123 protein-coding genes, 1 tRNA gene and 26 pseudogenes (1 of these 150 cut by a window edge) are annotated in these 107,554 nt (G+C 72.8%); 81 read left to right on the top strand and 69 right to left on the bottom strand.

Features of this window, described 5'->3' with window-relative positions; genetic code table 11:
* The 3 genes in view from U6N30_RS23130 to U6N30_RS23120 are tightly spaced (at most 32 nt apart) and all read left to right on the top strand, a layout consistent with a single transcriptional unit that may run on beyond the window.
* On the top strand, positions 1-718 hold the 3' portion of the coding sequence (locus tag U6N30_RS23130) for a cytochrome P450 (protein ID WP_324274122.1). Its footprint begins 197 nt before the window's first position; 718 of the gene's 915 nt are visible here — the last part of the coding sequence; its start codon lies beyond the left edge, outside the window; it ends in the stop codon at positions 716-718.
* The gene (locus tag U6N30_RS23125; protein ID WP_324274121.1) at positions 715-909 is read left to right on the top strand and encodes a ferredoxin; all 195 of its coding nucleotides are present in this window, start codon (positions 715-717) and stop codon (positions 907-909) included. The genes U6N30_RS23130 and U6N30_RS23125 overlap by 4 nt, the downstream gene beginning before the upstream one ends.
* Positions 910-941: 32 nt before the next feature.
* Entirely contained in the window at positions 942-1,397 is a 456-nt protein-coding gene (locus U6N30_RS23120) for a GNAT family N-acetyltransferase (protein ID WP_324274120.1), read from the top strand.
* Here the strand turns inward: U6N30_RS23120 and U6N30_RS23115 are convergent.
* On the bottom strand, positions 1,316-1,825 hold the full coding sequence (locus U6N30_RS23115) for a VOC family protein (protein ID WP_324274119.1): 510 nt from the start codon (positions 1,823-1,825) through the stop codon (positions 1,316-1,318). The genes U6N30_RS23120 and U6N30_RS23115 overlap by 82 nt on opposite strands.
* Before the next feature lie 302 nt (positions 1,826-2,127).
* Between U6N30_RS23115 and map the strand changes: the two genes are divergently transcribed.
* Positions 2,128-2,898 carry a type I methionyl aminopeptidase gene (map, locus tag U6N30_RS23110; protein WP_324274118.1) on the top strand — a complete coding sequence of 257 codons (771 nt, stop codon included), beginning with the start codon at positions 2,128-2,130 and terminating at the stop codon, positions 2,896-2,898.
* Positions 2,899-2,981: 83 nt separating this feature from the next.
* Complete coding sequence (locus U6N30_RS23105) at positions 2,982-3,299, top strand: antibiotic biosynthesis monooxygenase family protein (protein WP_324274117.1); 318 nt, start codon at positions 2,982-2,984, stop codon at positions 3,297-3,299.
* Between the two features lie 4 nt (positions 3,300-3,303).
* Here the strand turns inward: U6N30_RS23105 and U6N30_RS23100 are convergent.
* Both U6N30_RS23100 and U6N30_RS23095 read right to left on the bottom strand, forming a co-directional pair.
* A pseudogene (locus U6N30_RS23100) lies at positions 3,304-4,364 on the bottom strand (cystathionine gamma-synthase).
* 145 nt (positions 4,365-4,509) lie between these two features.
* Positions 4,510-5,901, bottom strand: a complete 1,392-nt coding sequence (locus U6N30_RS23095; RefSeq protein ID WP_324274116.1) for a cystathionine beta-synthase — start codon at positions 5,899-5,901, stop codon at positions 4,510-4,512.
* 129 nt (positions 5,902-6,030) lie between these two features.
* On the opposite strand from U6N30_RS23095, the gene U6N30_RS23090 reads away from it, so the two are divergent.
* From U6N30_RS23090 to U6N30_RS23075, 4 genes are all read left to right on the top strand, one after another.
* On the top strand, positions 6,031-6,927 hold the full coding sequence (locus U6N30_RS23090) for an aldo/keto reductase (RefSeq protein ID WP_324274115.1): 897 nt from the start codon (positions 6,031-6,033) through the stop codon (positions 6,925-6,927).
* A 108-nt stretch (positions 6,928-7,035) separates the two neighbouring features.
* Complete coding sequence (locus U6N30_RS23085; protein WP_324274114.1) at positions 7,036-7,515, top strand: XdhC family protein; 480 nt, start codon at positions 7,036-7,038, stop codon at positions 7,513-7,515.
* A 7-nt stretch (positions 7,516-7,522) separates the two neighbouring features.
* Positions 7,523-8,509, top strand: a complete 987-nt coding sequence (locus U6N30_RS23080) for an FGGY family carbohydrate kinase (RefSeq protein ID WP_324274113.1) — start codon at positions 7,523-7,525, stop codon at positions 8,507-8,509.
* On the top strand, positions 8,488-8,916 hold the full coding sequence (locus U6N30_RS23075) for an FGGY-family carbohydrate kinase (RefSeq protein ID WP_324274112.1): 429 nt from the start codon (positions 8,488-8,490) through the stop codon (positions 8,914-8,916). The genes U6N30_RS23080 and U6N30_RS23075 overlap by 22 nt, the downstream gene beginning before the upstream one ends.
* A gap of 21 nt (positions 8,917-8,937) precedes the next feature.
* On the opposite strand, the gene hisN is transcribed toward U6N30_RS23075, so the two are convergent.
* Both hisN and U6N30_RS23065 read right to left on the bottom strand, forming a co-directional pair.
* Positions 8,938-9,711 (bottom strand): histidinol-phosphatase, encoded by a 774-nt coding sequence (hisN, locus tag U6N30_RS23070; RefSeq protein ID WP_324274111.1) that lies wholly within the window; start codon positions 9,709-9,711, stop codon positions 8,938-8,940.
* Positions 9,712-9,763: 52 nt separating this feature from the next.
* Entirely contained in the window at positions 9,764-9,946 is a 183-nt protein-coding gene (locus U6N30_RS23065) for a DUF2795 domain-containing protein (RefSeq protein WP_324274110.1), read from the bottom strand.
* A 52-nt stretch (positions 9,947-9,998) separates the two neighbouring features.
* On the opposite strand from U6N30_RS23065, the gene U6N30_RS23060 reads away from it, so the two are divergent.
* Positions 9,999-10,535, top strand: a complete 537-nt coding sequence (locus U6N30_RS23060; protein WP_324274109.1) for a DUF2087 domain-containing protein — start codon at positions 9,999-10,001, stop codon at positions 10,533-10,535.
* 755 nt (positions 10,536-11,290) lie between these two features.
* Here U6N30_RS23060 and rsgA read toward each other — a convergent pair.
* From rsgA to U6N30_RS23025, 7 genes and pseudogenes are all read right to left on the bottom strand, one after another.
* The gene (rsgA, locus tag U6N30_RS23055) at positions 11,291-12,199 is read right to left on the bottom strand and encodes a ribosome small subunit-dependent GTPase A (protein WP_324278430.1); all 909 of its coding nucleotides are present in this window, start codon (positions 12,197-12,199) and stop codon (positions 11,291-11,293) included.
* Positions 12,087-12,863 (bottom strand): 3-phosphoshikimate 1-carboxyvinyltransferase, encoded by a 777-nt coding sequence (locus U6N30_RS23050; protein WP_324278429.1) that lies wholly within the window; start codon positions 12,861-12,863, stop codon positions 12,087-12,089. The genes rsgA and U6N30_RS23050 overlap by 113 nt, the downstream gene beginning before the upstream one ends.
* A complete protein-coding gene (locus U6N30_RS23045; RefSeq protein WP_324274108.1) occupies positions 12,860-13,321 on the bottom strand; it encodes a 3-phosphoshikimate 1-carboxyvinyltransferase in 462 nt (153 codons plus the stop codon). Before U6N30_RS23045 ends, U6N30_RS23050 begins: the two co-directional genes overlap by 4 nt.
* 118 nt (positions 13,322-13,439) lie before the next feature.
* Positions 13,440-13,631: pseudogene (locus U6N30_RS23040) on the bottom strand (3-phosphoshikimate 1-carboxyvinyltransferase); the annotation flags it as partial.
* 59 nt (positions 13,632-13,690) lie between these two features.
* Positions 13,691-14,186, bottom strand: a pseudogene (locus U6N30_RS23035) (aldehyde dehydrogenase family protein).
* Between the two features lie 92 nt (positions 14,187-14,278).
* A pseudogene (locus tag U6N30_RS23030) lies at positions 14,279-14,446 on the bottom strand (aldehyde dehydrogenase family protein); the annotation flags it as partial.
* Between the two features lie 110 nt (positions 14,447-14,556).
* Positions 14,557-15,012: pseudogene (locus U6N30_RS23025) on the bottom strand (aldehyde dehydrogenase family protein); the annotation flags it as partial.
* Between the two features lie 263 nt (positions 15,013-15,275).
* Here U6N30_RS23025 and U6N30_RS23020 point away from each other — a divergent pair.
* Complete coding sequence (locus U6N30_RS23020) at positions 15,276-16,022, top strand: SOS response-associated peptidase (RefSeq protein ID WP_324274107.1); 747 nt, start codon at positions 15,276-15,278, stop codon at positions 16,020-16,022.
* Positions 16,023-16,072: 50 nt separating this feature from the next.
* On the top strand, positions 16,073-17,575 hold the full coding sequence (locus U6N30_RS23015; RefSeq protein WP_324274106.1) for a fused MFS/spermidine synthase: 1,503 nt from the start codon (positions 16,073-16,075) through the stop codon (positions 17,573-17,575).
* Positions 17,576-17,914: 339 nt separating this feature from the next.
* Here the strand turns inward: U6N30_RS23015 and U6N30_RS23010 are convergent.
* Positions 17,915-18,352: pseudogene (locus U6N30_RS23010) on the bottom strand (YbaK/EbsC family protein); the annotation flags it as partial.
* A 70-nt stretch (positions 18,353-18,422) separates the two neighbouring features.
* Here U6N30_RS23010 and U6N30_RS23005 point away from each other — a divergent pair.
* Together U6N30_RS23005 and rsrA are read left to right on the top strand one after the other, a co-directional pair.
* Positions 18,423-19,064, top strand: coding sequence for a sigma-70 family RNA polymerase sigma factor (locus tag U6N30_RS23005; protein WP_324274105.1), 642 nt, complete (start codon positions 18,423-18,425; stop codon positions 19,062-19,064).
* Positions 19,061-19,408 (top strand): mycothiol system anti-sigma-R factor, encoded by a 348-nt coding sequence (gene rsrA, locus U6N30_RS23000; RefSeq protein WP_324274104.1) that lies wholly within the window; start codon positions 19,061-19,063, stop codon positions 19,406-19,408. The genes U6N30_RS23005 and rsrA overlap by 4 nt, the downstream gene beginning before the upstream one ends.
* A 62-nt stretch (positions 19,409-19,470) precedes the next feature.
* On the opposite strand, the gene U6N30_RS34485 is transcribed toward rsrA, so the two are convergent.
* Positions 19,471-19,545 carry a 50S ribosomal protein bL37 gene (locus U6N30_RS34485; RefSeq protein ID WP_099459150.1) on the bottom strand — a complete coding sequence of 25 codons (75 nt, stop codon included), beginning with the start codon at positions 19,543-19,545 and terminating at the stop codon, positions 19,471-19,473.
* A 74-nt stretch (positions 19,546-19,619) separates the two neighbouring features.
* Between U6N30_RS34485 and U6N30_RS22995 the strand changes: the two are divergent.
* Positions 19,620-19,997 (top strand): annotated as a pseudogene (locus U6N30_RS22995) (biotin carboxylase N-terminal domain-containing protein); the annotation flags it as partial.
* On the opposite strand, the gene U6N30_RS22990 reads toward U6N30_RS22995, so the two are convergent.
* Positions 19,904-20,143 carry a hypothetical protein gene (locus U6N30_RS22990; protein WP_324278608.1) on the bottom strand — a complete coding sequence of 80 codons (240 nt, stop codon included), beginning with the start codon at positions 20,141-20,143 and terminating at the stop codon, positions 19,904-19,906. The pseudogene U6N30_RS22995 and the gene U6N30_RS22990 overlap by 94 nt on opposite strands.
* A gap of 111 nt (positions 20,144-20,254) precedes the next feature.
* Between U6N30_RS22990 and U6N30_RS22985 the strand changes: the two genes are divergently transcribed.
* Positions 20,255-20,767 (top strand): hypothetical protein, encoded by a 513-nt coding sequence (locus U6N30_RS22985; protein WP_324278607.1) that lies wholly within the window; start codon positions 20,255-20,257, stop codon positions 20,765-20,767.
* Between the two features lie 79 nt (positions 20,768-20,846).
* Positions 20,847-20,939: pseudogene (locus U6N30_RS22980) on the top strand (biotin/lipoyl-containing protein); the annotation flags it as partial.
* A 165-nt stretch (positions 20,940-21,104) separates the two neighbouring features.
* On the opposite strand, the gene U6N30_RS22975 reads toward U6N30_RS22980, so the two are convergent.
* The gene (locus U6N30_RS22975) at positions 21,105-21,470 is read right to left on the bottom strand and encodes a GNAT family N-acetyltransferase (protein WP_324274103.1); all 366 of its coding nucleotides are present in this window, start codon (positions 21,468-21,470) and stop codon (positions 21,105-21,107) included.
* 176 nt (positions 21,471-21,646) lie between these two features.
* On the opposite strand from U6N30_RS22975, the gene U6N30_RS22970 reads away from it, so the two are divergent.
* Positions 21,647-23,335, top strand: a complete 1,689-nt coding sequence (locus U6N30_RS22970) for a sensor histidine kinase (RefSeq protein ID WP_324274102.1) — start codon at positions 21,647-21,649, stop codon at positions 23,333-23,335.
* On the opposite strand, the gene U6N30_RS22965 is transcribed toward U6N30_RS22970, so the two are convergent.
* The 3 genes from U6N30_RS22965 to U6N30_RS22955 form a co-directional block, all read right to left on the bottom strand.
* Positions 23,305-23,475, bottom strand: a complete 171-nt coding sequence (locus tag U6N30_RS22965) for a WhiB family transcriptional regulator (RefSeq protein WP_479690537.1) — start codon at positions 23,473-23,475, stop codon at positions 23,305-23,307. The genes U6N30_RS22970 and U6N30_RS22965 overlap by 31 nt on opposite strands.
* 544 nt (positions 23,476-24,019) lie before the next feature.
* Positions 24,020-24,451 (bottom strand): diacylglycerol/lipid kinase family protein, encoded by a 432-nt coding sequence (locus U6N30_RS22960; protein ID WP_324274101.1) that lies wholly within the window; start codon positions 24,449-24,451, stop codon positions 24,020-24,022.
* 61 nt (positions 24,452-24,512) lie between these two features.
* Positions 24,513-24,935 (bottom strand): diacylglycerol/lipid kinase family protein, encoded by a 423-nt coding sequence (locus U6N30_RS22955; protein WP_324274100.1) that lies wholly within the window; start codon positions 24,933-24,935, stop codon positions 24,513-24,515.
* Positions 24,936-25,029: 94 nt separating this feature from the next.
* Here U6N30_RS22955 and U6N30_RS22950 point away from each other — a divergent pair, with 94 nt between their 5' ends.
* Positions 25,030-25,512 (top strand): hypothetical protein, encoded by a 483-nt coding sequence (locus U6N30_RS22950; protein WP_324274099.1) that lies wholly within the window; start codon positions 25,030-25,032, stop codon positions 25,510-25,512.
* 72 nt (positions 25,513-25,584) lie between these two features.
* Here U6N30_RS22950 and U6N30_RS22945 read toward each other — a convergent pair whose 3' ends face one another.
* The 8 genes from U6N30_RS22945 to sodN all read right to left on the bottom strand — a co-directional run bounded on the left by U6N30_RS22945 (position 25,585) and on the right by sodN (position 30,588).
* On the bottom strand, positions 25,585-26,367 hold the full coding sequence (locus U6N30_RS22945) for an HAD-IIA family hydrolase (RefSeq protein ID WP_324274098.1): 783 nt from the start codon (positions 26,365-26,367) through the stop codon (positions 25,585-25,587).
* 10 nt (positions 26,368-26,377) lie between these two features.
* A complete protein-coding gene (locus tag U6N30_RS22940) occupies positions 26,378-26,788 on the bottom strand; it encodes a hypothetical protein (RefSeq protein WP_324274097.1) in 411 nt (136 codons plus the stop codon).
* A 4-nt stretch (positions 26,789-26,792) separates the two neighbouring features.
* Positions 26,793-27,269 carry a GNAT family N-acetyltransferase gene (locus U6N30_RS22935; protein ID WP_324274096.1) on the bottom strand — a complete coding sequence of 159 codons (477 nt, stop codon included), beginning with the start codon at positions 27,267-27,269 and terminating at the stop codon, positions 26,793-26,795.
* Entirely contained in the window at positions 27,266-28,066 is an 801-nt protein-coding gene (gene pssA / locus U6N30_RS22930) for a CDP-diacylglycerol--serine O-phosphatidyltransferase (RefSeq protein WP_324274095.1), read from the bottom strand. The genes U6N30_RS22935 and pssA overlap by 4 nt, the downstream gene beginning before the upstream one ends.
* A 13-nt stretch (positions 28,067-28,079) precedes the next feature.
* Positions 28,080-28,535, bottom strand: coding sequence for a phosphatidylserine decarboxylase (locus tag U6N30_RS22925; protein ID WP_324274094.1), 456 nt, complete (start codon positions 28,533-28,535; stop codon positions 28,080-28,082).
* Positions 28,529-28,735, bottom strand: a complete 207-nt coding sequence (locus tag U6N30_RS22920; RefSeq protein ID WP_324274093.1) for a phosphatidylserine decarboxylase — start codon at positions 28,733-28,735, stop codon at positions 28,529-28,531. Before U6N30_RS22920 ends, U6N30_RS22925 begins: the two co-directional genes overlap by 7 nt.
* Before the next feature lie 50 nt (positions 28,736-28,785).
* On the bottom strand, positions 28,786-30,012 hold the full coding sequence (locus tag U6N30_RS22915; protein WP_324274092.1) for a PP2C family protein-serine/threonine phosphatase: 1,227 nt from the start codon (positions 30,010-30,012) through the stop codon (positions 28,786-28,788).
* Between the two features lie 129 nt (positions 30,013-30,141).
* On the bottom strand, positions 30,142-30,588 hold the full coding sequence (gene sodN / locus U6N30_RS22910) for a superoxide dismutase, Ni (protein WP_479690536.1): 447 nt from the start codon (positions 30,586-30,588) through the stop codon (positions 30,142-30,144).
* Between the two features lie 51 nt (positions 30,589-30,639).
* On the opposite strand from sodN, the gene U6N30_RS22905 reads away from it, so the two are divergent.
* The 3 genes from U6N30_RS22905 (at position 30,640) to U6N30_RS22895 (ending at position 32,261) form a co-directional block, all read left to right on the top strand.
* Positions 30,640-31,017 carry a S26 family signal peptidase gene (locus U6N30_RS22905; RefSeq protein ID WP_324274091.1) on the top strand — a complete coding sequence of 126 codons (378 nt, stop codon included), beginning with the start codon at positions 30,640-30,642 and terminating at the stop codon, positions 31,015-31,017.
* Between the two features lie 69 nt (positions 31,018-31,086).
* Entirely contained in the window at positions 31,087-31,977 is an 891-nt protein-coding gene (locus tag U6N30_RS22900; RefSeq protein ID WP_324274090.1) for an NAD(P)-dependent malic enzyme, read from the top strand.
* Entirely contained in the window at positions 31,977-32,261 is a 285-nt protein-coding gene (locus tag U6N30_RS22895; protein ID WP_324278428.1) for a malic enzyme-like NAD(P)-binding protein, read from the top strand. Before U6N30_RS22900 ends, U6N30_RS22895 begins: the two co-directional genes overlap by 1 nt.
* On the opposite strand, the gene U6N30_RS22890 is transcribed toward U6N30_RS22895, so the two are convergent.
* The 10 genes and pseudogenes from U6N30_RS22890 to U6N30_RS22845 all read right to left on the bottom strand — a co-directional run.
* Complete coding sequence (locus U6N30_RS22890) at positions 32,251-32,388, bottom strand: hypothetical protein (protein WP_324274089.1); 138 nt, start codon at positions 32,386-32,388, stop codon at positions 32,251-32,253. The genes U6N30_RS22895 and U6N30_RS22890 overlap by 11 nt on opposite strands.
* A gap of 83 nt (positions 32,389-32,471) precedes the next feature.
* Complete coding sequence (locus U6N30_RS22885; protein WP_324274088.1) at positions 32,472-33,185, bottom strand: metal-dependent hydrolase; 714 nt, start codon at positions 33,183-33,185, stop codon at positions 32,472-32,474.
* A 118-nt stretch (positions 33,186-33,303) separates the two neighbouring features.
* Positions 33,304-33,492, bottom strand: a complete 189-nt coding sequence (locus tag U6N30_RS22880) for a DUF6104 family protein (protein ID WP_324274087.1) — start codon at positions 33,490-33,492, stop codon at positions 33,304-33,306.
* 17 nt (positions 33,493-33,509) lie between these two features.
* Positions 33,510-33,899: a hypothetical protein gene (locus U6N30_RS22875; protein WP_324278427.1), complete on the bottom strand. Its 390-nt coding sequence runs from the start codon at positions 33,897-33,899 to the stop codon at positions 33,510-33,512.
* A gap of 132 nt (positions 33,900-34,031) precedes the next feature.
* Positions 34,032-37,162, bottom strand: a pseudogene (locus tag U6N30_RS22870) (multifunctional oxoglutarate decarboxylase/oxoglutarate dehydrogenase thiamine pyrophosphate-binding subunit/dihydrolipoyllysine-residue succinyltransferase subunit); the annotation flags it as partial.
* A 283-nt stretch (positions 37,163-37,445) separates the two neighbouring features.
* Positions 37,446-37,739 (bottom strand): ankyrin repeat domain-containing protein, encoded by a 294-nt coding sequence (locus tag U6N30_RS22865; protein WP_324278426.1) that lies wholly within the window; start codon positions 37,737-37,739, stop codon positions 37,446-37,448.
* A gap of 163 nt (positions 37,740-37,902) precedes the next feature.
* Entirely contained in the window at positions 37,903-38,250 is a 348-nt protein-coding gene (locus U6N30_RS22860) for an ankyrin repeat domain-containing protein (protein ID WP_324274086.1), read from the bottom strand.
* Between the two features lie 146 nt (positions 38,251-38,396).
* Positions 38,397-39,152: an ABC transporter permease gene (locus U6N30_RS22855; RefSeq protein WP_324274085.1), complete on the bottom strand. Its 756-nt coding sequence runs from the start codon at positions 39,150-39,152 to the stop codon at positions 38,397-38,399.
* Positions 39,149-39,874: pseudogene (locus U6N30_RS22850) on the bottom strand (AAA family ATPase); the annotation flags it as partial. The gene U6N30_RS22855 and the pseudogene U6N30_RS22850, both read right to left, overlap by 4 nt.
* Positions 39,875-39,936: 62 nt before the next feature.
* Positions 39,937-39,993, bottom strand: a pseudogene (locus U6N30_RS22845) (hypothetical protein); the annotation flags it as partial.
* A 283-nt stretch (positions 39,994-40,276) separates the two neighbouring features.
* Between U6N30_RS22845 and U6N30_RS22840 the strand changes: the two are divergent.
* The 5 genes from U6N30_RS22840 to U6N30_RS22820 all read left to right on the top strand — a co-directional run bounded on the left by U6N30_RS22840 (position 40,277) and on the right by U6N30_RS22820 (position 43,472).
* A complete protein-coding gene (locus U6N30_RS22840) occupies positions 40,277-40,747 on the top strand; it encodes a universal stress protein (RefSeq protein ID WP_324274083.1) in 471 nt (156 codons plus the stop codon).
* Positions 40,748-40,871: 124 nt separating this feature from the next.
* The gene (locus U6N30_RS22835; protein ID WP_324274082.1) at positions 40,872-41,411 is read left to right on the top strand and encodes a hypothetical protein; all 540 of its coding nucleotides are present in this window, start codon (positions 40,872-40,874) and stop codon (positions 41,409-41,411) included.
* Positions 41,324-41,815: an adenylate/guanylate cyclase domain-containing protein gene (locus U6N30_RS22830; protein ID WP_324274081.1), complete on the top strand. Its 492-nt coding sequence runs from the start codon at positions 41,324-41,326 to the stop codon at positions 41,813-41,815. The genes U6N30_RS22835 and U6N30_RS22830 overlap by 88 nt, the downstream gene beginning before the upstream one ends.
* A 21-nt stretch (positions 41,816-41,836) precedes the next feature.
* On the top strand, positions 41,837-42,025 hold the full coding sequence (locus U6N30_RS22825; protein ID WP_324274080.1) for an ATP-binding cassette domain-containing protein: 189 nt from the start codon (positions 41,837-41,839) through the stop codon (positions 42,023-42,025).
* A 256-nt stretch (positions 42,026-42,281) separates the two neighbouring features.
* The gene (locus U6N30_RS22820; protein ID WP_324274079.1) at positions 42,282-43,472 is read left to right on the top strand and encodes an ABC-F family ATP-binding cassette domain-containing protein; all 1,191 of its coding nucleotides are present in this window, start codon (positions 42,282-42,284) and stop codon (positions 43,470-43,472) included.
* A gap of 1 nt (position 43,473) precedes the next feature.
* Here U6N30_RS22820 and U6N30_RS22815 read toward each other — a convergent pair whose 3' ends face one another.
* The 7 genes and pseudogenes from U6N30_RS22815 to U6N30_RS22785 form a co-directional block, all read right to left on the bottom strand.
* Positions 43,474-44,040 carry a GNAT family N-acetyltransferase gene (locus U6N30_RS22815; protein WP_324274078.1) on the bottom strand — a complete coding sequence of 189 codons (567 nt, stop codon included), beginning with the start codon at positions 44,038-44,040 and terminating at the stop codon, positions 43,474-43,476.
* Between the two features lies 1 nt (position 44,041).
* Complete coding sequence (locus U6N30_RS22810; protein WP_324274077.1) at positions 44,042-44,308, bottom strand: hypothetical protein; 267 nt, start codon at positions 44,306-44,308, stop codon at positions 44,042-44,044.
* Positions 44,260-45,162: an alpha/beta fold hydrolase gene (locus U6N30_RS22805; protein ID WP_324274076.1), complete on the bottom strand. Its 903-nt coding sequence runs from the start codon at positions 45,160-45,162 to the stop codon at positions 44,260-44,262. The genes U6N30_RS22810 and U6N30_RS22805 overlap by 49 nt, the downstream gene beginning before the upstream one ends.
* Entirely contained in the window at positions 45,083-45,514 is a 432-nt protein-coding gene (locus tag U6N30_RS22800) for a hypothetical protein (protein ID WP_324274075.1), read from the bottom strand. The genes U6N30_RS22805 and U6N30_RS22800 overlap by 80 nt, the downstream gene beginning before the upstream one ends.
* Positions 45,511-45,822 (bottom strand): AMP-binding enzyme, encoded by a 312-nt coding sequence (locus U6N30_RS22795; RefSeq protein WP_324278425.1) that lies wholly within the window; start codon positions 45,820-45,822, stop codon positions 45,511-45,513. The genes U6N30_RS22800 and U6N30_RS22795 overlap by 4 nt, the downstream gene beginning before the upstream one ends.
* A gap of 171 nt (positions 45,823-45,993) precedes the next feature.
* Positions 45,994-46,580, bottom strand: a pseudogene (locus U6N30_RS22790) (AMP-binding protein); the annotation flags it as partial.
* Between the two features lie 131 nt (positions 46,581-46,711).
* Positions 46,712-46,941 (bottom strand): annotated as a pseudogene (locus U6N30_RS22785) (AMP-binding protein); the annotation flags it as partial.
* 203 nt (positions 46,942-47,144) lie between these two features.
* Here U6N30_RS22785 and U6N30_RS22780 point away from each other — a divergent pair.
* Entirely contained in the window at positions 47,145-47,837 is a 693-nt protein-coding gene (locus U6N30_RS22780; RefSeq protein WP_324274074.1) for an SDR family NAD(P)-dependent oxidoreductase, read from the top strand.
* 77 nt (positions 47,838-47,914) lie between these two features.
* Here the strand turns inward: U6N30_RS22780 and U6N30_RS22775 are convergent, their stop codons facing one another.
* Positions 47,915-48,706 carry an alpha/beta fold hydrolase gene (locus tag U6N30_RS22775; RefSeq protein ID WP_324274073.1) on the bottom strand — a complete coding sequence of 264 codons (792 nt, stop codon included), beginning with the start codon at positions 48,704-48,706 and terminating at the stop codon, positions 47,915-47,917.
* Positions 48,707-48,916: 210 nt separating this feature from the next.
* Between U6N30_RS22775 and U6N30_RS22770 the strand changes: the two genes are divergently transcribed.
* Together U6N30_RS22770 and U6N30_RS22765 are read left to right on the top strand one after the other, a co-directional pair.
* Positions 48,917-49,090: a hypothetical protein gene (locus tag U6N30_RS22770; RefSeq protein WP_324274072.1), complete on the top strand. Its 174-nt coding sequence runs from the start codon at positions 48,917-48,919 to the stop codon at positions 49,088-49,090.
* The gene (locus tag U6N30_RS22765; RefSeq protein ID WP_324274071.1) at positions 49,072-49,323 is read left to right on the top strand and encodes a RidA family protein; all 252 of its coding nucleotides are present in this window, start codon (positions 49,072-49,074) and stop codon (positions 49,321-49,323) included. Before U6N30_RS22770 ends, U6N30_RS22765 begins: the two co-directional genes overlap by 19 nt.
* Before the next feature lie 25 nt (positions 49,324-49,348).
* Here U6N30_RS22765 and U6N30_RS22760 read toward each other — a convergent pair.
* From U6N30_RS22760 to U6N30_RS22735, 6 genes and pseudogenes are all read right to left on the bottom strand, one after another.
* Positions 49,349-49,420: transfer RNA gene (locus tag U6N30_RS22760), tRNA-Arg, on the bottom strand.
* A 154-nt stretch (positions 49,421-49,574) separates the two neighbouring features.
* Positions 49,575-49,727, bottom strand: a pseudogene (locus U6N30_RS22755) (DUF305 domain-containing protein); the annotation flags it as partial.
* Positions 49,728-49,747: 20 nt separating this feature from the next.
* Complete coding sequence (locus U6N30_RS22750; RefSeq protein ID WP_324274070.1) at positions 49,748-49,942, bottom strand: DUF305 domain-containing protein; 195 nt, start codon at positions 49,940-49,942, stop codon at positions 49,748-49,750.
* Positions 49,864-50,136, bottom strand: a complete 273-nt coding sequence (locus tag U6N30_RS22745) for a hypothetical protein (RefSeq protein WP_324278606.1) — start codon at positions 50,134-50,136, stop codon at positions 49,864-49,866. The genes U6N30_RS22750 and U6N30_RS22745 overlap by 79 nt, the downstream gene beginning before the upstream one ends.
* 44 nt (positions 50,137-50,180) lie before the next feature.
* Positions 50,181-50,387, bottom strand: coding sequence for a hypothetical protein (locus U6N30_RS22740; RefSeq protein ID WP_324278605.1), 207 nt, complete (start codon positions 50,385-50,387; stop codon positions 50,181-50,183).
* Between the two features lie 12 nt (positions 50,388-50,399).
* A pseudogene (locus U6N30_RS22735) lies at positions 50,400-50,683 on the bottom strand (DUF3105 domain-containing protein); the annotation flags it as partial.
* 459 nt (positions 50,684-51,142) lie between these two features.
* Between U6N30_RS22735 and argS the strand changes: the two are divergent.
* The 15 genes and pseudogenes from argS to U6N30_RS22655 all read left to right on the top strand — a co-directional run bounded on the left by argS (position 51,143) and on the right by U6N30_RS22655 (position 65,040).
* Positions 51,143-52,123, top strand: a complete 981-nt coding sequence (gene argS, locus U6N30_RS22730; protein ID WP_324274069.1) for an arginine--tRNA ligase domain-containing protein — start codon at positions 51,143-51,145, stop codon at positions 52,121-52,123.
* A pseudogene (locus U6N30_RS22725) lies at positions 52,021-52,254 on the top strand (arginine--tRNA ligase); the annotation flags it as partial. The gene argS and the pseudogene U6N30_RS22725, both read left to right, overlap by 103 nt.
* Positions 52,255-52,263: 9 nt before the next feature.
* Entirely contained in the window at positions 52,264-52,581 is a 318-nt protein-coding gene (locus tag U6N30_RS22720; RefSeq protein WP_324278424.1) for a hypothetical protein, read from the top strand.
* A complete protein-coding gene (locus tag U6N30_RS22715) occupies positions 52,518-52,802 on the top strand; it encodes a DALR anticodon-binding domain-containing protein (RefSeq protein ID WP_324278423.1) in 285 nt (94 codons plus the stop codon). The genes U6N30_RS22720 and U6N30_RS22715 overlap by 64 nt, the downstream gene beginning before the upstream one ends.
* Positions 52,799-54,292, top strand: a complete 1,494-nt coding sequence (gene lysA / locus U6N30_RS22710; RefSeq protein WP_324274068.1) for a diaminopimelate decarboxylase — start codon at positions 52,799-52,801, stop codon at positions 54,290-54,292. The genes U6N30_RS22715 and lysA overlap by 4 nt, the downstream gene beginning before the upstream one ends.
* Positions 54,289-55,593: a homoserine dehydrogenase gene (locus U6N30_RS22705; RefSeq protein WP_324274067.1), complete on the top strand. Its 1,305-nt coding sequence runs from the start codon at positions 54,289-54,291 to the stop codon at positions 55,591-55,593. The genes lysA and U6N30_RS22705 overlap by 4 nt, the downstream gene beginning before the upstream one ends.
* Positions 55,590-56,518 (top strand): annotated as a pseudogene (thrC, locus tag U6N30_RS34480) (threonine synthase); the annotation flags it as partial. The gene U6N30_RS22705 and the pseudogene thrC, both read left to right, overlap by 4 nt.
* A gap of 155 nt (positions 56,519-56,673) precedes the next feature.
* Positions 56,674-57,612 carry a homoserine kinase gene (gene thrB, locus U6N30_RS22690; protein WP_324274066.1) on the top strand — a complete coding sequence of 313 codons (939 nt, stop codon included), beginning with the start codon at positions 56,674-56,676 and terminating at the stop codon, positions 57,610-57,612.
* A 362-nt stretch (positions 57,613-57,974) separates the two neighbouring features.
* Complete coding sequence (gene rho / locus U6N30_RS22685) at positions 57,975-59,975, top strand: transcription termination factor Rho (RefSeq protein ID WP_324274065.1); 2,001 nt, start codon at positions 57,975-57,977, stop codon at positions 59,973-59,975.
* Between the two features lie 179 nt (positions 59,976-60,154).
* Positions 60,155-60,391: a 50S ribosomal protein L31 gene (gene rpmE / locus U6N30_RS22680; protein ID WP_324274064.1), complete on the top strand. Its 237-nt coding sequence runs from the start codon at positions 60,155-60,157 to the stop codon at positions 60,389-60,391.
* Positions 60,392-60,514: 123 nt separating this feature from the next.
* A complete protein-coding gene (gene prfA, locus U6N30_RS22675; protein ID WP_324274063.1) occupies positions 60,515-61,591 on the top strand; it encodes a peptide chain release factor 1 in 1,077 nt (358 codons plus the stop codon).
* Positions 61,592-61,606: 15 nt separating this feature from the next.
* A complete protein-coding gene (locus tag U6N30_RS22670; protein WP_324274062.1) occupies positions 61,607-61,924 on the top strand; it encodes a class I SAM-dependent methyltransferase in 318 nt (105 codons plus the stop codon).
* Entirely contained in the window at positions 61,897-62,673 is a 777-nt protein-coding gene (locus U6N30_RS22665; protein ID WP_324278422.1) for a N5-glutamine methyltransferase family protein, read from the top strand. The genes U6N30_RS22670 and U6N30_RS22665 overlap by 28 nt, the downstream gene beginning before the upstream one ends.
* A 154-nt stretch (positions 62,674-62,827) precedes the next feature.
* Positions 62,828-63,469 (top strand): L-threonylcarbamoyladenylate synthase, encoded by a 642-nt coding sequence (locus U6N30_RS22660; RefSeq protein WP_324274061.1) that lies wholly within the window; start codon positions 62,828-62,830, stop codon positions 63,467-63,469.
* 479 nt (positions 63,470-63,948) lie between these two features.
* Positions 63,949-65,040, top strand: a complete 1,092-nt coding sequence (locus U6N30_RS22655; protein WP_324274060.1) for an MraY family glycosyltransferase — start codon at positions 63,949-63,951, stop codon at positions 65,038-65,040.
* 63 nt (positions 65,041-65,103) lie between these two features.
* Here the strand turns inward: U6N30_RS22655 and U6N30_RS22650 are convergent, their stop codons facing one another.
* A complete protein-coding gene (locus tag U6N30_RS22650) occupies positions 65,104-65,376 on the bottom strand; it encodes a hypothetical protein (protein ID WP_324274059.1) in 273 nt (90 codons plus the stop codon).
* A 297-nt stretch (positions 65,377-65,673) separates the two neighbouring features.
* Here U6N30_RS22650 and U6N30_RS22645 point away from each other — a divergent pair, with 297 nt between their 5' ends.
* From U6N30_RS22645 to U6N30_RS22585, 13 genes and pseudogenes are all read left to right on the top strand, one after another.
* Positions 65,674-65,910 carry a hypothetical protein gene (locus U6N30_RS22645; RefSeq protein ID WP_324274058.1) on the top strand — a complete coding sequence of 79 codons (237 nt, stop codon included), beginning with the start codon at positions 65,674-65,676 and terminating at the stop codon, positions 65,908-65,910.
* Positions 65,907-66,733, top strand: a pseudogene (gene atpB, locus U6N30_RS34470) (F0F1 ATP synthase subunit A). The gene U6N30_RS22645 and the pseudogene atpB overlap by 4 nt, the downstream one beginning before the upstream one ends.
* 62 nt (positions 66,734-66,795) lie before the next feature.
* On the top strand, positions 66,796-67,023 hold the full coding sequence (gene atpE / locus U6N30_RS22630) for an ATP synthase F0 subunit C (protein WP_092196290.1): 228 nt from the start codon (positions 66,796-66,798) through the stop codon (positions 67,021-67,023).
* 88 nt (positions 67,024-67,111) lie between these two features.
* Positions 67,112-67,645, top strand: a complete 534-nt coding sequence (locus U6N30_RS22625) for a F0F1 ATP synthase subunit B (protein WP_324274055.1) — start codon at positions 67,112-67,114, stop codon at positions 67,643-67,645.
* Positions 67,645-68,520, top strand: coding sequence for a F0F1 ATP synthase subunit delta (locus tag U6N30_RS22620; protein ID WP_324274054.1), 876 nt, complete (start codon positions 67,645-67,647; stop codon positions 68,518-68,520). The genes U6N30_RS22625 and U6N30_RS22620 overlap by 1 nt, the downstream gene beginning before the upstream one ends.
* Positions 68,521-68,574: 54 nt before the next feature.
* Positions 68,575-69,732 carry a F0F1 ATP synthase subunit alpha gene (gene atpA / locus U6N30_RS22615; RefSeq protein WP_479690535.1) on the top strand — a complete coding sequence of 386 codons (1,158 nt, stop codon included), beginning with the start codon at positions 68,575-68,577 and terminating at the stop codon, positions 69,730-69,732.
* Complete coding sequence (locus tag U6N30_RS35695) at positions 69,693-70,211, top strand: hypothetical protein (RefSeq protein ID WP_479690534.1); 519 nt, start codon at positions 69,693-69,695, stop codon at positions 70,209-70,211. Before atpA ends, U6N30_RS35695 begins: the two co-directional genes overlap by 40 nt.
* Positions 70,212-70,273: 62 nt before the next feature.
* Positions 70,274-71,184: pseudogene (locus U6N30_RS22610) on the top strand (F0F1 ATP synthase subunit gamma).
* Between the two features lie 82 nt (positions 71,185-71,266).
* Complete coding sequence (locus U6N30_RS35690; protein ID WP_479690533.1) at positions 71,267-71,395, top strand: hypothetical protein; 129 nt, start codon at positions 71,267-71,269, stop codon at positions 71,393-71,395.
* The gene (atpD, locus tag U6N30_RS22600) at positions 71,371-72,711 is read left to right on the top strand and encodes a F0F1 ATP synthase subunit beta (RefSeq protein ID WP_479690532.1); all 1,341 of its coding nucleotides are present in this window, start codon (positions 71,371-71,373) and stop codon (positions 72,709-72,711) included. Before U6N30_RS35690 ends, atpD begins: the two co-directional genes overlap by 25 nt.
* Positions 72,712-72,918: 207 nt before the next feature.
* A complete protein-coding gene (locus U6N30_RS22595) occupies positions 72,919-73,116 on the top strand; it encodes a hypothetical protein (protein ID WP_324274052.1) in 198 nt (65 codons plus the stop codon).
* A gap of 117 nt (positions 73,117-73,233) precedes the next feature.
* Positions 73,234-73,623, top strand: coding sequence for a F0F1 ATP synthase subunit epsilon (locus U6N30_RS22590; RefSeq protein ID WP_324274051.1), 390 nt, complete (start codon positions 73,234-73,236; stop codon positions 73,621-73,623).
* 44 nt (positions 73,624-73,667) lie between these two features.
* Positions 73,668-74,069 (top strand): DUF2550 domain-containing protein, encoded by a 402-nt coding sequence (locus U6N30_RS22585; RefSeq protein ID WP_324274050.1) that lies wholly within the window; start codon positions 73,668-73,670, stop codon positions 74,067-74,069.
* Between the two features lie 18 nt (positions 74,070-74,087).
* Here U6N30_RS22585 and U6N30_RS22580 read toward each other — a convergent pair whose 3' ends face one another.
* Complete coding sequence (locus tag U6N30_RS22580; protein WP_324274049.1) at positions 74,088-74,696, bottom strand: cob(I)yrinic acid a,c-diamide adenosyltransferase; 609 nt, start codon at positions 74,694-74,696, stop codon at positions 74,088-74,090.
* A 71-nt stretch (positions 74,697-74,767) separates the two neighbouring features.
* Here U6N30_RS22580 and murA point away from each other — a divergent pair.
* From murA to U6N30_RS22525, 8 genes and pseudogenes are all read left to right on the top strand, one after another.
* Positions 74,768-76,046, top strand: a pseudogene (gene murA, locus U6N30_RS34465) (UDP-N-acetylglucosamine 1-carboxyvinyltransferase).
* A gap of 361 nt (positions 76,047-76,407) precedes the next feature.
* Positions 76,408-77,930 (top strand): annotated as a pseudogene (locus U6N30_RS35685) (methylmalonyl-CoA mutase family protein); the annotation flags it as partial.
* A 71-nt stretch (positions 77,931-78,001) separates the two neighbouring features.
* The gene (locus U6N30_RS22550) at positions 78,002-78,559 is read left to right on the top strand and encodes a cobalamin B12-binding domain-containing protein (protein WP_324278420.1); all 558 of its coding nucleotides are present in this window, start codon (positions 78,002-78,004) and stop codon (positions 78,557-78,559) included.
* 7 nt (positions 78,560-78,566) lie between these two features.
* Positions 78,567-78,962, top strand: coding sequence for an NUDIX domain-containing protein (locus U6N30_RS22545; protein ID WP_324278419.1), 396 nt, complete (start codon positions 78,567-78,569; stop codon positions 78,960-78,962).
* Positions 78,963-79,002: 40 nt separating this feature from the next.
* Complete coding sequence (locus U6N30_RS22540) at positions 79,003-79,485, top strand: enoyl-CoA hydratase-related protein (RefSeq protein ID WP_324274045.1); 483 nt, start codon at positions 79,003-79,005, stop codon at positions 79,483-79,485.
* Positions 79,470-79,775: an enoyl-CoA hydratase-related protein gene (locus U6N30_RS22535; RefSeq protein WP_324274044.1), complete on the top strand. Its 306-nt coding sequence runs from the start codon at positions 79,470-79,472 to the stop codon at positions 79,773-79,775. Before U6N30_RS22540 ends, U6N30_RS22535 begins: the two co-directional genes overlap by 16 nt.
* A gap of 192 nt (positions 79,776-79,967) precedes the next feature.
* The gene (locus U6N30_RS22530) at positions 79,968-80,456 is read left to right on the top strand and encodes a dicarboxylate/amino acid:cation symporter (protein WP_324274043.1); all 489 of its coding nucleotides are present in this window, start codon (positions 79,968-79,970) and stop codon (positions 80,454-80,456) included.
* Complete coding sequence (locus tag U6N30_RS22525) at positions 80,444-81,319, top strand: dicarboxylate/amino acid:cation symporter (protein WP_324274042.1); 876 nt, start codon at positions 80,444-80,446, stop codon at positions 81,317-81,319. The genes U6N30_RS22530 and U6N30_RS22525 overlap by 13 nt, the downstream gene beginning before the upstream one ends.
* A 64-nt stretch (positions 81,320-81,383) precedes the next feature.
* Here the strand turns inward: U6N30_RS22525 and U6N30_RS22520 are convergent, their stop codons facing one another.
* Positions 81,384-82,124 (bottom strand): hypothetical protein, encoded by a 741-nt coding sequence (locus tag U6N30_RS22520; protein ID WP_324274041.1) that lies wholly within the window; start codon positions 82,122-82,124, stop codon positions 81,384-81,386.
* Positions 82,091-82,279 carry a hypothetical protein gene (locus U6N30_RS22515; protein WP_324274040.1) on the bottom strand — a complete coding sequence of 63 codons (189 nt, stop codon included), beginning with the start codon at positions 82,277-82,279 and terminating at the stop codon, positions 82,091-82,093. Before U6N30_RS22515 ends, U6N30_RS22520 begins: the two co-directional genes overlap by 34 nt.
* Here U6N30_RS22515 and nucS point away from each other — a divergent pair.
* The 3 genes and pseudogenes from nucS (at position 82,269) to U6N30_RS22500 (ending at position 85,238) form a co-directional block, all read left to right on the top strand.
* On the top strand, positions 82,269-83,009 hold the full coding sequence (gene nucS / locus U6N30_RS22510) for an endonuclease NucS (RefSeq protein ID WP_479690531.1): 741 nt from the start codon (positions 82,269-82,271) through the stop codon (positions 83,007-83,009). The genes U6N30_RS22515 and nucS overlap by 11 nt on opposite strands.
* A gap of 184 nt (positions 83,010-83,193) precedes the next feature.
* Positions 83,194-84,929 (top strand): annotated as a pseudogene (locus U6N30_RS22505) (3-hydroxyacyl-CoA dehydrogenase family protein).
* Positions 84,930-85,028: 99 nt separating this feature from the next.
* The gene (locus U6N30_RS22500; protein WP_324274038.1) at positions 85,029-85,238 is read left to right on the top strand and encodes a hypothetical protein; all 210 of its coding nucleotides are present in this window, start codon (positions 85,029-85,031) and stop codon (positions 85,236-85,238) included.
* Here the strand turns inward: U6N30_RS22500 and U6N30_RS22495 are convergent.
* The 5 genes from U6N30_RS22495 to mce all read right to left on the bottom strand — a co-directional run bounded on the left by U6N30_RS22495 (position 85,235) and on the right by mce (position 89,973).
* Positions 85,235-85,813, bottom strand: a complete 579-nt coding sequence (locus U6N30_RS22495) for a class F sortase (RefSeq protein WP_324274037.1) — start codon at positions 85,811-85,813, stop codon at positions 85,235-85,237. The genes U6N30_RS22500 and U6N30_RS22495 overlap by 4 nt on opposite strands.
* Positions 85,814-85,833: 20 nt before the next feature.
* A complete protein-coding gene (locus U6N30_RS22490; protein WP_324274036.1) occupies positions 85,834-86,574 on the bottom strand; it encodes a DUF4397 domain-containing protein in 741 nt (246 codons plus the stop codon).
* 75 nt (positions 86,575-86,649) lie between these two features.
* The gene (locus U6N30_RS22485; RefSeq protein WP_324274035.1) at positions 86,650-87,888 is read right to left on the bottom strand and encodes a DivIVA domain-containing protein; all 1,239 of its coding nucleotides are present in this window, start codon (positions 87,886-87,888) and stop codon (positions 86,650-86,652) included.
* Between the two features lie 194 nt (positions 87,889-88,082).
* Positions 88,083-89,246: a crotonyl-CoA carboxylase/reductase gene (gene ccrA / locus U6N30_RS22480; protein ID WP_324274034.1), complete on the bottom strand. Its 1,164-nt coding sequence runs from the start codon at positions 89,244-89,246 to the stop codon at positions 88,083-88,085.
* A gap of 268 nt (positions 89,247-89,514) precedes the next feature.
* Positions 89,515-89,973, bottom strand: a complete 459-nt coding sequence (mce, locus tag U6N30_RS22475; RefSeq protein ID WP_324274033.1) for a methylmalonyl-CoA epimerase — start codon at positions 89,971-89,973, stop codon at positions 89,515-89,517.
* Positions 89,974-90,180: 207 nt separating this feature from the next.
* Here mce and U6N30_RS22470 point away from each other — a divergent pair.
* From U6N30_RS22470 to U6N30_RS22445, 5 genes and pseudogenes are all read left to right on the top strand, one after another.
* A pseudogene (locus tag U6N30_RS22470) lies at positions 90,181-90,905 on the top strand (acetyl-CoA C-acyltransferase); the annotation flags it as partial.
* Between the two features lie 51 nt (positions 90,906-90,956).
* Positions 90,957-91,370, top strand: coding sequence for an acetyl-CoA C-acetyltransferase (locus U6N30_RS22465; protein WP_422678139.1), 414 nt, complete (start codon positions 90,957-90,959; stop codon positions 91,368-91,370).
* Positions 91,313-92,415, top strand: a pseudogene (gene meaB / locus U6N30_RS34460) (methylmalonyl Co-A mutase-associated GTPase MeaB). Before U6N30_RS22465 ends, meaB begins: the two are co-directional and overlap by 58 nt.
* Before the next feature lie 54 nt (positions 92,416-92,469).
* Positions 92,470-93,570 carry a phytoene desaturase family protein gene (locus U6N30_RS22450; protein ID WP_324274030.1) on the top strand — a complete coding sequence of 367 codons (1,101 nt, stop codon included), beginning with the start codon at positions 92,470-92,472 and terminating at the stop codon, positions 93,568-93,570.
* Positions 93,567-93,911, top strand: coding sequence for a hypothetical protein (locus tag U6N30_RS22445; protein WP_324274029.1), 345 nt, complete (start codon positions 93,567-93,569; stop codon positions 93,909-93,911). The genes U6N30_RS22450 and U6N30_RS22445 overlap by 4 nt, the downstream gene beginning before the upstream one ends.
* Before the next feature lie 59 nt (positions 93,912-93,970).
* On the opposite strand, the gene U6N30_RS22440 is transcribed toward U6N30_RS22445, so the two are convergent.
* Positions 93,971-94,732, bottom strand: coding sequence for a DUF559 domain-containing protein (locus U6N30_RS22440; RefSeq protein WP_324274028.1), 762 nt, complete (start codon positions 94,730-94,732; stop codon positions 93,971-93,973).
* Between the two features lie 323 nt (positions 94,733-95,055).
* On the opposite strand from U6N30_RS22440, the gene U6N30_RS22435 reads away from it, so the two are divergent.
* From U6N30_RS22435 to U6N30_RS22405, 7 genes are all read left to right on the top strand, one after another.
* Positions 95,056-95,580 carry a MarR family winged helix-turn-helix transcriptional regulator gene (locus U6N30_RS22435; RefSeq protein ID WP_324274027.1) on the top strand — a complete coding sequence of 175 codons (525 nt, stop codon included), beginning with the start codon at positions 95,056-95,058 and terminating at the stop codon, positions 95,578-95,580.
* Between the two features lie 36 nt (positions 95,581-95,616).
* Entirely contained in the window at positions 95,617-95,901 is a 285-nt protein-coding gene (locus U6N30_RS22430; protein WP_324274026.1) for a hypothetical protein, read from the top strand.
* Positions 95,808-97,295 carry an acyl-CoA mutase large subunit family protein gene (locus U6N30_RS22425; RefSeq protein WP_324278416.1) on the top strand — a complete coding sequence of 496 codons (1,488 nt, stop codon included), beginning with the start codon at positions 95,808-95,810 and terminating at the stop codon, positions 97,293-97,295. The genes U6N30_RS22430 and U6N30_RS22425 overlap by 94 nt, the downstream gene beginning before the upstream one ends.
* 26 nt (positions 97,296-97,321) lie before the next feature.
* Positions 97,322-97,684, top strand: coding sequence for a VOC family protein (locus U6N30_RS22420; protein WP_324274025.1), 363 nt, complete (start codon positions 97,322-97,324; stop codon positions 97,682-97,684).
* Between the two features lie 15 nt (positions 97,685-97,699).
* On the top strand, positions 97,700-98,164 hold the full coding sequence (locus U6N30_RS22415; RefSeq protein WP_324274024.1) for a hypothetical protein: 465 nt from the start codon (positions 97,700-97,702) through the stop codon (positions 98,162-98,164).
* Positions 98,165-98,302: 138 nt separating this feature from the next.
* A complete protein-coding gene (locus U6N30_RS22410; RefSeq protein ID WP_324274023.1) occupies positions 98,303-99,070 on the top strand; it encodes a thioredoxin family protein in 768 nt (255 codons plus the stop codon).
* Positions 98,973-99,254, top strand: a complete 282-nt coding sequence (locus U6N30_RS22405) for a tetratricopeptide repeat protein (RefSeq protein ID WP_324274022.1) — start codon at positions 98,973-98,975, stop codon at positions 99,252-99,254. Before U6N30_RS22410 ends, U6N30_RS22405 begins: the two co-directional genes overlap by 98 nt.
* Before the next feature lie 57 nt (positions 99,255-99,311).
* Here the strand turns inward: U6N30_RS22405 and U6N30_RS22400 are convergent, their stop codons facing one another.
* The 8 genes and pseudogenes from U6N30_RS22400 to U6N30_RS35680 all read right to left on the bottom strand — a co-directional run bounded on the left by U6N30_RS22400 (position 99,312) and on the right by U6N30_RS35680 (position 107,387).
* Positions 99,312-100,706, bottom strand: coding sequence for a neutral zinc metallopeptidase (locus U6N30_RS22400; protein ID WP_324274021.1), 1,395 nt, complete (start codon positions 100,704-100,706; stop codon positions 99,312-99,314).
* Positions 100,707-100,792: 86 nt separating this feature from the next.
* A complete protein-coding gene (locus U6N30_RS22395; RefSeq protein WP_324278415.1) occupies positions 100,793-100,984 on the bottom strand; it encodes an alpha amylase C-terminal domain-containing protein in 192 nt (63 codons plus the stop codon).
* 113 nt (positions 100,985-101,097) lie between these two features.
* Positions 101,098-102,717: pseudogene (gene glgB / locus U6N30_RS22390) on the bottom strand (1,4-alpha-glucan branching protein GlgB); the annotation flags it as partial.
* A gap of 161 nt (positions 102,718-102,878) precedes the next feature.
* Positions 102,879-103,001 (bottom strand): annotated as a pseudogene (locus tag U6N30_RS34455) (GlgB N-terminal domain-containing protein); the annotation flags it as partial.
* A 623-nt stretch (positions 103,002-103,624) separates the two neighbouring features.
* Positions 103,625-104,995 carry a maltokinase N-terminal cap-like domain-containing protein gene (locus U6N30_RS22385; protein ID WP_324274020.1) on the bottom strand — a complete coding sequence of 457 codons (1,371 nt, stop codon included), beginning with the start codon at positions 104,993-104,995 and terminating at the stop codon, positions 103,625-103,627.
* Entirely contained in the window at positions 104,992-105,825 is an 834-nt protein-coding gene (locus U6N30_RS22380) for an alpha-glucosidase C-terminal domain-containing protein (protein WP_324274019.1), read from the bottom strand. Before U6N30_RS22380 ends, U6N30_RS22385 begins: the two co-directional genes overlap by 4 nt.
* Complete coding sequence (locus U6N30_RS22375) at positions 105,765-106,823, bottom strand: alpha-amylase family glycosyl hydrolase (RefSeq protein ID WP_324274018.1); 1,059 nt, start codon at positions 106,821-106,823, stop codon at positions 105,765-105,767. The genes U6N30_RS22380 and U6N30_RS22375 overlap by 61 nt, the downstream gene beginning before the upstream one ends.
* A 42-nt stretch (positions 106,824-106,865) precedes the next feature.
* Positions 106,866-107,387, bottom strand: a complete 522-nt coding sequence (locus U6N30_RS35680; RefSeq protein WP_479690625.1) for a hypothetical protein — start codon at positions 107,385-107,387, stop codon at positions 106,866-106,868.
* Between the last annotated feature and the right edge of the window lie 167 nt (positions 107,388-107,554).

The following is a 107,554-nucleotide window of genomic DNA, read 5'->3' as shown; positions in this document are numbered from 1 at the left end:
GATCCTGTCCGGCGGCGACCCGGAGCTCATCGAGGACCAGGACGAGCCGCTGACCGCGCTGTTCGAGGCCGGCATCGCGCTCGCCGGGATCATGGAGCTGCTGGCGGCCGAGCGCCTCGAGCGGCCCACCGACGACCTGACCACGGCGCTGGTGACCACCGAGGTGGACGGCGAACGGCTGACCCACCAGGAGATCGCCTCGTTCTTCATCCTGCTCCTGGTCGCGGGCAACGAGACCACGCGCAACGCCATCTCGCAGGGCATCCTCGCCTTGTCCGAGCACCCGGGAGAGCGGGCCCGGTGGATGGCCGACCCGTCGATCGACAGGACGGCGGTCGAGGAGGTCGTGCGCTGGACCAGTCCGATCACCTGGATGCGCCGCACGGCCACGCAGGACGGTGAGCTGAACGGCCACCGGTTCACCGCCGGTGACAAGTTCCTGCTGTTCTACGCGGCGGCCAACCGGGACCCCGAGCTCTTCGCCGACCCCCACGTGTTCGACCTGACCCGCGACCCCAATCCGCACGTCGGCTTCGGCGGGCACGGCCCGCACTTCTGCCTCGGTGCGCACCTGGCCCGCCGGGAGATCGCGGTGGCCTTCCGGCAGCTGTTCGAGCAGCTGCCCGACCTGGAGGTGGCGGGGGAGCCGGCCCGGCTGCGGTCGTCCTTCGTCAACGGCCTCAAGCGGTTGCCGGCACGGCTGGCGGGCGTGCGATGAGCCGGATCGAGGTGGACCGGGAGCGCTGCGTGGGGTCGGGCGCGTGCGAGGCGCTGGCGCCCGAGGTCTTCGAGGTCGACGACGACGGCGTGCTCGTCGTGCACCGCCCCGAGCCGACCGGAAAGGAGCTCGGCGACGTCGAGGACGCCGTCCAGGCGTGTCCGACGCGGGCGCTCTCCCTGGCGGAGTGATCGAACGGGCGGCGCCGGGGTAGGGGACCGGCATGGAGCCCACTGTGAAGGACGCCCCCGAGGCGAACCGGTACGAGATCCGCGACGGCGACCAGTTGCTGGGCCACGCCGACTACGAGCGCCGCGGCGACACCGTCGTCTTCACCCACACGGAGGTCGACCAGGACTCCGGTCGCACGGGCCTGGGCAGCACGCTGGTGAAGGCCGCGCTGGACGACGTCCGCGCCAAGGGTGGCTCCGTCGTCCCGCAGTGCTCGTTCGTTCGCGGCTGGATCGGCAAGCACGAGGAGTACGCCGACCTGGTGGCGTCCCCGGGAACTGACCGGGGCCCACTCCAGGCCTGTGGCTGCGACCCCAGCGCGACGACGCCGGGATCACGGCGACAGGCCTGGCCTGGCGGGCACCGTCAGAGGACGTGGTGGCCGTACATCTCGCCGAGTGGATCGGCGATGAGCTCGATGCGCGCGCCGTCGGGGTCGCGGAAGTAGACCGAGACCCCGCTGTGCACCTCGTGCTCGACGCCGGCCTCGGTGAGCCGCCGGACGAGGGTCTCCCAGCGCTCGGGGTCGACGCTGATGGCCATGTGGTGCAGCCCGCCGAGCACCTCGGCGTAGGGGCCGACGTCCAACCCGGGGAAGTCGAAGAAGGCCAGCAGGTTGCCGTGGCCGATGTCGAAGAAGAAGTGCGAGGAGCCCGGGTAGTCACGGTTCTCGATCAACTCGGTGAGCGGGAAACCGAGGACGTCCTGGTAGAAGCGCACGGTCCGCTCGACGTCGGCGCTGATCAGCGCCGTGTGGTGCAGCCCTCGGGCGGTCGACGCGGGGCGCTCGCCGGCCGGCTTCAGCCAGGCCTCCCGGATGCGGGCGCGCTCCTGGTCGAGGGTGGTCAGGTCGCGGGTGTCGTCCGTGGTGCTCACGCCTACATCATCCTCCACGGCCCCGTCCGGAGGCTCGCCCCGAGCCTCCGAGGGGTGAGAGGGACGGGGTCCTTCGTCAGGCGGTGAGCGCGGTGTCGCCGGTGGGCGGGGCCAGGTCGGAGCAGACGGTCCAGGGGGACGTCCAGCGCGGCGACCGTGAAGAACGCCGGCGTGGGCACCCGGCCGGCCACGCGCCGCGCGCAGGAGGGCCCCTAGGCTTCGCCCGGCCCCGTCCAGAGGCTCGCCCCGAGCCTGCGAGGGGTGAGGGGACGGGGCCCTCACACATACCGGAAGGCGGCGACGTGATCGAACTACGGACACCCGGCGAGCTGGACGCGATGCGTGCGGCCGGCGCCGTCGTCGCCGACATGCACGCGGCGGTGAAGGCGGAGGCGGCCCCCGGCGTGCGGCTCAGCCGGCTCGACGCCATCGCCCGTGACGTGCTGGCCGATGCCGGAGCGACCTCGCCCTTCCTCGGGTACGCGCCGTTGGCCACCACGCCGCCCTTCCCGGGCGTCCTGTGCCTGTCGGTGAACGACGTCGCGCTGCACGGCATCCCGACGCCGTACGAGCTCGAGGACGGCGACCTGCTCAGCGTCGACGCCGGCGCCACCCTCGACGGCTGGGTCGGGGACGCCGCGATGACCTACCCCGTGGGAGCCCCGCGTCCCGAGGACCTCGAGTTGGTCGCGACGACCGAGCGTGCGCTGGCGGCCGGCATCGCGGCGGCCGTCGTCGGCAAACGCGTGGGCGACATCTCCGCGGCGATCGGCGCGGTGGGGCGCGCGGGCGGCTGCGGGATCAACACCGACCAGGGTGGGCACGGTGTGGGACGGACGATGCACGAGGTGCCGAGCGTTCCCAACGAGGGCCGGGCCGGGCGTGGAGTGCCGCTGAAGCCCGGTCTGGTGATCGCCATCGAGCCGTGGTTCCTTGCCGGAGGGAGCGACGACTACCGCGTCGACGCCGACGGCTGGACGCTGCGCAGCGCCGACGGCAGCCGCGCCGCCCACGTCGAGCACACCGTCGCCGTCACCGCCGACGGCCCGAGGATCTTGACGCTTCCGCGCTGACCGGGTCCTCCTCACCCGCCCGCGGAGGACGGGGCCGGCGGCCGATGGACGGGCGCTGTGCCCGGCGGCCGTACGGTGCCCCGGTGATCCTCGAACACGCAGAGCTGTCCGTGACCCCGGGCCGCGAGGCCGAATTCGAGGCGGCCTTCCGGTCCGCTTCCCCGATCATCTCCGCGTCGCCGGGCTTCCGGCGGCTGTTGCTGTCCCGGTGTGTGGAGCGGGACAACGTCTTCCTCCTGCTCGTCGAGTGGAACAGCCTCCAGGACCACACGGAGGGCTTCCGCGGCTCGCCGGGATACCAGGAGTGGCGGCGCCTGCTGCACTCCTTCTACGACCCGTTCCCCGTGGTGGAGCACTTTCGCCCGCTGTTCATCGTCGGGCCGACCGCTCCGGGCACCTGAGGCGTCAGCCCAGGGCCTGCTCGAGGTCGGCGAGGATGTCGTCGACGTCCTCGATGCCGACCGAGAGCCGGACGAGGTCGCTCGGCACCTCCAGCGGCGAGCCGGCCGCGCTGGCGTGCGTCATCCGGCCCGGGTGCTCGATCAGCGACTCCACGCCACCCAGCGACTCCGCCAGCGTGAACAGCTGCGCCCGCTCGCAGACCTCCAGGGCGGTCTCCTCGCCGGCCCTGAGCCGGAAGGACACCATCCCGCCGAAGCCGGACATCTGCTTCGTGGCGACGTCGTGCCCGGGGTGGGTGGGCAGGCCGGGGTACAGCACGCTGGAGACGGCGGGGTGGTCGAGCAGGTACTCGGCCACGCGCGCACCGTTCGCGGAGTGCCGATCCATCCGCACGCCCAGCGTCTTGAGGCTGCGCAGCACGAGCCAGGAGTCGAACGGGCTGGCCACCGCGCCCATCGCGTTGTGGTTGTAGGCCAGCCGCTCCCCGAGGCCGGCGTCCCGCGTCACCAGCGCGCCGCCCACCACGTCGGAGTGCCCGCCGAGGTACTTGGTCGTCGAGTGGACGACGACGTCCGCGCCCAGGGTCAGCGGCCGCTGCAGGTACGGCGAGGCGAAGGTGTTGTCGACGACGAGCAGCGCGCCGGCCGCGTGCGCGACCTCCGCGGTGGCTTCGATGTCGGTGATGTTCAGCAGGGGTTGCTGGGCGTCTCGCACCAGACCACCCGGGTGGTCGGCCGGATCGCCGCCCGCACCGCGTCGGAGTCGTCGAGGTGGACGGGCGTGTACTCCAGCCCCCACTCCGACAGCACGCGGGAGATGAGCCGGAACGTCCCGCCGTACGCGTCGCCGCCGAGGACGACGTGGTCGCCCGGACGGCAGATGGTGCGCAGCAGGGTGTCCTCCGCCGCGAGGCCGGACGCGAAGGCGAGCGCCGTGGTGCCCTCCTCCAGCGCGGCCAGCGCCTCGTGCAGCGCCGTCCGCGTCGGGTTGCCGCTGCGGCTGTACTCGTAGCCGCCGCGCAGCCCGCCGACGCCGTCCTGCTTGTAGGTGGTCGTCAGGTGCACGGGCGGGATGACGGCACCGGTGGCCGGGTCGGGCTCCTGCCCGGCGTGGATCGCCCTGGTGTTGAAGCCGCGCTCGACGGCGCGACTTCCCCTCGTTCCGCTCCTCGCTCGCTGGCGCTCGCTCGGGCGTCCTTCTCGCGGCTCATCAGGCGACCGTATGCGGCAGGCCGGTCAGGTGCCCGAGGACGTCCTGCCGGGTGACCACGCCCGCCGGCTTGCCGTCGACGTGCACCAGCAGCGCGTCGGCCGAGCCGAGCGCGGTGACGGCCTCGGTGACCGGCTCCCCGGACCCGATGATCGGCAGCGGCGGGCTCATGTGCTTCTCGACCCGGTCGGACAGGCTCGCGCGTCCGGCGAACAGGGAGTCGAGCAGGGTCTTCTCGTCCACCGAGCCGACCACCTCGCCGGCGGTGACCGGCGGCTCGGCGCGCACGACCGGTAGCTGGCTGACGCCGTACTCGCGCAGGATGTCGATGGCGTCGCGGACGGTCTCGTTCGGGTGCGTGTGCACCAGCGTCGGGGTCTCACCCGACTTGGTGTGCAGGAGCTCGCCCACCGTCTCGCCGGACGCGGAGTCGAGGAAGCCGTAGTCGGACATCCAGGAGTCGCTGAAGATCTTGTTCAGGTAGCCGCGACCGCCGTCGGGGAGCAGCACGACCAGCACGTCGTCCTTGGTCAGCGTCGAGGCGGCTTGCAGGGCGGCGACCACCGCCATCCCGCAGGACCCGCCCACCAGCAGGCCCTCCTCCCGGGCCAGCCGGCGCGTCATGGCGAAGGAGTCGCCGTCGGAGACCGGGATGATCTCATCGGCGATCTCGCGGTCGTAGGTGGACGGCCAGAAGTCCTCGCCCACGCCCTCGACGAGGTACGGGCGGCCGGTGCCGCCGGAGTAGACAGAGCCCTCCGGGTCGGCGCCCACGACGCGGACCGTCCCGCCGGAGACCTCCTTGAGGTAGCGCCCGATGCCGCTGATCGTGCCGCCGGTGCCCATGCCGGTGACGAACGTGGTGATCCGGCCCTCGGTCTGCGCCCAGATCTCCGGTCCCGTCGTCTCGTAGTGCGACTGCGGGTTGGCCGGGTTCGAGTACTGGTCGGGCTTCCAGCCGCCAGGCGTCTCCCGCGCGAGGCGGTCGGAGACCGAGTAGTAGGAGCGCGGGTCGGCCGGGTCGACGGCGGTCGGGCAGACGACGACCTCGGCGCCGTAGGCCTTGAGCACGTTGATCTTCTCCTGCCCGACCTTGTCGGGGCAGATGAAGATGCACCGGTAGCCGCGCTGCTGGGCCACCAGCGCGAGCCCGATGCCGGTGTTGCCGCTGGTCGGCTCCACGATGGTGCCGCCGGGCTTCAGGGCGCCGCTGGCCTCGGCGGCGTCCACCATCCGCACGGCGATCCGGTCCTTCACCGAACCGCCGGGGTTGAGGTATTCGACCTTGGCGAGCACGAGCGGGGCGTCGGGACCCAGGTCGCGGGTCACCGAGGTGAGCCGAACGAGCGGGGTGTTGCCGACCAGGTCCACGACGGACTCGGCGTACTGCACGGTGCCTCCTCGATGCGGGCTCGTCCCGGAGCCCGGTTCCGACCCCATCCCACCAGACGACGGGGCGGGGCTCCCGCCTGCCGAGCGGCATCCCGTGCGCGTGGGGGCGGCACGGGGAAGGATGCGGGCATGACTTCTCCCGTGGGCACCCGCAGGCTCGGCCGCGACGGGCTGACCGTCTCCACCCTCGGCCTGGGTTGCATGGGCATGAGCCAGATGTACGGCGCCGCCGACCGGCAGGAGTCGATCGCCACCGTCCACCGGGCCCTCGACCTCGGCGTCACCTTCCTCGACACCTCGGACGTCTACGGGGCGGGGCACAACGAGGAGCTGGTCGGGCAGTCGATCGCCGGGCGGCGGGACGAGGTGCAGCTGGCCACCAAGTTCTCGCTGACCCACGACACCGGCGGGGGCACGACCATCGACGGACGGCCGGAGAACGTGCGTGCCTGCGCCGAGGCCAGCCTGCGTCGGCTGGGCGTCGACGTCATCGACCTCTACTACCAGCACCGCGTCGACCCGGAGGTCCCGATCGAGGACACGGTCGGGGCGATGGGGGAGCTGGTGCAGCAGGGCAAGGTCCGTCACCTCGGCTTGTCGGAGGCCAGCGCCGCCTCGATCCGGCGGGCGGTCGCGGTGCACCCGATCGCCGCGCTGCAGAGCGAGTGGTCGCTGTGGACGCGCGATCTCGAAGCGGAGGTAGTGGCGGTCGCCCGGGAGCACGGGATCGGCATCGTGCCGTTCAGCCCGCTGGGCCGCGGCTTCCTCACCGGCGCCCTCACCAGCCCGGCCGACTTCGCCGAGGACGACTGGCGGCGCACCCACCCACGGTTCGCCGGCGAGGCCTTCGCCGCCAATCTGCGGCTGGTCGACGCCGTCCGCGACCTCGCCGCCGCGAAGGGGCGACGCCCGGGCAGCTCGCGCTGGCCTGGGTGCTGGCGCAGGGCGACGACGTCGTCCCGATTCCCGGCACCAAGCTGCGGGGCTACCTGGAGGAGAACGTCGCCGCCGCGGCGGTGGAGCTGACCCCGACGACCTGGCCCGGCTCGACGCGATCGCCCCGCCGGGCGTGGCCGTCGGCGGCCGGTACGCGAACAGCGCCTACGCCTACGGCGACAGCCCCGAGAAGCCGGCGTGACCGCCGACCGCCTGCTCGTCGCCGTCTTCGCCTCGCCGGTGTCGGAGGTGCTGGTGCGGTGGGCTGCCGAGCTCGGCTTCCGGACCGCCCTGGTCGACCCGGACCCCGAGCGCGTTCCCGCGGGAACGCCCGACGTGCGCGTGCTGGCCTTCGCGGAGCTGGACGACGAGCTGGCCGCCGGCTCCGCCGACGTCGTCGTCACCGACCACCACCGCGACGAGCTCGGTGAGCTGCTCCGTGACGCGCTCGGCCGGCCGGCGCGCTGGATCGGCGTCATGGGCAACCCGCGCCACGAGGGTCCGCACGTCGCCGCCCTCACCGCGCTGGGGGTGCCACCGGAGGACATCGCGCGGGTCCACCGGCCGATCGGCCTGGACATCGGCTCCCGGCAGCCCGCGGAGATCGCCCTCTCGACGCTGGCCGGACTGCTCGCCGACCGCAACGGCCGCGCCGGCGGCTTCGCCCACGGCGGCTGACGGCGCCGTGCCTGACGTCCTGCTCGGCGCCGACCTCGGGACCTCCGGGCTCAAGCTCGTCGCACTCGACGCGGCGGGGACGGTGGTCGCGCAGGCAGAGCGCGGCTACGAGTACGGCCGGCCGGCGCCGGGGCGCGCCGAGATCGACGTCCGCACCTGGTGCGCGGCTCTCGATGGCGCCGTGGCCGCGGTCGGCCCCGCCCTGGCGGGAACCCGGGTCCGGTCGCTGGGCATCTCGGGGCAGATGCACGGCGCCGTCCTGGTCGACGGCGACGGGGCGGCGCTGCGGCCCGCACTGCTGTGGCCCGACCAGCGAGGTGCGCCCGAACTCGCCCGGTGGCGGGAGCTCCCTGCGGGCGACCGGGCCGCGCTGGGCAACCCGCTGGTCGCGGGCATGACCGGGCCGCTGCTCGCCTGGCTGTGCCGGCACGAGCCGGACGCGCTCCGGCGGGCGGCGGCGGTCCTGCTGCCGAAGGACGCCCTGCGGGCGACGCTGCTGCCCGGCTCGGATCCGGCGGTCACCGACCGCAGTGACGCGTCGGCGACCCTGCTGTGGGACGTGGTCGCCGACCACTGGTCGCCGGCCGCGGTCGCCGCGGCCGGGATCGACCCTGCCCTGCTGCCGGTGGTCCGGCCGTCGGAGGAGGTCGTCGGCAGCGCGCGGCTCCCCGTCGGTGAGGTGCCGGTCGTCGTCGGGGCTGCCGACGCCCCGCTGGCTCTGCTCGCCGCCGGTGCCGCCGGCCCTGCGCAGGTCAACCTCGGCACCGGCGCCCAGCTGCTGCGGCCGGGCGGGCGACCGCGGCCGTCGGCGGACCCGCTGGTCCACGCCTACGCCGACACAACCGGGGGCTGGTACGCCATGGCGGCGCTGCAGAACGGCGGCTCCGCGTGGGAGTGGGCCCGCGGCGTCCTCGGCCTGTCCTGGGCGGAGTTCGTCACCGCGGCGGCCGCCGCCCGGCCGGCGCCGGAGGGGTGCAGTTCCGGCCCTTCCTGACGGGTGAGCGTGGCGCTGTCGCGGGCCACGACGACCGCGCGAGCTGGACCGGGATCTCTGCCGGCACCACCCGCGCCGATCTCGCGCGCGCGGCGCTGGAGGGAGTGGTCTTCGCGGTCCGTTCGGCGTTCGAGCTCCTGGAGGTGAGCGACCCCGGTCCCGTCCTGGTCACCGGCGGGGCGGCGCGGTCCGGCGTCGTCGTCCAGGTGCTCGCCGACGTGCTCGGCCGGCCGGTCCGCCCCCTCGGGCTGCGCAGCGCCTCGGCCGTCGGGGCGGCGATGACCGCCGGGCGCGGGGTGGGCGTGGCGGTCACGCCCGAGAGGGAGGCCGGTGAGGTCGTCGACCCGCGTCCGGACTCGGCGATGGCGGCCGCTCTCGCTCGCTGGACCGATGCGGGGGCTGTCTGACGCCGCCCGTCCTCCGCCGGATCAGGCAGGGTCGGGCAGCCGGACGTGCGCGAGGGCCGCGTCGTGCAGCGCCCCGTTCGTGGCGATCGCGTGCCCACCCGCGGGCCCCTGCGCGCCGGTCAGGTCGGTGAACCGGCCCCCGGCCTCGCGCACGATGACGTCGAGCGCGGCGAGGTCCCAGATCGACACCTCGGGCTCGCAGGCGATGTCCACGGCACCCTCCGCGAGCAGGCAGTAGCTCCAGAAGTCGCCGTAGGCGCGGGTCCGCCAGACCGAGCGGGTCAGGTCGAGGAAGCCGTCCAGGACGCCCCGCTCCTCCCATCCGGACAGGCTGGAGTACGAGAGGCTCGCGTCGCCGAGCTCGGTGACCTCCGAGACCCGGCAGCGGGTCGCGGACTCCAGGCGCCGGCCGGTCCACGCACCGACGTCCTTCGCCGCCCACCAGCGGCGGTTCAGCGCTGGAGCGGACACCAGGCCCACCACCGGCTCCTCGCCGTCGAACAGGGCGATGAGCGTGGCCCACACCGGAACGCCGCGGACGAAGTTCTTCGTGCCGTCGATGGGGTCGAGCACCCAGCGGCGCGGCCCGTGCCCCGTCGTCCCGAACTCTTCACCCATCACCGCGTCGCGGGTCCGTGCGCGGCTCAGCGTGATCCGGAGCATCTCCTCGACCGCACGGTCGGCGTCGGTCACCGGCGTCAGATCCGGCTTCGTGTCCACCGTCAGGTCCTGCGCCTTGAAGCGGTCCAGGCTGATCGAGTCGGCTTGGTCGGCCAGCACGTGTGCCAGCCGCATGTCCTCGGAGAATCCCCGGCCCGATGTCATGGGCACCGAACCTAGTCGGGGATCAGTCGAAGACCGCTGAACTGACCCCGCTGGGCCCTTCGTACTCCCGGTCCTCGATCTTCTGGAGGGCCTGGACCACCTCGTCGCTGCCGCCCTGCTGCTCGGCGTGCCGGACGATGGCGTCCTTGCTCGCCGGGTAGTCCATGCCGGACAGGGCCTTCTGGATGTCGATCGGGCTCACCACGCCTACGGCCCTACCCGGGCCCGGTCGACCGATGCGTCGATACCGTCAGGGAGTGGACGCCGCTACGATCGCCGGGCTGCTCGCCGACCCGGCCCGGCTGAAGGTGGTCGCCGCGCTGGCGCTCGGCGCCGGGACGATCGAGCAGGTGTCGGCCGCCTCGGGCCTCTCGCTCAAGGACGTCGCGCTGGCCGCCCGCCGGCTGGCCCGGGCCGGGCTCGTGCACCGCGACGGGCACGACCTCGCGCTGCACACCGAGCGCTTCGGTGCCGCGGCGCGCGCCGCCGCGGAATCGGCGCCGCCACCCGAGCCGCTGTCCTCCGACCCTGCGGAGGACGCCGTGCTGTCGGCTTTCGTCCGCGACGGACGGCTGGTCTCCATCCCCGCCCAGCGCGGCAAGCGCCGGGTCGTGCTGCAGCACCTCGTCCGCATCTTCGAACCCGGCGTGCGGTACCCCGAGCGCGAGGTCAACGCGCTGCTCGCGGTCTGGCACCCCGACGTCGCAGCCTTGCGCCGCTATCTGGTCGACGAGGGCCTGCTGACCCGGGAGGCGGGCGTCTACTGGCGCAGCGGCGGCTACGTGGACGTCTGAGTCGACAGGTCGACACGTCGACCTGTCGACGAATCCGTTCGACGACCCGCTGCCGGTCCTTGCAGACTCCGGGCATGCCACCGTCCGCCGACACGTTCGCCGCCCTGGCGCGATCGTCGCCGTGGCGCTGGACGACGCTGCGGTTCGCGGTGTCCTGGTCCGGCGACCGGTGGGGGACCGGTGCGGTGCGGGCGTGGCTGCGCCGGCCCGACCGGCTGCGGGTGGAGGAGCTCGACGGCGTGCTGCTGCAGGTGCTCCGCGACGCCCCGGACGGCGAACGCGCGGTGCCGGTGCTGCGTCCCGACGGGCTGGTCGAGAGCCGGCCCGCGCCGTGGGCGTCGGGCACCGACGCCCCGATGTACCAGAACTACCACTGGGTGGCGATGCTCGACCCGGCCGAGCTCGCCGACGGGATCGACCCCGGCACCGACCTGCCCGCACCGGGGGTCGACGTGGAGTCGCTCGCCGAGGTGGAGCACGGCGGACGGCCGGCGTGGGAGGCCGTCGCCCGCCCGGCCGACGCCTACGAGCCGCGCTGCGGCTGCTGCCCGCTGCTGCGGTCCCGCGCGATCGACCTGATCGAGTACCGGGACCACCCGCAGCACGTGCTGCCGGTCTACCCCGACGCGTACCTGGTCCGGCTGGACGTCGGCACGGGTGTCTGCGTGCTGACGGAGGAGATCGGTGGGCTGACCCCGGGAAGGGCCACGACCTGCGCATCGAGGCGGTCGACGAGCCGATGGACGACGACCTGTTCACCTGAGGACCTCCCTCCCCGGCAGGGAGGTCCTCAGCTCAATATCCGGGGCCGACCTGACCGACGGCGTCCAGGAGCACCCGCAGGGCGACCAGCTGCTCCTGACGGGCCGGGGGACCGGCCGACGCCCAGGCGTCGAGGGCGCACCCGGGTCCTCGGCCGTGTGCCCGCAGGCAGGCGGGCAGTCGACGGCCGCCTCGGCGATCTCGTCGAAGGCGGCGAGGACGTCGTCGGCGGTGACGTGCGCCAGGCCGAACGACCGGATGCCCGGGGTGTCGATGACGGTGCCTCCGCCGGGCAGGTCGAACAGCACGGCGGAGGACGACGTGTGCCGGCCCTTGCCGATCTTGCTGACGTCGCCGGTGGCGCGCAGCGCGTCGGGGACGAGCCGGTTCACCAGGGTCGACTTGCCGACGCCGGACTGCCCGACGAACACGCTCATGCGGTCGGTGATCCGGTCCACCAGCGGGTCCAGCGGCAGCTCGCGGGAGAGCGCGACCGCGTCCAGTCCCAGGCCGGCGTACCGGTCGAGCAGCGGCTGGGGACTGCCCAGGTCGGTCTTGGTCAGGCACAGCAGCGGCTCGAGGCCGCCGGCGTAGGCGGCGACGAGGCAGCGGTCGAGGAATCCCAGTGCCGGCTCGGGATCCACGACGGCGGTCACGATCACCAGCAGGTCGGCGTTCGCCACCACCACGCGCTCGGTGGGATCGGTGTCGTCGGCGGTGCGCCGCAGCGAGGTCGCCCGCTCCTCGATGGCCACGATGCGGGCCAGGCTGTCGGTGCGGCCGCTGGTGTCACCGACCACCCGCACGCGATCGCCCACGACGACGCCGTGCTTGCCCAGCTCGCGGGCGCGCATCGTGGTGACGTCGACCGCGCCGTCGGGCCCGTCGACCCGGACCGTCATCCGGCCGCGGTCGACGGCCACGACGAGCCCGGGGACGGCGTCGGCGTGCACCGGCCGGGTGCGGGTGCGGGGGCGGGAACCACGACGGCTGGGCCGGACGCGGATGTCGTCCTCGTCCGAGCGGCTGTCGTGCCGCCGGCCGCTCAGGGGCCACCCCGACCGGCTCGCCCAGCAGTTCCGCCCACCGGTCGAGGAAGTCGGGCAGGGTCTTGGTGACGGCACCGGGCCCGGCGACCTCGACGCCGTCGATCGCCAGTCCCAGGACGGCGCCGGCGTGCACCATGCGGTGGTCGGCGTAGGAATCCAGCTGCGCCGGTCGCCGGGGACCCGGCTCGATCACCAGCCCGTCGGGCAGCTGCTCGACGCGCGCACCGACCGCGGTCAGCACCTCGTCCAGCGCCTGCAGCCGGTCGGTCTCGTGTCCCCGCAGGTGCCCGATCCCGGTGAGCCGGGACGGGCCGTCCGCGAGGGTGCAGAGCGCCGCCAGGACCGGGGTCAGCTCGCCCACCTCGCCGAGGTCGGCGACCAGCGGCCGGATGGTGTGCCCGCCGGTGACCTGCAGGCCCTCGTGGGTGCGTGCGACCTCCGCGCCCATGGTGGCCAGCAGCTGGTCGAGCTGGGCGCCGGGCTGGGTGGTGCTCTCCGGCCAGTCGCGCACCGTCACCCGGCCGCCGGTGACCAGGGCGGCGGCGAGGAAGGGGCGGCGTTGGAGAGGTCGGGCTCGACGACGACGTCGCGCGCCGCGATCGGCCCCGGGGCGACCCGCCAGCCGCGCTCGGTGGCGACGACGTCCACCCCGTGCCCGCGCAGCGTCGTCACGGTCATGTCCACGTGGGGCATCGACGGCACGCCGCCGCTCAGCCGGAGGTCCAGGCCCTCGTCGAAGCGCGCCGCGGCGAGCAGCAACCCGGACACGACCTGACTGGACTCGCTGGCGTCGACGGTCACCGCCCCGCCGGGGACCCGCCCGGTGCCGTGCACGGTGAAGGGCGCGCGGCCGCGGCCGTCGTCGTCGATCCGCACCCCGGCGTCGCGGAGCCCGGCGATCAGCCCGGCGTTGGGGCGGTCGCGCAGGCGGGCGTCGCCGTCCAGGCGCACGGGGCCGACGGCCAGGGCTGCCACCGGGGGAGGAACCGGAGCACCGTGCCGGCGAGGCCGGCGTCGACCTCGGCGGGCCCCGGAGCGGGCCCGGGGTGACCAGCTGGTCCGGGTGGGTGGGCGAGCCATGGTCGTCGATCCGGGTCCCGAGGGCACGGAGACCGTCAGCCATCAGCTCGGTGTCCCGGGCGCGCAGCGGCCGGACCAGCCGGCTCGGGCCGTCGGCGAGCGCCGCGAGGATCAGGGCCCGCGCGGTGATCGACTTGGACCCGGGCAGCGCGACGACGGCGTCGACCGGTGCCGTGCGGTGCGGCGTCGTCCAGACCGGAGGCATGCCTACATCCTGCCCGTGGGGCGGGCGGGGGATGACAGCCGCACCGTACGGCCCCGTCGTCAGCCGCCGGCCGGCTTGGAGGCCTTCTTCGCGGGCAGTACCCGTACCAGGCGGCGGTTGGCGAACTCGAACATGCCGAGCTCGGACAGCTCGCGGCCGTAGCCCGACCGCTTCACCCCGCCGAAGGGCAGCTCCGGCGAGGACCCGGAGGGCTGGTTGACCCAGACCATCCCGGACCCAAGCGCTCGGCCACGGCCTTCGCCCGGTCGACGTCGCCGCTGTAGACGACCGCGGACAGGCCGTAGTCGCTGTCGTTGGCCAGAGCGACCGCCTCGTCCTCGTCCTTGACGCGGTAGACGACGGCCGCCGGCCCGAACAGCTCCTCGCGGAACGCCCGCATCTCCGGGGTGACGTCGGCCAGCAGGGTGGGCTCGACGAAGGCGCCGGGCAGATCGGGGCGCCCCCGCCGGCCAGCACCGTGGCGCCCTTGTCGATCGCGTCCTGGATCTGCGCGTGCAGGTCCTGGGCCGCCCGCTCGGACGAGACCGGTCCCAGCGACGTGGACGGGTCGGCCGGGTCGCCGGGGAGAAGGAGGCGAAGGCCTGCTGCAGGCCCGCGACGAAGTCGTCGTAGATGTCCTCCTTCACGATGATCCGCTTGGCGGCGATGCAGGCCTGGCCGGTGTTGGCCATGCGGCCCATCGTCGCGGCCTTCACCGTGCGGCCGAGGTCCTCGGCGTCGAGCACGATGAACGGGTCGCTGCCGCCGAGCTCGAGCACCGACTTCGTGAGGTGGCGCCCGGCGATCTCGGCCACGCTTGCCCCGGCCTTCTCGCTGCCGGTGAGGGTGACCCCTGCACGCGGCGGTCGGCGATGACCTGCTCGACGTCGGCGATCTTCAGGAACACGTTCGTGTAGACGCCCTCGGGAGCCCCGGCGTCGCGGAAGAGCTTCTCGAGGGCCAGCGCGCACTGGGGGTTCAGCTCGGCGTGCTTGAGCAGGATCGTGTTGCCCAGCACCAGGTTCGGGCCGGCGACCCGGACCACCTGGTAGAGCGGGTAGTTCCACGGCTCGATCGCCAGCAGGACGCCGACCGGCTCGTTGACGACGACGGCTTCGCCCTGCATCACGTCGATCGAGCGGGGCTCGAGGAAGCCGGGGCCCTTCTCCGCGTAGTACTGCAGGATGCTCGCCGCCAGCGTGACCTCGCCGGCGGCCTCCTGGATGCGCTTGCCCATCTCCTTGGTGATGAGCGCGGCGAACTCGTCCTTGCGCTCGAGCATGAGTTCAGCGGCCTTCGCGACCACGGCCGCCCGCTCCTCGACCGACCGGCGACGCCACTCGCCGAACGCGGCGTGCGCCTGCCCGACGACGCCGTCGATGGCGCCGGTCTCGAGGAAGGGAACTCCTGCTCGGTCTCGCCGGTGTAAGGGTTGACCGTCGCGTACCGCCGGGCTCCGGCGTCGCTGGCGGTCTTCGGGTGCTCGGTCGGGGGTTCTGCGTCGCGGTCACTCGGGTGATCCTCGTCTCTGGGGAACGTCGTCCGCCCAAGGGTCTACCCCTCCTCGCCACGGGCACGCGCGGCGGGTCGTCGGAGGCCGCACCTACAGTTCGAGAGGACAGCCCGAGCAGGGAGGAAGCGCCCATGTGCGGTCGCTACGCGGCCAGCCGCAACCCCGACGACCTCGTCGTCGAGTTCGAGGCCGTCCGGGCCGAGGGGCAGACGCCGCTGCCGGCGGACTACAACGTCGCGCCGACGAAGGACGTGTACGTCGTCCGGCACAAGAAGGAACGCGACCCCGAGGGCGCGCCGACCGGCGGTGGGCACCGTGAGCTGCGCGTCGTGCGCTGGGGGCTGGTGCCCTCCTGGGCCAAGGACGCATCGGTCGGCAACCGGATGCTCAACGCCCGCGTCGAGTCCCTCGCCGACAAGCCGGCCTTCCGCAAGGCGGCCGCCTCCCGCCGGTGCCTGGTGCCGGCCGACGGCTGGTACGAGTGGGCCAAGCGGCTGGACTCGCCGACCAAGCAGCCGTACTTCATCACCCCGCGCGACGGCTCCGTGCTGGCCTTCGCCGGTCTCTGGGAGGTCTGGGGACGGGGCGAGGACCGGCTCTACACCTGCACGGTGGTCACCGCTCCCGCGGTCGGTGAGCTGACCGAGATCCACGAGCGCATGCCGCTGGTGCTGCCGCCGGACCGCTGGGCCGACTGGCTCGACCCGGCGCGCGAGGACGTCGGCGAGCTCGCGGCGCCGACGCCGCCCGAGGTCGTCGAGGCCCTGGAGCTGCGCCCGGTGAGCACGGCGGTCAACACCGTGGCCAACAACGGCCGCGAGCTGGTGGCGCGCGCGGAGACGGTCAGCGCTCCGGCCGACCAGCCGGCGCTGTTCTGACGGTGAGCAGCCCGGTTCCTCCTGCGCCTTCGGAACCCCTGCCCCGATGGGTGGCGGCCGCCGTCACCTTCCTCTCCTCGGGTGCCGTGCTGGTGCTCGAGATCGTCGGGCTGCGGCTGATCGCGCCCTACGTCGGGGTCACCCTGCAGACGAGCACCGCGATCATCGGCTTCGCGCTGGCCGCCATCGCCATCGGGGCGTGGACCGGCGGGGCCGCGGCCGACCGCACCGATCCGCGCCGGCTGCTGGCGCCGCTGATGGTCGCCGGCGGTGCCCTGGTGGCCGCCGTCCTGCCGCTGGTGCGGTTCACCGGCGAGCTGCTGGCCGGTGCCGACGCGGGCGGCGTCCTGCTGCTGGCCGCGGTCGCCGTCGTCGTGCCCGCGGCGCTGCTGTCCGCGGTGCCGCCGATGGTGGTCAAGCTGCAGCTGGCCAGCCTCGCGGAGACCGGCACGGTCGTGGGCCGGCTGTCGGGCATCGGCACCCTGGGCGCGATCGCGGCGACCTTCGCGACGGGCTTCCTGCTCATCGCCGTCCTCCCCAGCAGCGTGATCCTCGTGGGCACCGGTGCGGTCACCGTCGCGGTGGGCATCGCACTCGGCGTCCTGATCCGCCGTCGCACGCCCTCGGCCGGCCGGGTGCCGCCGGCGCTGCTGGTCCTCGCCCTGGCCGGCCTCGGCCTGGCCGCGGTCGCCCCGACCCCGTGCGAGGAGGAGACGGCCTACCACTGCGCCCGCGTCGTCGCCGACCCGGAACGGGAGACGGGGCGGGCGCTGCTGCTGGACACCCTCCGCCACTCCTACGTCGACCTCGCCGATCCGACGTACCTGGAGTTCGAGTACGTCCGGGCGATCGCCGCGGTCACCGACGCGCTGGCTCCGGACGGGGAGCCGCTGTCGGCGCTGCACATCGGCGGGGGCGGGCTGACGCTGCCGCGCTACCTGGCGCACGTGCGCCCCGGGACGGAGAGCCTGGTCGTGGAGGTGGACCCCGGCGTCGTCGACATCGACCGGGAGCAGCTGGCGCTGGAGACGAGCGAGCAGCTTCGGGTCCGGGTCGCCGATGGCCGGGTGGCGCTCGCCGATGAGGAGGCGGGCACGCGTGATCTCGTCGTCGGCGACGCGTTCGGCGGGCTGTCGGTGCCCTGGCAGCTCACCACCCGGGAAGCGGTCGAGCTGATCGACCGGGCGCTCACCGACGACGGCATCTACGCGATCAACCTCATCGACCACCCGCCGCTGGGCTTCGTGCGCGCGGAGCTGGCCACGTTGCGGGCGGTCTTCCCGCACGTGGCGCTGCTCGCCCGGATCCCGGTGCTGGCCGGTGAGGACGGCGGGAACGTCGTCGCCGTCGCCTCGCGCTCGCCCATCCCCGCCGAGGAGATCGCCGCCGCGCTGACCGACCGCGACCTCGTCTGGCAGGTCGCGCAGGACGCCGAGCTGGACCGCTTCGTCGGCGATGCCGACGTGCTCACCGACGACTTCGCGCCGGTCGACCAGCTGCTCACCCCTACGGCTCGTGATCGACGACTCGCCCCCACGTCGCGGCGAGCATGAAATCGCCGGGGCAACGCGCCGGGGCCCTGCAGGGGCCCGCCGCGAGCGTGCGAGCGGTGGGGGCAGGGGTGTTTCCATCGCCACCGGAACTTCATGCTCGTCGCCAGACATGGCGGCGGAGGTCAGCGGCCGATCGGGGCGGTGCGTGCGCGGGTGAGCCGCACCAGGTCGGCCGGCGGCAGCTCCACCTGCAGCCCGCGCCGCCCGGCACTGACCATGACGGTCGCGAAGCCCAGCGCCGACCCGTCGACGACCGTGGGAAGTGCCTTCTTCTGGCCCAGGGGCTGATGCCCCCAGCACGTAGCCGGTGGCCCGCTCGGCGTCGGCCGGCTCGGCCATGACCGCCTTGCGGCCGCCCACCGCGATGGCCAGCGCCTTCAGGTCGAGGCTGCCGGCCACCGGGACGACGGCCACGGTCAGCGCCCCGTCCACGCGCGCGACGAGGGTCTTGAACACCTGCCGCGGATCCGCCCCCAGCGCGGCGACCGCGGCCTCGCCGTGGCCCTGGTCGGATGGGTGCTCGGGGTCGTAGGGGTGCAGGGTGTGCGTCACCCGGCCCTGCTCGAGCACCCGCACCGCCGGAGTCGCCGCCACGGCGGGGAGCGTAGCGAGCGTCTCGCCGGCCGTGTCGCCGGACGGGAATCGGTGCCCGTCCCGGTCGGTTGCACCGGCCGTGAGCAGCACCGTCTCCAGCACCCGCCCGCGGGCCGCGCACCGGCGGCCCCCGGGCCGTCCCGATGCCGCGCGGCTAGGATCGACCGATGCGGCGCCCCGCATCCGGGGGCCCCAGAGAGGACGGTCGGTGCCTGAGCAGACCGCAGATCAGACTCCCGAGGGAACGGTCCCCGTGGAGACGCCCGAGGCGCGGGCGGACGGGAGCCGGGCCGAGGTGGCCGAGACGCGCGCCGAGCGGGACGCCCGCTTCGAGCGCGACGCGTTGCCCTATCTCGACCAGCTCTACCCGGCGGCGCTGCGGATGACCCGCAACCCCGCCGACGCCGAGGACCTGGTCCAGGAGACCTTCGTGAAGGCGTACTCGGCCTTCCACCAGTTCGCCGAGGGCACGAACCTCAAGGCGTGGCTGTACCGGATCCTGACCAACACCTACATCAACAGCTACCGCAAGAAACAGCGGCAGCCGCAGCAGTACCCCACCGAGCAGGTGCAGGACTGGCAGCTCTACGCCGCCGAGGAGCACACCTCCAGCGGTTTGCGCTCGGCGGAGATCGAGGCGCTGGACCACTTGCCCGACACCGACATCAAGGAGGCGCTGCAGCAGCTCCCGGAGGACTTCCGGCTGGCGGTGTACCTCGCCGACGTCGAGGGCTTCGCCTATAAGGAGATCGCCGAGATCATGGGCACGCCCATCGGCACGGTGATGTCGCGGCTGCACCGCGGCCGCCGGGGGCTGCAGAAGCTGTTGGCCGACTACGCCCGCGAGCGCGGCTTCGTCCGCGCCGGAGCCGGTGAGGAGGCGAGCCAGTCATGACCGACGACGTCCATGACCCCGCCGGGAAGCGACACGGCGAGCCGATCGAGATCCACTCCTGTGACGACGTCCTGTCGCACGTGTTCGAGTTCCTCGACCACGAGACCGGGGACGAGCGGCGGGCGGTGATCGCCGAGCACCTCGAGGACTGCTCCTCGTGCCTGCGCGAGTTCGGCATCGAGCAGGAGTTCAAGGCGCTCGTCCGGCGCCGCTGCGGCGGGGACGCCCCGCCGTCCGGTCTCCGCGAGCGGATCAAGATCCAGCTGACCAGCGTGTCCTTCGAGGAGGACGGCACGCAGATCACCGTCCAGCAGATCAGCACCGAACGATCCGGCCCGGCGTAGCCGAGGCCGGACGACAAGCGCCCCACACCCGCAGTCGCGGAGGTGGGGCGCTTCGTCGATCTTCAGGCGTTGGGCCGCTTGCCGTGGTTGGCCTTGCTCCCCTTGCGGGAGCGACGCTTGCGTCCGCGCTTGGACATCGCTGCCCTCCTCTCGCTGCCGGTGTGGTCCGCAGACCCTCGTTGTCGCGGACCGGGACGCCGGGGCACGTATCGTGCGCGGCGCCGCCGGAACCGCCAAGCTGACGCTGCAAGCCTCTCACGGGGCGCTCCGGTCGCATGCCGGCCGGGGGATTGCTGAGGGGGCAGTGGTGGCACAGCTGGGGATCGAGAGCGTCCTGGTGGCGGGCCGGGGGCCGGCCGCCTGCGCGGTCGTGGCGGCGTGCACCCGGCTCGGGGTGAAGGCCGTGGCGGTGCACTCGGAGACCGAGCGCTCGGCGCGGCACGTCCGGCTGGCCGACGACGCCGTACTGCTGGGTCCGGCCCCGGCCAGCGAGTCCTACCTCGCGGTCGAGCGCATCGTCGAGGCCGCGCGCCGCAGCGGCGTGCGGGCCGTGTTGCCCGTGCCGCCGGCGCTCGCCGGCAATGCCCGTCTGGCTGCGGCGGTGACCGCGGCGGGGCTGATCTGGGTCGGCCCCGACGCCGAGGTGCTCGAGCGCCTCGGCGGCGACGGGGTGGAACCGGCCAGCGAACAGGGGCTGCTGGGCTGGGTCACCGCCGACGGGCTGCAGTTCGTCACGCCCTCGCCCGCGACCGGGCCGCCGGCATCGCCCGGGTCTCCTGGACGCCGGAGGACTGGCCCACCGGCGGTTCCCTCGAGCTGCCGCCGACCGCGAGGCGGTTGGCGGAGGTGGGCTGGCGCGGACTGGTCACGGTGGGGATCGCGCCGGACGGGGCGCTGGCCGAGGTCGCGGCGGGCTTCTCGCTCGACATCGCCGTCCTGGAGCGCGCGCACGGGGTGGACGCCGTCGAGCTCGCCCTCCGCAGCGCGGAGGGCGCCGAGGGCCCCGAGCCGTCCGGGCGCGAGGGGCGGGCGGCGGTGGCCGCCCAGTTGCGGTCGACGCTCCCGCCAGGAACAGCGGGCCGGGTGACCGGGCGGCTGCCCGGCCGCCACCGGACGACGGCGCCGGACGACGTGGACGTGGTGGCGGTCGACGGCTACGAGCCGGGGGATCGGCTGGACGGCTGGTACGACGCGCTGCTCGCCACGGTGAGTGCCGCCGCGCCCCACACCCGCGCGGCTGCGGCAGCCCTGTCCGACGTGCTGTCGGCGCTGCCGGAGACGGGCCTGCCGCACGACGGACCTGAGGTGTCGGCGGTGCTGACGCGGCTGGCCGCCGGGAGGAGCGTCCCCGCGCCCTGACCCTCCGTGCTTGGATTGCGCCCGGAACGGGGCATGCTCACGAGGAGGCACGGTGGCGGTCGAGGAGATCCACGCGGAGATGGTCTCCAGCGTCTGGAAGGTCCTCGTGCAGCCCGGCGCGGCGGTGGCCGCCGGGGACACGCTGGTCATCCTCGAGTCCATGAAGATGGAGATCCCCGTCCTCACGGAGCGGGCCGGCGTCGTGCAGGAGATGCACGTGGTCGAGGGGAGGTCCTCCAGGAGGGCGACCTCATCGCCACCGTCATCGACGCCTGAGACAACGGACCCTCCTCCTCCCCATCCCTCGCAGCCTCGCCGGCGCTGCCCTGGAGTGGGCTCAGAGGCCGCGCGTGTAGACCATGAGGTCGATGCCCGGCGCGGGTGTCCAGTCCCGTTCCGGCAGCCGGCGGAAGCCCAGCCGCTCGTAGAGCCGGTGCGCAGCGGTCATCGCGGGGCCGGTGGAGAGCACCATGCGGCGCTTGCCCGCCGCGCGGGCCCGATCCATGCAGGTGCTCACCAGCAGCTCGCCGATGCCGCGACCCCGGGCCTCCGGATCGACGACGAGCATGCGGAAGGCGGCCTCCTCGTCGGACGTCGTCACCTCGCCGAAGTCGCCGCTCAGCACCAGCGCGACGCTGCCCACGACGGTGCCGTCCTCGTCCCGCACGACGAGCAGTTCCGCCCGGGCGGAGCGGCCGGCCACGTCGGCGAGCTCGGCGGTGTACCCGTCGGAGGCCAGCCCTCCTCCACGTAGACCCGGACGGTGAGGTCGGCGATGCGGCCGAACTCGTCCGGACGGGCGGGTTGCACGGACAGGGAGGAGGCGCGCTGGACCACGCCGGAAGCCTAGGCGCGGGCGCGCCCTAGGCTCGGGCCACCATGAGCAGCCTCTCGGAGCGTCTCCACCGGGGTTCGGCCTCCAGCCCGTCGCAGGTCGACCACGCCCGCCGACTGGTCGCCGACTGGCAGCTGCTGGCCGATCTCGCCTTCGCGGACCTGACCCTCTGGGTGCCCCTGCCCACCGGTGCGTGGTGGTGCGTGGCGCAGGTGCGTCCCCTGACGGCGCCGACGAGCCGCCCCGAGGACCTGGTCGGCAGCGAGGTCTCCGGCGACCTCGCCGCGCCGTTCCTGACCGCGCACCGCGAGGGCCGGCCCGTCACCGAGGGCGAGCCCGACTTGTCCGGCCCGGCGCCGCGGCGCCGCGAGGTGATCCCGGTCCGGCACGACGGCGTGGCCGTGGCGGTGCTGGCGAAGGACGTGAACCTGGCGGTCACGCGGTCGCCGTCCACCCTCGAGCTCACCTACCTCGACATCGCCGCGGACCTCTGCCTCATGGTGTCGGCCGGGACGTTCCCTCCGCAGAAGCTCCAGGACGCCGAGATGAGCCCGCGCGTCGGCGACGGGCTGGTCCGCCTCGACGGTGCCGGCCGGGCGGCCTACGCCAGCCCCAACGCCCTGTCGGCCTACCGGCGGATCGGGGTGGCCGGCGACGTGGTCGGCGCGGACCTGGCCGAGCTCACCCGGTGTGCCTCGGCCGATCGCGTGGCCGGTGAGGCGGTGGCCGCCGGGATAGCCGCCGCCGTCGCGGGCCGCTTTCCCGATCCGATGGACGTGGAGGGGCCCACGGCCACGATGCTGCTCCGCGCCCTGCCGCTGCAGGCGCCCGGCGGCGAGGCCGGGGCGCTGGTGCTGGTCCGGGACGTCACCGACGTCCGACGACGGGACCGGGCGCTGCTGACCAAGGACGCCACCATCCGGGAGATCCACCACCGGGTGAAGAACAACCTGCAGACGGTCGCGGCGCTGCTGCGGCTCCAGGCGCGCCGCATGACCGAGCCGGCCGCGCGCGCGGCCCTCGAGGAGTCGGTCCGGCGGGTGGCCTCGATCGCCATCGTCCACGAGACGCTGGCCGGCAGCCGCGAGGACGTCGTGGACGTGGACCACGTCATGGACCAGGTGCTGCCGATGCTGGGAGATCTGGCCAGCATCGGCCCGGCCGCCCGGGCGCGACGGGCCGGCTCCTTCGGTGAGCTCCCTGCGGCGGCGGCCACTCCGCTGGTGCTGGCGGTGACCGAACTGCTCCACAACGCGGCCGAGCACGCCTTCCCCGAGGGGCCCGGCTCGATCGACCTCATCGCCGAGCGCGACGGCGACGACCTGGTGGTCCGGGTCCGGGACGACGGCACGGGGTTGCCCGAGGGCTTCGACCCGGCGACCAGCGACGGGCTCGGACTGCAGATCGTGCGCACGCTGGTCACCAGCGAACTGGGCGGTCTCCTGTCGATGCGCGCCCCGGACGGCCAGCGGGGGACCGAGGTCGTGCTCACGCTCCCCGGCGCCGGCCTCCCCGCCGCTGACCGGGCGGTCCCGCCTGCGGCGGTGGATGTCCCCGGGGATGGGGACGGTCCGGGCGTCGGACGACGACGAACAGCGAGGCCGGTCCGGAAGCGCTCCCGGACCGGCCTCGCTGCGATGTGTGTCCGTGCTGTGGTGCCGGCTCCCAGGGACGATGCCCCGGGTGCCCGTGCTGCTCGGGATCAGGCGGTGTGCACCCGGGTGCGAGCCTGACGGCGCTTGAGGGCGCGTCGCTCGTCCTCGGACAGCCCGCCCCAGACGCCGGAGTCCTGACCCGAGCGCAGGGCCCAGTCCAGGCACGACTGCGTCACGGGGCAGCGGCGGCACACGGCCTTGGCCTGCTCGATCTGCACGACTGCCGGGCCGGTCGTCCCGATCGGGAAGAACAGCTCGGATCCTCGTCCCGGCAGAGCGCGCGGTGGCGCCAGTCCATGGCGGTGTACTCCTCGGTGTCGTCTACGGTTGGTCCATCGGTCGCCGGCCTCGGACCGCGGTACAGGGCCGACATCGGTTGCCCAGCGATGTGGCTCGGCGACTACCTGCCTTGTTACCGGCAAGTTGCGTTCTGCACGCGATGTTTTCACGTGACAGACGCCTGTCAAGCAGATCGAGGCCGTCGTTCGACCCCTCGTGAGCAAGCTCACCACGGGCGTGGTAGGCCCGCCACTCGACGGAACCACACGCCGCTGCCGAGCGTTGACAACGCCGTCCCGTCGTGCCTGAGGCTGCCCTCCGCGCGACCCTCGACGGCACCGCTCCGAGCTCGCGAGCGGTGGGCGGACGGGGCGCTTCTTCAGGCCACGACGCGCAGGGCGGCGGGCACGTGGCCCAGTCGCAGCCCCGTCGCCGTCCCCAGGTGGTCGCCGTCCACCTGCCACCCCTGCGGTCGCAGGGCGGTCAGCGAGGCTCCTCGAGGTCGTGCCGACGGTGCACGCCGCGCCCGCGCGCATCGGGTTCCCGGGCGAGGGCCTGGCGCAGCGTGTGGAGCATCCGCAGCGGCCCCATCCGGCCCAGGGCGAAGACGTCGAGCCCGGTGTCGAAGGACGCCTCGGGCGACGGGTTCACCGGGCGGGCGCCCAGGTACGTCCAGGGGCTCACGTTGGACACCAGGCAGAGGAACAGCTGCTCCAGGTCCGGTTCGCCCGGCAGGCGCAGCGTCAGGGCCGGGCGGCGCCGTTCGCGCCCCAGGAGGAAGGCGGTGGTCGCCTCCTTGACGTAGAGCGTCCCGGTGGAGCGACGACCGGACGCCCGGCGGGCCTCGACCCGGGCGAGCACTTCCGCGTCGAACCCCAATCCCGCGGTGAAGACGAACCAGCGGGGGCTGTCCACCCGTCGTGCGCGAGGGCGTCAGCGGTGGCGGCCGCCGAGGCCTCGGCCGGCGACACCCCGCTCACGGGCGCGCTGCTGGTGCCCGTGGCGCTGGCGGTGCCCAGGAGACCATCCGGGTCCGCCCGGCGCGCAGCGACGCCAGGATCTCGGCCGTGGCCTCCACCGGGTCCCGAGACCGGCCGAGAGCCCGGGAGAAGACGTTCGTCGATCCGCCCGGGACCACGGCGAGGACCGGCAGGTGTGGCGCGGGGCCGTCGACGAGCAGCCCGTTGACGACCTCGTTCACCGTCCCGTCCCCGCCCACGGAGACGACCACGTCCATGCCCTCGGCAACCGCCTGGCGGGCGAGCTCGCGGGCGTGCCCGCGGTGGGAGGTCTCGACGACGTCCAGCTTGAGCTCGCTGGCGAGGGCGCCGACGAGGACGTCGCGCATCCCGGCGCTGGTGGTCGTCGCCGCGGGGTTGACCACCACGAGCGCACGCATGGACGCCAGGCTAATCAGAACCGGCGCCGATGCGCGGGAGGAGCGGACCGCGGGCACCCGGGGGCGGGAGCGGAGGGCGCGTAATCTCGCCGCCGTGACCGAGCCGAGCGGACCTCCCCGGCAGCCGTCCCGCCGCGGGCTGGACCGGCTGTTCGGTGCCGCTGCCGAGCCGTCCGCGCCGCGGCCGGTGCGCCCTCGGACCGAGGCACCCCAGGCGCTCCGCTGGGCCGCGCTCGTCGTCGGCATCCAGGCGGCCGCCGTCGGGCTCGGCGCGGCCGTCTGGCTCTGGCTGACCCTGACCAGCACTCCGGACAGCGTCTCCCGTGCCCTCGCCGAGGTGGTCATGCTCGCCCTCGTCGCCGTGGGGCTGGGCGCAGCTGCGGTGGGGTTGGCGCGAGTGGCCGGGTGGGCGCGCGGGCCGGTCATCGCGGCCCAGATCTTCTTCGGCCTGTCGGGCTTCGTCGCGGCCTTCGAGGCCGAACGCCCGCTGATCGGCCTCCCGGTCCTGGTGCTGGTGGCCACCGAGATCTACCTGCTCGCGACGCCCGAGGCCAGACTGGCCTACCTGGAGCGCTGAGGAAGGCTCCTCGGCCCCGGCCCCTGCAGGGCCCCGCCGCGAGCCCGCGAGTGGTGGGGGCAGGGGTGTTTCTCAGATCAGGTCGATCACGTCGGCGATGGAGTCGAGGATCCGGCTCGGGCGGAACGGGAAGCGCGCGACGTCGGACGCGGCGGTGGACCCGGAGAGCACCAGCACCGTCTCCAGCCCGGCCTCGATCCCGGCCACGACGTCGGTGTCCATCCGGTCGCCGACCATGATCGTGGACTCCGAGTGCGCATCGATCCGGTTCATCGCACTGCGGAACATCATCGGGTTGGGCTTGCCGACGAAGTAGGGCTCGGCGCCGGTCGCGCGGGTGATCATCGCCGCCACCGAGCCGGTGGCCGGGAGCGGGCCCTCCGGGGACGGGCCGGTGACGTCGGGGTTGGTCGCGATGAAGCGCGCGCCGCGCCCGATCAGCCGGATGGCCCGCGTGATGGCCTCGAAGGAGTACGTCCGCGTCTCACCGAGGACGACGTAGTCCGGGTCGGAGTCGGTCATGACGTAGCCCACCTCGTGCAGCGCCGTCGTCAGGCCGGCCTCACCGATGACGTAGGCGGAGCCACCGGGCAGCTGGGTGGTGAGGAAGTCCGCCGTCGCCAGTGCGGAGGTCCAGATCGACTCCTCCGGCACGTGCAGGCCGGTGCGGGCCAGCCGGGCGGCGAGGTCGCGCGGGGTGAAGATCGAGTTGTTGGTCAGCACGAGGAAGCGCCGCTGCTTCGCGACCAGCCGCTCCAGGAAATCTGCGGCGCCCGGCAGGGCCTTCTCCTCGTGGACGAGCACGCCGTCCATGTCGGTGAGCCAGCACTCGGCGGGGGCGCGTTCGATCGTCACGACGATCACGCTAGCGGTCGCGCGGCGCTTCCCACGGCGGGAGAGGGTGGAACCAGCAATTCCGGAGCGTCCACCAGCCCGACGGGTGCGGCTCCCGGGTGGCCAGGCACTCGTCCAGCCACACCGACAGGAGCCGGGCCGCGGCCTCGTCGTCGGGTACTTCCCGGCCCCACACCTCGCTCGCGTCCCCGGCGACCTCGGTCAGCACGTGCAGGAGCTCGGCCTCGTCGAGCTGCAGCCGGGCGGCGACGCCGTCGTGCTCGATGACGACGACGCCCCGCTCCGGCAGGAACTCGGCCACGGTCGCGTGCGGCCGGCGCTCCGTCGCGGTGCGCCCGCCACCCAGGTACGTGGTGATCACCGCCTCGCCGGTCTCGATCTCGACCAGGCGGCGGAGCAGGCGCTCGGCGCGCGCGTCCACCCGGTCACCTGGCGGCGAAGGAGAGCAGCGCGTCGTCGGTGAGGCGGAAGACGGTCCACTCGTCCATGGGGACGGCGCCCGCGGCCTCGTAGAACTCGATGGACGGGGCGTTCCAGTCCAGCACCGACCACTCCAGCCGCGAGTAGCCACGCTCGACGCAGACCGCCGCGAGGGTGCGCAGCAGCTCCTTGCCGAGACCGTGGCCGCGGTGCTGCGGCTGGACGTAGAGGTCCTCCAGGTAGATGCCATGGGTGCCCCGCCAGGTGGAGAAGTTCAGGAACCACAGGGCGATCCCGACGACCTGCCCGTCGTCAGCTGTAGCGATGTGCCCGAACAGCGCCGGGGCGTCGCCGAACAGGGAGTCGGTGAGCTGGTCCTCGGTGAGGCGGACCTCGTGCAGCGCCTTCTCGTAGTCGGCGAGCTCCCGGACGAGCGCCACGACGGCGGGGACGTCGTCGGGACGGATGGGTCGCACGCTCACGAGAGCTCCTCCTTCAGCCGCGCCGGGAGCAGCTTGCCCAGCGGGGCGACGAGCGGGACCAGGATCGGGGCCAGCAGGTAGCCGTAGGCCAGCAGCATGCCGGTGAGCACCGGCCACAGCGCGAAGGCGACCACCAGCAGCAGCGCGGTGGCCACGAGCCCGTACGGTCGGCCGCTCTTGGGGCTGACCAGTGACCGGAACGAGCGGAACCGGATGTTGGTGACCATCAGGAGGGCCGGCACCAGCACGATGAGCAGCACCCACAGCCGGTCGCGGCCCTGCATGTGGTCACCGAAGGCGAACACCGACGCCAGCACCACGCCGGCCGCGCCGGGGCTGGGCAGGCCGATGAAGTACCGCTTGTCGGCGGTCGGGTCGATCGTGGTGTTGAACCGGGCCAGCCGGATCGCCGCGCACGCCACCCAGACGAAGCAGACCACCCATCCCAGCGGATCCCACTCGTCCTGGCCCTGGGAGAAGAGCGTGAAGGCCAGCAGGGCCGGCGCCAGACCGAAGGACACCAGGTCGGCGAGGGAGTCGAACTGCAGGCCGAACGGGGTGACCGCGCCGACCAGCCGCGCGACGGCGCCGTCGGTGATGTCGAAGACCACCGACAGCCCGAGCAGCACGGCGGCGAGGTCGTACTGCCCGCGGATCGCCACCAGGATCGCGAAGAAGCCGCAGAACATGTTGCCGAGGGTGAAGAGGCTGGGCAGCGTCGCCAGGGCCCGGCGGCGGGTGCCGCGGACCGAGCCGCGGACGAACTCCACGGTCACGGTGCGCCGTGTGGGAGGCATGGCCGCGGCCCGGTCAGCCGGCCGCGGGCCAGCGCGCGATGACGGTCTCGCCGCCCCGCACCCGCTGGCCCTTGGTCACCGTCACCGTGCACTCCGGTGGCACGAACACGTCCATGCGGGAGCCGAACTTCATCAGGCCCATCCGCTCGCCGGTCGCCAGCTGCTGGCCGGGCCCCGTGCGGGTCACGATGCGCCGGGCCAGCACTCCCACGATCTGCCGGAAGACGACGGTGCGGTCGGTGGGGCCCTCGGAGTTCCGCAGCCAGAGCTCGCTGCGCTCGTTCCGGTGCGCGGATTCCTTCCGGTAGGCAGCCAGGAAGCTGCCCTTGCGGTAGGAGCTCTCCACGACCTCACCGCGGTAGGGCGACCGGTTCACGTGGACGTCGACGACCGACAGGAAGACGCTCACCTGCTGCCAGTCGCCCTCGGGGGCGACCCCATCTTGAGGCGCCCCGGCGACCATCACCATGCCGTCGGCGGGGAGACGACGTCGTCCGGATCCGGTGGCACGGTGTCGCACCGCCGGTCGGGGTCGCGGAAGAAGAGCGCCATGTAGGCCGAGAGCGCCAGGAACGGCCAGACCGCCCAGCGGCGTCGGGTCGCACCGAGGGCAACGGCGGGAAGGAGGGGTCCGGTGATGAAAGGCCACCCGGCCCGGTCGATGCGCATGGTGCCCGAACGGTACCGGCCCGGGCCTGCCCCGGTCCGGAGGTCCGGGGTCAGGCCGGCGCCGAGGCACGGTCGGGGTCGGCCCCGAACTGGGTGCTCCGGCCGCGGGGAGGGCCGCCGTACCAGTCGAGGCAGACCATCGTGGCGTCGTCCTCGAGGTCGCCGTCGGTGGCCCTCAGGACCGCCGCACCCAACTCGTGGACGACCTCGCGCGGGTGCAGGTCGGCGCTGTCGGCCAGGGCGGCCGCGACGTCGAGCGAGGCGGCGTTGCGCTCGAGCATCCCGTCGGTCAGGAACACGATCCGGTCGCCGGGCTCGAGCGGGAAGGGCTGCACCTGGAAGGCCTTGCCGGGGAGGACGCCGAAGGGCGCCTCGACCGCCAGCTCGATCTCCTCGACCTTGCCGTCGCGCAGGCGCAGCGGGAGCGTGTGGCCGGCGTTGACGATGTGCGCGACGCCCGTGCTCAGCTCCAGCCGCAGGAGCTGCCCGGTCACGAACTGGCCGGAGGCGCTGTTCTCGGCGAGCGAGTCGTTGGCGTACTGGGCCTGTGCGCCGAGCTCGAGGCCCTTGCGCCGCCCGTTCCGGAGCGCGCCGACCAGCAGCGTCGCGAGCAGTGCCGCCTCGACCTGGTGTCCCACGGCATCGGTGATCGACACCTGCAGGAAGTCGCGGTCCAGCGTGTAGTCGAAGGTGTCGCCGCCGACCGAGCTGGCGGGCTCCAGCCAGCCGGCCAGGGTGAACTGCCCCGCTTCGCAGGTGTAGGAGGCGGGCAGCAGCCGCCGCTGGATCTCCGCGGCGAGCGCGAAGGGTGCCGACCGCTGGCCCCACTCGAAGACGTCGGTGTGCCGCCGGGCGGCGATGACGACGTAGGCCAGGGCGTGGGCCGCGCTGCTGATGTCGGTGATCTCGTCGGCGGACGGATATCGCGGCAGCTCCAGTTCGAGCAGGCCGATCGCGTCGCCTCGGTCGGTGACCGGCACGATCATCCGGGCGCCGTCGGCGACAGCCTCGACGTCCGCCTGCTGCGTGCGCAGGACGCGCTCGTGGACGGTCCCCGGTAGGGGAAGGGTCTCGGCCTGCTCCACGCCGTGGCCGCGCGCCCCGTCGACCCGACCGGCTGAGGTGAGGCGGACCACGGCCCGCCCGCTGAAGTCCGCGACGAGGAGCGCCACCGCCGACGCATCGACCATGTCGCCCAGCTCGGCCGCGACGGCTTCGACGGCATCGATCGGGGCAGCCGTCTCCACCTTCTGGAGCAGTGCGCCGACGTCGATCACGAGTTCCTCCGAGCCGCGGATTGACAGACCCTGGGCGCCTGCACGGCTCGCCGGGGGTGGGGGCGGGACAGCATGCCGCTGCCGGGCCCCCGGAGGGCGACCCGGCAGCGGTTGGCCCCGTCCAGAGGCTCACCCCGAGCGTGGGAGGGGTGAGGAGGACGGGGTGTTTCGCCTAGGCGGCGGCCTTCGTCTCCCAGAAGATCTTGTCGATCTCGGCGATGTAGTCGAGGAGCTTCTGCCCTCGGCCGGGTCCATGCTGCCCTTGCCGCCGGCCGCGCCGGCCTGCTTGGTCGCCTTGTTGAACAGCTCGTGCAGCTGCGGGTACTTCTCGAAGTGCGGGGGCTTGAAGTAGTCGGTCCACAGCACCCACAGGTGATGCTTGACCAGCTCCGCCCGCTGCTCCTTGATCAGGATCGCGCGGGTGCGGAAGACCGGGTCCTCGTTGCCCTGGTACTTCTCCTGGATGCCCTTCACGGACTCCGCCTCGATGCGGGCCTGGGCCGGGTCGTAAACGCCGCAGGGGAGGTCGCAGTGCGCGGTGGCCTCCACGGTGGAGAACATGCTGGTGAAACGCATGGATGTGCCTCCGGATGTCGTGGGGTTGTGTCGTCTGCGACCCTACTCGCGGTGATCGACGGCGACAGTGCGGGAGACGGGGCTCACGTCGCACCGCAGCGGCTCGACAGCCCCTGGGCGATGGCACGGGTGAGCGGCCCCTCGATGTCCCCGACGGTGCGGCACGGCGACCGGCTGCTCGTCCGCCGTGTCGCGACCGGCAGCCACGTCGCGGCCGGCTCCGTCGTCCTGGCCCGGTTCCCCACCCGGCCGGAGCTGCTGGTGGTCAAGCGCGTGCGCCGCGAGGTGCCGGGCGGCCACTGGGTCGAGGGCGACAACGCGTTCGTCGAGGACGACAGCCGCGCCTTCGGGCCGGCGGTCGTCGTTGGCCGCGTCGTCGCGCGGCTGTGGCCGCGACCGGGACGGCTCCCGGACGGACCGTTCACCTGAGCGGTAGGCCCTGACCGACGAGAGGTCGCCCGCCGCCGATTACGCTCGTCGCCCATGGGCGGAACCTCCATGGGTGAGCAGACGGCCGACCGTTTCGCCGACGACCCGGCGTTCGCGGTCCACGAGGGCGGGAAGCTCTCCGTGACGCCGACCCGGTCCATCGACTCCATCGCCGATCTGGCCCTCACCTACACCCCCGGCGTCGCTCGCGTCTCCAGCGCCATCGCGGCCGAGCCCGACCTCGCCCGGCGGTTCACCTGGGCCCCGCGCGTGGTCGCGGTCGTCTCCGACGGCACCGCGGTGCTCGGCCTCGGGAACATCGGCCCGAGCGCCTCCCTGCCGGTGATGGAGGGCAAGGCCTGCCTGTTCAAGGATTTCGGCGGGCTCGACGCCGTCCCGATCGTCCTGGGCGTCACCGACGTCGACACCATCGTCGAGACCGTCGCGGCGATCGCGCCGTCCTTCGGCGGCATCAACCTCGAGGACATCAGCGCCCCGCGGTGCTTCGAGATCGAGGCCCGGCTGCGCGAGCGCCTCGACATCCCGGTCATGCACGACGACCAGCACGGGACGGCGATCGTCGTCCTGGCCGCGCTGCGCAACGCCGCGAGGGTGGTCGGCCGGGAGATCGGCGACCTGCGGGTGGTCGTGAGCGGGGCGGGCGCGGCCGGGGTGGCCTGCACCAAGATCCTGCTCGAGGCGGGCGTCGGGGAGATCGCCGTCGCCGACTCGCAGGGCGTGCTGCACGCGGGCCGCGGAGACCTGACCCCGACCAAGCAGTGGCTGGTCGAGCACACCAACGCCTCCGGCTACGCGGGCACCATGGTGGGGGCGCTCGAGGGCGCCGACGTCTACATCGGTCTGTCGGGCGGCTCCGTGCCGGAGGCGGCGATCGCCGCGATGGCGCCGGGCTGCATCGTCTTCTCCTGGCCAACCCGACGCCCGAGGTGGATCCGGTGATGGCCGCGACGTACGCCACCGTCGTCGCCACCGGCCGCAGCGACCTGGCCAACCAGATCAACAACGTGCTGGCCTTCCCGGGCATCTTCCGGGGTGCCATCGACGCCGGTGCCACGAGCATCACCGAGGGGATGAAGCTGGCCGCGGCCGCGGCCATCGCGGGAGTGGTCGGCGACGAGGTGCGGGCCGACTACATCGTTCCCAGCCCGCTGGACCGCCGGGTGGCCACGGCAGTCGCCGAGGCCGTCGCGTCCTGCGCCCGGGACGAGGGCATCACCCGTTGAACCAGCGGCTGGGCCGGTAGACCAGGTCCAGCACGCCGGTGCCGAAGGCCGCCGTCCCGATGGAGCCCATGGCGTAGCCGACGTGCGTGCCCCGGGTGAGCCGGGGAGCAGGTGAGACGGCGGTCACGATATCGGCACGCTACCGGGCGGCCGACGCGGTCCCCGGGACGGTCCGGGGACGGCCACCCGGACGGGTGCGGCAGATGTGCGTCAGCCCAGGCTGAGCACGCGCTCCACCAGTGGATCGAGGGCGCCGCGCGCCCCGGTGTTCAGGTAGACGAACACGGCGATCGCGACGAGGAAGGCGGGAACCAGGATCGCCTTCTCCACGAAGGCCCCCGTGCGCAGGTGGATGGGCGCCAGCCGGCTCCGCCTGATCAGCCAGAAGACCGGGACGGGGACGCCCTCCTTCGTCAGGAAGTCGCCCGCGATGTGCGTGAGGACGCCGACCGCCACCGCGTAGGGGAGCCAGGCCGGGGCCGGGCTGTGCTCGAGCAGCAGGTAGGCCCCGCCCCAGGACAGCAGCAGGTTGCCGATGACGGTGTTCTCGGCTCGGCCGGGGATGACGAAGTGCAGGGCCCGGAGCGCCAGCCCGATGGCCAGCGCCATCAGCAGCAGGCTGGACCAGTAGGCACCGGCGGCGAGGTAGGCGAGCCCGCCGAGGATCGCGGGGCCGAGGATCGCGTCGTGCGTGCCCCAGCGGTGCCCCCGCGCGATCGTGCCGACGGCGCCGGAGGGGACGTCGGTGAACGGTCCCCACATGCGCGAGATCGTCGAACCCCGCTGGTCGAGGTCGGGCAGCATCGCGAACCCGCCGGCCGCGGAGATCCAGGCGACCTGCGCGACGGTGCCGTGCACGGGAGCCCACGGCAGCGTGGCCGCACCGGCGGCCAGGCCCGACAGGGCGTGCGAGTGTCCGAGCACGTGCACAGGGTGACGCCGGGAGCGCGCGTGTCGGGCTAGGCGCGCGGCTCGTCGTCCGGAACTTCGGGGAAGTCGCGGCCTGTCCGGTCGATCAGTCAGCGACGTCCCCGGTCGTCGTTCAGGCCTCCAAGTCGTCGTCGTCCGTGCCGCCGCGAGCCAGCCAGGTGGCCAGCCGCTCGACGGGTACCTCGAAGTCGGGGTGCCCGTCGACGAACGCCTGCATCTGGTCGGCCAGCCAGGCGAGGGTCACCTGCTCCTCGCCCCGCCGCTCGGCGAGCTCCTCGAGCCCGCGGTCGGTGAAGTACATGGTGGGTGGGCCGTGTCCTAGTCCGCGAAGGCCTCGGCGACCAGCTGCCGCTGCTCGACCTCGTGCACCTTCGCCGAGCCGACCGCCGGGCTGGCCGACGCCCGCCGGCTGACCCGGCGGAGGATCCGGCCCTGCGGGAGGTGCTCGGGGAGGTTGACGGCCATGAACTGCCAGGCGCCCATGTTCATCGGCTCCTCCTGCACCCACACGACGTCGTTCGCGTTCGGGTACCGCTCGAGCTCGGCGGCGATCTGCTCGGCCGGCAGCGGGTAGAGCTGTTCGACCCGCACGATCGCCACGTCGGCCGTGCCGTCGGACTCCCGCTGCGCCATCAGGTCGTAGGCGACCTTGCCGCTGCACAGCAGCACCTTCCGGACGGCGGAGGAGTCGAGCGGCTCGCCGCCCACGCCGCTGTCGGGCAGCACCGCGCGGAAGCCCTGGTCGGTGAAGTCCTCGACCCCGCTGACGGCGGCCTTCGCCCGCAGCAGGGACTTCGGCGTGAAGACGACCAGCGGGCGGTGCACCTCCGACAGCGCCTGCCGGCGGAGCAGGTGGAAGTAGTTGCCGGGCGTGCTGCAGTTGGCGACCGTCATGTTGTTCTCGGCGCACAGCTGCAGGAACCGCTCGATCCGGCCGCTGGAGTGGTCGGGCCCTGGCCCTCCATGCCGTGCGGCAGCAGCAGCACGACGCCGGAGCGCTGACCCCACTTGGCCTCGCCGGAGCTGATGAACTCGTCGATGACCATCTGGGCGCCGTCGACGAAGTCGCCGAACTGCGCCTCCCAGAGCACCAGGGCCTTCGGGTTGGCCACCGAGTAGCCGTACTCGAAGCCCACCGCGGCGTACTCGCTGAGCAGCGAGTCGTAGACGAAGAACTTCGCCTGGTCCTCGGTGAGGTTGGCCAGCGGTGTGTACTCGGCGCCGTTCTCGCGGTCGATGAGCACCGAGTGCCGCTGCACGAACGTCCCGCGGCGGGAGTCCTGACCGGCCAGCCGGACCGGGACGCCGTCCATGAGCAGCGAGCCGAAGGCCAGCAGCTCACCCATCGCCCAGTCGATGCCGCCCTCGCTGGCCATCGCCGCCCGCTTCTCCAGCATCTTCTGGAGCTTCGGGTGCGGCGTGAAGTCAGGCGGGAAGGAGACGTGCGCGTCTCCGACGGCCTTGAGGACCTCGCGGGTGATCGCGGTCGTGAGCTGCGATTCCTGCGGGGTGCGCGGGTCCATGACCGGCTCGGGCTTGGAGGAGTCCTGCGCGTCGTGGGTCTCGGCGAACGCCCGCTCCAGCTGGCCGCGGTAGTCCTTGAGCGCTTCCTCGGCCTCCTGGAGCGTGATGTCGCCCCGCCCGACCAGCGCCTCGGTGTAGAGCTTCCGCACCGAGCGCTTGCGGTCGATGATGTCGTACATCAGCGGCTGGGTCATCGACGGGTCGTCGCCCTCGTTGTGCCCGCGCCGGCGGTAGCAGACCAGGTCGACGACGACGTCCTTCTTGAACGTCTGGCGGTACTCGACCGCCAGGCGGGCGACCCGCACGCAGGCCTCGGGGTCGTCGCCGTTCACGTGGAAGACCGGGGCGCCGATCATGCGGGCGACGTCGGTGGAGTAGAGGCTCGAGCGCGCGGCGGCCGGGCTGGTGGTGAAGCCGACCTGGTTGTTGATGACCACGTGCACGGTGCCGCCGGTGCGGTAGCCGCGCAGCTGGGAGAGGTTCAGCGTCTCGGCCACCACGCCCTGGCCGGCGAACGCGGAGTCGCCGTGCAGCAGCACCGGCAGCACGGTGAAGCCCTGCTCACCCTTGTCGATCATGTCCTGCTTCGCGCGGACGATGCCCTCGAGGACGGGGTTGACCGTCTCCAGGTGGCTGGGGTTGCTGGCCAGCGAGACGGCGATCTCGGCGTCGGTCTGGAACGGGTTGCGGAACCTCCCGGTCGCCCCGAGGTGGTACTTCACGTCCCCGGAGCCCTGGACGGTGCCGGGGTCGATGTTGCCCTCGAACTCGCCGAAGATCTTCGCGTAGCTCTTGCCGAGCACGTTGGCCAGGACGTTCAGCCGGCCGCGGTGCGCCATGCCGATCGCGACCTCGTCGAGCCCGTGGTCGGTGCCGGCGATCAGCACCTCGTCGAGGATCGGGATGACCGACTCGCCGCCCTCGAGGCTGAACCGCTTCTGGCCGACGTACTTGGTCTGCAGGAAGGTCTCGAACGCCTCGGCGGCGTTCAGCCGGCCGAGGATGTGCTTCTGCTTCTCCCGCTCGGGCTGGTCGTGCTTGACCTCGATCCGCTGCTGGAGCCAGTCCCGCTCCTCGGGATCGGTGATGTGCATGTACTCCACGCCGACGGTGCGGCAGTAGGAGTTGCGCAGCACGCCGAGGATGTCGCGCAGGGCCATCAGCCGCTCGCCGGCGAACCCGCCGACCGGGAACCTCCGGTCCAGGTCCCACAGGGTCAGGCCGTGCTCGAGGATGTCCAGGTCGGGGTGCGTGCGGACCTTGAACTCGAGCGGGTCGGTGTCGGCCATGAGGTGGCCGTTGCGCCGGTAGGACTCGATGACCTCGATGACCCGGGCTTCCTTGTCGATCTGCCCCTCGCGCGTGATCCGCACGTCCGGCATCCAGCGCACCGGCTCGTAGGGGATCCGCAGCGAGCGGAAGACGTCGTCGTAGAAGCCGTCCTCGCCGAGCAGCAGGGCGTGCAGCCGACGGAGGAAGTCGCCGGACTCCGCGCCCTGGATGATCCGGTGGTCGTAGGTCGAAGTCAGCGTGATGATCTTGGAGACGGCCATCTCGGTGAGCGCGTCGGGGTTCATCCCCTGGAACTCGGCCGGGTACTCCATGGCGCCGACGCCGATGATCGCGCCCTGGCCGGCGGTGAGCCGCGGCACCGAGTGGTTGGTGCCGATGGTCCCCGGGTTGGTGAGGCTGATCGTGGTGCCGGAGAAGTCCTCCATGGTCAGCTTGTTGGCCCGCGCCCGCCGGATGATGTCCTCGTAGGCGGACCAGAAGCCCGCGAAGTCCATCTCCTCGGCGCCCTTGATGGAGGCGACGACGAGCGACCGCGAGCCGTCGGGCTTCGGCAGGTCGATCGCCAGGCCGAAGTTGACGTGCTCGGGCTGGACGAGCACCGGCTTGCCGTCGACCTCGGCATAGGCGTTGTTCATGTTCGGGAAGTCGTCCAGGGCCCGGACCAGCGCGTAGCCGATCAGGTGCGTGAAGGAGATCTTCCCGCCGCGGGAGCGCGCGAGGTGGTTGTTGATGACGATGCGGTTGTCGGCCAGCAGCTTCGCCGGCACGGCTCGCACGCTCGTCGCCGTGGGCACGGTGAGCGAGACGTTCATGTTCTTGACCACGGCCGCGGCGGCTCCGCGCAGCGGCGACTGCGATCCCGCGGCCACCGGCGGAGCGGGGGCCTTGGCGGCCGGCTTGTCGGCGGGCTTGTCGCCGGCGGGCGTGGCGGGCTTCTCCGCAGGCTTCCCGGCGGACTTCTCCGCGGGCTTCTCGGCGGACTTCTCCGCGGGCTTCTGGGCCGCGGGCGCGGCCTCGCGAGCGGGCGCCGGTGAGGCGGGGAGGTGGCAGCCGGCTTGGCGGCGGGGGCTCCGTTGCCCGCCGCGGCCGGCTCCTCGCGGTCGGCGCCGCTGACGGGGCCACCCGGGCGGTAGTCGGCGAAGAACTCGTGCCAGGCCTGGTCGACGCTCGAGGGGTCGGCCACGTACTGCTGGTACATCTCCTCGACCAGCCACTCGTTGGTGCCGAATCCGGCCACCGGGGAGGAGGACGCGGGGAGGGCCGGGATGAGCTCACGCTTGACACGGGGTCGAGTGCCTTCTTCGTCTGTGGGCGGCGTCTGGTGCTGTCTCGGGTGCAGTCGCCTCGGCCGCAGGCCGGAAGTGCAGAGCCTGTGGACATGGCTGGACCGGGTGTCGAGTCTACGCCGGGTCGTCGGCGTCGACCGGGTGCGACGGCCTAGTCGGTGGCGCCGTGGGACACGAGCATCTGGACCAGGGCGTCGTCCGCGGTGGCCCGGGCGGAGTCGTCGCGCCGGTGGCGCGCGGCCGACACCCGGCTGATGTCCAGGGCGCTCGCGCCGTCGTTCGTGGTCGCGTTGACGTCGGCGCCGGACTCGAGGAGCACGCGCACGATCTCCGGGCACTCCTCGGAGCCGGCGGCGACCGCGGCGTGCAACGGTGTGCGGCCGGTGTCGGGATCCCGGCGATCGGCGTCCGCGCCGGCGTCCAGGAGCAGGCGGACGAGTTCCAGCCGCCCACCGGAGGCAGCGGCGTGGAGGGCGCCCCGTCGGCGTCCGCCCCGCGCTCGATCAGCAGACGGGCGGTGGCGGCGGCTCCGCCGAGCGCGGCCCAGGAGAGGAGGTCCACTCCGGACGCCGGGTCGCGCAGCGAGGTGCCGTCGTCCAGCCGTGCGGTCAGCTCGTCCCGCCGGCCCAGGTAGGAGGCGCTCGGAGCGTCCAGGAGGCGCCCAACTCCAGCAGCAGCGGCACGAGGTCGGGGCAGAACTCGAGGGCCACGTGCAGCGGCGTGCGGTGGTGCTCCGTCCGCGCGCCGAGGTCGGCGCCGGCGTCGACCAGGAGTCGGACGACGTCGGCCCGGCCCTCCGCGACGGCCACGTGCAGCGGCGTCCATCCGCCCTGGCCGGCGCGCTCGACGGTGCTGCCGAGCATCCGGGGCGATGACTGGACCGCGGTCCGCACCGCGTCGGTGTCGCCGGCCGCGATCATCCGGCCCAGTCGCTGGGCGGTCATCCGAGTGGTCACACGTGTCCTTCGTCGTCGTCGTCGTCGTCGGGACGGGGCGCGGGCCCGTCGGGGCACCGCCCGGAACCCCGGCGGGCCGGCGGACCCCTGCTCCTACGACCCTCGCACGCCCCGAGCGGATCCGGGGAGGGGCCCGGGACTCTTGTTCAGACGACGTCGCGCCGGACCGCCAGCAGCGTGCCGAGGAGTGCTGCGAGCAGGCCGTAGCCCAGCAGCAGCAGCGCGCCCTGCCAGGCGCCGAGCAGCTCCGGACCCTCGAAGGTCGCGGTCAGCGCCTCGAGGCCCCCACCCGGCATCCACTTGTAGGCACCCGAGGTCGCCGGGATGGACCGGATGACCGGCTCGACGACGAACAGGTACACCAGCCCTCCGACGATCGCCCCGACCTGGTTCTTCAGCAGCGCCCCGAGACCGACGCCGATGACGGCGTAGATGACCAGCGCGAGCGCGGAACTGAGCAGCACCTCGACGTTGTCACCGGTCAGTGACGGTGCGGCCCCGCGAGCGCCGGCGTGGATGGCCACCGTCACGTAGTTCACCGCGACGACGACCAGTGCGAACACGACGGAGACCAGCGCGTACGCCAGCAGCTTCGCCACCACCACCTGGCCGCGGCGGGGCGTGGTCAGGAAGGTGGGCGTGGCGGTGCGGTGCCGGTACTCCTGCGTCATCCCGATGATGCCCAGGATGAGGAACAGGATGTTGGCGTTCGCCCCGGTCGCCAGCGCCAGCTGCTCGTAGAGCGGGGTGCCGACCGCGGGGATGCCGCTCTCGGCGTTGCCCGCGAAGGAGGTGAACAGGACCGAGAAGCCGATCACCATGACGACGGCACCGAGCAGGAGCCCGAGCCACACCTTGGTGGTGAACAGCTTGGTCCACTCGGCGCGCACCAGGCGGATCATCGGGAGGCCTCCTGAGCGGTGGGAGTGGGGGCGGCGAACTGCTCGGATCCGCTGGTGAGCTGGAAGTAGATCTCCTCGAGCCCGCTGGTGCGGGAGCGCAGCTCGTGCAGCTCGACGCCGGTGGCGAACGCCCGGCGGCCCACGTCGGCGGGGCTGGAACCGTGCACGGTCAGGGTGCCGTCCTCCTGGGTGACCTGGGCGCCGTCGGCCCGCAGGACGTGGGCGAACCGGTCGATGTCCGGGCCCCGGACGAGCACGGTGCCCGCGCCGTCGGCACCGGAGCGCAGCTGCTCCATGGAGCCCTCGCGGACGAGCCGTCCGGCCCCGACGATGACCACCCGGTCGACGGTCTGCTCCACCTCCGACAGCAGGTGGCTGGAGACCAGCACCGTGCGGCCCTGGTCGTGGGCCATGTGCCGCAGGAAGCCGCGCAGCCACTGGATGCCCTCGGGGTCCAGCCCGTTGGCCGGCTCGTCGAGGACCAGCACGCTGGGGTCGCCCAGCAGCGCGGTCGCCAGCGCCAGCCGCTGGCGCATGCCCAGCGAGTAGCCGCCGGCCCGGCGGTTGCCCGCGTCGGCGAGGCCCACCTGCACCAGGACCTCGTCGGCCCGGGAGAGCGGGAAGCCGGCGGCCCGGCAGTAGACGCGCAGGTGGTTGCGGCCGGTGCGGGCCGGGTGGAAGGCGGTCTCGAGCACCGCCCCGACCGTGCGCAGGGGGCGGGCAACCCGGTGTAGGGCGCGCCGTTGAAGGTCGCCGACCCGGCGTCGGGCTGCATCAGCCCCAGGAGCATGCGCAGGGTGGTGGTCTTCCCGGCGCCGTTGGGGCCGAGGAAGCCGGTCACCGAACCCGGTTCGACCGTGAAGCCGAGGTCGGAGACCGCCTGCACCTGCCCGAAGGACTTGCTGAGTCCGCGCACCTCGACCCGGACGGGGTCGGCCGTCGCAGTGCTGGCGCTGGAAATGATGTCTCCTCGTCGTGGGCCTGCGGGGTCGCCCCCATCCAAGCGCACCCGGGTGAGCTCCCGGGACCCCTTTCCGGAGGCGGGCGTGCCGTGTCCGCGGACGGCGAACCCCACGATGATCTCGGGATGACCCACGGCACAGGGGTCACATAGAGTGCGCGCCGTGAGCGAGACCTCGAACGCCTACCGGACGGTCGTCGTGGGGACCGACGGCTCGGAGTCCTCCCTGCGCGCGGTCGCGCGGGCGGGAGCCGTGGCCGGCGCGTGCGGCGCCACGCTCGTCATCGCCTGCGCCTACCTGCCCACCGAGGCCGACGACCGCGAGCTCGCCCGGGCGCAGGACGTCCTCCGTGACGAGGCCTACCAGGTCGTGGGCTCGCACCCCGCCGAGGACACCGTCCGCACCGCCGCCGAGCGGGCCGGTGCCGCGGGGGCGACGAAGGTGAGGACGGTCGCCGTCGAGGGCTCGCCGGTGGAGGCGCTGCTGGACGTGGTCCGTCGCGAGAGCGCCGACCTCCTCGTGGTGGGGAACCGGGGACTGGCCGGCATCAAGGGACGGCTGCTGGGCTCGGTGCCGGCCGACGCGACCCGCCGCTCCGAGTGCGACGTGCTCGTCGTCCACACGACCGGCTAGATCGCCGGACTCCCATGGACGACCCGGGGAGGTCGCCGGCCCGAGCGCGCGCGAGGCGCTGGAGCAGCTGCTGCTCGACGGCCCGCGGCGGTACACCCGTCTGCAGGTCGCCGCGCTGGCCGGCATGGAGCCTCAGCGCACCCAGCGGCTGTGGCGCGCGCTCGGCTTCCCGGACGCCGCCGACGACGACCCGGCGTTCACCGATGCCGACGTCGCCGCCCTCGGCGTGCTGTCCGGTCTGATCGACTCCGGCTTCGTCGGGCCCGAGACGGAGGCGTCGATCGCACGGGCCATGGGCCAGTCGCTGTCCCGGCTGGCCGACTGGCAGACCGACATGCTCGCCGACGCCCTCGCGCGGGCCGGTGGCCGCGACGACCGGGCGAACGCGACGGTGGAGGAGGCCATCGAGGCCGCCCGCATGCTGCTCCCGAGGCTGCGCGAGGTCCAGGACTACGTGTGGCGGCGGCACCTCGCGGCCAACGCCGATCGGCTGCTGGCCGCGACGGGGGCGGTGACCGTCGTGAGCTCGCCGTCGGGTTCGCCGACCTGGTCGGGTACACCTCCCGCTCCCGCGGCATGGGCGGGCGCGAGCTCGGGGTCATGGTGGAGGACTTCGAGAGCACCGCCGCCGAGGTCATCGCGCGGCACCACGGCCGGGTGGTGAAGACGGTGGGCGACGGCGTCCTCTTCACGGCCGGCAGTGCGCTCGACGCCATCGAGATCGGGCTGCAGCTGCCGCTGGTCTGGGCCGCCGACGACCGGCCGCCGCTGCGGGTGGGCGCCGCCTACGGACCGGTGCTGACCCGGCTCGGCGACGTCTACTCGCCCGTGGTGAACCTGGCCAGCCGGCTGACGTCCCTGGCCCGGCCCGGGACGATGCTCGTCGACCGGGACCTCGCCGACTGGGTGCGCGAGCACCCGGCGTACCGGGTGCGGCCGCTGCGCCGGGTGTCGGTCCGCGGGTACGACCACCTCCAGCCATGGCTGGTGCGGCGCCGCCAGACGGGGGACGACACCGGCGCCGCGCCGGACGGCTACGACGAGGACTCCTTCGACGACGAGTCCTGACCGGGTGGCACGCTCTCGACCATGAGCGCCACCCTCGTCGCCCGCGGTCTGGCGGCCGGCCACGGTCCCCGCGTGCTGTTCTCCGGCCTCGACCTCGTCGTCGCCCCCGGTGACGTCGTCGGGCTGGTCGGCGTCAACGGCGCCGGCAAGTCGACGCTGCTGCGCACCCTCGCGGGGAGCTGGCCGCCGAGGCCGGCTCCGTCGTCGTGAGCCCGGCGACCGCCACCCTGGGCTACCTGCCGCAGGAGCACGAGCGGCGGACCGGCGAGACCGTTCTCGGCGCGCTCGCGCGCCGCACCGGCGTGGCCGCCGCGCAGACCGCGCTCGACACGGCGACCGACGACCTCGCCGCCGGCCGCGACGGCGCCGACGACGAGTACGGGCACGCGCTCGAGCACTGGCTGGCCCTCGGCGGTGCCGACCTGGAGGAGCGGGCCGGGGAGGTCGTCGCCCAGGTGGCCCCGGGGTGGGCCTGGACACGCCGAGCGCGGGGCTCTCCGGAGGGCAGGCCGCCCGCGTGGGACTGGCCGCGTTGCTGCTGTCCCGCTACGACGTGCTGCTCCTCGACGAGCCGACCAACGACCTCGACCTCGCCGGGCTGGAGCAGCTCGAGCGCTTCGTCGCCGGCTCGCGGTCCGGCATCGTCGTCGTCAGCCACGACCGCGAGTTCCTGTCGCGGACGGTCACCCGCGTCGTCGAGCTGGACCTCGCGCAGCAGCTGGTCCGGGTGCACGACGGCGGGTACGACGCCTATCTGGTGGAGCGGGACGTCGCCCGCCGGCACGCCCGGGAGGAGTACGAGGAGTACGCCGGCACCAAGGCGTCGCTGGAAGCGCGGGCACGCATGCAGCGCAACTGGATGGCCAAGGGCGTGCGCGACTCCATCAAGAAGTCCAAGGACGGCGACAAGCACATCAAGGCCGCCAATCGCGCCTCCTCGGAGAAGCAGGCCGCGAAGGCGAAGCAGACCGACCGGCGGCTCGAGCGGCTCGAGGTGGTGGAGGAACCCCGCAAGGAGTGGGAGCTGCGCCTGGAGATCGCCGCCGCACCCCGCGCCGGGGCGGTCGTCGCCACCCTGCGCGGGGCGATCGTGCGGCGCGGCGACTTCACCCTCGGGCCGGTCGACCTCCAGGTCGACTGGGGTGACCGGCTGGCCATCACCGGTGCCAACGGCTCCGGCAAGTCGACGCTGCTGGCCGCCCTGCTCGGCCGGGTGCCGCTCGACGAGGGCTCGGGATCCCTGGGCCCGGCCGTCCGCCTCGGGGAGATCGACCAGGCCCGCGGTCGCTTCCTCGGCAGCGAACAGCTCATGGACGCCTTCTCCGCGGAGGTGCCCGACTGGCCGACGTCGGAGGTGCGCACGCTGCTGGCGAAGTTCGGCCTGGCCGCCGACCACGTCCTGCGGCCGGCGGACACCCTGTCGCCCGGCGAGCGGACCCGGGCGGCGCTGGCCCTGCTGCAGGCGCGCGGGGTGAACGTCCTGGTCCTGGATGAGCCCACCAACCACCTCGACCTGCCCGCGATCGAGCAGCTGGAGGAGGCGCTGGCCGCCTACGAGGGCACGCTGCTGCTCGTGACCCACGACCGCCGCATGCTCGAGTCGGTCGCCACCACCCGCCGCCTCGAGGTGACCGGGGGCCGCGTCGCGGAGCGCTGACTCAGCCTGAGCCCGCGTCCAGGTCGTCGGTGATCCCGACGGTGTCCATGCCCGCCCACGTCTCCTGCACGTGGTGGGCCAGCACCATCAGGTCGCGCAGCTCGCCGGTGCGGTCGCGGATGTGGTCGCGCAGCAGCGCCTCACCGGTGAAGCCGAGATCGGTGAACAGCGCCAGCGCCGCGCCCTGCTCGGCGACGACCTCCACGACGAGCTTCGACAGGCCCGACGAGACCGCCCCCACCAGGGCCTGCCGGGCCAGCTCCCGGCCCAGTCCGCTGCCCCGCCGGGTCGGCGAGACGACCAGGCGCACCTCGCCGACGTGGTCGGACCACCCGGGCAACGGCCGGACGGCGACGTAGCCGGTCACCTCGTCCGTCCCGTCCGCACCCTCCCCGCCGGTGTCCACGGCCACCCAGCGGCCGCCGGGTGAGGTGTCGGTCGCCCACGACCGCACGGTGTCCGGGTCGGTGACCTCCTCCTTGATGAAGGTGAGGTCGCCCTCGGGCAGCGCCTCGAAGAACCTCAGGAGCGCATCGCAGCGCTCCGGTCCGAGCTCCGTCACCGGCATGTCAGGCCTCCTGGGCTGCGTCGGGCGTGAGCGGATCGCTGCGGCGGCGGACGAAGTCGATGATCGTGGGCACCGTCGTCCTCGCTGCCGTGCGACCGACGACCAGCCCCATGTGCCCGGCGTCTAGGCACAGCTCGTGCTTGTCCGGCGAGCCGACCAGGTCGATCAGCGGCGACGTCGCGTCCGGCGGGACGATGTGGTCGCGGTTGGCCCGCACGGTCAGGAAGGGCACCTGGATGTCGGCCAGCCGCACCGGGTCCCCGCCCACGGTGAGCCGGTCGGTGAGCATCCCGTTCTGGCGCACCAGCATCGCCGCCGTCTCGCGGGCGGCTGCCCCGGGAACGGCACGTGGTCGTCCGACCAGCCGGTCATGGCCTGGTAGGAGGCGACGTAGTCGTCGTTCCAGAGCCGCTCCCACAGGGTGACGTAGCGGGTGACCTCGGCGGTCGGGGTCAGCGCGCGGAAGCCCTGGACGACGATCGACGGCGGGACGTTGCCGTCGGAGTCGAGGACGGAGCCGACGTCCATCCCGCCGACGCTGAAGATGTCGGCGAGCGGGCCCATGTGCCGGAAGTCGACCGGCGTCGCCAGCACGGTCAGGCTGCGCAGCGGTGCGTCGGGATGGTGCGCGGCGTAGAGCAGCGCGAGGTTCCCGCCGAAGCAGTAGCCGAACAGGTTGACCTCGTCGGCGCCGGAGAGCTCGAGGACGCGGTCGATCCCGGCCGGGATGTAGTCGTCGGCGTAGTCCTCGAGCCGGTTCTCCGCGTCGCGCTCGTCGGGCTCGCCCCAGTCGAGCATGTACACGTCGAAGCCGGCCTCCAGCAGCTGCTCGACGAAGCTGTTGCCCGGCGTCAGGTCGAGGATGTAGCTGCGGCTCACCAGGCTGAACACGATCAGCAGCGGCGGTCCGTAGCGGACGCCGCCGTAGGTGTCGGGGTCGTTGCGGTAGTGCCAGAGCTGGGTCCGGCCCCGCTGCCAGACGACGTCCTTGGGGGTCTGCCCGACGCCGGGCCGGTCGACGCCGGCGACGAGCTTGATGCCGTTACGGGCGCGCAGGGCGTTGCGCTCGACGTCGCGCCGGACGCGGTCGAGGACCGTCTGCGGGCTGGGCACCGTCGGCATCGCTGTCCTCCGTGGTCGGGGTGGTCGTCGCACGGGCGGAGCCGGCGCGCCGCCGCTCCTGCTCGAGCTGGATGGTCAGCCGCCGCACCTCGCGGTCGAGCGACCCGATCTGGGCACGCAGCCGGCTGATGTCGCTGCCGGCGGGCAGGTTCACCAGGTGCCAGGCGCGTGCGCTGAGCCCCTGCACCGATCGGGTCGCGACGGTCTGCGCGCGACGGGCCAGGGCGGTTGCCAACGAGAAGTACTCGCTGCGCACGAGGTCCTCGGCGCGCGGAGCGACGGCACGCTCGGCGGCGTCGAACGCCTGGCGCCACAGCGGCGGGGCAGGCGGGGGCGTGCGGGGCGCGGTCATCGCTGTCCCACCTCCTGGGGCACCTCGACCGACCGGCGCAGGATCTTCCCGGTCGGGCCCTTCGGGAGGGCGTCGACCAGCCAGAGGTGCCGCGGGTACTTGTAGGCGGCGACGCGCTCCTTGACGAACACGCGCAGCTCGTCCACCTCGGCGGTGGCGCCGGGCTTCAGCGCGACCGCGGCCGCGACCTCCTCGCCCAGCTCCGGATGGGGGATGCCGATGCAAGCGACCTCGCCGACGGCCGGGTGCTCGTAGAGCGCCTCCTCGATCTCCCGCGGGTAGACGTTGTAGCCGCCGCGGATGATCATCTCCTTCTTGCGGTCGACGATGAAGAAGTAGCCGTCCTCGTCCAGGCGGGCGAGGTCGCCGGTCCGGAACCAGCCGTCGGGGATGGCTTTCGCCGTCTCCTCCGGGCGCTGCCAGTAGCCCTGCATCACGTTCTCGCCGCGGACGGCGATCTCGCCCACCTCGCCGGCCGCGACGTCCGCGCCGTCGTCGTCGACCAGGCGCATCTCGACCCCGGCGATCGGCGTGCCGATCGAGCCGGGCTTCCGTTCCGCGTGCGGGTGGTTGAACGAGGCGACCGGTGAGGTCTCGCTGAGCCCGTAGCCCTCGAGGACGATGCAGCCGAACTGCTCCTCGAAGGACCGCATCACCTCGACCGGCATGGCCGAGCCGCCGGAGACGCACAGCCGCAGGCTGGACACGTCGTGCCCGGACGCCCCTCGGAGTGCAGCATCCCGGCGAACATCGTCGGGACGCCCTCGAAGATCGTCACCCCGTCGCGATCGATGACCGACAGCGCCTTCGCGCCGTCGAAGCGGGGGATCAGTGTGAGCAGCGAGCCCTTCAGGACGGCGGTGTTGAGGCCGCACGTGAGACCGAAGACGTGGAAGAGCGGCAGGCAGCCCATGATCACGTCGTCCTCGGTGTTCTCCGCGAGCGTCTCGGCCGTCGTGCGGCAGTTGCCGGCCAGGTTCGCGTGCGTGAGCTCGGCACCCTTGGGCTGCCCGGTGGTGCCCGACGTGTAGAGGATGACGGCGAGGTCGTCGCCGGACCGCTCCACGGGGGCGCCGAGCGGGTCGACGTCCAGGAGCGCGTCGGGGAGACCGGCCCGACGGTGACCGCGTCGACGCCGACGGTGCCCGCCGCCTCCACGACCGGTTCGGCGGGGTCGAGGGCCACCACCAGCCGCGCGCCGGAGTCGCGCAGGTAGTACTCGACCTCCCGGGCCTTGAGCAGCGGGTTCATCGGGACGACGGTGGCACCGGCGAGCAGGGCGCCGAGAAGACGACCGGGAAGGACAGCACGTTCGGCAGCACCATCCCGACGCGGTCCCCGGCGGAGATGCCGCGGGCCTGCAGGGACGCCGCGACCTTCAGCGCCGCGTCGCGGAAGTCGCCGTAGGTGAGCACGGCGTCGTCCATGCGCAGGGCCGGGCGGTCAGGGTGCGCCTCCGCGGTGTCGAGCAGGTTCTGGGCCAGGTCGGTCACGTCCGTCTGCCTCCCCGTCGAGGTCCCGGACCTCGTCGTCCGGAACGCCGCCCTACCCGCCCGAGAGGTGGCCTACCCCACATCGCGGTTACGGTCGCCGGAGGGACGGACACCGCACGGCGAAGGGGAGCTCGACGATGGCAGACCGCACGATCCTGGAGATGTTCCGGCTGGACGGCCGGGTCGCGATCGTGACGGGGGCGTCGTCGGGTCTCGGCGCCGTCTTCGCGCGGACCCTCGCGGAGGCCGGTGCGGACGTCGTCCTCGGGGCCCGGCGGGTCGACCGCCTCGCCGACACGCAGCAGGCGGTGGAGGCGGCCGGCCGGCGGGCGGTCTCGGTCCGCACCGACGTCGCCCTCCCGGAGGACTGCCAGGGCCTCGTCGACGCCGCGATGGCGGAGTTCGGCAAGGTCGACATCCTGGTGAACAACGCGGGGATCGGCACGGCCGCGCCGGCCACCCGCGAGGCCCCGGAGCAGTTCCGCCAGGTCATCGACGTCAACCTCAACGGCTGCTACTGGATGGCGCAGGCCTGCGGGCGCGTGATGCAGCCGGGCAGCTCCATCGTCAACATCTCCAGCGTGCTGGGCCTCACCACCGCCGGCCTGCCGCAGGCGGCCTACGCGGCGAGCAAGGCGGGGCTGATCGGGCTCACCCGGGATCTCGCCCAGCAGTGGACGGGACGCAAGGGCATCCGCGTCAACGCTCTCGCGCCCGGCTTCTTCACCTCGGAGATGACCGACCAGTACCCCGAGGGTACCTCGAGTCGCAGCTCGCCCGTGTCCTCGTCGGTCGCAAGGGCGACCCGGAGGAGCTGGCGGCCGCCCTGATCTTCCTGGTCAGCGACGCCGGGGGTACGTCACCGGTACCACCATCCCCGTCGAGGGCGGGATGCTGACCAGCTGAGTCAGCCGGCCCGGGTCACCAGCGCGGTGATCCGGTCGAGGATCTGCGGCCACACCTCGCGCGGCAGGTCGTGGCCCATCCCCTCCACGACGAGGAGCTCGGCGCCGGGGATGGCCGCGGCCGTCGCGCGGCCGCCGCTGACGTCGACCAGCGTGTCCTGCGACCCGTGGACGACCAGCGTCGGGACGTCGAGTTCCGCCAGGTCCGGCGTGCGGTCATGGGTGGTCAGGATCGCGGCGAGCTGCCGGGCGACCCCGGCCGGGTCGTGGGCCCGGTCGAAGGAGAGCCCGGCGCGGTCGCGCAGCGCCGCCTCGTCGAACTCGAAGCCGGGGGAGCCGATGACCCGGTAGGTGTCGATCACCCGCTCGATCGCGCCCTCGCGGTCGGTGGCGGCCGGGGCCAGCAGCACGGGCAGCGCGACCTCGGCGGGCGACCCGACGCCGGGCTCGCCGGTCGTCGACATGATCGAGGTGAGGCTGCGGACCCGGTCGGGCGCCTGCACCGCGACCAGCTGGGCGATCATCCCGCCCATCGAGGCTCCGACCAGGTGGACGCCGTCCAGCGCCAGCGCGTCGAGCAGGCCGATCGTGTCGGCGGCCAGGTCGGTCAGTGCGTAGGCGGCCGAGGACGCGTCGCCGCCGAACATCGCCAGGATGTCGGGCGTGCCGGCGCCGTGCAGGTGCGTGGACAGCCCGATGTCCCGGTTGTCGAACCGGACGACGTAGTGGCCCCGCCCGGCCAGGTCGGCGCAGAACTCGTCGGGCCAGCCGATCATCTGCGTGGCCAAACCCATGACGAGGAGGACCGGGGGTCACCGGCGTCGCCGAAGGTCTCGTAGGCGATCTCGAGGTCGCCCACCTGTGCCCGCTGGATGCCGCTGGTCTGCATGCGTCCGGACGCTAGCCGAGCCGCCGGACGCGCATGCGGCGCCCCGGACTGTCGGACCCCGCGGTTGACTCCCGGCCACCGCCGTCCGGGCGGTGACCGAGGACAGGAGACCGCCGTGCCGGTGGAACTGATCGACCCCGACGGATTGCCGAAGTCCGATGCGTACGTCCAGGTGGGCGTGGCCACCGGATCCCGGACGGTCTACGTGTCCGGGCAGGTGGCCCGCACCGCGGAGGGGAGCCCGTCGGTGCCGGTGACCTCGCCGCGCAGGTGGAGCAGGCCTACCTGAACCTGGCCACCGCGCTCTCGGCTGTGGGCGGGAGCTTCGACGACGTCGCCAAGGTGACCGTGTACGTCGTCGACTGGACCGGGTCGAAGATGGCCGCACTCATGGACGGCGCCGGCCGGGTCGCGGCCCGGCTGGGGAGCTTCCCGGTCCGCCCCATGACGCTCGTGGGCGTGGCGGCGCTCGCCGAGCCCGACCTGCTGGTCGAGGTCGAGGCGATCGCGGTGCTGGCGTGAACCGCCCCGGCCCAGATCGGATGAGTGCCCCCGGCAGGATTCGAACCTGCGCCCCTGCCTCCGGAGGGCAGTGCTCTATCCCCTGAGCTACGGGGGCTCGTCCGTTGGTGCGGGGAGAACGCTATCAGCCGTCCGGCGACGGCTGGACGCAGGCCCTCAGGGCGCCGGGAGGGAGTGCCGCCCCGGGCCGCCAGCATGTCGCTCATCGTCCCGGTCTCGGCCGACTGGGTCTGCGCCATCGTGTCGGCCAGCTGTGCGACGGCCGTGACGTCCGCGTGTTCGGCCGCGTACTGCGCCATGTCCAGCCCGCCCTGGTGGTGCCGGATCATGAGGCGGAGGAACTCGACGTCGAACGCCGTCCCGCGCAGCTCGCGGAGGGCCGCGAGCTCCGCCTCGGTCGCCATGCCGGGCATCGACGAGCCGGTCATCGCCATGTCGTGCCCGGAGTGACCGGCGTCCCCGGACATCCAGGCCATGGTGTCGCCGCCGCTCTGCGGCACCCCCACAGCGACAGCCACCCCTGCATCCGCCCGGCCTGGTTCAGCTGCGTCTCCGCGATGTCGAAGGCGAGCTGCTCGACCTCGGGATCGGTGCTGCGCTCGGGCACGAGGTTGGCCATCTCGACCCCTGGAGGTGGTGGCGGGCCATGTCCCGGGAGAACCCGGCCGCCACGGAGTCGGCCGACGGGTCCGCCGTCCGGCCGATCCCGATCGCCACCGCCAGCCCGCCGCCGAGGAGCACGAGCCCGACGGCGATGACGGCCAGGAGGGCGACCCTCAGCGGCCGCTGCCGGTGCTCTGCGGGGGTGGTCACGTCGTCCTCCGACGGGGGCTGGCTGCGGGCTGCCGGGGCGGTGGTCAGGGGGCCCCGGTCTCGGTCGGCTGCGCCTCGGTGGGCTGCGCCTCGGTCGGCTCGGTCCCGGTCGGGTCGGCGCCGTCCGTCGTCGGCATGTCGCTGGGCCCGATCGGCGTGCTGACGTCCTCCGCGGTCAGCGGGTCCGCGGCGAAGGCCGGGTTCTCGCAGCTGGCTCCCGGCTCCGGGAACTCGCCGCTCTTGTAGGTCATCAGATCGGCGAACTGCTTGACGCGGATGTCGTCGGCGCTGTCGACCTTCAGCTGGTGGTTCCAGGACTGGAGGCTGATGGGGAGTCCAGGCCCTCGTACGGCGAGAGCATCCGGCCCGACTCGCCGTCGACCAGCTCGGCCAGCGTGGCGATGTCGTCGTCGCTGACCTCGTCCGGGTTGTAGGTGATCCAGACCGCGCCGTGCTCCAGGCTGTGCACGGCGTTCTCGTGCCGGATGTCCACGTCGTAGACGGTGCCGGTGCAGTCGGCCCAGTTGCCGTCGTGCGCCCCGCCCACGGGCGGGGACTCCTCGTAACTGACGGGGGTCGGCACGTGGTCCTGGCCGGCGGCGTAGTCGAAGGTCTGGGCGCCGTCGATCTCGTCGATCGACGCGACCTTGTTGGCGTTGGACTCGTTCACCTGCACCACGGCGTAGGTGATGACCGCGGCGGCGAACACGACCACCGCGACGGCGGCGGCGATGAGGCCCCAGGGCCGCTGCGGGAGACGACGTTGGCCGCGGGACGGGTACGACCACCCTTGGCGGTGGCGCCTCCCGTGCCGGCAGACCTGCCGTTGCCGCTCGCGGGTTTGCGGTCCTTGGCCAAGGCCTCTCCTCGATGCTCGGTGCAGGGTCGGGGCGCGGATGCCCGTCGGCGAGCATAGGTCGCGTCCCTGTGCGGTCCCTGGGAGCGTGGGATTCCTGGGACCGGGCGGGTCGACGGGGCCGACGGCGCCGGTCAGTACGCTCGTGCGGTGACACCTGAGCAGCTGCGTGACGTCGTCCGGACCGTCGTGGCCGCGGCCGTCGACCGCGGCGCGCTCGCGGTCGAGGTGCCCGCCGAGGTCGTGGTCGAGCGTCCGAAGAACCGGGCGCACGGCGACTACGCCACCAACATCGCCCTCCGGCTGGCCAAGGCCGCGGGCCGGCCGCCCCGCGAGGTCGCCGAGCTGCTGGCCGGCGACCTGGCCGCCGAGCCCGGCATCGCGACGGTCGACGTCGCCGGCCCCGGCTTCCTCAACATCACCCTCGCCCAGGGCGCGCTCGGCCAGATCGCCGTCCAGGCCGTGAGCGCCGGGCCGGCCTACGGCCGGACCCAGGTCCTGGCCGGGCAGAAGCTCAACCTGGAGTTCGTCTCCTCGAACCCGACGGGTCCGGTCCACATCGGCGGCACCCGCTGGGCGGCGGTCGGCGATGCGCTGGGGCGCCTGCTCGAGGCCAGCGGAGCCGACGTCACGCGGGAGTTCTACCTGAACGACGCGGGGGCACAGATCGACCGGTTCGCCAAGAGCCTGCAGGCCGCCGCGCTCGGCCGGCCGGTGCCCGAGGACGGGTACGCCGGGAGCTACATCGGGGAGATCGCCGACAAGGTCGTGGCCCGTGTGCCCGGGCTGCTGGACCGGCCGGCCGACGAGCAGCTGCCGGAGTTCCGCGCCCACGGCGTCGAGCTGATGGTCGCGGAGGTCCGCAGCTCGCTGGTCGCGCTCGGCGTCGAGTTCGACGTCTTCTTCTCCGAGTCCAGCCTGCACGAGTCCGGCGCCCTGGAGAAGGCGGTGGCCCGGCTGCGCGAGCAGGGCAGGTCTTCGAGCGTGACGGGGCCGTCTGGCTGCGGACGACGGACTTCGGCGACGACAAGGACCGGGTCCTCGTCAGGGCCGACGGCGAGCCGACCTACTTCGCCGCCGACTGCGCCTATTACCTGGACAAGCGGGCGCGGGGCTTCGACCGCGTCGTGATCATGCTGGCTGCTGACCATTCCGGCTACGTGGGCCGCTACAAGGCACTCGTGGCGGCGACCGGCGACGACCCGCAGGCCCATCTCGAGATCCTCATCGGCCAGCTGGTCAACCTGCTGCGGGACGGCGAGCCGGTGCGGATGAGCAAGCGCGCGGGCAACGTCATCACCCTCGACGACCTGGTCGAGGCCATCGGCGTCGACGCGACCAGGTACGCATTGGCCCGTGCGTCCGTCGACCAGCAGATCGACGTGGACGTCGACCAGTGGACGCGGAAGACCAACGACAACCCGGTCTTCTACGTCCAGTACGCCCACGCCCGGATCTCCTCGGTGCTGCGCAACGCCACCGACCTGGGCCTGGCCCTGGGGAGGCGCCGGACGTCGACGTCACCCTGCTCGGGCACGAGCGGGAGACCGACCTGCTCCGCGCGATCGGCGAGTTCCCGCGGGTGCTGACCGCGGCCGCGGAGCTCCGGGCACCGCACCGGGTCGCGCGCTACCTCGAGGAGCTGGCCGGCACCTACCACCGGTTCTACGACTCCTGCCGGGTGCTGCCCCGGGGCGACGAGGAGGCCACCGCGTTGACCACGGCGCGGCTGTGGCTGTGCGCCGCGACCGCGACGGTGCTGCGCAACGGTCTCGACGTCCTCGGCGTGAGCGCCCCGGAGCGGATGTGAGGGCGCACCCGGCCGGGCCGCTCCACGGGAACATCTCCCAGCCGACCGCTGCGGGCGCGCCGCCGAGCGACCTCGGCGTCCTGGACCCGCAGGTGTGGCCGCGCTCGGCCGAGCGGGTCGACGGCGTGCTGCACCTGGGCGGCCGCGCGGTCACCGAGCTGGCCCGCGAGCACGGCACCCCGCTGTTCGTCCTCGACGAGGGCGACTTCCGCGGCCGGGCGGCGGACTTCGCCACGGCCTTCGCCGACGCCGACGTGCACTACGCCTCGAAGGCGTTCCTCTGCGGTCAGGTCGCGCGCTGGATCGCCGACGACGGGCTGCACCTCGACGCCTGCAGCGGCAACGAGCTCTCCCTCGCCCTGGCCGCAGGCTTCCCGGCCGACCGCATCGCGCTGCACGGCAACAACAAGTCCCTCCTCGAGCTCCGGCTGGCGGTGGACTCCGGGATCGGGCACATCGTGCTCGACTCCTTCGACGAGATCGACCGGCTCGTCCCGCTGGCGGAGGCTCGGGTGTCCGACGGTGGCGCGCCGGTCCCGGTGCTGATCCGCGCGACGGTGGGCATCGAGGCGCACACCCACGAGTTCATCGCGACGGCGCACGAGGACCAGAAGTTCGGCTTCTCCCTGGCCACCGGTGACGCGCTCACCGCCGCCGTCCGGGTGATCCGGGAGCCGGCGCTGCGGCTCGCCGGGCTGCACAGCCACATCGGCTCGCAGATCTTCGACACGGCCGGCTTCGAGGCCGCCGCCCACCGCGTCGTCGGGCTCCTCGGCCAGGTCCAGCAGGCCACCGGCGAGCTGCTGGCGGAGCTGAACCTGGGCGGTGGTTTCGGCATCGCCTACCTGGCCGAGGACGACCCGGTCACCCCCGACGACGTCGCCACGCGGCTCCGGACCGTGGTCGCCGCGGAGTGCGCCGCGCTCGGGCTGCCGGTGCCCCGCCTGGCCGTCGAGCCCGGCCGCGCCATCGCCGGCCCCGGCACCGTCACCCTCTACGAGATCGGCACGATCAAGCCGGTGCGGCTGGGCGCGAGCGGCGCCCCGGGGACACCGATGGTGCGCAACTACGTCTCCGTCGACGGCGGCATGAGCGACAACATCCGCACCGCGCTCTACGACGCGAGCTACACCTGCGTGCTGGCCAACCGCACCTCCGACGCCCCGGCGGCGCTGTGCCGGGTGGTGGGCAAGCACTGCGAGAGCGGCGACATCCTGGTCCGCGACCTGTGGCTGCCCTCGGACGTGCAGCCCGGCGACCTGCTCGCGGTGGCGGCCACCGGCGCCTACTGCTGGTCGATGGCGAGCAACTACAACTACCTGCTCAAGCCCCCGGTGGTCGCCGTCCGGGACGGCGCGGCCACCGAGATCGTCCGGCGTCAGACACTGTCGGACGTGTTCGCCCTCGACGCCGTCCTCGCCGGCACGGCCGCGCCCTCCCCGGCGCCGTCGCAGCCCGCGCCCGAGCACCCCGTGGGAGCCCAGTCGTGACGTCTCCGCAGTCCCGGCCCCTGAAGGTCGCCCTGCTCGGCTGCGGAACGGTCGGGAGCGCGGTCCTGCGGCTGATCGGCGAGCAGGCTCACGACCTCACCGCCCGGGTCGGGCGGCCGGTCGAGGTGGCCGGTATCGCGGTCCGGCGCCCGGACCACCACCCCGACGTCCCCCAGCACCTGCTCACCACCGACGCGCAGACCCTCGTCACCCGGGAGGACGTCGACCTCGTGGTCGAGGTCATCGGTGGCATCGAGCCGGCCCGCACGCTGATCCTCGCCGCGCTCGAGTCGGGCAAGTCGGTGGTGAGCGCCAACAAGGCGCTCCTGGCCGACGACGGTCCGCTGCTGCACGCCACCGCCGCGAAGTGCGGCGTCGACCTCTACTACGAGGCCGCGGTGGCCGGCGCGATCCCGCTGCTGAGGCCGCTGCGCGAGTCGCTGGCCGGTGACCAGCTCCGCCGCGTCGTCGGCATCGTCAACGGCACGACCAACTACATCCTGTCGCGCATGGCCGAGACCGGCGCCGGCTTCGCCGAGGCGCTGGCCGAGGCCACCGAGCTCGGGTACGCCGAGGCCGACCCGACCGCCGACGTCGACGGCTTCGACGCCGCGGCCAAGGCCGCGATCCTCGCGTCGCTGGCCTTCCACACGCCGGTGTCGGCCGCGGACGTGTACCGCGAGGGCATCTCCGCGGTGTCGGCCACCGACGTGGCGCGCGCGGCCGAGATCGGCTGCACCGTCAAGCTGCTGGCGATCTGCGAGCGGGTCGGGAACGGGGACGGGGACTCCGTCGCGGTCCGGGTGCACCCGGCGATGATCCCGACCAGCCACCCGCTGGCCTCGGTGGGCGGCGCCTTCAACGCCGTGTTCGTGGAGGCCGAGGCGGCCGGGCAGCTGATGTTCTACGGGCAGGGCGCCGGGGGCGAGCCGACCGCCAGCGCGGTGCTCGGCGACCTCGTGGCCGTCGCTCGCAACCGGCTGGCCGGGGCGTCGGGACAGGGGCCGACGGGCTACGCGAACCTCGCTGTCCGGCCGATCGCCGACACCCCGACCCGCTACCACGTCAGCCTCGACGTCGCCGACAAGCCCGGTGTGCTGGCGACCGTCGCGCAGGAGTTCGCCCGGCACGAGGTGAGCATCGCCACCGTCCGCCAGAACGGGCACGGCGACGCCGCGACCCTGGTCATCGTCACGCACAGCGCCCCCGACTCGGCGCTGTCTGCCACGATCTCCGCGCTGCGGGACATGCCCGCCGTCCGGGGCGTCACCAGCGTCCTGCGTGTGGAGGGGTTGTCATGAGCATCTCGCCGACGACGGTGTCGCCCGGCTGGCCGGGACTGATCGAGGCCTACCGTTCGCGCCTGCCGGTCAGCGCCGACACCCCTGTCGTGACCCTCCAGGAGGGCGCGACCCCGCTGCTGCCGGCACCCGAGCTTTCCCGCCGCACCGGGTGCGAGGTGTTCCTCAAGGTCGAGGGCGCCAACCCCACCGGTTCCTTCAAGGACCGCGGCATGACGATGGCCATCACCAAGGCCGTCGAGGAGGGGTCGAAGGCGGTCATCTGCGCCTCGACCGGCAACACCAGCGCCAGCGCCGCCGCCTATGCCGCCCGCGCCGGGCTCACCTGCGCCGTGCTGGTGCCGCAGGGGAAGATCGCCATGGGCAAGCTGGCCCAGGCGCTCGTGCACGGCGCCCAGCTGCTCCAGGTCGAGGGCAACTTCGACGACTGCCTGGCGTTGGCCAGCAAGCTGGCGATCGACTACCCGGTCAGCCTGGTCAACAGCGTCAACCAGTACCGCATCGAGGGGCAGAAGACAGCGTCGTTCGAGATCGTCGACGTCCTGGGCGACGCCCCGACATCCACTGCCTGCCGGTCGGCAACGCGGGCAACATCACCGCCTACTGGCAGGGCTACCGCGAGTACTGCGTCGACTCCGAGGTTCCCGGCCCGGCCACCCGCCGGCCGCGGATGTGGGGCTTCCAGGCCGCCGGTGCCGCGCCGATCGTCAGCGGCCAGGTCGTGGAGAACCCCAGCACGATCGCGACCGCGATCCGGATCGGCAACCCGGCGTCGTGGACCAAGGCGCTGGCCGCCCGTGACGAGTCGGGCGGCCGGATCGACGCCGTCACCGACCGCGCGATCCTGTCCGCCTACCGGCTCCTGGCGCGCAGCGAGGCGGTGTTCGTGGAGCCGGCATCCGCGGCGTCCGTCGCCGGGCTGCTGCAGGTCGCCGCGGCCGGCGAGCTGGAGCCCGGGCAGCGGATCGTCTGCACGGTGACCGGCAACGGCCTCAAGGACCCGGAGTGGGCCATCTCCGGCGCGCCCGCCCCGGTGACCATCCCGGTCGACGCCGCCGCGGCCGCAGCTCAGCTCGGCCTGTGAGCGGCAACGCCGTCCGGGTCCGCGTCCCCGCCACCAGCGCCAATCTCGGCCCGGGGTTCGACTGCGCCGGGCTGGCCCTCAGCCGGCACGACGTCCTCGAGTTCGCCGTCGCCGACTCCGGTCTCGCGGTGGAGGTGTCCGGCGTCGGTGCGGGCGAGCTGCCCACGGACGGGTCGCACCTCGTCGTGCGCGCGTTCCGCGCGGCGTGCGCAGAGCTGGGCTGGTCGCCGGCCGGGCTGCGCGTCGTCGCGGAGAACTCGATCCCGCAGGGGCGGGGGATGGGGTCGTCGGCCGCGGCCGTCGTGGCCGGCGTCGTCGGCGCGTGGGCACTGTGCCCCGACGTGCAGTCGGTCGACCTCGATGCCGTCCTGCGGCTGACCACGGAGCTGGAGGGGCACCCCGACAACGTGGCCCCGTGCCTGCTCGGCGGCGCCACGCTCTCCTGGATGGCGGCGGGCGGCGCACGCGCCGCGCGGCTGGACGTCGAACCCTCCGTCGTGCCGGTCGTCCTCGTCCCCGAACACACGCTGTCGACGCACGTGGCCCGCGGTCTGCTGCCCGCCACCGTCCCGCACGCCGACGCCGCGCACGCCGCAGGCCGGGCCGCGCTGCTGGTCCACGCGCTGACGCGCGATCCCCGTCTGCTGTGGGACGCCACGGAGGACCGTCTGCACCAGCGGCAGCGCGCGGCCGCGATGCCCGACTCGATCGCGCTCGTCGACCGGCTCCGCGAACGCGGCCTGGCCGCCGTCGTCTCCGGCGCGGGGCCGAGCGTGCTGGTCCTCGCGCACGCCTCGCCGGGTGGCGGAGGATCCGCGGGCGCCCTGCGGACCATCGGCGAGCTGGTCCCGCCGGCCTGGACGGTCCTCCCGATGGGGGTCGACGGCGACGGGGCGGCTGTTCTCGAGGAGAACTCGCAGGTATCGTCTCGATAACGAGGAACACGCTGGAAGCCACCGGTGTTGTTCACCCTGTGAGCTCCGTCTACGCTCACGGCGTAGCCGCCCACGAGGGCGAGCCTCGCGCGGGGCCGAAGCAGACGATCTCTCTTCGCCGCTGATCCGCCTCGCAGTTTTTCGACCCGTTCCCATCTGCGTTCCCGCCTCCGGGCCGGAGCTCCAGGGGCCGGGGCACCCCTGCGCTGCAACGCGCAGGTCACCGCAGGGAAGGACCTGTACGTGAGTGAAACCACCGACCTCGAGGTGACCGGTACGCAGGACGCTGCCGGCCCGACCGAGGCGACCGCCGCATCTGGGACGACGGGCAGCCCCGTCGCCGCGGCAACGGACTGTCGGGGATGCTGCTGCCCGAGCTGCAGCGGCTCGCCGGCGAGCTGGGCATCTCCGGCACCGGCCGGATGCGCAAGGGCGACCTCGTCGCCGCCATCTCCGCCCGTCAGGTGGGCGGGGGCGCGGCCTCGGATGCGGCGTCCCCCGCCGAGGCACCCGCTGCCGCCGGCATTCCCGAGGCCCGCGGTATCGCCGCTTCGTCGGCACCGATCGAGGCCCCCGTCACCGGTGGCGCGAACGGCGGCCCGCTGACCGGCAGCACCGAGACGGTGCGGCCCGTCCGCTCCCGTCGTGGCGCCAGCCGCCCGGCCGGCTCCCCGTCGGTCGAGGCGACCCCGGCGACCGAGCCGACCACCGAGGCTCCCGACGACCGGGCGGAGGGTCAGGAGACCACCGCGCCGTCGACCGAGGGTGCGCCCGCCGACGGCGACCAGCGCACCGAGGGTGAGCGCCCGCAGCGCAGCCGCGGCCGCAACCGAGGGGACCGTGACGGCTCCGCCCGCGACGGTTCGGCTCGCGACGGCGGCACCGACCGTCCGACCAACGACCGTGGGGGCAACCGCGACGGCTCTGCCCGCGACGGCGGCAGCAACCGGGACGGCGGCACCAACCGCGACGGCGGGAGCAACCGGGACGGCAACCGTGGTCCCGACCGCGGTGACCGCAACGAGCGCGGTGGTCGGCCGGACAACCGCAACGACAACCGCACCGAGGGCGGTCGAGGCAGCAACCCCAACGACGAGGACGACGACGACTTCGAGGGCGGTCGCGGTCGCCGGGGCCGCCGCTACCGGGACCGCAACAAGCGCGGTGGCAACACCGGCGGCGGCCGCGATCGCTTCGACCAGGGCGAACCGACCGTCAGCGAGGACGACGTCCTGCTGCCGGTCGCGGGGATCCTGGACGTTCTCGACAACTACGCGTTCGTCCGGACCTCGGGTTACCTGACCGGGCCGAACGACGTCTACGTGTCGCTGTCCCAGGTCCGCCGCTACGGCCTCCGCCGCGGTGACGCGATCACCGGCGCCGTCCGCCAGCCCCGCGAGGGCGAGCGCAAGGACAAGTACAACGCGCTGGTCCGGCTCGACACGGTCAACGGCCTGGACCCCGAGCAGGCGAAGAGCCGCCCGGAGTTCACCAAGCTGACGCCGCTCTACCCGCAGGAGCGGCTGCGGCTGGAGACCGAGGCGCACCTGCTGACCACCCGGGTGATCGACCTGGTCATGCCGATCGGCAAGGGGCAGCGGGCGCTGATCGTGTCGCCGCCCAAGGCCGGCAAGACGATGGTGCTGCAGTCGCTGGCCAACGCCATCACGACGAACAACCCCGAGTGCCACCTCATGGTGGTCCTCGTCGACGAGCGGCCCGAAGAGGTCACCGACATGCAGCGCTCGGTGAAGGGCGAGGTCATCGCCTCGACCTTCGACCGGCCGCCGTCGGACCACACCACGGTCGCCGAGCTCTCCATCGAGCGCGCCAAGCGCCTGGTCGAGATGGGCCACGACGTCGTCGTCCTGCTGGACTCGATCACCCGCCTGGGCCGGGCCTACAACCTGGCGGCCCCCGCCAGCGGGCGCATCCTCTCCGGTGGCGTCGACTCCACGGCGCTCTACCCGCCGAAGCGCTTCCTGGGTGCGGCCCGCAACATCGAGAACGGCGGCTCCCTGACGATCATCGCCTCGGCGCTGGTCGAGACCGGCTCCACGATGGACACGGTCATCTTCGAGGAGTTCAAGGGCACGGGTAACGCGGAGATCAAGCTCGACCGCCGGCTGGCGGACAAGCGGGTCTTCCCGGCGGTCGACGTGAACGCGTCGGGTACCCGCAAGGAAGAGATCCTGATGAACCCCGACGAGCTGGCCATCGTCATCAAGCTGCGCCGGGTGCTCGCCGCGCTCGAGCCGCAGCAGGCGCTGGAACTGCTCCTGGACAAGCTGAAGAAGACGCGCAACAACGTCGAGTTCCTGATGCAGATCCAGAAGACGACGCTGGGCCCCGGCCAGGAGTGAGCAAGGACCCCTGCCCCCACCGCTCGCAGGCTCGCGGCGGGATCCTGCAGGGGTCACCTGCTGGCCGGTCGCCCGATCTGGGAGACTGGTCGGCCGAGCCCCGCCGCGGCCGGAATAACGGTCGGCCGACGGCGTTCCCACCACGTGTTCGACACAGACTTCTCGGAAGAGGCGCAGGCATGAAGAGCGACATCCACCCGGCCTACAACGTCACCACGGTGACCTGTGGCTGCGGCAACACCTTCCAGACGCGCAGCACGTCCCCGACCGGTCAGCTGACCGTCGAGGTCTGCTCGGCGTGCCACCCGTTCTACACCGGCAAGCAGAAGATCCTGGACACCGGTGGCCGCGTCGCCCGCTTCGAGAAGCGGTTCGGCAAGCGCGCGGCGGCCGGCGCCGAGACCGCCGACAAGTAGCACGACCGACGGCGCCCGTGCCGCCCCTCCCCGGGGCGGGACGGGCGCCGTCGTCATGTCCGCAGTCCCGTCCCGCCGCGTGCTTCCCCGCGACGACGCACGAGCTTTCCGAGAGGTGACACCGTGAGCAGCCCCGACGCCACGCCCGAGCGGCTGTCGGACCTGCTCGGCGAGCACGCCTCCCTGGAGCGCGAGCTCGCCGAGCCGTCCGTGCACGCCGACCAGGCGCGCGCCCGCCGGCTGAGTCGTCGGTACGCCCAGCTCGCGCCCCTGGTCGAGACCTCCCGGGCGCTGGAGGAGGCCCGCGGCAACCTCGCCACCGCCCACGAGCTGGCCAGGGACGACGCCTCGTTCGCCGCCGAGGCGCGCACCCTCCAGACCCAGGTGGAGGAGCTCTCCGCCCGGCTGCACGAGCAGCTGCTGCCCAAGGACCCCGACGACGACAAGGACGTCATCCTCGAGATCAAGGCCGGGGAGGGCGGCGCCGAGTCGGCCTTGTTCGCCGGGGACCTGCTCCGGATGTACCTGCGCTACGCCGAGCGTCGAGGCTGGTCGACCGAGGTCCTCGACGCCGTCGAGGCAGAGCTGGGCGGCTACAAGGACGTCGCCGTCGCGATCAAGTCCCGCTCGGACGAGGGCATCTGGTCCCGGCTGAAGTTCGAGGGCGGCGTGCACCGCGTCCAGCGGGTGCCGGTCACCGAGTCGCAGGGCCGCATCCACACCTCGGCCGCCGGCGTGCTGGTGCTCCCGGAGGCCGAGGAGGTCGACGTCACGGTCGACCCGAACGAGCTGCGCATCGACGTGTTCCGCTCGTCGGGACCGGGCGGGCAGAGCGTGAACACCACCGACTCCGCCGTCCGCATCACCCACCTGCCCAGCGGCATCGTGGTCAGCTCGCAGAACGAGAAGAGCCAGCTGCAGAACAAGGAGTCCGCGCTGCGCGTCCTCCGCGCGCGGTTGCTGGCCGCCGCCCGCGAGGAGGCCGAGGCCACCGCCAGCGACCAGCGGCGCAGCCAGGTGCGGACGATGGACCGCAGCGAGCGGGTCCGCACCTACAACTTCCCGGAGAACCGGATCGCCGACCACCGCGTCGGCTACAAGGCGCACAACCTCGACCAGGTGATCGACGGCGACCTCGACGCGGTGATCGACGCTCTGACCACCGCGCACACCGCCGAGCTGCTGGCGGCCGGGTCCTAGGGCGGGACGGTCGGGATGACGTGCAGGACGCTGCTCGCCGACGCCGCCCGGCGCCTCGCCGAGGCGGGGGTCGAGTCGCCGCGGGTGGACGCCGAGCTGCTGCTGGCGGCCGTCCTCGGCGTCCCGCGGAGCCGGCTGCTCACCCTGGGCGAGGTGCCGCAGGAGGACGCCGCCCGCTTCGCCGGGCTGCTCGAGCAGCGGGCCGACCGCGTGCCGCTGCAGCACCTGACCGGTCGGGCGCCGTTCCGCTTCCTCGAGCTGGCGGTGGGGCCCGGCGTCTTCGTCCCCGGCCGGAGACCGAGCAGCTGGCGGGCTGGGCCGTCGAGCGGCTGACCGGCCTCGACGGGCCGATCGTCGTCGACCTGGGCAGTGGTTCCGGTGCCATCGGGCTGTCGATCGCGCACGAGCACCCCGGCGCGCGGGTCACCGCCGTCGAGCGCGACCCCGGCGCCATCGCATGGACCCGGCACAACGCCATGGCCCGGGTGGCGGCGGGCGACACGCCCGTGGGCGTCGTCCAGGGCGACATGACCGATCCGGCGCTGCTGTCGGAGCTCGACGGCCGGGCCGCGGTCGTCGTGTCCAATCCGCCGTACGTGCCCGACGACGCGGTGCTGCCGCGCGAGGTGGCCGACCACGACCCGCCGCTGGCGCTGTGGGGCGGCCCCGACGGGCTCGACGTCGTCCGCGGGATGCTGGCCGTCGCCGTTCGCTTGCTGCAGCCCGGGGATGGCTCGGCATCGAGCACGCCGACCAGCAGGGCGTCGCGCTGCCGTCCGTCGTCCGTGCGCACGGCGGGTTCACCGACGTCGAGGACCACCCCGACCTGGCCGGCAGACCGCGCTTCACCACCGCCCGGAGGACGTGAGCCGCACCAGCGGCAACACCCGGCGGGACGCGTGCTCCACCGCTCGGCGAGCGTCACGACGACGACGTCGGTGCGCCAGCCGACGTCGACGACGGTGTCCGCGACGTCCCCGAGGGGCCCGCCCACATCCGCGACCGCGGCCGCGAGCCGGCGCGGGAGGACCGTGAGGGCCGTGCCGGCGCCGGCCGCCAGCGGGACCCGCCAGGGCCGGTAGCGGTGCGTCGCCGCGGCGTGCACCCCTGCGACGAGGGAGAAGACCACCGGCCGATGGAGGCCGCCGCGACCAGGCCGGTCGCTCCACCACAGTCCCCGTCCTTTCGCCGACCGCCCGGCGAGGCCATTGCCGTGCGGTGACAGACTGCGCCCTCGTGGCTGATCTCTTCGACTGCTCCGACCCCGAGGCGCGCGCTGCCGGCCTGGATGCCGCGGCCGCGGCGATCGGCCAGGGCGAGCTGGTCCTGCTGCCCACCGACACGGTCTACGGCGTGGCCGCGGACGCCTTCACGCCCGCCGCGGTCACCGGACTGCTGGCGGCGAAGAACCGCGGCCGGACGATGCCGGTCCCGGTGCTCATCGGCGAGGCGTCCACGCTGGCCGGCCTCGTGGTGAACCTGCCGCCGACCGCTCAGGAACTGGCCCAGGCCTTCTGGCCCGGTGGGCTCACCCTCGTGCTCGAGCACGCGCCGTCCCTCGCCTGGGATCTCGGCGACGCCGAGGGCACGGTCGCGATCCGGCTCCCGGACGACGACCTCGCAAGGGACCTGCTGCGGCGGACGGGGCCGCTCGCCGTCTCCAGCGCCAATCGCTCCGGCCGCCCGGCGGCGACGACGGCGGCAGAGGCCCTGGATCAGCTCGGTACCCACGCTGCCGTGGTCCTGGACGGCGGACCCCGTCAGGGCTCCGCGGCCAGCACCATCGTCGACTGCACCGGTGCGGTCCCGCGCGTGCTGCGGATCGGGGCGATCGGGGTGGACCGGCTGCGCGATGTCGTCCGGGAGATCACCGACTGAGCCCGACGAGCGGGCCTCGGAGAGGTCCGCGAGGAGGGCTCGCAGCCCCGGGTCCCCGACGAGCGGGGCCCGGAGGGCTCCTCGCGGAGGAGATCCAACGGCTCCGCGCACGTGGGGAACGGCACGTGGTGGCGGGGCGATCCGGAGGATCGCAGTGTCATAGTGGGAGCACCGCCGCGCGCCCTGCCCGGGTACCGCGGGCCGCAGCGAGTCCGATGGAGTGGGGGTCCGAGTTGCGCTCCGTCTCCCGGTGCACCGACGGCCTGATCCCCGCGCCGGCTCCCGCTGCGCTCGGTCCCCACCCGAACAGCGCCACCTGATCCCGTGCGCGAGTACGTCGTCGTCCTCCTCACCGCCGCGCTGGTCACGTTCCTGACCACCCCGGTGGTGCGGATGGTCGCCATCCGCGCGCGGATGATGGCCGCTCCCCGGGAGCGCGACGTCCACGTGATCCCGACCCCCGTGGCGGCGGCGTCGCGATGTACCTCGGCGTGGCAGCGGCGATCATGGTCGCCACGAGGCTGCCGGCCCTCCAGCGGACGTTCGACGACTCCCAGACGATCGCGGTGCTCGTCGCCGGTGGTCTCATCTGCCTGCTCGGGGTGCTGGACGACCGGTGGGGCCTCGACGCGCTGACGAAGCTGACCGGACAGATCGCCGCCGCGGGGGTCATGGTCCTGCTCGGCGTGCAGCTGGCCTTCCTGTTCCTGCCGGTCGCCGACATCGGCACGATCTCCCTGGGCCCCGACATCGGTGTGCCGCTGACCATCCTGCTGACGGTCGCCACGGTGAACGCGCTCAACTTCATCGACGGTCTCGACGGTCTGGCTGCGGGCGTCTCCGCCATCGCGGCGCTGGCGTTCTTCGCCTACAGCTACCACCTGGGGGTCGTCGGCTACGACGAGGTGGCCAGCGCGCCGGCGCTGATCACCGCGGTCCTCGCGGGCGCGTGCATCGGTTTCCTGCCGCACAACTTCAGCCCGGCGCGGATCTTCATGGGCGACTCCGGCTCCATGCTCGTCGGTCTCATGCTCTCCGCGGCTGCCGTCACCGCGACCGGCGGTGTGGACCCGCAGTCGTTCGACTCGGCCGCCAGCCTGCTGCCGTTGGCCCTGCCGCTGCTGGTGCCCATCGCCGTCCTCTTCATCCCGTTCGTCGACCTGCTCATGGCCGTCATCCGGCGGACGCGCAAGGGCCAGTCGCCGTTCTCGCCGGACAAGATGCACCTGCACCACCGGCTGCTCTCGATCGGCCACTCGCACCGCCGCGCGGTCCTGGTCATGTACTTCTGGGCGGCGCTGCTGTCCTTCGGCGCGGTGGGGCTGTCGATCACCGGCGGTCAGGCCGAGCTCGTCGTGGCGATCGCCGTGCTCCTCGTCGTGGGTGTCGTGGTGGTCCTCAGTCCGCGAGCCCGTCGGGCGGCGCGGGAGGCACGGGCCGCGGAGCTGGCGGCGCAGCGCGAGCGCAGCCGGGCCGAGCACCCGACCGCGCGCGCCCTGCGGGCGCACGGTGTCGCCCGGCCGCCCCACGCCGGCTCCGAGCAGCGCCCGGCCGGGCAGGCGCTCCGATGAGCCACGGCGCACCGCGCGTGCAGGCTCCCTGGGACATCTCCTTCCTGCGGCCGGGCGTCCTGGTCACGGTGGCCGCCGCCGCGATCGCCGCGCCGGTGGCCGGCGTCCTCGGCGGGTGGGGAGCGCGGCGGGGGTGGTGGCCGGTGCGGCCACCGTGACGGCGTTCTTCTGCATCTCCGCGGTGGTGATCGCGTGGGCCGGCCGGATCGACGACGCGCTCTCGCTGCCGGCGGCCCTCGGCACGTTCCTGGTCAAGGCGTTGGTGCTGTTCGGGGTGCTGGGGTCGGTTCCCGAGGACGGGTGGCTGGACCGGCTCACCCTGGCCTGGACGGTCATCGCCGGGACGCTGCTGTGGGGGCGGTCCAGGCACGGTGGGTGTGGACGCGGCAGATGTACTACGTGCCGCCACCCGCGCCGCCCTCCACGGGCACGGGAGGTCCCGCCCAGGTGCGCCCTGCCGGGACGCACGAGGAACCTCAGCCGGACCCGGAAAAGCCCGCGTCACACGGCTGAGATAGTGTCCCGACCGATGGCCGAGGACAGCCCTGCTCGCGGGGACGCCCGACCTCGCACCACCGAACCGACCGATCGTCAGCCCAGCGGGGCGGACATCGGCTGGGGATCACCGGGACGTTGCTCTCGGGGATCATCGTGTGGGGCGGGGCCGGAGTGCTGCTCGACCGCTGGTTGGAGACCCGGGTCTTCGCCTTGGTCGGACTCCTCCTCGGTCTCGGGGTGGCCATCTACCTGGTGGTCGTCAAGTACGGGGCCGTCGATCCGCCTGCGGGAAATCGGCCCACCAGCACGACCCGGGGCGGGCAGCGGAGCCGGCCACCGGAGTACCGCAAGACGCAGAAGGGACGACGGTGACCTCCAGCGCCTCAGCGCTCGGCAGCGTGCTCGCAGCCGAAGGATCCGGCGGGGACGGCTTCCAGGCTCCGACGATTGCGGAGTTCTACCCGGAGCCCATCGCGGAGTTCTCCATCCTCGGGGTGGCCTTCGAGATCACCCGCATCACGATCATCTCCTGGATCGCCACCGCGGGGATCCTCGCCCTGCTGGTCCTGGCGGTGCGCAAGCCGTCGATCGTGCCGGGCAAGATGCAGTACCTCGGCGAGAGCGGCTACTCGCTCATCCGTGACGGCATCGCCCGCGACGTGATCGGCCCCAAGGGGCTGCCGTTCGCTCCGTTCCTCGCCTCGCTGTTCTTCTTCATCCTGGCGAACAACGCGATGAGCATCGTGCCGTTCTTCCAGATCTCGCCGAACTCGAAGTTCGCCTGGCCGCTGGTCCTCGCCGTGATCGTGTGGGTCATGTACAACTGGGTCGGCATCCGGGAGCAGGGTGCGGCGCGCTACTTCAAGGACGCCGCGGTCCCCCGGGAGTGCCGGCGGCCGCTCTGATCCTGGTCACGCCGATCGAGCTGCTCCAGGTCTTCGTGATCCGGCCCTTCACCCTCGCCGTCCGGCTCTTCGCCAACATGTTCGCCGGCCACATGCTGCTCGTCGTCTTCTCGCTGGGGACCGTCTACCTGCTCACCGTGGGCAACTTCTCGGTGATCTTCAGCCCCTTCGCCTTCGCCATGGCGCTGGCCATGACGTTCTTCGAGGTGCTGGTGATCATCCTGCAGGCCTACGTCTTCACCGTGCTGACCGCGACGTATCTCAACGGCGCCGTCGAGCCCGCTCACTGACCGCTTTACCCCCGCCAGCCGCCCGGAACGACCCGGGCGACCGACACAGGAGGAAGACCCCCATGACGACAGAGGTTCTCGCAGCGCTCGAGGGCAACATCGGCACCGTCGGCTACGGCCTCGCCGCCATCGGCCCCGGCATCGGTGTGGGCATCGTGTGGGCCGCCTACATCCAGGCGACCGCGCGTCAGCCCGAGTCCGCAGGCCTCACCCGGACCTACGCCTTCCTCGGTGCCGCCCTCTCCGAGGCGCTGGCGCTCATCGGCCTGGTCGTGCCCTTCATCTACTGATCGACCATCCGGTCCGGTCCGTCTGACTTAGGGACGTGCAGAGCATGAACATCCTGGCTGCGGAGAGCGCCAATCCGCTCCTGCCCCCGTGGGCGAGATCATCGTCGGCCTGATCACCTTCGGGATCCTGGTCTTCGTGGTGATCAAGTTCGTCGTGCCGCGCTTCGAGCAGGTCTTCCAGGCCCGCCGCGAGGCGATCGAGGGCGGCATCGAGCGGGCCGAGGCCATGCAGGCCGAGGCCAAGGCCGCGCTGGAGCAGTACCGCGCCCAGCTCGCCGAGGCACGCAACGAGGCGGCGCAGATCCGCGACCAGGCCCGCGCCGAGGGGCAGCAGATCCTCGAGGAGCTGCGGACCCAGGCGCAGGAGGAGTCGCAGCGCATCGTCGCCCGTGGCGAGGAGCAGCTCGCCAGCGCGCGGCAGCAGGTCGTCAACGAGCTGCGTGGCCAGATCGGGACGCTCGCCGTGCAGCTGGCCGGCCAGGTCGTCGGCGAGTCGCTCGCCGACGACGCCCGGCGCAGCGGCACCGTCGACCGCTTCCTCGCCGAGCTCGACGGCATGGCGGCCGGCAGCCCGGACGGACGTACCGGTGGTGCCACCAGCGTCTCCGGGAGCACCCGTTGATGGAGGCCTCCAGCCGGGCGGCACTGGTCGAGGTGCGGGAGCGCCTCGACCGGCTGAGTCGCCCTGCTTCCGGCGTCATCGAGCGGGCGAAGGACCGGCTCACCGGGCAGCCCGCGCGGGCGGCGACCGGACCGGAGCTGCTCTCCCTGGCCGACGAGCTCTTCGCCGTCGGACGGCTGCTGAACGGCCAGCTCTCGCTGCGCCGGGCACTGTCGGACCCGGCCGGCCGGCCGGACGATCGCGCCGCGCTGGCCCAGCGGCTGTTCGGCTCGAAGGTGTCGACGACGGCGCTGGACCTGATCGAGACCGTCGCGCGCCAGCGGTGGTCCCACCCGATCGACATCGTCGACGCCTTCGGCGCCCTGGCGACCGAGGCGTCCCTGGACGCGGCGGACGCGCGCGGTGAGCTCGACACCGTCGAGGACGAGCTGTTCCGGTTCGGCCGCATCGTCGGCGGGGACCGGGAGCTGGGCCGCATCCTCAGCGACCGCAAGGCGCCGGCCGAGGGCAGGAGCGCACTGCTGGACCAGCTGCTCTCCGGGCGGGTCAGCCCCGTCACCGAGCAGCTGCTGCGCAACGTGCTCACCGGCCCGCACGTCGGTACCGCGGAGAACGCCGTCGAGCGGCTCTCCGAGGTGGCCAGCCGCCGCCGCGGCCAGTCCGTGGCCCGGGTCACGACCGCCGTACCCCTCACCGACGCCCAGGAGCAGCGGCTCACCGACGTGCTGCGCCGGATCTACGGGCGCACCGTCAATCTGCAGGTCACCGTCGACCCGGGCGTGCTCGGCGGCCTGATCGTCCAGGTGGGCGACGAGGTCATCGACGGCAGCATCGCCCACCGCCTGGAAGCCGCCGAGCGGCGACTGGCCGGCTGACGCACCCCACCGACCGACCATCCCAGACACCACCCGCAGGGAAGAGGACGACCCATGGCCGAGCTGACGATCTCCGCAGACGAGATCCGCAGTGCCATCCAGAGCTACGTCACGGAGTACAGCCCCGACATCTCCCGCGAGGAGGTGGGCACGGTCACCGAGGCCGGCGACGGCATCGCCCGTGTCGAGGGACTGCCCTCGGTCATGACCAACGAGCTGCTCGAGTTCGAGAGCGGCGTCCGCGGGCTGGCGCTGAACCTCGACGTGCGCGAGGTCGGCGTCGTGGTGCTGGGTGACTTCTCCGGCATCGAGGAGGGCCAGCAGGTCCGCCGGACCGGCGAGGTGCTCTCGATCCCCGTCGGCGACGGCTACCTCGGCCGGGTCGTCGACCCGCTGGGCAACGCGATCGACGGCGGCGGCCCCATCGAGACCACCGGCCGGCGCGCGCTCGAGCTCCAGGCGCCCACCGTGGTGCAGCGGCAGTCGGTGCACGAGCCGATGCAGACCGGCATCAAGGCCATCGACGCCATGACTCCGATCGGTCGAGGGCAGCGTCAGCTGGTCATCGGCGACCGCCAGACGGGCAAGACGGCGATCGTCACCGACACGATCATCAACCAGAAGGAAGCCTGGGCCACCGGCGACCCGGCCCAGCAGGTGCGCTGCATCTACGTCGCCGTCGGCCAGAAGGGCTCGACCATCGCGGCGATCCGCTCGGCCCTCGAGGAGGCCGGCGCGATGGAGTACACGACCATCGTCGCGGCCCCCGCGTCGGAGGCCGCCGGCTTCAAGTACATCGCGCCCTACGCCGGCTCGGCCATCGGCCAGCACTGGATGTACGAGGGCAAGCACGTCCTCATCGTGTTCGACGACCTGTCGAAGCAGGCCGAGGCCTACCGCGCCGTCTCGCTGCTGCTGCGCCGTCCGCCGGGCCGCGAGGCCTACCCGGGCGACGTCTTCTACCTGCACTCCCGCCTGCTGGAGCGCTGCGCGAAGCTCAACGACGAGCTCGGCGCCGGCTCCATGACCGGCCTGCCGCTGGTCGAGACCAAGGGCAACGACGTGTCGGCCTACATCCCGACCAACGTCATCCGATCACCGACGGGCAGATCTTCCTCGAGACCGGCCTCTTCAACTCCGGTGTCCGCCCGGCCATCAACGTCGGCATCTCGGTGTCCCGCGTCGGTGGGTCGGCGCAGATCAAGGCGATGAAGTCGGTCGCCGGCCGCCTGCGCCTGGACCTGGCGCAGTTCCGCGAGCTGGAGGCTTTCGCGTCGTTCTCCTCCGACCTGGACGCGTCCAGCCGGGCGACCCTGGACCGCGGCATGCGCCTGGTCGAGCTGCTCAAGCAGGGCCAGTACTCGCCCTACCCGGTCGAGCGCGAGGTCGTGTCGCTGTGGCTCGGGACGACGGGCAAGCTCGACGTCGTACCGGTCAGCGACGTGCGGCGCTTCGAGTCCGAGTTCCTCGACTTCGTGGCCCGCAACCACGAGGGCGTCTTCGACACCATCCGGACGTCGAAGAAGCTCGAGGACGACACCGTGCAGAACCTGGAGCAGGCGGTGGAGGCCTTCTACGGGCAGTTCACCACCGGTGAGGGCGAGTCGCTGAAGGTCAACGAGCCCGAGGCCGAGGCGATGGACGCGTCCGAGCGTGGCCAGGAGCGCGTCCAGGTCAAGAAGAAGGCCTGACCCGTGGCCGCCTCCTCCGCGCGCTGCGGCGCCGCATCCGCTCCACCCAGTCGACGAAGAAGATCTTCTCGGCGCAGGAGCTGATCGCCGGTGCCCGCATCGTGCGCGCCCAGGCCCGGGTCGAGGCGTCCAAGCCCTACGCCCGGGAGATCACGCGGGTGCTGTCGGCGCTGGCGTCGTCCGCCTCGCTGGACCACCCGCTGCTGACCGAGCGGCAGAACCCGCGTCGTGCGGCGGTCCTCGTGATCACCTCCGACCGCGGGTTCGCCGGCTCCTACAACGTCAACGTGCTCCGGCGCACCGAGGAGCTCCTCTCCCTGCTGCGCCAGGAGGGCAAGGAGCCGGTCCTGTACGTCGTCGGCCGCAAGGGCGAGACGTACTACTCCTTCCGTGACCGGGAGATGGCCGAAACCTTCACCGGCTTCTCCGAGCAGCCCGGGTACGAGGACGCCCAGAAGGTCGGCTCCGCGCTCATCGACGTCTTCACCGCGGGTGAGGACGACGAGGACGGCGACGCCGGAGCCGATGGCGTCCTCGGCGTCGACGAGCTGCACATCGTCTACACCGAGTTCCGCTCGCTGCTCTCCCAGGTCCCCGTCGCCAAGCGGATGGCACCGCTGGAGGTGGAGGAGGTGGAGGAGTTCGACTACGAGCGGGAGGACCGCGAGACGGGTGCGGCCGGCGACTCCGGCGTCCCGACCTCCTACGAGTTCGAGCCGTCCGCCGAGGGCTCCTCGACGCACTGCTGCCGAAGTACGTCACCACGCGGATCTACGCGGCGATGCTCGAGGCGGCCGCCTCCGAGTCGGCGTCGCGGCGTCGTGCGATGAAGTCGGCGTCGGACAACGCCGAGGAGCTGGCGAAGAACCTGTCCCGGCAGGCCAACCAGGCCCGTCAGGCCGAGATCACCCAGGAGATCAGCGAGATCGTCGGTGGCTCCGACGCGCTGGTCTCGGCCGGCGCCGGCGACTGAGCCGGCGACCTTCCATGATCCACCCGAACGCGCGAGACGAACCCCGCAGAGCACACAGCCCGAGGGCAGGAGAGCAGTACAGATGACCGTCACCGAGGACCGTCCGACCAGCTCGCAGACCACGGCCGCAGGCCGCGTCGTGCGGGTCACCGGGCCGGTCGTCGACGTCGAGTTCCCCGCGACGCGATGCCCGACCTGTTCAACGCCCTGAAGGTCGAGGTCACCCTGGCCGACCTGGGCAAGACCCTGACCCTCGAGGTCGCGCAGCACCTCGGCGAGGGTGTCGTCCGCACCATCTCGATGGCGCCGACCGACGGCCTCGTCCGTGGCGCCGAGGTCCTCGACACCGGCTCGGCGATCAGCGTGCCCGTCGGTGACGTCGTCACCGGGCACGTCTGGAACGCGCTCGGCGAGTGCCTGGACCAGCCCGGTTACGGCGACGACGCCGAGCGCTGGACGATCCACCGGCACGCGCCGCGCTTCGACCAGCTCGAGGGCCGCACGGAGCTGCTGGAGACCGGCATCAAGGTCATCGACCTGCTCACCCCGTACGTGGCGGGCGGGAAGATCGGCCTGTTCGGCGGGGCCGGCGTGGGCAAGACCGTGCTGATCCAGGAGATGATCCGCCGCGTCGCCCAGGAGTTCGGTGGCGTCTCGGTGTTCGCCGGCGTCGGCGAGCGCACCCGTGAGGGCAACGACCTCATCACCGAGATGACCGAGTCCGGCGTCATCGAGTCCACCGCCCTGGTCTTCGGCCAGATGGACGAGCCGCCGGGCACCCGGCTGCGCGTCGCACTCTCGGCGCTGACGATGGCGGAGTACTTCCGCGACGAGAAGAACCAGGACGTGCTGCTCTTCATCGACAACATCTTCCGGTTCACGCAGGCCGGCTCCGAGGTGTCGACGCTGCTCGGTCGCATGCCGTCGGCCGTGGGCTACCAGCCGACGCTGGCCGACGAGATGGGTGAGCTGCAGGAGCGGATCACGTCCACCCGTGGGCGCTCGATCACCTCGCTGCAGGCGATCTACGTGCCCGCCGACGACATCACCGACCCGGCGCCGCACACCACGTTCGCCCACCTGGACGCGACGACCGTGCTCTCGCGGCCGATCTCGGAGAAGGGCATCTACCCGGCCGTGGACCCGCTGGACTCCACCAGCCGGATCCTCGACCCGCAGTACGTCGGGCAGGAGCACTACGACATCGCGCAGACGGTGAAGCGGATCCTGCAGCGCTACCAGGAGCTCCAGGACATCATCGCCATCCTCGGCATCGACGAGCTCGGCGAGGAGGACAAGGTCACGGTCAACCGGGCCCGGCGCATCGAGCGCTTCCTCTCGCAGAACATGTTCGTCGCGGAGGCGTTCACCGGGCAGCCGGGCTCGTTCGTCCCGCTGTCGGAGACCCTCGAGGCCTTCAAGGCACTCACCGAGGGCACCTACGACCACCTGCCCGAGCAGGCGTTCTTCATGCAGGGCGGGCTCGAGGACCTCGAGAAGAACGCGGAGCGCCTCAAGAAGGGCTGACCGCGGACCGATGGCGGCCGGGCTCCTCCTCGGAGGGCCCGGCCGTTCGTCGTCCGACCGGCGCATTTCCCCGGTGCCGCCGACCGTTGGGGGAACGGGCCGTCACCCGCGTGGGTGAATCCGGACTACCCTTCCTCCTGGACGGTGCCAGGAGTGCCGACCATCGACCGAAGAGCCCGAGCCCCGGGCACCGTGACGAGGACCGACGTGGACCTGAACGACGCCATGCGCACCAACGTGGAGCCCGGCATCGCCGACCCCGGCTGGACCTGGCCTCCGTCCGGGCCGATGGAGTCCGTGGACGGAGCGCCGTTCGGGACCGACGAGTGGGCGCCGGCATCGACCGTTCGGCGGCCGTGGGTCCGCGTCGGCCGCTGGACCCTGCTCTACCGCCGCGCGAGCTAACGGAGGCCACCCTCCTCCCGCGCGTCGCGGGCTCGGCGTGGGCCCCGGAAGGGTGGCCGTTCCGGCCAGGTGCCCCGCGGCTAGAGTGGGGGACCCGTCCGTGATCCCGAGGAGGTCGTGGCGACCCTGCAGGTCGAATTGGTGGCCGTCGAGCGGAAGATCTGGTCCGGCGAGGCGACGATGGTCATCGCCCGCACGACCGAGGGCGAACTGGGCGTGCTGCCCGGCCATGCTCCGTTGCTCGGCGAGCTCGCCGGGGGCGGCGTGGTCACCATCCGCACCGAATCCGGTGAGGACGTCGTGGTCGCCGCCCACGGAGGATTCCTGTCCGTGACCGAGCGCGGGGTGTCCATCCTCGCCGAGACGGCGGAGATCGCAGGCGAGATCGACGTCGAGCGGGCCCGCGAGGCGCTGCGTCGCGCCGAGGCCGACGCGGACGACCCGGACGCGTTCGACGCCGCGCGTCGCGCGCAGTCCCGCCTGCGGGCAGCCGGCGAGAGCGCCTGAGCCCCGGTCCTCCTTCGTACGAGTCCGTTGATCCCGGCCGAGCCGTGACCACGGTCCTGCTGGTCCTGCTCGGCGTGCTGGTCGTCGTGCTCGCGGTGGCCTTCCTGCTGCGCCGTCGGTTCCTGCTCTCCGGCCTCGGCGCGGTCACCATGTGGCTGCGCCCCGCCGGCTCCGCGCGCTGGTCCGTCGGCGTGGCCTGGTACGGCGGCGACATGCTGCTCTGGTACCGCGGGCTCTCCTTCGCCGTCCGGCCCCATGAGCGGCTGCACCGCTCGGATCTGCGCGTCGAGTCCCGCCGCAGCCCCGGTCGCGAGGATCTCGCGCTGCCCTCGGACGTCGTCGTCCTGGCGATCGCGGGCCCGGAGGCGCGGCGCGAGCTCGCGATGGACAGCTCGACGGTGACCGGCTTCCTCTCCTGGATGGAGTCGGCGCCACCCGGCGGCTGACGGATCCGGACGGGCCGCTCAGGCCTCGGCGGTCGTCCCTCGCTGGGCGTGCGCGCCGCTGTGCGCCCCCGGCTCCCAGAGGATGTCGCCGGCCGGGTTGGCCACCCGGGACAGGATGAACAGCAGGTCGGAGAGCCGGTTGAGGTAGCGCGCGGTCTCGGCGTTCGTCCGCTCGGGATCGACCTCCAGCAGGGCCCACACGCTGCGTTCGGCGCGCCGGGCGACCACCCGCGCCTGGTGCAGCAGCGCCGCGGCCGGGGTGCCGCCCGGGAGGATGAAGCTGTTCAGCTTCGGCAGGGCCTCGTTGTACTCGTCGCAGGCCGCTTCGAGCCGCTCGGTGTAGGCGCCCGTCACGCGCAGCGGCGGGTACTTCGGGTCCGGGGTGATCGGCGTGCAGAGGTCGGCACCCACGTCGAACAGGTCGTTCTGGATGCTGCGCAGCAGGTCGGCGACGGCGGGGTCCGGTGCCCCCAGGCCCAGCGCGGTCCCGATCACGCTGTTGGCCTCGTCCACGTCGGCGTACGCGACCAGACGCGGGTCGGTCTTGGCCACCCGGCTCATGTCGCCGAGGTGGGTCTGGCCGGCATCGCCGGTCTTCGTGTAGATGCGGGTCAGCCGGACGGTCATGCCCGCAGCTTAGGACGCCGCGCACGCCGGCTCCGGACGGGCGGGGAGACCGTCCACCGTAGGGTGGGCCGGTGGAGTGCTTCGAGGTGACCGGTGGCACCGCACTCACCGGCCGGGTGCGGGTCACGGGTGCCAAGAACAGTGCGCTCAAGCTCATGGCGGCCGCACTGCTGGCGCCGGGCCGCACGACGATCGACGAGGTCCCCGACATCCTCGACGTCGCGATCATGAGCGAGGTGCTCCGCCGGCTCGGGTGCGAGGTGGACTACCGGCGCTCGGCCGACGGCGGCGGCGGGGGACGCGTGCTGATCGACGTCCCCGACAAGCCCTCCACCGAGACCGACTACGACCTGGTCAGGAAGATGCGCGCGTCGATCAGCGTCCTGGGCCCGTTGGTCGCCCGCTGCGGCAGTGCCCGGGTGGCGCTGCCCGGCGGCGACGCCATCGGATCGCGCGGGCTCGACATGCACATCGCGGGGCTGGAGCGGCTGGGTGCCACGATCGTCAGCGAGCACGGCTTCCTCGTGGCCACGGCCCCCGGTTGGCCGGCACCTCGATCTGGCTGGACTTCCCGTCGGTGGGCGCCACGGAGAACCTGGTCATGGCGGCGGTGCTGGCCGCCGGGACGACCGTCATCGACAACGCCGCGCGGGAGCCGGAGATCGTCGACCTCTGCTCCATGCTGCGTGCCATGGGCGCCCACATCGACGGCGCCGGCACCTCCACGATCACCGTCGAGGGCGTGGACGCGCCTCGCCGGTCAGCTACACGACCGTGCCCGACCGGATCGTGGCCGGCACGTGGGCGATCGGCGCGGTGATGACCCGCGGGGACGTCGTCATCGAGCGGGCCGTCGCCGAGCACCTCACGGTGGCGCTGGACAAGCTCGCCGACGCCGGCGCGACGGTCGAGGTGGTGCCCGGCGGGATCCGGGTCGCCATGAGCGAGCGCCCGCGCTGCGTCGACATCGTGACGCTGCCCTTTCCGGGGTTCCCCACGGACCTGCAGCCGATGGCGGTTGCCCTCGCCGCCGTCTCCACCGGTACGGCCCTGATCACCGAGAACGTGTTCGAGGGCCGGTTCATGTTCGTCAACGAGCTGGTGCGGCTGGGTGCCGACGTGCGCATCGACGGCCACCACGCCGTCGTCCGCGGGCGGGAGCGGCTCTCGAGCGCGCCGGTCGTCGCCACGGACATCCGCGCCGGTGCGGGGCTGGTGCTGGCGGGGCTGGTCTCCGACGGCGTCACCGAGGTGCAGGAGGTGCACCACGTCGACCGCGGGTACCCCGACTTCGTGCAGCAGCTGCAGGGGCTAGGGGCGCAGGTGGGACGGACCCAGCGAGCCGGCTGACGCCGGCCACGCCGTAGCCGGTCAGCCGCCCACCGGGGATCGCCCGGGAACACCCCGGCCAGGGTCCGGGCCCGTGCGGCGTCCTCCGGGAAGACGAACACGTCGGCCCGGTGCGGTGCCGGGAACCGGATGGTCGACCGGATCCCGGCATCGGAGAGCACCGCCCGCAGCGCGAGCGCCGACTCCCGGCGCGAGAGGGTGGCAACCAGCGTCAGCAGCCCTCCTCGGCCGGCGGCGCCGGCTGCCCCGGCCGTAGCCGGTGCCGAACGCCCACCGGAGGAACAAGGCCATCAGGGCCAGGGCGAGGAACGCGATCGCCGGGCCCACGAGGAAGTGCAGGCTGCTGCCCGCGCCGATCGGCATGGCTCACCTCCTGCCCGGCGTCCGCGGCCGTGCTCTCTCGAGTGTGCCACCGGTCACGGTCCACGGCCGGGGATGCTACTGGCGGGTAACCGCCCTACACTCCGCCGGTATGCCGTTCCCTTCGAAGCCGTTGGAGCGCGACCGCCCCTGGGTCATGCGCACCTACGCCGGCCACTCCTCGCCGGCCGAGTCCAACGCCCTCTACCGCCGCAACCTCGCGAAGGGGCAGACCGGCCTCTCGGTCGCCTTCGACCTGCCGACGCAGACCGGTTACGACCCCGACGACGAGCTCGCCGTCGGTGAGGTCGGCAAGGTCGGCGTCCCGGTGACCCACATCGGCGACATGCGCGCGCTCTTCGACGGCATCCCGCTCGACGAGATGAACACGTCGATGACGATCAACGCCACCGCGATGTGGCTGCTCGCGCTCTACCAGGCGGTCGCCATCGAACAAGCAGAGGGCACGGGCGCCGATCCGGACGAGGTCCTGCGAGGGCTGGCCGGGACGACGCAGAACGACATCATCAAGGAGTACCTGTCGCGGGGGACCTACGTCTTCCCGCCGGCTCCGTCGATGCGGCTGATCACCGACATGGTCGCCTACACCGTCACGGCCATGCCGAAGTGGAACCCGATCAACATCTGCAGCTACCACCTGCAGGAGGCCGGGGCGACGCCGGAGCAGGAGATCGCCTACGCCATCAGCACCGCGATCGCCGTCCTGGACTCGGTCCGGGACTCCGGTCAGGTGCCGCAGGAGAAGTTCGGCGAGGTCGTCGCGCGCATCTCCTTCTTCGTCAACGCGGGTGTCCGCTTCGTGGAGGAGATGTGCAAGATGCGCGCCTTCACCCAGCTCTGGGACGAGCTGACGAAGGAGCGCTACGGCGTCGAGGACCCCAAGCACCGCCGCTTCCGCTACGGCGTGCAGGTCAACTCCTGGGCCTGACCGAGGCCCAGCCGGAGAACAACGTCCAGCGGATCGTCCTGGAGATGCTGGCGGTCACCCTCTCCCGCGACTCCCGAGCCCGCGCGGTGCAGCTGCCGGCGTGGAACGAAGCGCTCGGCCTGCCTCGGCCGTGGGACCAGCAGTGGTCGTTGCGGCTGCAGCAGGTGCTGGCCTACGAGACCGATCTGCTCGAGTACGAGGACCTCTTCACCGGATCGGTGGTCGTGGAGAAGAAGGTCGCCGAGCTGGTCGCGGGCGCCAAGGCGGAGATGGCGCGCGTCGACGAGATGGGCGGCGCCGTCGCGGCGGTCGAGTCCGGCTACATGAAGAGCGCGATGGTCGGATCGCTGGCCGAGCGCCGGCGCCGCATCGAGAGCGGCGATGACGTCGTCGTCGGCGTCAACAAGTTCGAGACCACCGAGCCCAACCCGCTCACCGCTGACCTCGACACCGCGATCATGGTCGTCGACCCGGCCGTGGAGGCCTCCGCCCAGGAGGCCGTGCGGACGTGGCGGGCCGAGCGGGACCAGGCGAGGTGCGACAAGGCGCTCGACGACCTGCGCGCCGCGGCCTCGACCGACGTCAACCTGATGGCGGCCACCCTCGACTGCGCCCGCGCCGGCGTGACGACGGGGAGTGGGCCGGCGTGCTGCGCGAAGTGTTCGGCGAGTACCGTGCGCCGACCGGCGTCGCGGCCGCCGCCGGGGGCGGGGAGGCCGACGACGCGCTCCGGGAGATCCGGGAGCGGGTCCGCGCCACGGGCGAGGAGCTGGGCGGCCGGCTGCGTTTCCTGGTCGGCAAGCCCGGGCTGGACGGGCACTCGAACGGTGCCGAGCAGATCGCCGTGCGGGCCCGGGACGCCGGCTTCGAGGTCGTCTACCAGGGCATCCGGCTCACGCCCGCGCAGATCGTCTCCGCGGCGGTCGAGGAGGACGTCCACGTCGTCGGCCTGTCGGTGCTGTCGGGGTCGCACCTCCAGGTCGTCCCGAGCGTGCTCCAGGGCCTCAAGGACGCCGGGCTCGACGACGTCCCGGTGGTCGTGGGCGGGATCATCCCCGACAGCGACGCACGGCGGCTGCGCGAGCAGGGCGTGGCCCGGGTCTTCACGCCCAAGGACTTCGGGCTCACCGAGATCATGGGGTCGGTCGTCGACGTCATCCGCGAGGCGAACGGACTGGACCAGAAGGTCCCGGCGCCGGCCTGACGCGACCGTGCACGACGTGGTCGCCGCCGCGCTCGTCCGGGAGCAGCACGTCCTCCTCGTCCACCGTCGCCCGGACAGGCGCTGGTATCCGGACGTCTGGGACCTGCCCGGCGGTCACGTCGAGGACGGCGAGCCGCCGCTCACCGCCCTGATCCGGGAGCTGCACGAGGAGCTCGGCGTGCACGTCGACCCGCCGGCGTGCGTGCCGGTGGCAGAGGTGCCGGTCCCGGCCCGGTCGCTGCACCTCCGGATCCGGCGGGTCGACGCCTGGCGCGGGACACCGGTCAACCGGTGTCCCGCGGAACACGACGGCATCGGCTGGCTCGCAGCCGACCGGCTGGCCGGGTTGACGCTGGCGGACCCTGGCCACCTCGCACTGCTGGCAGGCCTCCTGCGGCGGTGACGGGTTGCCCGGCCGTCCGATGGCGTGATGAGGTCGGTCCATGAGCAGCGAGGGTGCGCCGAAGGTCGAGCGGAACGGGAACGTCGTCCGCATCACGATGGTCCGTGCGGCACGCCGCAACGCCCTGTCCCGGCAGCACCTGACCCAGCTCCTCGCCGCCGTCACCGAGGTCGGCTCGAGCGACGCGACCGGCATCGTCCTGGCGGCCGAGGGGCCGGTGTTCAGCGCCGGGCACGACTTCGCCGACGTCGCGGGCAAGCCGGTCGCCGAGGTGCGCAGCCTGCTGCAGCTGTGCACCGAGCTGATGCAGACGATCCAGGACGTGCCCCAGGTCGTCCTCGCGCGGGTGCACGCCCTGGCGACGGCCGCCGGGTGCCAGCTGGTCGCGTCCTGCGACCTGGCCGTCGCGGCGGAGTCGGCCGGCTTCGCGGCCCCTGGCGGCAAGGGGGCTGGTTCTGCCACACGCCGATGGTGGCGATCGCCCGGAACGTGGGCCGCAAGCGCGCGATGGAGCTCGCGCTGACCGGCGACGTCATCGATGCACGGACGGCCCTGGACTGGGGCCTGGTCAACCGGGTGGTGCCCGACGACCAGCTGGACACCGCGGTCGAGGACCTCATGGCCCGCGCCACCCGGGGTTCGAGGGCCAGCAAGGCGTGGGGCAAGCAGACGATGTACGCCCAGCTCGACCGGCCCGAGCGGGACGCCTACTCGACGGCCGTCGAGGTCATGGCCGCAGCCAGCCAGCTCGACGGCGCCCGCGAGGGCATGGCCGCGTTCCTGGAGAAGCGCCCGGCGGCCTGGAGCGACTGAAGCCCCGGAAGAGTGAGTCCCGGCACACGCGGGATGGGTTCGGGCCCCCGGCGGCATTGACCCTGCCGTGCAGAACGTGTGGGGGCTCACGCGTCGGCGTGCGCTGGACTTCGGGCGGATGACGACCGCCGGCTGTTGACGCCGGCCGCGTCCACGTCGTCCCTCCCGATCCTCCGAAAGGCCCTCCTTCTCGTGCTCGCTCGTCTCCGCCGTGTGCCGTTCGCGGCGCAGGTACTCCTCGCCCTCGTCGTGGGCGTCGCCCTCGGCTTCGTCGCCCGTGAGATGGGGACCGCCTCCGACGGCTCGCCCAACTGGCTGACCAGCACCCTGCAGACCATCGGCAGCACGTTCGTCACGCTGCTCAAGGCGCTGGTGCCGCCGCTGATCGTCACCGCGGTGATCGTCAGCATCGCCAACCTCAAGCAGGTCTCGAACGCCGCGCGCCTGGCCGGTCAGACCCTCCTGTGGTTCGCGATCACCGCCCTGATCGCCGTCGCGATCGGCATCGGCCTGGGCCTGCTCACCGAGCCCGGCCGCAACAGCTCCGTCGATGCCGCCGCGCAGACCGACCCGGGCACCACCGGCTCCTGGTTCGGCTTCCTCAACGGGCTGGTGCCGCAGAACTTCCTCGGCCTCCAGGGCTCGGCCGAGGAGCGCTGTCGTTCAACGTGCTCCAGCTGATCGTCCTCTCTGTCGCGATCGGCGTCGCGGCCCTCAAGGTGGGCGAGGCGGCGGAGCCGTTCCTCGGGTTCGTCCGGTCCGCGCTGGCGATCGTGCAGAAGGTGCTGTGGTGGGTCATCCTGCTCGCACCCCTGGGCACCGTCGGCCTGATCGGCAACGCCGTGGCCAGCTACGGCTGGGAGTCCCTGGGCTCGCTCGGTGTCTTCGCCGGAGCGGTCTACGCCGGGCTCGCCCTCGTGCTGTTCGTCGTCTACCCGGTCCTCCTGCGCCTGCACGGGCTCTCCCCGCTGCGCTGGTTCGCGGGCGCCTGGCCGGCCATCCAGCTGGCGTTCGTGTCCCGCTCCTCGATCGGCACCCTGCCGGTGACGGAGCGGGTGACCGAGCAGAACCTCGGCGTCCCGCGGTCCTACGCCTCGTTCGCCGTCCCGCTCGGGGCGACGACGAAGATGGACGGCTGCGCGGCGATCTACCCGGCGCTGGCGGCGATCTTCGTGGCCCAGTTCTTCGGCGTGGACCTGGCGCTGACCGACTACCTGCTGATCGTCCTCGTCTCGGTGATCGGCTCGGCGGCCACCGCCGGGACGACGGGCGCGGTCGTCATGCTGACCCTGACGCTGTCCACGCTGGGGCTCCCGCTGGCGGGTGTCGGCCTGCTCCTGGCCGTCGACCCCATCCTCGACATGGGCCGCACCGCGGTGAACGTGGCGGGTCAGGCGCTCGTGCCCACGATCGTGGCCAGGCGCGAGGGCATCCTCGACGTCGAGCGCTACAACTCGACCTCGACGGTCGACCCGCTGGCCCGGGTCGAGGAGCGCAGCGGTGTCGACGCCGACCTGCGTCGTCCCGAGCCCGCGGCCGTCTAGAGCGACACCCTGCAGGCCCGCCCGGCCCCGTCCTCCTCGCGGAGGGCGGGGCCGGGCGTCGTCCTCACCCGATGAGGTCGGCGCACCCCGTCTCGTCGGGCAGCAGTGGGCGGAAGGTCACCGACCAGCGCGAGCCGTCGTCGGTGACCCACGGCGTGGCGGCGTTGCCCTCCCGGGCGGCCTCGAGCAGGGCCTGGGCCTCCTCGCCGGTGGCGGTCACGCAGCTCACGTCGCCGAGGCCGCCGACGGGCTCACCCGGCAGGGCGGGGCCCGGCCAGGGCAGCTCCGGCTGCGGCAGGTCGTCGCCGGGGTCCACCCACGGGGAGGCGACGGCGGCGACGGCCGCGGGCTCGTAAGGCTCCGACGGGCGGCCCGGGTCGGTCACCGAGGCCAGGAACTCGCTGAGCTCCGCCCTGGCCGCCGACTGGTCCTCGGTGATCCCGGTGTCGGCCGGATCGGGAGAGCCGGGCAGGCCTGAGGACATCCCGAGCGCGTACACCTCCCGCACGTACGTATCGGACGAGGTGACGAGGGTGAACCGGGTCGACGGGGCATCGGCGAGCGGCGGACTGCCGAGGTCGCCGGTCTCGTCCACGCCGGCCTCGAGGGCCCGGTCCACGAGGTCCTGGACCGCGGCCGGGTCGACCTGCGTCACCTGCACGTTCGGCAGGGCGGGGCCGGGGTAGATCGCCGGCACCGGACCCTCGGTGATCACCCGGCCGTCGGCGTAGGCGCTCACCAGCGGCAGTCGAGCGGCGAGCATCGACGGCGTCACGAAGCCGCCGGTGTGCTCGACCCGGAGCACCAGCCCTCCGCCGGGGCGTCCGCCGTGGACGACGGAACCGCCGTGGCGGACGGCTCTGCGGCCGGGCCGCCGACGCCGGGGCGCTCGGCGCACGCCGTCAACGCGAGCAGCACGGCGAGCGCCGTGGCCGGACGTGCCATCCGCATGATCGTCATGCCCCTCTCGACGACGGGGCGGCGGACGGGGTTCCCGCGCGCGGTAGCGTCGGGCCCCGTGCGCCTGGTCATCGCCCGTTGCTCCGTCGATTACATCGGGCGGCTCACCGCCCATCTCCCCATGGCCACCCGCCTGCTGCTGGTGAAGGCCGACGGCTCGGTGTCCATCCACGCCGACGACCGCGCCTACAAGCCGCTGAACTGGATGACGCCGCCCTGCACGCTCAAGGACGAGCTCACCGACGGGTCGGGGACGTGGACGGTGACGAACAAGGCCGGTGAGCAGCTGATCATCACCATCGAGGCGGTCGAGCACGACCACGCCCACGAGCTCGGCGTGGACCCGGGCCTGCAGAAGGACGGCGTCGAGGCCGAGCTCCAGCGCCTGCTCGCCCTGCACGTGGAGACCTTCGGCGCGGGCTGGTCGCTGGTGCGTCGCGAGTACCCGACGGCGATCGGGCCGGTGGACCTGCTCTGCCGCGACGCGGCAGGCGCCGTGGTCGCCGTCGAGATCAAGCGGCGCGGGGAGATCGACGGCGTCGAGCAGCTGACCCGGTACCTGGAGCTGCTCAACCGCGATCCGCTGCTGGCGCCGGTCAAGGGCGTGTTCGCGGCCCAGGAGATCAAGCCGCAGGCCCGGGTGCTGGCCGCCGACCGCGGCATCGACTGCCTGACCGTCGACTACGCCGTCCTCAAGGGCACCGACGACCCCTCGCAGCGCCTCTTCTAGCCAGGCTGGGAGTGGCGGTCCCCGCCGCGCCCGCGCGGTCGAGCGGCCGCTGAAGTTACCCGTCGGTAGCCCCGCGAGGCGTTCGGAACCGGGGGTGAGAGACTGCCCGCGATCACCGGCGGTGGGAGGAGATGGCAACGTGGCCAGGGAACTGAACGAGGTCGGCGTCGTGGGGCTGGGCACCATGGGTGCCGGCATCGCCGAAGTGCTCGCACGGGCAGGGCTGTCGGTCACGGCCGTGGAGGTCACCGACGAGGCTCTGGCCCGTGGCCGCGGTCACGTGGAGCAGTCGACGGACCGTGCCGTGAGCCGCGGCAAGCTCGACGCCGCCGAGCGCGACACCATCTTCGAGCGGATCCGCTTCACCACGTCGCTGGAGGACCTCGCGCAGGCCGAGCTGGTCATCGAGGCCATCCCGGAGCGCATGGAGCTCAAAGCCGACGTGTTCGCCGAGCTGGACAAGATCTGCGCGCCCGACACGATCCTGGCGACCAACACGTCGAGCCTCTCGGTCACCGAGCTGTCGGTCGTGACCGGCCGGCCGAGCAAGGTCATCGGGATGCACTTCTTCAACCCGGCCCCGGTGATGAAGCTCGTCGAGGTGGTCCGCACCGTCGTCACCGAGCAGTCGGTCGTCGACGACGTCGAGGCGCTGGCCGAGCGGCTGGGCAAGGTCGACGTGACCATCGGCGACAAGGCCGGCTTCATCGCCAACGCGCTGCTGTTCGGCTACCTCAACCACGCCGTCGCGATGTACGAGAACCGCTACGCGAGCCGGGAGGACATCGACGCGGCGATGCGGCTGGGCTGCGGGCTGCCGATGGGCCCGCTCGCGCTGATGGACCTCATCGGCATCGACACCGCCTACGAGATCCTCGACACGATGTACAAGCAGTCGCGCAACCGGCTGCACGCCCCCAGTCCGGTGATCAAGCAGATGATGACCGCTGGGCTGCTCGGCCGGAAGTCCGGCCGCGGCTTCTACTCCTACGCCGAGCCCGGTTCCGCCGAGGTGGTGGCCGACGCCGCCACGCCTGCGGCCGGCGGGGCCGCCGAAGGCGCCCGTGAGGTCCGGACCGTGGGCGTCGTCGGCTCCGGCACCATGGCCACCGGCATCATCGAGGTCGTGGCCAAGGGTGGCTACGACGTGCGTTTCGTCGCCCGATCGCCCGAGAAGGTCGAGGGCGTCACGAAGGCGCTCACCAAGTCGCTGGACAAGCAGGTCGTGCGCGGCCGCCTCGAGGAGTCCGCCAAGGACGAGATCCTGGCCCGGGTCAGCGGGACGACGTCGCTGGACGACCTGGCCGACCGCGACCTCGTCATCGAGGCCGTCGTCGAGTCGCTGCCGGTGAAGGAGGCGCTGTTCGCCAACCTCGGCGAGATCACGAAGCCCGGCGCCGTGCTCGCGACCACCACGTCGAGCCTGCCGGTCATCGAGTGCGCCAAGGCCAGCGGCCGCCCCGCCGACGTCGTGGGCATGCACTTCTTCAACCCGGCGCAGGTCATGAAGCTGGTGGAGGTCGTCTCCACCATCTCCACCGCGCCCGACGTGGCGGCGACCGCGCACGCGGTCAGCGCGCAGCTGGGGAAGCATGCGGTGTCCTGCACGGACCGAGCCGGGTTCATCGTCAACGCGCTGCTGTTCCCGTACCTGAACGACGCGGTGAAGATGCTCGAGGCGCACTACGCGACCGCCGACGACATCGACGCGGCCATGAAGGTCGGCTGCGGCTACCCGATGGGTCCGTTCGAGCTGCTGGACGTCGTCGGCCTCGACGTCTCCTGGCGATCGAGAAGGAGCTCTACACCGAGTTCCGCGAGCCAGGCTTCGCGCCCGCGCCGCTGCTCGAGCACCTGGTGACCGCCGGCTACCTGGGCCGCAAGACCGGCCGCGGGTTCCGGGACTACGCCAGCCGCTGACGGGTGCCCCGTCGCCGTCCACGGGCCGGCTCGAGGCCTTCGGGTCGCGAGCCGGTTCGCCGCGTCGAGACCGTCGAGGAGGCGGCCGACGGCGACTGGGTGGTCCGACCGGTCACGGGGGCCACGACCGGCAAGACCTACCGCTGCCCGGGCTGTGACCAGGAGATCCGGGTCGGGACGCCCCACGTGGTGACGTGGGCGGCCTACGCGCGCGACTCCGACCTCGACCCCTGGGACACCGAGTCGGCGGCCGAGCTCCGCCGGCACTGGCACACCGCCTGCTGGCGGGCCCGCAGCCGTCGGCGTTAGCGGATGGCCTCGGCGAACACGACCACGTTGTCCTGGTAGCTCCCGCGCGTCCGGTCGAAGACCCCGCCGCAGGTGATGAGCCGTAGCTCGGCGCCGGTCGTCGGCGCATACACCGCGGTGGTGGGGAACTCGCTCTTCGCCAGTCGCAGGACCCGGGTGACGGAGAACCGGACCGTGCTCCCGTCCGCCCGGCGGACGAAGACCTCCGCCCCGCGGTCGAGCTCCGCCAGCCCGGAGAAGACGCCCGGGGCACCGGCCCAGTCGACGTGTCCCGCGATGACCGCCGGCCCCGTCTCGCCCGGCGAGGGCCCGTCGGCGTACCAACCCGCGACCGCGGGGTCGGCCGGCGGGACCAGCGCGCCGGAGCGATCCAGTCCGGCGCTCGCCAGCGGAGCGTCGAGACCGGCCGAGGGCACCGTGATCCGGGCGGGGGCGGCGGGACCGCCCGGGCTGGTCCCGAGAGTCGCGAGCAGCTTCTCGGGCGCTACGGCGGCGGTTCCAGGCGCGGCGCCGGTGAGCGTCAGCAGCGCGGTGATCGCGAGCAGCACCCGGCGTCGGCGACCGACCAGGGCCATCCCTGTTCCGGCGGCCCCCATCAGCGCGACGAGCGCCGACGGCCCGGTCGACCCGCCGGAGCCGGCCTCGACCGCGCCGGTGGGGACGACCGCCGGTCCGGCCGCGTCGACGACGGGGCGGACGTCCAGGCCCCCTCGCCGTCGTCGAGGACCAGCAGGGTCACCACCGATCCGGCCGCGAACTCGACGGGCACCTCGGCCGGCTCGCCGTGCCCGGCGACGGTCAACGAGGCCGGGCCGGCGGGCACGATGGTCGGCTCCCCAGCGGCGCCGAAGGGCAGCGCCGAACCCAGCGAGGGACCTCCGCGGACCGCCACGTCCAGCGCACCGACCTCGGCGGCCGCGGCGAGGACCCGCACGCGGGCCGCGCCTGCCGGAGGAGCGGAGAGGTCGTCGGAGAGCGTGTGCAGGGCCAGATCGGCGAACCGGCCGCTGATCGTCACCGTGCGGATGCCGCCGGGCGGCAGGTCCACGCGGGCGGAGAGGACGGGGGCGGTGTCCGGCGGGGCACCGGCCCTCCGCACGCTCACCGCGTAGCTGCCCGGAGGGAGCTCGGCGAGCTCGCCCACCGTGCCGTAGGCGAGATCGGTCTCGAGGTCCGGTCCCGGGTCGGTCAGCGGGCCCGTGGAGCCCGCCGGGAGCGGCGCCACGGCGACGTCGACGGTCGGGGTGTCCGGCGAGAGGTGGGCGACCCGGAGCCGGCCGGTCTCCTCAGCGGTCGCCTGAGGCGCCCCGAGCAGCGAGAGGACCGCCGCCAGCACGACGACGAACAGCCCGCGGTGGCCTCCCGCAGGGACCCGGTGCGTCCCCTCCTGCGGGGGCAGGAGGGCCCTTTCTCAGGAACGTCCCTGCCCGACCGGCTGGTCGATGGCCTGCGTCGGCGGCCCCTGGACCGGTGCGGGGTGGCACCGGGACGCGGGGGCATGGGGAGCTGCCGGGTCTGCGGCTCCGGACGGGTGGGCTGACGTGCCGCCGCGGCCTCGCCCTCGCCGTGGGACGCGGACGGGGACGCCGTCACCGGCGCGGTCGATCCACCCTGGGGAGCGGGGAGGGCCGACGTTCGGTCTCGCGGGCCGGGGCGACCTGCGGTGCGGTGCTGGTCGTGGCGGCCCCGCTGCCCGCGGCCGCCGGGGCCTGGCCGGCGGCGGGGGCAGAACCCGCCCCGTCGGCAGGTGCGTGCCGGGGAGCGGACTGCTGGGCGGAGGCCTGCGGAGACGTGGTCTGCGGAGACGTGGTCTGCGGAGACGTGGCCTGCTGCGCGTCCGACTGCTGGGGTCGGTCGCCGAGGTCGGGCAGGCTGCTGAGCAGCTGACGGGCCTGCAGCAGCCGGTTGGTGAGCTCGTCCCGCACGTCGCGGATCGCCTCCGCCTTGGCTTCCGCCTCGGCGACCAGCTGCGCCGCGTGCTGCTCGGCGGCGGCGATGCGCTGCCGCGCGGCCTGGGTCGAGACGCGCTCGCGCTCGTCCTCCGCAGCGGCGGCCTCGGCGCGGCGGAGCGCTGCGCGATGTCGAAGTCCTCCTCGACCTTGGCCCGGCGGGCCTGCGACTCCGCGTCGAGCCGGGCCACCCGCTCCTGGGCCTTGGCGACGAGCTCGTCGGCCCGCTGCTGCGCCTTCTGCATGATCTGCTCGGCGTTCTGCCGGGCCTCGGCGAGCATCCGCTCGACCTCGGCCTGGCCGGCGGCGTGCCGCTCGAGCAGGGCTCGCTCCTCGGCGGCCGTCTGCTCGCGGACCGCCTGGGCGTCGAGCTCGGCGGCACGGCGGATCTCGCCGGCCTCCTCCTCGGCGAGCTGCAGCATGTGCTGGATGCGCTCGCTGATGTTCTCGAACGTCGGGGCCGACGCCGTCGCGGCCTTGCGGCGCAGCGACTCGATCTCGGCGTGGAGGGCCGAGAGCTGGCCCGCGAGGTCGGCGGACCGGCCGGCGGCGGCGTCCCGGTCGGCGAAGGCGACCCGCAGGTCCGCCTCGAGCCGCTCGATCGCCTCGGCCACCTGGTTGCGGTCGTAGCCCCGCAGCTGTACGTCGAACGAGTGCTGGGCCTCGTGGATCGGCGGCAGTTCGCGGCGGGGATCGTTCATGCGGTCATCCTCGCAGAAGGCCGAACGCCCGTCAGCGTGTCGGCCAGATATCCGGTACCAGTGGGACAGCTGTGCACGCGCAGGGCCCGGCCGCGTCCCACGGCCGGGCCCTGGTGACGTACTGGGGCGGCGGCCCTGTCCGGAGGCTCGCCCTGAGCGTGCGAAGGCTGAGAGAGACGGGGTGTTTCTCTCCTTCAGATGCCGCGGAAGCGGTTGATGGCCTCGAGGTGCTGCTCGCGCTTCTCGGCGTTCCGGACGCCGAGCCCCTCCTCGGGGGCGAGGGTCAGGACGCCGACCTTGCCCTGGTGGGCGTTGCGGTGGACGTCGAGGGCGGCCTGGCCGACCTCGGCCATCGGGTACACCTTCGACAGCGTCGGGTGGATCAGCCCCTTGTCGATCAGCCGGTTGGCCTCCCACGCCTCCTTGTAGTTGGCGAAGTGCGAGCTGAGGATCTTCTTCAGGTTCATCCAGAGGTAGCGGTTGTCGTAGGAGTGCATGTACCCGGTGGTGGAGGCGCAGGTGACGATCGTCCCGCCCTTCTTCGCCACGTAGACGCTGGCCCCGAAGGTCTCCCGGCCCGGGTGCTCGAAGACGATGTCGACGTCCTCGCCGCCGGTCAGCTCCCGGATCTTCTTGCCCAGGCGCTGCCACTCCTTGGGGTCCTGGGTGTTCTCGTCCTTCCAGAACGCGTACTGCTCGGCGGAGCGGTCGATGACCAGCTCCGCGCCCATCCGGCGGACGATCTCGGCCTTCTCCGGGCTGCTCACGACGCAGACCGGGATGGCGCCGCCGTTGAGCGCCATCTGCGTGGCGTAGGAGCCCAGCCCGCCCGAGGCGCCCCAGATGAGCACCGTGTCGCCCTGCTTCATGTTCGCGCCGTTGCGGCTGACCAGCTGGCGGTAGGCGGTGGAGTTGACCAGCCCGGGCGCCGCGGCCTCCTCCCAGGAGAGGTGGCCCGGCTTGGGCATCAGCTGGTTGCTCTTGACCAGGGCCAGCTCGGCGAGGCCGCCGAAGTTGGTCTCGAAACCCCAGATCCGCTGCTGCGGGTCCATCATCGTGTCGTCGTGGCCGGCCGGGTCCTCGAGCTCGACGGACAGGCAGTGCGCGACGACCTCGTCGCCGGCCTTCCACTTGTTCACGCCCGGGCCGACCTCGAGCACGACGCCGGCCAGGTCGGAGCCGACCACGTGGTAGGGCAGGTCGTGCTTCCTGGTCAGCTCGGAGACGCGGCCGTACCGCTCCAGGAAGCCGAAGGTCGACACCGGCTCGAAGATCGACGTCCAGACGGTGTTGTAGTTCACCGAGGACGCCATGACGGCGACGATCGCCTCGCCCGGGCCGAGCTCGGGGGTGGCCACCTCCTCGACGTGGAGGGACTTGCGCGGGTCCTTCTCCTTGGTGGTCAGGCCCTCGAGACATGTCCTGCTCGTCCTTGCGGACGACGACGGCGCGGTAGGACTCGGGCACGGCCAGCCCTCCCACGGCGTCCAGCTGGTCGCTGAGGATGGCGTCCCTGATCTCGTTCACGCGTTCTCCCGGGTCATCGGTGGCTCGGAGGCGGTACGGGCGGTGCGGGCGTTGTGGTGGAGGGATGTTACCGGCGGGTAACCGGATGGTCGAGTCCGGTCAGTGAGCGGGGCCGGCCGCGGGCTGGACGAGCTCGACCAGCACGCCGCCGGCGTCCTTCGGGTGGATGAAGTTCACCCGGCTGTCCGCGGTCCCGCGCTTGGGGACGTCGTAGAGCAGCCGCAAGCCCCGCTCGCGCAGGGTCGCGCTCACCGCCTCGACGTCGTCGACCCGGAAGGCCAGCTGCTGCAGCCCCGGCCCGGACCGGCCGATGAACTTCGCGATCGTGGACTCGGGGGTCAGTGGCGCCAGCAGCTGGATGCGGGTGTCCCCGTTCCCGACCGCGAGCATCGCCTCGCGGACGCCCTGCTCCTCATTGGTCTCCTCGTGCACGGAGTGCACGCCGAAGGCCTGTGCGTAGAAGGCGATCGCCTCGTCCAGGTCGGGAACGGCGATGCCGACGTGGTCGATCGTGGTGAACAGCTCGCCGGGCAGCCCGGCATCGGTCTCGGTGGTCACGCGGGCATCCTGCCGTGCAGACGTCTGGGACGACACATCGATGTGGCGGGGTTCACGACCGGGTGACCGGCGCCTCCCGGCCGATGGCTCGTTGTACCCACCGCACGAGCACGGTCCTATCCTGAGGTGCAGTCCGACCCGCGCCGTCCGCGCGGTCAGCCCTGTTGAGACGGTCGCCAACGTCGGCGACCCGGCACTGGAGGCTCCATGTCCCGCTCCGTCATCGTCAGCGGCGCACGTACCCCGATGGGCCGGCTCCTCGGCTCGCTCAAGGACTTCTCGGCGGCAGACCTCGGTGGCATCGCCATCAAGGCGGCGCTGGAGCGCGCGGGCATCTCCGGCGACCAGGTCGACTACGTGATCATGGGTCAGGTCATCCAGGCCGGTGCCGGCCAGAACCCGGCCCGCCCGGCCGCGGTCGCCGGTGGCATCCCGATGTCGGTGCCGTCGTTCACCCTCAACAAGGTGTGCCTCTCGGGCCTCGACGCGATCGCGCTGGCCGACCAGCTCATCCGCGCCGGCGAGTTCGACGTCGTCGTCGCCGGGGGCATGGAGTCGATGACCCAGGCGCCGCACCTGCTCGCCAACTCGCGCACCGGCACCAAGTACGGCGACACGAAGCTCATCGACTCGATGGCCCACGACGGCCTCTCCGACACCTTCGACCAGGTGGCGATGGGCGTGCTCACCGAGCAGGCGAACTCCCGCTACGAGCTGACCCGCGAGGAGCAGGACGAGTTCGCCGCGGCCAGCCACCAGAAGGCCGCCCGCGCCGCGAAGGACGGGATCTTCGACGAGGAGATCACCCCGGTCCTGATCCCCCAGCGCAAGGGGACCCGATCGAGTTCCGCGAGGACGAGGGCATCCGCCCCGACACGACGGCCGAGAGCCTGTCGAAGCTCAAGCCGGCGTTCGCCAAGGACGGCACGATCACGGCCGGCACAGCCTCGCAGATCTCCGACGGCGCCTGCGCGGTCGTGGTCATGAGCGCCGAGAAGGCAGCCGAGCTGGGCTGCACCGTGCTCGCCGAGATCGGCGCCCACGGCGTGGTCGCCGGCCCCGACGCCACCCTGCAGAGCCAGCCGTCGCGGGCCATCCAGAAGGCCTGCGCGCGCGAGGGCATCGAGCCGGCGGACCTCGACCTGGTCGAGCTCAACGAGGCGTTCGCCGCCGTCGGCATCGTGTCCACCCGCGAGCTCGGCATCGATCCGGAGAAGGTCAACCCCAACGGCGGAGCGATCGCCCTGGGCCACCCGGTCGGCATGAGCGGTGCCCGCATCGTGCTCGACCTCGTCCTCGAACTGCGTCGTCGCGGTGGCGGCGTCGGCGCCGCGGCCCTGTGCGGCGGCGGTGGCCAGGGCGACGCCCTGGTCCTGCACGTGCCCGCCAAGGCGTGAATCCGGAGGGACTCGCCGTCCGGACGGACGTCCCCGCCGTCACGACCGGGCGGCGCGGACGGCGTGCTGCCGACGTCCCGACCCTGGTCGAGCGCGCCCGCGAGGGCGACGCCCGCTCGGTGGCGCGGCTGATCTCCCTGGTCGAGGACGCCAGCCCCGCCCTGCGCGAGGTCGCCGCGGCGCTGGCCCCGCACACCGGACGGGCGCAGGTCCTCGGCCTGACCGGCTCGCCGGGTGTCGGCAAGTCGACGACGACGACCGCCGTGGTGCGGGCACTGCGCGCCTCCGGCAAGCGGGTCGGGGTGCTCGCCGTCGACCCGTCGTCCCTTTCTCGGGCGGCGCCCTGCTGGGCGACCGCGTCCGGATGCAGGACCACGCCGGCGACAGCGGGGTCTACATCCGGTCCATGGCCTCGCGCGGGCACCTCGGCGGCCTGTCCTGGGCGACCCCGCAGGCGCTGCGGGTGCTCGACGCCGCCGGCTGCGACGTCGTGCTCATCGAGACCGTCGGCGTCGGGCAGTCCGAGCTGGAGATCGCCTCGCTGGCCGACACGACGCTCGTGCTCGTCGCGCCGGGGATGGGCGACGGCATCCAGGCGGCGAAGGCCGGGATCCTCGAGGTGGCCGACGTCTTCGTCGTGAACAAGGCCGACCGGGACGGCGCCGACACCACCGTCCGCGACCTCCGCTACATGCTGTCCCTGGGCGGACGGCACTCCGAGGCCGGTCACTGGCGCCCGCCGATCGTGAAGACCGTGGCCAGCCGCGAGACCGACAACGGCGTCGACCAGGTGCTCGAGAAGGTCGAGGCGCACCGCGAGTGGCTGGAGTCCTCGGGGAGGCCCACCGGCGGCGCAGCGAGCGGGCGGCACGCGAGATCGAGGCGATCGCACTGGCCTCCCTGCGCGAGCGCATGGGCGACGTGCACGGGTCCGCGGCACTGGGCGTGCTGGCCGATCGTGTCGTCGCGGGGAGTCCGACCCCTTCCGCGCCGCCGACGAGCTGCTCGAGCAACTCTGACCTGCGCCCGCGCCGTCGGCCCCTGAGGATGGACCGATGAACGGGCCGAGGCAGTGAACGGCACGCCCGACGCTGTCGTCGTGGGAGCCGGACCGAACGGTCTGGCGGCCGCGCTCCGGCTGTCCGCGGCCGGTCTCCGCGTGCAGGTCGTGGAAGCCGCCGATCGCGCCGGCGGCGGCATGCGCACCGAGGAGCTGATGCGGCCCGGGTACCTGCACGACGTCTGCTCGATCGTGCAGCCCATGGCGGCGGCCGCGCCGTTCTTCCGCGAGTTCGACCCGGAGAGCCGCGGCGTCCGGCTGGTGCATCCCGAGATCAACTTCGCCCACCCGCTGGACGGAGGGCGCGCCGCGGTCTCCTACCGCTCGTTGGAGGAGACCGCGGCGGGGCTCGGCGAGGACGCGGCCGCCTACCGCCGGCTGTTCGGGCCGCTGGTCGAGCACGGGACCGACGTCGTCGACTTCTTCCTGACCAGCCGGTTGCGCAGCCTGCCCACCCGCAGCGTCCCGCAGATCGCGTACTTCGGCCTCAACGGGCTGCCCAACGTGCGGTGGCTCGCCCACCGGTACTTCGACACCGAGGAGGCCCGGGCGCTCCTGGGCGGGGCCGCGGCGCACGGCATGCTCGACCTCAGCCAGCCGCTGACCTCGGCGCTGGGCATGCTCCTGGCGATGCTGTCGCACCACGTCGGGTGGCCGCTGATCGAGGGCGGGTCGCAGAAGCTGGCCGACGCCATGGTCGCCGCGCTCGAGGAGCAGGGCGGCGAGGTGGTGACCGGCCACCACGTCACCGACCTGCGCGAGTTCGAGGGTGTCCCGGCCGTGCTGCTGAACACCACGCCCGAGGCCTTCGTCGGGATGGCCGGCAACCGGGTGCACGAGGGCTACCGCCGGTGGGTGCGGCGCTACAAGCACGGGGCCGGCGTCTTCAAGATCGACTGGATCCTGTCCGAGCCGGTGCCGTGGACCAACCCCGACGTCCGGCGGGCCGGCACGATCCACGTCGCCGGGAACCTGGACGAGACCATCGCGGGGAGCGGGCGCCCAACCAGGGGCAGATCACCGACGAGCCCTACGTGCTCGCCGTCCAGCCGACGGTGCCGGACCCGTCCAGGGCACCCGACGGCGGGCACATCTTCTGGGCGTACGTGCACGTGCCGCACGGCGCCGACGTCGACATGACCGAAGCCATCGAGAACCAGATCGAGCGGTTCGCGCCGGGCTTCCGCGACACGGTGCTCGAGCGGTACACGAAGAACGCCGTGGCCATGGAGCAGTGGAACCCCAGCTACCTCGGCGGCGACATCTCCAACGGGCAGGCCACCCTGCGGCAGATGCTCGCCCGGCCCGTGCCGCGGTGGAACACCTACAAGACCCCGATGACGGGCGTCTACCTCGCGTCGGCGGCGACGCCGCCCGGGCCGGCGGTGCACGGCGCCTGCGGGGACAACGCCGCCCAGGTGGCCCTGCGCGAGGTCTTCGGCGTCCGGACGGTCCCGCCGCTGCGCCCCGCCCTGCGCTGAACCGGCTCCTCCTCGCCGATATGCGTACGAACGTGGTCATACGGGCCGCATAACCGCGCTCATGCGTACCGCGACGCACTCAACGCCGCGGCGATCCGGGCGATCAGGGCGACGGGATCGCGGAGATCCGCGGCGGTCACGAAGACGACGGTCCACCCGGCCGCGGTGAGCCGATTCAGCCGTCGTCTGTCCTTTCCCACCTGTCGGGGCTCGCCGTGCCAGACACCGTCGTACTCGACGGCGACCTTGTGCTGGGGCCATGCGAGGTCCACCTGAGCGACGAAGCGGCCGGCGTCGTGGACCACGTACTGGGCGACCGGTCGAGGCAGCGAGGCCGCGCGGTGCAGCAACAGCCGCAGCCGGGTCTCCTGGGGTGACTGGGCCAGCCCGTCGGCACGATCGGCGGCCAGGCGGATCCCGCGGCATCCTGGTCCGGTCGTCGCCGCGGCCGCCGCACGCAGGTCCTCCAGGGTGACCAGGCGGGAGCGCAGGAACTGGTCGAGGGCCACCACTGCCTCGTCCGGTGGCTGGATGCGGGCCAGGTCCAACGCCGTCCGCACGGGGGTCGTGACGAGCAAGCCATGGCGCCGCACGACGTCCTCGTCCGCCAGGCGGCGTCGGGTCACGTGGACGCCCCGCACCGCGCCCGCCCGTCGGCCCGCTGCCAGCGTGCACTCGACGGGGTCGTCGGGTTCCGCGAGATCGACTCCCCACACCACCGCGGCGCTGCGTCCGCAGAGCACAGCACCCGGGAGCAGCAGGACCGCTACGGCCCGCGCCCGCCGCAGATGGGTGACGGGCAGGGAATCGCAGGCGTACACATCGGGAAAGAGGCGTCGCCAGGCCGAGCTGCGGAGCTGCGCCCGCGTCACTCGGCCCAGTGCTACCTGTTCGGAGCCACGGAACACCTTGCCGCGCAGCTGTGCCGGCCGAACGGGAGTGCGAGTCACGACGGCACTCTGTCGCTTGCAGGGGGACGCCGCGGGCGCTGTCCACAGCCCGGAGAAGCGCGACCGATCCACCGACGCCGCGCTGAAACGCATGACGGCGGTGATGCCGGGGGCCACAACCGCATCCCTGCGCATATCTGCGGCGACCGCAGCGCAACGGGGGCGCGGAACACGGCCCCGGTAGCGTTCGGCGCATGGTGCGACCGCTGGGGCTGCCCTTCGACCCCATCGAGCGGGCCGGGCAGACGTGGGAGAAGCACTTCGGTCCCGCGTCGTCGATGCGCGCCGCGACGAGCATCTTCCGCGTGCAGCAGATCCTGCTCGCCCGGTTCGACGAGGCCCTCAGACCGCACAGATTGACCTTCGCCCGGTACGAGGTGCTCGTCCTGCTCACCTTCAGCCGGACCGGGGAGCTGCCGCTCAAGGTGATCGGCAGCCGGCTGATGGTGCACCCCACCAGCGTCACCAACGCGATCGACCGGCTCGTGGCCGCGGGCTTCGTCCGGCGCCGGCCGAACCCCGACGACGGCCGTGGCGTGCTCGCCGGCATCACCGACGAGGGCCGGCAGGTGGTGGTGGCGGCGACGGCGGCGCTCACCGATCTCGATTTCGGTCTCGCCGACGTGCCGGAGGACGAGCGCGCGGCGCTGTTCGCCGTGCTCAAGCGGGTGCGGCTCGGTGCCGGCGACGTCGAGGGGAGCGCCACCCTCGTCGAGTGATCGGCGCTAGATAGTTGGACGTCCTACTATCTGGTCATGGCACAGGACGCGCGGCAGCGGTGGCAGCAGCGGTACGACGCGGCGTTGGCGGGCGGCAAGGTCCGCGACGCCGACTTCACGACGCTCTCCGGCGTGGAGGTCGACCCGGTCTACGGCCCCGCTGACGAGGCGAGCGTCGAGGACTTCGAGCGGATCGGCTATCCGGGGAGTTCCCGTTCACCCGCGGCCTGCACGCCACCGGGTACCGCGGCCGGGCCTGGACGATCCGGCAGTTCGCCGGCTTCGGCAACGCCAAGCAGACCAACGAGCGCTACAAGATGATCCTGGCCGAGGGCGGCGGCGGGTTGTCGGTCGCTTTCGACATGCCCACCCTCATGGGGCGCGACTCCGACGACCCGCGGGCGCTCGGCGAGGTCGGCCACTGCGGAGTCGCGGTCGACACCGCCGCCGACATGGACGTCCTCTTCTCCGAGATCGACCTCGAGGCGACGACGACGTCGATGACGATCAGCGGCCCCGCCGTCCCGGTGTTCTGCATGTACCTGGTGGCCGCCGAGCGCCAGGGAGCCGACCTCGGGAAGCTCAACGGCACGCTGCAGACCGACATCTTCAAGGAGTACATCGCGCAGAAGGAGTGGCTGTTCGCGCCCGAGCCGCACCTGCGCCTGATCGGCGACCTGATGGAGTACTGCGCCGAGCACATCCCGGCGTACAAGCCGATCAGCGTCTCGGGCTACCACATCCGCGAGGCGGGTTCGACCGCCGCGCAGGAGCTCGCCTTCACCCTCGCCGACGGCTTCGGCTACGTCGAGCTCGGCCTCTCCCGCGGCCTGGACATCGAGCAGTTCGCGCCGGGCCTGTCCTTCTTCTTCGACTCCCACCTCGACTTCTTCGAGGAGATCGCCAAGTTCCGGGCCGCCCGCCGGATCTGGGCCCGCTGGCTGCGCGACGTCTACGGGGCGACGACGGAGAAAGCCCAGCAGCTGCGCTTCCACACCCAGACCGCCGGCGTCAGCCTCACCGCGCAGCAGCCGGACAACAACATCACCCGCACGGCGATCGAGGCCCTGGCCGCCGTCCTCGGCGGGACCCAGTCGCTGCACACCAACGCCCTCGACGAGGTGCTCGCGCTGCCCAGCGCGAAGGCCGCCCAGATCGCGCTGCGCACGCAGCAGCTGATCATGGAGGAGACGGGGGTCATGAACGTCGCCGATCCGCTGGGCGGCTCCTGGTACGTCGAGGCGCTGACCGACGAGATGGAGCGGCAGGCGGAGGAGATCTTCACCCGCATCAAGGACATGAGCGCCGACGGCACCATGACGGCGGGCATCCTGCGCGGCATCGAGGACGGCTGGTTCACCGGCGAGATCGCCGAGGCCGCATTCGTCTACCAGCGGGCACTCGAGAAGGGCGACAAGAAGGTCGTCGGCGTCAACACGCTGACCGGCACCGTGCCGGGCGAGGACCCGCTGGAGATCCTGCGGGTCAGCCACGAGGTCGAGCGGGAGCAGAAGGCCGAGCTCGCCGAGCGCCGTCAGGCCCGGGACGACGACGCCGCGCGGGCCGCCGTCGCCCGCATGGTGGAGGTCGGCCGCACCGACGAGAACATGCTCCCGGCGATGCTGGACGCCGTCCGCGCGGAGGCCACGCTCGGCGAGATCTGCGACGCCCTGCGTGCCGAGTGGGGGCAGTACACCGAGCCCGCCCGCTTCTGACGTACCCCCGGGGCATCCTGCCCGGCATGACCGACCACACGCACCACGCGATCGACTACGTCGAGCTCACCGTCCCCGATCTCGCGGCGGCGAAGCGCTTCTACGCCGATGCGTTCGGCTGGCAGTTCAACGACTACGGGCCGTCGTACGCCGGCATCCGTACCCCGTCCGGCGACGGCGAGGTCGGTGGGCTGGCCCAGAGCGACTCACCGCCGGCCGCCGGTGGCCCGCTCGTCCTGCTCTTCTCCGCGGACCTCGACGCCACCGTCACCGCGGTGGAGGCCGCCGGTGGCGAGGTCGTGCAGGGTCCCTACGCGTTCCCCGGCGGTCGGCGGTTCCACTTCCGCGACCCCGCCGGCAACGAGCTCGGGGTGTGGGCGGAGCAGTGACCGGACCAGACCGCGGTGGCGCTGTTCGACGCGTGGCGGGAGACCACGGGTGAGGACGGGTCGGTGCGGTCGGTGGCCCACGAGCTGCTCCGCGGCACCCTGGGCGACCTGGTGACCGAGCTGCCGCAGCGGCTCGACGACCACCCGCGTCAGGGCCTGGGCTCGGCCTGGAACAACGTGGCCTGGTACGGGTACGTCGCCGAGGACCTGGGTGGGGACGGCGACTGGTCCCGCTCCTACTGCGGCGGTGGTGTCGCGGCCGCGTGCCGGGCGGACCTGCGGACCTCGCTCCGGGCGACCGTCGACCGGGTCCTCGCCGAGCAGGCAGTGTCCGCGGTGGCTGAGCTCACCTACGACGAGCACATCGACGACATCCGTGCGGTGGCGACCGGAGTGGTCGGCGTGCGGGCCATCGACTGGCAGAACCGGCCGACCTTCCAGCAGGTGGTGCGGTTCGAGGAGCACCGTCCCCGTGACTGAGGTGAGACGCCCTGCGAGGGGTCGAGCCCCGGGGCGGGGGTCGGAGACCTCCCCGCGGGGATAGCGGAAACGGCTCCGCCCGACAGGGGACGGCACCTGGCTGCGGCCTCGTCCGGAGGAGGAGGGATCATAGAGCCCATGCAGCCCACCCGTCCCGGACGTCCCGACCCGCGGCAGGCCCAGCTGGCGGCCGCCATGTCCGGCGCCGTCGATCTCGCCGCCGTCAAGGCACGCTCCGAGGCCGCCGCCCGCGCCGCCGCCGCCCCGCCACCGAGCGCCGAGGCACCGGTCGGCGCGCCGGGCGCGGCGGTCGTCGACGTCACCGAGGCCACGTTCCAGGCCGAGGTGCTCGACCGCTCCTTCCAGGTGCCCGTCGTCCTGGACCTGTGGGCCGAGTGGTGCGGGCCCTGCAAGCAGCTGTCCCCGGTGCTCGAGCGGCTGGCCGCCGAGGGCGCGGGCACGTGGGTGCTGGCCAAGGTGGACGTCGACGCGAACCCGGCTCTGGCCCAGGGCCTGCGGGTGCAGGGGATCCCGGCGGTCAAGGCCGTCTGGCAGGGGCAGCTGGTCGCGGAGTTCAACGGAGCGATCCCGGAGGAGCAGGCCCGCCAGTTCGTCACCGAGCTGGTGAAGGCGACGACGGGGGCGCGCTGGCCGGCGGCGAACCCGCCGACGCCGAGGTGGACGACCCGCGCCTGGACGCCGCGGAGGCGGCTCTGGAGCGGGGGACCTGGTCGCGGCCGAGGCGGCGTACCGGTCGATCCTCGATGCCGAGCCCGAGCACCCGGAGGCGGCGCTGGCGCTGCGGCAGGTGCAGCTCTTCCGGCGAGCCGAGGAAGCCGGACCGGACGCGCTGGCCGCCGCCGACGCCGCCCCGGAGGACGTCGCCGCGCAGACCCGCGCGGCTGACTTCCTCCTGGGCACCGGCAACGTCGAGACCGCCTTCGACCGGCTGCTCGACGTCGTCCGCCGCACCTCGGGCGAGGACCGCGACGCGGCGCGCACCCACCTGGTGGAGCTGTTCGCCGTCGTCGGTGACGAGGACCCGCGGGTGGGCGCGGCCCGCCGTCAACTCATGGCCGCCCTGTTCTGAGGCCCCGTCCAGAGGCTCGCGCCGAGGGTGCGAGGCGTGAGGGGACGGGGTGTTCTCTCAGCGTTCGAGCTCGCAGGCGTCGCCGCCCTGGAGGAACCCGGTGCGGAAGGCCCCCACGAGTTCGAAGCCGGAGGCGTCGAGGTTCGGGAAGACCCGGTCGTCGACGCCGTAGGTGAGCAGGAACTGCACGGACTCGTCGATGTCCCCGGGGCTGATGGCGGCGTCGGGCAGGACGTCGGTGAATGCGTTGTTGAACCACTGGGCCTGGTACCAGCCGGTCAGGCAGACGGCCGAGCGGGTGGCCGCGCCGTCGTCGGTCGAGAGGCCTGCCTGGTCGCGGACGGCCAGCGAGTACGGCAACGAGATCGCCGTCGCCAGGGCGAAGTCGCCGATCTCGTCGTAGGCGGGGGTGGCCAGGTCGGTCTCGTCGATGTAGACGGTGTTGTCCTCGGGGCAGTAGCCCAGGTCGCGGTCCTCGAGTCCGTCGCAGTCCGGGGCGGTGCCCTGGTAACCCTCGACCGTCGGCGGCTCGAAGTCGCTCCCGAAAGCAGCGGGGAAGACCTCGCCCCAGAAGTCCGGCAGGCTGACGTCCACGATCTCCACGAGATCGTCGAACGGGGCGTTGCCCTGGCTGAGGTAGTCGAGGTCGGTGGCGAACGAGGCGGCGGTGAACAGCCGGTCGGTGCCGAACGCGTCGCGGCACGGCCCGACGCCTCCGTCGAAGCCCTCGTAGAAGGCCGAGACGCGGTCGAAGTACGAGCCGTGTGCCTGGGTGTCGTCGGGATCGCTGCCGACGTCGTCCCGCAGGAGCAGGAACCCGCGGACGACGTCGTCGAGCTCCGGTGTCCGGATGGACACGTGCTCGGCCTCGCCCGCGGCGACCCACCCCGTCCACGCGCCGGCCAGGCAGTCGGCCTGGGTCTCGTCCTGGATGCCACGCTCGGCGAACCCGAACCGGCCCTGCATGGCGTGGCCGAACTCGTGCGCCATGACCACTGGCACCAGGAAGCGGCCGTAGTCACCGGCGAGCTCCTCGAGCAGGGCCCGGTCGTAGGCGATGACGTCGCACACGGGGTCGTAGAAGGCGTTGCCGGCCACCGAGTCCGGCGAGGTGGGCGATCCCTCGCAGCCGATGCCGTCCTCCGGGTAGGCACCCTCGTCGATCGCCTCGGAATCGACGGAGAAGTAGCCGCCCTGCAGCGGGGTGTACTCCTCGCCGAAGAACTCCGGGTAGGCGGCGGTCCAGAAGGTCTCGATGTCGGCCAGCGCGTTGCGGGCGAACCGGTCGATCGGCTCGTCGGACGCCCCGGTGATGGGGAACTCGTCGGCGGAGACGTCGACCGGTTCACCCGCTCCCGGCGATGCCAGACCCCGGACGACCTCGGTGGAGCACCCAGTCAGGAGCAGACCGACGACGGCGGCGGGCAGGACGCGGCGCAGGACCGACCTCATCCGACTCGTTCCCCTTCGACTGGTGCGCCGAGCCCTGGAGCGGCCGACGCGAACGCGAGCCGGCCCAGGATGCCGGGTCAGCGGCGTCAGCGGGGATCTCCGGCGCGCCGGAGACCCCGCAGCGGCTCAGCCTTCGTGGACCAGCCAGACGGTGCCGAGCGGGGAGCGGCCACGGTCGCCGAGTAGGGCTGCCCGTGCCACGGCTCGGGCTCGGCCTCGACGCCACCCAGGTTGCCGACACCGGAGCCGCCGTAGCCCTCCGCGTCGGTGTTGAGCACCTCGCGCCAGTGCCCGCCGCGTGGCAGCCCGATCCGGTACCCGTGGTGCGGGAGCCGGAGAAGTTGACGACACACGCCAGCGCCGACCCGGCGCCGTCGCCCTCGGTGGCGCCCTCCTTGGCCGGCTTTCCGTACCGGAGGAAGGACAGCACGTTCCCGGTGGCGTCGTTGGCGTCGATCCACTGGAACCCGGCCGGGTCGACGTCGAGCGACCAGAGGGCGTCGAGCTCCTTGTAGCGGCCGTTGAGGTCGGTCACCAGCTGCAGGATGCCGCGGTGCGCCGGGTCGTCGAGGTGCCACCAGTCCAGCGAGCGGCTCTCCGCCCACTCGGAGTCCTGGGCGAACTCCGACCCCATGAACAGCAGCTGCTTGCCGGGGTGCGCCCACATGTACGCCAGGTAGGCCCGCAGGTTGGCCAGCTGCTGCCAGCGGTCGCCGGGCATCTTCCGGAGCATCGAGCCCTTGCCGTACACGACCTCGTCGTGGCTGATGGGCAGGACGTAGTTCTCCGAGTAGGCGTACATCATCGAGAACGTCAGCTGGCCGTGGTGGTAGCTGCGGTACACCGGCTCGCGCTCGACGTAGGCGAGCGAGTCGTGCATCCAGCCCATGTTCCACTTGAACCCGAAGCCCAGGCCGCCCAGGTGCGTCGGCCGGGTGACGCCCGGCCACGCCGTCGACTCCTCGGCGATCGTGATGACGCCCGGCACCTCGCGGTAGACGGTCGCGTTCATCTCCTGCAGGAACGCCACGGCCTCGAGGTTCTCGCGGCCGCCGAACTGGTTGGGCAGCCACTCCTCCCGCGAGTAGTCCAGGTAGAGCATCGACGCGACGGCATCCACGCGGACGCCGTCGACGTGGAACTCCTTGCACCAGTAGAGGGCGTTGGCGACGAGGAAGTTCCGCACCTCGGACCGGCCGAAGTCGAAGACGTAGGTGCCCCAGTCCAGCTGCTCGCCCCGGCGCGGGTCCCCGTGCTCGTACAGCGGGGTGCCGTCGAACCGGGCCAGCGCCCAGTCGTCCTTGGGGAAGTGGGCGGGGACCCAGTCGACGATGACCCCGATGCCGGCCTGGTGGGCGCGGTCGATCAGGTAGCGCAGGTCGTCCGGGCCGCCGAACCGCGAGGTGGGCGCGTAGTAGGACGTGACCTGGTAGCCCCACGAGCCCCCGAAGGGGTGCTCGGCCAGCGGCATGAACTCGATGTGGGTGAACCCCGCCGCGACCACGTAGTCGACGAGCTCGTCGGCGAGCTCGCGGTAGGACAGGCCCTGGCGCCACGAGCCGGCGTGCACCTCGTAGACGCTCATCGGCCGTTCGTGCCAGCCGGCGGTGGCCCGCTCGGCCAGCCACGCCTCGTCGTTCCACTCGTAGCTCGACTCGGTGACCACCGAGGCGTTCAGCGGCGGGACCTCGGTGGCGAACGCCATCGGGTCGGACTTCTGGCGCCAGGTGCCGTCGGCACCCAGGACGTGGAAGCGGTACCGGCTGCCCACCTGCACGCTGGGGATGAAGATCTCCCACACGCCGGAGGAGCCGAGCGACCGCAGCGGGTAGGCGCGTGCCTCCCAGTAGTCGAAGTCCCCGGTGACCTTGACACCCTTGGCAGCCGGCGCCCACACGGCGAACGAGACACCCTCGACGGTGCCCCGCGGGGTGCCGTAGCGCCGCACGTGGGCGCCGAGGACCTCCCAGAGCCGCTCGTGGCGGCCCTCCCGGATGAGGTGCTCGTCCATCTGCCCCACCGTGGGCATCCAGCGGTAGGGGTCGTCGACGGTGTAGGTGTTCTGGCCGCCCTCGCCGTCGGGGTAGGAGACCTCGATGCGGTAGTCGCCGGGCTGCTGGGGAGGGTCGCCTCGTGGATGCCGCCGTCGTGCAGCCGCCGGGCGTCGTAGCGGGAGCCGTCCTCGTCCAGGACGGCGACCGCGACGGCGTCGGGCCGGAGCGTGCGGACGACCCAGCCCGCTGCCGTCCGGTGCGTGCCCAGGACGCCGTGCGGGTCGTGCGACCAGCCCTCCACGACCGCCCGCAGGTCGTCGTCGCTGACCTCGCGCACCTCGGCGGAGGGGCGGAGTGGCCCGGCTCGGCGTTCTCCGGGAGCGCCGCGGCCCCGACCGCGGCGGACGGCACCGATGCGTCGCGGCTCTCCCCTCGCCGGGGACCTGCGGCGTGCTCGGCTCGGCCGGATCGGTGCTGGGTGCCTCGGGCTGCGGCGCGGGGGCGCCGGCCGGGTCGCCGGGCTCCGCGATCGGCGCGGGTGCGACGACCGGCGTGGCCGTCGTCTCCTCGGCCGGGCCCTCGTCGGGGCGGTTCACGGCGTCGGGCCGTTCCTCGAGCTGCGCGGGAGCACCCGCCGTCTTCGCGGCGGTCGTCCGCTTGGCGGGCGCCTTCTTGGCCGCGGGCGCCTTCTTGGCTGCGGGCGCCTTCTTGGCGGCGGCGCGCTTGGCCACCTTCTTGGCCGGCGCCGCGTTGACCACCGGCTCGGTGCCGGCTGCCTCCTCAGCGGCGGCCACCCGCTCCTCGACCGCGCGCTGGAGGTCGTCCTTGTCGGCCACGTCGCCGTTGTCGGAGGAAGTGCCTCGGTCGTCGGTCGTCATCGTCTCGCCGTCCTCTTGGGTGCTCGGGTCTCGTGCGGCGGGCGCATCACTCGCGGTTGATCAGCCGGCTCAGCGAGTTCAGCGGGATCATCAGCCAGTGCGGACGGTTGCGTGCCTCGTAGACGCACTCGTAAACGCACTTGTCGGCCTCGAACGCCCGAAGGAGTGGTGATTCGCCGCACGGGTCCAGGCCGCTGGCGGCGGAGTAGCCGGTGCAGTACGCCGCCCGGTTGCGCGCCGCCCACTCCTGCGCCCGGTAGGCGCGCTGCGCGTCGTCGGGCTGCTCCACCAGCATGTGCCGGGCCGCGTAGTCGAAGCTGCGCAGCATGCCGGCGACGTCGCGCAACGGGCTGTCGAGCTCCCGACGGGAGGCCAGCGGCCGGGCCGGCTCGCCCTCGAAGTCGAGCACGATCCAGCCGGTCGCGGTGCGCAGTACCTGGCCCAGGTGGAGATCCCCGTGGACGCGCTGGCGGACGACGGGTTCGCGGCTCTCGGCCACCGCCGCGTAGAGGGCGCGCAGGCCGTCGGCGTGCTCGCTCAGCTGCGGCACGATGTCGATCGCCGCGGTCAGCCGGTCGTTCATCTGGGCGGCCGTTGCGGCATACCAGTCCTCGCCGGCCGGCTCCGTCGGCAGCACCTGCGCCATGTCGGCGTGCACCGAGGCGGTGGCCGCGCCGAGCCGCTCGCTGTCGGCGGCGAAGTCGCCACCGACCTCGTCGGCGTGCAGGTCACCCTCCATGTACAGGTCCCGCACGCTGGCGGTCGCCAGCCGCCAGCCGTCGCTGGCGTTGGGGACGAAGGTCTGCAGCATGGCCACGGTCGCCGGCGGGTTCGAGGCATCGGGATCGTCGATCTCGATGTGCCCCAGCAGCGGCGCGATGTGCTGGTTCTCCGTGCGGCGCAGCGCGTCGTGCACCTCGACGTCGGGATTGAGACCGGGCTCGAGCCGCCGGAACAGCTTGAGGATCGCCTCCTGCCCGTAGATGAGCGAGGTGTTGCTCTGCTCGCCGGAGACGAGGTCGCCCGGCAGACCCTCGGGGATGTAGGCGACCCCGGCAGGGTGGAAGTGCATCGGGCCGATGGTCGAGGCGTTCACCAGGTGGATCAGCCACGGCGTCGTCGCGTCCCGGTCGCGCATCGCGTCGTAGGCGTAGGTCTCCCGGCCGTCGCCGGCCACCGCGCCGACGAAGGCCGACTCCAGGTCCTCGGCCGGGTGGTCGCGCCACGACAACGGCACGAGGTAGGTCTCCTGGGCGCCGTCGGCGTAGCTCACGCGAACCCGGTGGACGGACAGCACCGGGTTGCTCCGGTCGAGGAGGAAGCCGTCCTCGCTGATGCCGGACCACTCGCGGCCCTTGCCGGCGAACCACCGCTGGTGGGGCATCCAGTCGCGCAGCAGGTCGGTCAGGGCGGTCATGAGGTCACTCCCTGGTCGCGGGTGTCGCTGTCGCCCGGGATCTCCTCCGCTGCGCTGACCACGCCCGCGGCCAGCAGGCTGTCGGCCACCGCGCTCGAGGTCGCGCTCTCCCAGTCCTCGTGGTCGTCCGCGAGCGGCTCGACGGGCTTGGCCAGCTCGAACCAGTAGAAGCCGTGCCCGGCGAGGGTGAGCATGTAGGGCAGCACACCGATCTGCGGGAACTCGACCCGGCCGGTGAGCTCGACGGGCGTGTAGCCCTCGAACTGCCGCAGGTCGAGCTCCACCGGCTGCGGGAAGCGGGACAGGTTGTTGACGCACAGCACGACGTCGTCGCCGAACCGGCGCACGAACGACAGCACCGTCGGGTTGCGCGACCCGATCTCCTCGAAGGAGCCCAGGCCGAAGGTGGGGTGCTCGTTGCGGACCTGGATCATCCGCCGCAGCCACTGCAGCAAGGAGTTGCTGTTGCGCAGCTGCGACTCGACGTTGGTCACCTGGTAGCCGTACACCGGGTCCTGGTTCAGCGGCAGGTACATCCGCTGCGGGTCGGCGGTGGAGAAGCCGCCGTTGCGGTCCGGCGTCCACTGCATGGGCGTCCGGACGCCGTCCCGGTCACCGAGCCAGATGTTGTCGCCCATGCCGATCTCGTCGCCGTAGTACAGGACCGGCGATCCCGGGAGTGACAGCAGCAGCGCGTTGAACAGCTCGAGGGTGTTGGTGTCGTTGTCCAGCAGGGGTGCCAGCCGCCGGCGGATGCCGATGTTGGCCTTCATGCGGGGGTCCTTGGCGTACTCGTCCCACATGTAGTCGCGCTCTTCGTCGGTGACCATCTCGAGCGTGAGCTCGTCGTGGTTGCGGAGGAAGACGCCCCACTGGCAGTTGTCGGGGATGTCCGGCGTCTGGGCCATGATCTCCGAGATGGGAAGCGCTGCTCCCGGCGCACGGCCATGAACAGGCGCGGCATGACCGGGAAGTGGAAGGCCATCTGGCACTCGTCGCCGTTCTCGCCGAAGTACTCGACGACGTCGGCCGGCCACTGGTTGGCCTCGCAGAGCAGCACGCGGTCGGGGTAGTCGGCGTCGACGACCTTGCGCACGTGCTTGAGGAACTCGTGGGTGCGCGGGAGGTTCTCGCAGTTGGTGCCCTCCTCCTCGAAGAGGTAGGGCACGGCGTCGAGCCGGAAGCCGTCGATGCCGAGGTCCAGCCAGAAGCGCAGGGCGTCGATGATCGCCTCCTGCACCTTGGGGTTCTCGAAGTTGAGGTCCGGCTGGTGGGAGAAGAAGCGGTGCCAGAAGTACTGCTTGCGCACCGGGTCGAACGTCCAGTTCGAGCTCTCGGTGTCGACGAAGATGATCCGGGCGTCGGCGTAGCCGGTGTCGTCGTCCGCCCATACATAGAAATCGCCGTAGTCCCCGTCGGGGTCACTGCGGCTGGCCTGGAACCAGGGGTGCTGGTCCGAGGTGTGGTTCATGACGAAGTCGATGATCACGCGCATGCCGCGGGCGTGGGCCTCGGTGAGGAACTCGCGGAAGTCGGTGATGTCCCCGAACTCGGGCAGGACGGCGGTGTAGTCGCTGACGTCGTAGCCGCCGTCGCGCAGCGGCGAGGCGAAGAACGGCGGCAGCCACAGGCAGTCCACCCCGAGCCACTGCAGGTAGTCGAGCTTGTCGATCATGCCGCGGATGTCGCCGACGCCGTCGGCGTTGCTGTCGGCGAAGCCGCGGACCAGCACCTCGTAGAAGACCGCGCGCTTGAACCACTCCGGGTCCGTGCCGGGCGACGGCAGGGCGGAACGGCTGTCGGGGAAGTCAGGGACGGGAACGGTCATCGGGAGGAACAGACCTCGTTCGGTTCGCGGGCGGTCGGCGGACTAGGAGACGGGCGGCGGGAACTGGACCGGCCGCGGGAAGGAGACCGCGAAGACGTGGGCCGGCTCCCGGTAGGGGTCCAGCTCCAGATAGTTGAACTGGCCCCAGTCGTAACGGGCGCCGGTGAGCTCGTCGGTGACGCCGAACCGCTCGTGCCAGTCCAGCCCGAGGGCGGGCAGGTCCAGCGACGTCGTCCCGATCTGCGCGTTGTGGCTCGACAGGTTGACCACCACGAGCACGGCGTCCTGGGACCCCGGATCCGTCTTCGAGAAACACAGCAGGTTCGGGTTGTCGACGGCGTGGAAGCGCAGCGTGCGCAGCTGCTGCAGCGCGGGGTGCGCCCGGCGGACCTCGTTGAGCCGGCGCAGGTAGGGCGCCAGGCTCCGGCCCGAGGCCTCGGCGGCCGCCCAGTCGCGCGGGCGCAGCGAGTACTTCTCGCTGTCGAGGTACTCCTCGCTGCCCGGCTTCACGGCGACGTGCTCGAAGAGCTCGAACCCGGAGTAGACGCCCCAGGTCGGGCTCATCATGGCGGCCAGCACGGCGCGGATCTTGAACATCGGCGGGCCGCCGAACTGGAGCGACTCGTGGAGGATGTCCGGGGTGTTCACGAAGAAGTTCGGCCGCATGTAGTGGCTGTTGACGGCCAGCTCGGTGCCGTACTCCTCGAGCTCGCCGCGCTCGGTCCGCCAGG

Source organism: Blastococcus brunescens (assembly GCF_035320885.1).
Classification (GTDB): domain Bacteria; phylum Actinomycetota; class Actinomycetes; order Mycobacteriales; family Geodermatophilaceae; genus Blastococcus_B; species Blastococcus_B brunescens.
The sequence above is the reverse complement of the archived record's forward strand: the minus strand, read 5'-3'. Positions and strand labels throughout refer to the sequence as shown.

What these genes read in the sequence shown, in the direction of transcription:
- U6N30_RS23125 (WP_324274121.1), top strand. Translation starts at nt 715, where the DNA reads ATGAGCCGGATCGAGGTGGACCGGGAGCGCTGCGTGGGGTCGGGCGCG.
- U6N30_RS23120 (WP_324274120.1), top strand. Translation starts at nt 942, where the DNA reads ATGGAGCCCACTGTGAAGGACGCCCCCGAGGCGAACCGGTACGAGATC.
- U6N30_RS23090 (WP_324274115.1), top strand. Translation starts at nt 6,031, where the DNA reads ATGACTTCTCCCGTGGGCACCCGCAGGCTCGGCCGCGACGGGCTGACC.
- hisN (WP_324274111.1), bottom strand. Translation starts at nt 9,711, where the DNA reads ATGCGGCTGGCACACGTGCTGGCCGACCAAGCCGACTCGATCAGCCTG.
- rsgA (WP_324278430.1), bottom strand. Translation starts at nt 12,199, where the DNA reads ATGACGGTCCGGGTCGACGGGCCCGACGGCGCGGTCGACGTCACCACG.
- U6N30_RS23020 (WP_324274107.1), top strand. Translation starts at nt 15,276, where the DNA reads ATGTGCGGTCGCTACGCGGCCAGCCGCAACCCCGACGACCTCGTCGTC.
- rsrA (WP_324274104.1), top strand. Translation starts at nt 19,061, where the DNA reads ATGACCGACGACGTCCATGACCCCGCCGGGAAGCGACACGGCGAGCCG.
- U6N30_RS22970 (WP_324274102.1), top strand. Translation starts at nt 21,647, where the DNA reads ATGAGCAGCCTCTCGGAGCGTCTCCACCGGGGTTCGGCCTCCAGCCCG.
- U6N30_RS22955 (WP_324274100.1), bottom strand. Translation starts at nt 24,935, where the DNA reads ATGCGTGCGCTCGTGGTGGTCAACCCCGCGGCGACGACCACCAGCGCC.
- pssA (WP_324274095.1), bottom strand. Translation starts at nt 28,066, where the DNA reads ATGCCTCCCACACGGCGCACCGTGACCGTGGAGTTCGTCCGCGGCTCG.
- U6N30_RS22925 (WP_324274094.1), bottom strand. Translation starts at nt 28,535, where the DNA reads ATGGTGATGGTCGCCGGGGCGCCTCAAGATGGGGTCGCCCCCGAGGGC.
- U6N30_RS22920 (WP_324274093.1), bottom strand. Translation starts at nt 28,735, where the DNA reads ATGCGCATCGACCGGGCCGGGTGGCCTTTCATCACCGGACCCCTCCTT.
- sodN (WP_479690536.1), bottom strand. Translation starts at nt 30,588, where the DNA reads ATGCGTTTCACCAGCATGTTCTCCACCGTGGAGGCCACCGCGCACTGC.
- U6N30_RS22900 (WP_324274090.1), top strand. Translation starts at nt 31,087, where the DNA reads ATGGGTGAGCAGACGGCCGACCGTTTCGCCGACGACCCGGCGTTCGCG.
- U6N30_RS22895 (WP_324278428.1), top strand. Translation starts at nt 31,977, where the DNA reads ATGGCCGCGACGTACGCCACCGTCGTCGCCACCGGCCGCAGCGACCTG.
- U6N30_RS22880 (WP_324274087.1), bottom strand. Translation starts at nt 33,492, where the DNA reads ATGTACTTCACCGACCGCGGGCTCGAGGAGCTCGCCGAGCGGCGGGGC.
- U6N30_RS22855 (WP_324274085.1), bottom strand. Translation starts at nt 39,152, where the DNA reads ATGATCCGCCTGGTGCGCGCCGAGTGGACCAAGCTGTTCACCACCAAG.
- U6N30_RS22835 (WP_324274082.1), top strand. Translation starts at nt 40,872, where the DNA reads ATGGAGCCTCAGCGCACCCAGCGGCTGTGGCGCGCGCTCGGCTTCCCG.
- U6N30_RS22830 (WP_324274081.1), top strand. Translation starts at nt 41,324, where the DNA reads ATGGGCGGGCGCGAGCTCGGGGTCATGGTGGAGGACTTCGAGAGCACC.
- U6N30_RS22825 (WP_324274080.1), top strand. Translation starts at nt 41,837, where the DNA reads ATGAGCGCCACCCTCGTCGCCCGCGGTCTGGCGGCCGGCCACGGTCCC.
- U6N30_RS22815 (WP_324274078.1), bottom strand. Translation starts at nt 44,040, where the DNA reads ATGCCGGTGACGGAGCTCGGACCGGAGCGCTGCGATGCGCTCCTGAGG.
- U6N30_RS22805 (WP_324274076.1), bottom strand. Translation starts at nt 45,162, where the DNA reads ATGCCGACGGTGCCCAGCCCGCAGACGGTCCTCGACCGCGTCCGGCGC.
- U6N30_RS22800 (WP_324274075.1), bottom strand. Translation starts at nt 45,514, where the DNA reads ATGACCGCGCCCCGCACGCCCCCGCCTGCCCCGCCGCTGTGGCGCCAG.
- U6N30_RS22795 (WP_324278425.1), bottom strand. Translation starts at nt 45,822, where the DNA reads ATGATCATCCGCGGCGGCTACAACGTCTACCCGCGGGAGATCGAGGAG.
- U6N30_RS22780 (WP_324274074.1), top strand. Translation starts at nt 47,145, where the DNA reads ATGGCAGACCGCACGATCCTGGAGATGTTCCGGCTGGACGGCCGGGTC.
- U6N30_RS22775 (WP_324274073.1), bottom strand. Translation starts at nt 48,706, where the DNA reads ATGGGTTTGGCCACGCAGATGATCGGCTGGCCCGACGAGTTCTGCGCC.
- U6N30_RS22750 (WP_324274070.1), bottom strand. Translation starts at nt 49,942, where the DNA reads ATGGCCAACCTCGTGCCCGAGCGCAGCACCGATCCCGAGGTCGAGCAG.
- U6N30_RS22740 (WP_324278605.1), bottom strand. Translation starts at nt 50,387, where the DNA reads ATGACCTACAAGAGCGGCGAGTTCCCGGAGCCGGGAGCCAGCTGCGAG.
- U6N30_RS22720 (WP_324278424.1), top strand. Translation starts at nt 52,264, where the DNA reads ATGAGCAAGCGCGCGGGCAACGTCATCACCCTCGACGACCTGGTCGAG.
- rho (WP_324274065.1), top strand. Translation starts at nt 57,975, where the DNA reads ATGCTGCTGCCCGAGCTGCAGCGGCTCGCCGGCGAGCTGGGCATCTCC.
- rpmE (WP_324274064.1), top strand. Translation starts at nt 60,155, where the DNA reads ATGAAGAGCGACATCCACCCGGCCTACAACGTCACCACGGTGACCTGT.
- U6N30_RS22670 (WP_324274062.1), top strand. Translation starts at nt 61,607, where the DNA reads ATGACGTGCAGGACGCTGCTCGCCGACGCCGCCCGGCGCCTCGCCGAG.
- U6N30_RS22655 (WP_324274060.1), top strand. Translation starts at nt 63,949, where the DNA reads ATGTACCTCGGCGTGGCAGCGGCGATCATGGTCGCCACGAGGCTGCCG.
- U6N30_RS22650 (WP_324274059.1), bottom strand. Translation starts at nt 65,376, where the DNA reads ATGACCGTCCAGGCCAGGGTGAGCCGGTCCAGCCACCCGTCCTCGGGA.
- atpE (WP_092196290.1), top strand. Translation starts at nt 66,796, where the DNA reads ATGACGACAGAGGTTCTCGCAGCGCTCGAGGGCAACATCGGCACCGTC.
- U6N30_RS22620 (WP_324274054.1), top strand. Translation starts at nt 67,645, where the DNA reads ATGGAGGCCTCCAGCCGGGCGGCACTGGTCGAGGTGCGGGAGCGCCTC.
- atpA (WP_479690535.1), top strand. Translation starts at nt 68,575, where the DNA reads ATGGCCGAGCTGACGATCTCCGCAGACGAGATCCGCAGTGCCATCCAG.
- U6N30_RS35690 (WP_479690533.1), top strand. Translation starts at nt 71,267, where the DNA reads ATGACCGTCACCGAGGACCGTCCGACCAGCTCGCAGACCACGGCCGCA.
- atpD (WP_479690532.1), top strand. Translation starts at nt 71,371, where the DNA reads ATGCCCGACCTGTTCAACGCCCTGAAGGTCGAGGTCACCCTGGCCGAC.
- U6N30_RS22580 (WP_324274049.1), bottom strand. Translation starts at nt 74,696, where the DNA reads ATGACCGTCCGGCTGACCCGCATCTACACGAAGACCGGCGATGCCGGC.
- U6N30_RS22540 (WP_324274045.1), top strand. Translation starts at nt 79,003, where the DNA reads ATGAGCAGCGAGGGTGCGCCGAAGGTCGAGCGGAACGGGAACGTCGTC.
- U6N30_RS22535 (WP_324274044.1), top strand. Translation starts at nt 79,470, where the DNA reads ATGGAGCTCGCGCTGACCGGCGACGTCATCGATGCACGGACGGCCCTG.
- nucS (WP_479690531.1), top strand. Translation starts at nt 82,269, where the DNA reads ATGATCGTCATGCCCCTCTCGACGACGGGGCGGCGGACGGGGTTCCCG.
- U6N30_RS22515 (WP_324274040.1), bottom strand. Translation starts at nt 82,279, where the DNA reads ATGACGATCATGCGGATGGCACGTCCGGCCACGGCGCTCGCCGTGCTG.
- U6N30_RS22495 (WP_324274037.1), bottom strand. Translation starts at nt 85,813, where the DNA reads ATGGCCCTGGTCGGTCGCCGACGCCGGGTGCTGCTCGCGATCACCGCG.
- U6N30_RS22485 (WP_324274035.1), bottom strand. Translation starts at nt 87,888, where the DNA reads ATGAACGATCCCCGCCGCGAACTGCCGCCGATCCACGAGGCCCAGCAC.
- U6N30_RS22465 (WP_422678139.1), top strand. Translation starts at nt 90,957, where the DNA reads ATGAGCGCCGAGAAGGCAGCCGAGCTGGGCTGCACCGTGCTCGCCGAG.
- U6N30_RS22445 (WP_324274029.1), top strand. Translation starts at nt 93,567, where the DNA reads ATGACCGAAGCCATCGAGAACCAGATCGAGCGGTTCGCGCCGGGCTTC.
- U6N30_RS22435 (WP_324274027.1), top strand. Translation starts at nt 95,056, where the DNA reads ATGGTGCGACCGCTGGGGCTGCCCTTCGACCCCATCGAGCGGGCCGGG.
- U6N30_RS22430 (WP_324274026.1), top strand. Translation starts at nt 95,617, where the DNA reads ATGGCACAGGACGCGCGGCAGCGGTGGCAGCAGCGGTACGACGCGGCG.
- U6N30_RS22420 (WP_324274025.1), top strand. Translation starts at nt 97,322, where the DNA reads ATGACCGACCACACGCACCACGCGATCGACTACGTCGAGCTCACCGTC.
- U6N30_RS22410 (WP_324274023.1), top strand. Translation starts at nt 98,303, where the DNA reads ATGCAGCCCACCCGTCCCGGACGTCCCGACCCGCGGCAGGCCCAGCTG.
- U6N30_RS22400 (WP_324274021.1), bottom strand. Translation starts at nt 100,706, where the DNA reads ATGAGGTCGGTCCTGCGCCGCGTCCTGCCCGCCGCCGTCGTCGGTCTG.
- U6N30_RS22385 (WP_324274020.1), bottom strand. Translation starts at nt 104,995, where the DNA reads ATGACCGCCCTGACCGACCTGCTGCGCGACTGGATGCCCCACCAGCGG.
- U6N30_RS22380 (WP_324274019.1), bottom strand. Translation starts at nt 105,825, where the DNA reads ATGGTCACCGACGAAGAGCGCGACTACATGTGGGACGAGTACGCCAAG.
- U6N30_RS22375 (WP_324274018.1), bottom strand. Translation starts at nt 106,823, where the DNA reads ATGACCGTTCCCGTCCCTGACTTCCCCGACAGCCGTTCCGCCCTGCCG.
- U6N30_RS35680 (WP_479690625.1), bottom strand. Translation starts at nt 107,387, where the DNA reads ATGAGCCCGACCTGGGGCGTCTACTCCGGGTTCGAGCTCTTCGAGCAC.